This is a genomic window from Sphingomonas sp., assembly GCF_036388435.1.
In the GTDB taxonomy this organism is placed as follows: Bacteria; Pseudomonadota; Alphaproteobacteria; order Sphingomonadales; family Sphingomonadaceae; genus Sphingomonas.
Genome location: NZ_DASVRV010000046.1, coordinates 225,270 through 331,417, shown reverse-complemented (window position 1 = coordinate 331,417; position 106,148 = coordinate 225,270). Strand labels below are relative to the sequence as shown.

118 protein-coding genes, 3 tRNA genes and 1 pseudogene (1 of these 122 only partly in view) are annotated in these 106,148 nt (G+C 68.2%); 77 read left to right on the top strand and 45 right to left on the bottom strand.

Going from position 1 to position 106,148, the window contains the following annotated elements:
• The 3 genes from VF592_RS11480 to rpoB form a co-directional block, all read right to left on the bottom strand.
• On the bottom strand, positions 1–261 hold a 261-nt coding region (locus VF592_RS11480; RefSeq protein WP_414714209.1), incomplete at its 3' end, for a hypothetical protein.
• 33 nt (positions 262–294) lie between these two features.
• On the bottom strand, positions 295–453 hold the full coding sequence (locus VF592_RS11475) for a hypothetical protein (RefSeq protein ID WP_331005750.1): 159 nt from the start codon (positions 451–453) through the stop codon (positions 295–297).
• Positions 454–459: 6 nt separating this feature from the next.
• Positions 460–4,653 (bottom strand): DNA-directed RNA polymerase subunit beta, encoded by a 4,194-nt coding sequence (gene rpoB / locus VF592_RS11470; protein WP_331005749.1) that lies wholly within the window; start codon positions 4,651–4,653, stop codon positions 460–462.
• Positions 4,654–5,382: 729 nt separating this feature from the next.
• Between rpoB and VF592_RS11465 the strand changes: the two genes are divergently transcribed.
• Complete coding sequence (locus VF592_RS11465) at positions 5,383–6,078, top strand: hypothetical protein (RefSeq protein ID WP_331005748.1); 696 nt, start codon at positions 5,383–5,385, stop codon at positions 6,076–6,078.
• Between the two features lie 259 nt (positions 6,079–6,337).
• Here the strand turns inward: VF592_RS11465 and rplL are convergent, their stop codons facing one another.
• Positions 6,338–6,715 carry a 50S ribosomal protein L7/L12 gene (rplL, locus tag VF592_RS11460; protein ID WP_331005747.1) on the bottom strand — a complete coding sequence of 126 codons (378 nt, stop codon included), beginning with the start codon at positions 6,713–6,715 and terminating at the stop codon, positions 6,338–6,340.
• A gap of 52 nt (positions 6,716–6,767) precedes the next feature.
• Positions 6,768–7,301, bottom strand: coding sequence for a 50S ribosomal protein L10 (rplJ, locus tag VF592_RS11455; RefSeq protein WP_331005746.1), 534 nt, complete (start codon positions 7,299–7,301; stop codon positions 6,768–6,770).
• Positions 7,302–7,726: 425 nt separating this feature from the next.
• On the opposite strand from rplJ, the gene VF592_RS11450 reads away from it, so the two are divergent.
• The 3 genes from VF592_RS11450 to VF592_RS11440 are packed head-to-tail and all read left to right on the top strand — an operon-like array spanning position 7,727 to position 12,101.
• A complete protein-coding gene (locus VF592_RS11450) occupies positions 7,727–10,219 on the top strand; it encodes a PhoX family protein (RefSeq protein WP_331005745.1) in 2,493 nt (830 codons plus the stop codon).
• A gap of 55 nt (positions 10,220–10,274) precedes the next feature.
• Complete coding sequence (locus VF592_RS11445; protein ID WP_331005744.1) at positions 10,275–11,126, top strand: MBL fold metallo-hydrolase; 852 nt, start codon at positions 10,275–10,277, stop codon at positions 11,124–11,126.
• 30 nt (positions 11,127–11,156) lie between these two features.
• Positions 11,157–12,101 carry a rhodanese-related sulfurtransferase gene (locus VF592_RS11440; RefSeq protein ID WP_331005743.1) on the top strand — a complete coding sequence of 315 codons (945 nt, stop codon included), beginning with the start codon at positions 11,157–11,159 and terminating at the stop codon, positions 12,099–12,101.
• A gap of 84 nt (positions 12,102–12,185) precedes the next feature.
• Here the strand turns inward: VF592_RS11440 and rplA are convergent, their stop codons facing one another.
• Both rplA and rplK read right to left on the bottom strand, forming a co-directional pair.
• On the bottom strand, positions 12,186–12,878 hold the full coding sequence (rplA, locus tag VF592_RS11435) for a 50S ribosomal protein L1 (protein WP_331005742.1): 693 nt from the start codon (positions 12,876–12,878) through the stop codon (positions 12,186–12,188).
• A gap of 4 nt (positions 12,879–12,882) precedes the next feature.
• Complete coding sequence (rplK, locus tag VF592_RS11430) at positions 12,883–13,314, bottom strand: 50S ribosomal protein L11 (RefSeq protein WP_331005741.1); 432 nt, start codon at positions 13,312–13,314, stop codon at positions 12,883–12,885.
• A 145-nt stretch (positions 13,315–13,459) separates the two neighbouring features.
• Between rplK and VF592_RS11425 the strand changes: the two genes are divergently transcribed.
• Positions 13,460–14,467 carry a hypothetical protein gene (locus VF592_RS11425; RefSeq protein ID WP_331005740.1) on the top strand — a complete coding sequence of 336 codons (1,008 nt, stop codon included), beginning with the start codon at positions 13,460–13,462 and terminating at the stop codon, positions 14,465–14,467.
• A gap of 87 nt (positions 14,468–14,554) precedes the next feature.
• Here the strand turns inward: VF592_RS11425 and VF592_RS11420 are convergent, their stop codons facing one another.
• From VF592_RS11420 to VF592_RS11395, 6 genes are all read right to left on the bottom strand, one after another.
• Entirely contained in the window at positions 14,555–16,447 is a 1,893-nt protein-coding gene (locus VF592_RS11420; RefSeq protein WP_331005739.1) for a DNA methyltransferase, read from the bottom strand.
• Complete coding sequence (locus VF592_RS11415; protein WP_331005738.1) at positions 16,441–17,820, bottom strand: hypothetical protein; 1,380 nt, start codon at positions 17,818–17,820, stop codon at positions 16,441–16,443. The genes VF592_RS11420 and VF592_RS11415 overlap by 7 nt, the downstream gene beginning before the upstream one ends.
• 274 nt (positions 17,821–18,094) lie before the next feature.
• Positions 18,095–18,631 (bottom strand): transcription termination/antitermination protein NusG, encoded by a 537-nt coding sequence (nusG, locus tag VF592_RS11410; RefSeq protein ID WP_331005737.1) that lies wholly within the window; start codon positions 18,629–18,631, stop codon positions 18,095–18,097.
• 23 nt (positions 18,632–18,654) lie between these two features.
• Positions 18,655–18,852, bottom strand: coding sequence for a preprotein translocase subunit SecE (secE, locus tag VF592_RS11405; protein WP_331005736.1), 198 nt, complete (start codon positions 18,850–18,852; stop codon positions 18,655–18,657).
• Positions 18,853–18,992: 140 nt separating this feature from the next.
• Entirely contained in the window at positions 18,993–19,157 is a 165-nt protein-coding gene (locus VF592_RS11400) for a hypothetical protein (protein WP_331005735.1), read from the bottom strand.
• A gap of 12 nt (positions 19,158–19,169) precedes the next feature.
• Positions 19,170–19,246, bottom strand: a tRNA-Trp gene (locus VF592_RS11395).
• A 273-nt stretch (positions 19,247–19,519) separates the two neighbouring features.
• On the opposite strand from VF592_RS11395, the gene rpsL reads away from it, so the two are divergent.
• The 33 genes and pseudogenes from rpsL to VF592_RS11230 all read left to right on the top strand — a co-directional run.
• On the top strand, positions 19,520–19,891 hold the full coding sequence (gene rpsL / locus VF592_RS11390) for a 30S ribosomal protein S12 (protein ID WP_331005734.1): 372 nt from the start codon (positions 19,520–19,522) through the stop codon (positions 19,889–19,891).
• Between the two features lie 51 nt (positions 19,892–19,942).
• Positions 19,943–20,413 (top strand): 30S ribosomal protein S7, encoded by a 471-nt coding sequence (gene rpsG, locus VF592_RS11385; RefSeq protein ID WP_331005733.1) that lies wholly within the window; start codon positions 19,943–19,945, stop codon positions 20,411–20,413.
• A 70-nt stretch (positions 20,414–20,483) separates the two neighbouring features.
• Positions 20,484–22,580: an elongation factor G gene (gene fusA / locus VF592_RS11380; RefSeq protein WP_331005732.1), complete on the top strand. Its 2,097-nt coding sequence runs from the start codon at positions 20,484–20,486 to the stop codon at positions 22,578–22,580.
• 104 nt (positions 22,581–22,684) lie between these two features.
• Entirely contained in the window at positions 22,685–23,875 is a 1,191-nt protein-coding gene (tuf, locus tag VF592_RS11375; protein ID WP_331005731.1) for an elongation factor Tu, read from the top strand.
• Between the two features lie 194 nt (positions 23,876–24,069).
• A complete protein-coding gene (gene rpsJ, locus VF592_RS11370) occupies positions 24,070–24,378 on the top strand; it encodes a 30S ribosomal protein S10 (RefSeq protein WP_033921125.1) in 309 nt (102 codons plus the stop codon).
• 233 nt (positions 24,379–24,611) lie between these two features.
• Positions 24,612–25,424: a 50S ribosomal protein L3 gene (gene rplC / locus VF592_RS11365; protein WP_331005730.1), complete on the top strand. Its 813-nt coding sequence runs from the start codon at positions 24,612–24,614 to the stop codon at positions 25,422–25,424.
• Positions 25,425–25,426: 2 nt separating this feature from the next.
• Entirely contained in the window at positions 25,427–26,053 is a 627-nt protein-coding gene (gene rplD, locus VF592_RS11360; RefSeq protein WP_331005729.1) for a 50S ribosomal protein L4, read from the top strand.
• Positions 26,046–26,360, top strand: coding sequence for a 50S ribosomal protein L23 (locus VF592_RS11355; RefSeq protein WP_331005728.1), 315 nt, complete (start codon positions 26,046–26,048; stop codon positions 26,358–26,360). Before rplD ends, VF592_RS11355 begins: the two co-directional genes overlap by 8 nt.
• Positions 26,361–26,364: 4 nt before the next feature.
• Positions 26,365–27,201, top strand: a complete 837-nt coding sequence (rplB, locus tag VF592_RS11350; protein WP_331005727.1) for a 50S ribosomal protein L2 — start codon at positions 26,365–26,367, stop codon at positions 27,199–27,201.
• A gap of 3 nt (positions 27,202–27,204) precedes the next feature.
• Positions 27,205–27,480 (top strand): 30S ribosomal protein S19, encoded by a 276-nt coding sequence (gene rpsS, locus VF592_RS11345; RefSeq protein WP_331005726.1) that lies wholly within the window; start codon positions 27,205–27,207, stop codon positions 27,478–27,480.
• Positions 27,480–27,857: a 50S ribosomal protein L22 gene (gene rplV / locus VF592_RS11340; protein ID WP_331005725.1), complete on the top strand. Its 378-nt coding sequence runs from the start codon at positions 27,480–27,482 to the stop codon at positions 27,855–27,857. The genes rpsS and rplV overlap by 1 nt, the downstream gene beginning before the upstream one ends.
• A complete protein-coding gene (rpsC, locus tag VF592_RS11335; protein WP_331005724.1) occupies positions 27,857–28,564 on the top strand; it encodes a 30S ribosomal protein S3 in 708 nt (235 codons plus the stop codon). The genes rplV and rpsC overlap by 1 nt, the downstream gene beginning before the upstream one ends.
• 13 nt (positions 28,565–28,577) lie before the next feature.
• A complete protein-coding gene (rplP, locus tag VF592_RS11330; protein WP_331005723.1) occupies positions 28,578–29,012 on the top strand; it encodes a 50S ribosomal protein L16 in 435 nt (144 codons plus the stop codon).
• Between the two features lies 1 nt (position 29,013).
• Positions 29,014–29,217, top strand: coding sequence for a 50S ribosomal protein L29 (rpmC, locus tag VF592_RS11325; RefSeq protein ID WP_331005722.1), 204 nt, complete (start codon positions 29,014–29,016; stop codon positions 29,215–29,217).
• A gap of 10 nt (positions 29,218–29,227) precedes the next feature.
• The gene (rpsQ, locus tag VF592_RS11320; protein WP_331005721.1) at positions 29,228–29,500 is read left to right on the top strand and encodes a 30S ribosomal protein S17; all 273 of its coding nucleotides are present in this window, start codon (positions 29,228–29,230) and stop codon (positions 29,498–29,500) included.
• Positions 29,501–29,565: 65 nt separating this feature from the next.
• Positions 29,566–29,934 (top strand): 50S ribosomal protein L14, encoded by a 369-nt coding sequence (rplN, locus tag VF592_RS11315; RefSeq protein WP_174291909.1) that lies wholly within the window; start codon positions 29,566–29,568, stop codon positions 29,932–29,934.
• Positions 29,934–30,251 carry a 50S ribosomal protein L24 gene (gene rplX, locus VF592_RS11310; RefSeq protein ID WP_331005720.1) on the top strand — a complete coding sequence of 106 codons (318 nt, stop codon included), beginning with the start codon at positions 29,934–29,936 and terminating at the stop codon, positions 30,249–30,251. Before rplN ends, rplX begins: the two co-directional genes overlap by 1 nt.
• A gap of 28 nt (positions 30,252–30,279) precedes the next feature.
• A complete protein-coding gene (gene rplE / locus VF592_RS11305) occupies positions 30,280–30,840 on the top strand; it encodes a 50S ribosomal protein L5 (RefSeq protein WP_331005766.1) in 561 nt (186 codons plus the stop codon).
• Between the two features lie 60 nt (positions 30,841–30,900).
• On the top strand, positions 30,901–31,206 hold the full coding sequence (gene rpsN, locus VF592_RS11300; protein WP_331005719.1) for a 30S ribosomal protein S14: 306 nt from the start codon (positions 30,901–30,903) through the stop codon (positions 31,204–31,206).
• A 10-nt stretch (positions 31,207–31,216) separates the two neighbouring features.
• Positions 31,217–31,612, top strand: a complete 396-nt coding sequence (gene rpsH / locus VF592_RS11295; protein WP_331005718.1) for a 30S ribosomal protein S8 — start codon at positions 31,217–31,219, stop codon at positions 31,610–31,612.
• Positions 31,612–32,145, top strand: coding sequence for a 50S ribosomal protein L6 (gene rplF, locus VF592_RS11290; RefSeq protein WP_331005717.1), 534 nt, complete (start codon positions 31,612–31,614; stop codon positions 32,143–32,145). The genes rpsH and rplF overlap by 1 nt, the downstream gene beginning before the upstream one ends.
• Positions 32,145–32,501 (top strand): 50S ribosomal protein L18, encoded by a 357-nt coding sequence (gene rplR, locus VF592_RS11285; RefSeq protein WP_331005716.1) that lies wholly within the window; start codon positions 32,145–32,147, stop codon positions 32,499–32,501. The genes rplF and rplR overlap by 1 nt, the downstream gene beginning before the upstream one ends.
• Before the next feature lie 2 nt (positions 32,502–32,503).
• The gene (rpsE, locus tag VF592_RS11280) at positions 32,504–33,304 is read left to right on the top strand and encodes a 30S ribosomal protein S5 (RefSeq protein WP_331005765.1); all 801 of its coding nucleotides are present in this window, start codon (positions 32,504–32,506) and stop codon (positions 33,302–33,304) included.
• Positions 33,305–33,309: 5 nt separating this feature from the next.
• Positions 33,310–33,489, top strand: coding sequence for a 50S ribosomal protein L30 (gene rpmD / locus VF592_RS11275; protein ID WP_331005715.1), 180 nt, complete (start codon positions 33,310–33,312; stop codon positions 33,487–33,489).
• Between the two features lie 49 nt (positions 33,490–33,538).
• A complete protein-coding gene (gene rplO / locus VF592_RS11270) occupies positions 33,539–34,072 on the top strand; it encodes a 50S ribosomal protein L15 (RefSeq protein ID WP_331005714.1) in 534 nt (177 codons plus the stop codon).
• A gap of 131 nt (positions 34,073–34,203) precedes the next feature.
• The gene (secY, locus tag VF592_RS11265) at positions 34,204–35,568 is read left to right on the top strand and encodes a preprotein translocase subunit SecY (protein ID WP_331005713.1); all 1,365 of its coding nucleotides are present in this window, start codon (positions 34,204–34,206) and stop codon (positions 35,566–35,568) included.
• A gap of 44 nt (positions 35,569–35,612) precedes the next feature.
• Positions 35,613–36,260, top strand: a complete 648-nt coding sequence (locus VF592_RS11260; RefSeq protein WP_331005712.1) for an adenylate kinase — start codon at positions 35,613–35,615, stop codon at positions 36,258–36,260.
• A 211-nt stretch (positions 36,261–36,471) separates the two neighbouring features.
• Positions 36,472–36,840 (top strand): 30S ribosomal protein S13, encoded by a 369-nt coding sequence (gene rpsM / locus VF592_RS11255; protein ID WP_331005711.1) that lies wholly within the window; start codon positions 36,472–36,474, stop codon positions 36,838–36,840.
• A gap of 56 nt (positions 36,841–36,896) precedes the next feature.
• Complete coding sequence (gene rpsK, locus VF592_RS11250; protein WP_228947318.1) at positions 36,897–37,286, top strand: 30S ribosomal protein S11; 390 nt, start codon at positions 36,897–36,899, stop codon at positions 37,284–37,286.
• A gap of 91 nt (positions 37,287–37,377) precedes the next feature.
• Positions 37,378–38,448, top strand: a complete 1,071-nt coding sequence (locus tag VF592_RS11245; protein ID WP_331005710.1) for a DNA-directed RNA polymerase subunit alpha — start codon at positions 37,378–37,380, stop codon at positions 38,446–38,448.
• Between the two features lie 608 nt (positions 38,449–39,056).
• Entirely contained in the window at positions 39,057–39,767 is a 711-nt protein-coding gene (locus VF592_RS11240; RefSeq protein WP_331005709.1) for a class I SAM-dependent methyltransferase, read from the top strand.
• A 2-nt stretch (positions 39,768–39,769) separates the two neighbouring features.
• Positions 39,770–40,867: a glycosyltransferase family 2 protein gene (locus tag VF592_RS11235; protein ID WP_331005708.1), complete on the top strand. Its 1,098-nt coding sequence runs from the start codon at positions 39,770–39,772 to the stop codon at positions 40,865–40,867.
• Positions 40,867–41,100: pseudogene (locus VF592_RS11230) on the top strand (DNA-directed RNA polymerase subunit alpha); the annotation flags it as partial. The gene VF592_RS11235 and the pseudogene VF592_RS11230, both read left to right, overlap by 1 nt.
• A gap of 59 nt (positions 41,101–41,159) precedes the next feature.
• Here the strand turns inward: VF592_RS11230 and VF592_RS11225 are convergent.
• The gene (locus VF592_RS11225) at positions 41,160–42,230 is read right to left on the bottom strand and encodes a catalase family protein (RefSeq protein WP_331005707.1); all 1,071 of its coding nucleotides are present in this window, start codon (positions 42,228–42,230) and stop codon (positions 41,160–41,162) included.
• Positions 42,231–42,436: 206 nt separating this feature from the next.
• On the opposite strand from VF592_RS11225, the gene VF592_RS11220 reads away from it, so the two are divergent.
• The 3 genes from VF592_RS11220 to VF592_RS11210 all read left to right on the top strand — a co-directional run bounded on the left by VF592_RS11220 (position 42,437) and on the right by VF592_RS11210 (position 47,912).
• Positions 42,437–43,882 carry a M48 family metalloprotease gene (locus tag VF592_RS11220; protein ID WP_331005706.1) on the top strand — a complete coding sequence of 482 codons (1,446 nt, stop codon included), beginning with the start codon at positions 42,437–42,439 and terminating at the stop codon, positions 43,880–43,882.
• Between the two features lie 108 nt (positions 43,883–43,990).
• Positions 43,991–45,508 carry an ATPase domain-containing protein gene (locus tag VF592_RS11215; RefSeq protein ID WP_331005705.1) on the top strand — a complete coding sequence of 506 codons (1,518 nt, stop codon included), beginning with the start codon at positions 43,991–43,993 and terminating at the stop codon, positions 45,506–45,508.
• Positions 45,501–47,912: a PAS domain S-box protein gene (locus VF592_RS11210; RefSeq protein ID WP_331005704.1), complete on the top strand. Its 2,412-nt coding sequence runs from the start codon at positions 45,501–45,503 to the stop codon at positions 47,910–47,912. Before VF592_RS11215 ends, VF592_RS11210 begins: the two co-directional genes overlap by 8 nt.
• 10 nt (positions 47,913–47,922) lie before the next feature.
• On the opposite strand, the gene VF592_RS11205 is transcribed toward VF592_RS11210, so the two are convergent.
• Positions 47,923–47,999: transfer RNA gene (locus VF592_RS11205), tRNA-Arg, on the bottom strand.
• A gap of 63 nt (positions 48,000–48,062) precedes the next feature.
• On the opposite strand from VF592_RS11205, the gene VF592_RS11200 reads away from it, so the two are divergent.
• Positions 48,063–48,803 carry a queuosine precursor transporter gene (locus VF592_RS11200; protein WP_331005703.1) on the top strand — a complete coding sequence of 247 codons (741 nt, stop codon included), beginning with the start codon at positions 48,063–48,065 and terminating at the stop codon, positions 48,801–48,803.
• On the opposite strand, the gene purQ is transcribed toward VF592_RS11200, so the two are convergent.
• The 5 genes from purQ to VF592_RS11175 form a co-directional block, all read right to left on the bottom strand.
• The gene (gene purQ, locus VF592_RS11195) at positions 48,800–49,465 is read right to left on the bottom strand and encodes a phosphoribosylformylglycinamidine synthase subunit PurQ (protein WP_331005702.1); all 666 of its coding nucleotides are present in this window, start codon (positions 49,463–49,465) and stop codon (positions 48,800–48,802) included. The genes VF592_RS11200 and purQ overlap by 4 nt on opposite strands.
• A complete protein-coding gene (gene purS / locus VF592_RS11190; RefSeq protein WP_331005701.1) occupies positions 49,462–49,692 on the bottom strand; it encodes a phosphoribosylformylglycinamidine synthase subunit PurS in 231 nt (76 codons plus the stop codon). The genes purQ and purS overlap by 4 nt, the downstream gene beginning before the upstream one ends.
• Before the next feature lie 30 nt (positions 49,693–49,722).
• On the bottom strand, positions 49,723–50,502 hold the full coding sequence (gene purC / locus VF592_RS11185) for a phosphoribosylaminoimidazolesuccinocarboxamide synthase (RefSeq protein ID WP_331005700.1): 780 nt from the start codon (positions 50,500–50,502) through the stop codon (positions 49,723–49,725).
• Between the two features lie 108 nt (positions 50,503–50,610).
• A complete protein-coding gene (kynU, locus tag VF592_RS11180; protein ID WP_331005699.1) occupies positions 50,611–51,825 on the bottom strand; it encodes a kynureninase in 1,215 nt (404 codons plus the stop codon).
• Positions 51,822–52,715 (bottom strand): alpha/beta hydrolase, encoded by an 894-nt coding sequence (locus VF592_RS11175; protein WP_331005698.1) that lies wholly within the window; start codon positions 52,713–52,715, stop codon positions 51,822–51,824. Before VF592_RS11175 ends, kynU begins: the two co-directional genes overlap by 4 nt.
• Before the next feature lie 95 nt (positions 52,716–52,810).
• Here VF592_RS11175 and parC point away from each other — a divergent pair, with 95 nt between their 5' ends.
• Both parC and VF592_RS11165 read left to right on the top strand, forming a co-directional pair.
• The gene (parC, locus tag VF592_RS11170; RefSeq protein WP_331005697.1) at positions 52,811–55,075 is read left to right on the top strand and encodes a DNA topoisomerase IV subunit A; all 2,265 of its coding nucleotides are present in this window, start codon (positions 52,811–52,813) and stop codon (positions 55,073–55,075) included.
• Between the two features lie 91 nt (positions 55,076–55,166).
• The gene (locus tag VF592_RS11165; RefSeq protein WP_331005696.1) at positions 55,167–56,843 is read left to right on the top strand and encodes a bifunctional diguanylate cyclase/phosphodiesterase; all 1,677 of its coding nucleotides are present in this window, start codon (positions 55,167–55,169) and stop codon (positions 56,841–56,843) included.
• Here the strand turns inward: VF592_RS11165 and VF592_RS11160 are convergent.
• Genes VF592_RS11160 through VF592_RS11145 form a run of 4 tightly spaced genes read right to left on the bottom strand, consistent with a single transcriptional unit; the run spans position 56,783 to position 59,682 of the window.
• Positions 56,783–57,979 carry a CCA tRNA nucleotidyltransferase gene (locus tag VF592_RS11160; protein WP_331005695.1) on the bottom strand — a complete coding sequence of 399 codons (1,197 nt, stop codon included), beginning with the start codon at positions 57,977–57,979 and terminating at the stop codon, positions 56,783–56,785. The genes VF592_RS11165 and VF592_RS11160 overlap by 61 nt on opposite strands.
• Positions 57,970–58,566 carry a CoA pyrophosphatase gene (locus tag VF592_RS11155; protein WP_331005694.1) on the bottom strand — a complete coding sequence of 199 codons (597 nt, stop codon included), beginning with the start codon at positions 58,564–58,566 and terminating at the stop codon, positions 57,970–57,972. Before VF592_RS11155 ends, VF592_RS11160 begins: the two co-directional genes overlap by 10 nt.
• Positions 58,563–59,135, bottom strand: coding sequence for a DUF1285 domain-containing protein (locus tag VF592_RS11150; RefSeq protein ID WP_414714207.1), 573 nt, complete (start codon positions 59,133–59,135; stop codon positions 58,563–58,565). The genes VF592_RS11155 and VF592_RS11150 overlap by 4 nt, the downstream gene beginning before the upstream one ends.
• Positions 59,136–59,145: 10 nt before the next feature.
• Positions 59,146–59,682 (bottom strand): N-acetyltransferase, encoded by a 537-nt coding sequence (locus tag VF592_RS11145; RefSeq protein WP_331005693.1) that lies wholly within the window; start codon positions 59,680–59,682, stop codon positions 59,146–59,148.
• Between the two features lie 97 nt (positions 59,683–59,779).
• Here VF592_RS11145 and VF592_RS11140 point away from each other — a divergent pair, with 97 nt between their 5' ends.
• Together VF592_RS11140 and VF592_RS11135 are read left to right on the top strand one after the other, a co-directional pair.
• Positions 59,780–60,163, top strand: a complete 384-nt coding sequence (locus VF592_RS11140) for a dihydroneopterin aldolase (RefSeq protein ID WP_331005692.1) — start codon at positions 59,780–59,782, stop codon at positions 60,161–60,163.
• Positions 60,160–60,501, top strand: coding sequence for a Rossmann fold domain-containing protein (locus VF592_RS11135; RefSeq protein ID WP_331005691.1), 342 nt, complete (start codon positions 60,160–60,162; stop codon positions 60,499–60,501). Before VF592_RS11140 ends, VF592_RS11135 begins: the two co-directional genes overlap by 4 nt.
• Here the strand turns inward: VF592_RS11135 and VF592_RS11130 are convergent.
• Positions 60,435–61,313 carry a hypothetical protein gene (locus VF592_RS11130; protein ID WP_331005690.1) on the bottom strand — a complete coding sequence of 293 codons (879 nt, stop codon included), beginning with the start codon at positions 61,311–61,313 and terminating at the stop codon, positions 60,435–60,437. The genes VF592_RS11135 and VF592_RS11130 overlap by 67 nt on opposite strands.
• A gap of 214 nt (positions 61,314–61,527) precedes the next feature.
• Here VF592_RS11130 and VF592_RS11125 point away from each other — a divergent pair, with 214 nt between their 5' ends.
• The 6 genes from VF592_RS11125 to VF592_RS11100 all read left to right on the top strand — a co-directional run bounded on the left by VF592_RS11125 (position 61,528) and on the right by VF592_RS11100 (position 65,202).
• Entirely contained in the window at positions 61,528–62,208 is a 681-nt protein-coding gene (locus tag VF592_RS11125) for a TonB family protein (RefSeq protein WP_331005689.1), read from the top strand.
• Between the two features lie 55 nt (positions 62,209–62,263).
• Positions 62,264–63,085, top strand: coding sequence for a MotA/TolQ/ExbB proton channel family protein (locus VF592_RS11120; RefSeq protein WP_331005688.1), 822 nt, complete (start codon positions 62,264–62,266; stop codon positions 63,083–63,085).
• 93 nt (positions 63,086–63,178) lie between these two features.
• Positions 63,179–63,664 carry a biopolymer transporter ExbD gene (locus VF592_RS11115; protein WP_331005687.1) on the top strand — a complete coding sequence of 162 codons (486 nt, stop codon included), beginning with the start codon at positions 63,179–63,181 and terminating at the stop codon, positions 63,662–63,664.
• 39 nt (positions 63,665–63,703) lie between these two features.
• A complete protein-coding gene (locus VF592_RS11110) occupies positions 63,704–64,123 on the top strand; it encodes a biopolymer transporter ExbD (RefSeq protein WP_331005686.1) in 420 nt (139 codons plus the stop codon).
• A 39-nt stretch (positions 64,124–64,162) separates the two neighbouring features.
• Entirely contained in the window at positions 64,163–64,591 is a 429-nt protein-coding gene (locus VF592_RS11105; protein WP_331005685.1) for a biopolymer transporter ExbD, read from the top strand.
• A gap of 245 nt (positions 64,592–64,836) precedes the next feature.
• The gene (locus VF592_RS11100; RefSeq protein WP_331005684.1) at positions 64,837–65,202 is read left to right on the top strand and encodes a tetratricopeptide repeat protein; all 366 of its coding nucleotides are present in this window, start codon (positions 64,837–64,839) and stop codon (positions 65,200–65,202) included.
• Positions 65,203–65,454: 252 nt separating this feature from the next.
• Here the strand turns inward: VF592_RS11100 and dcd are convergent, their stop codons facing one another.
• The gene (gene dcd, locus VF592_RS11095) at positions 65,455–66,009 is read right to left on the bottom strand and encodes a dCTP deaminase (protein WP_331005683.1); all 555 of its coding nucleotides are present in this window, start codon (positions 66,007–66,009) and stop codon (positions 65,455–65,457) included.
• Here dcd and VF592_RS11090 point away from each other — a divergent pair.
• Both VF592_RS11090 and VF592_RS11085 read left to right on the top strand, forming a co-directional pair.
• Positions 66,008–66,661 carry an MOSC domain-containing protein gene (locus tag VF592_RS11090; RefSeq protein ID WP_331005682.1) on the top strand — a complete coding sequence of 218 codons (654 nt, stop codon included), beginning with the start codon at positions 66,008–66,010 and terminating at the stop codon, positions 66,659–66,661. The two genes, dcd and VF592_RS11090, sit on opposite strands and share 2 nt — an antisense overlap.
• A 13-nt stretch (positions 66,662–66,674) precedes the next feature.
• Positions 66,675–66,941, top strand: a complete 267-nt coding sequence (locus tag VF592_RS11085; protein WP_331005681.1) for a hypothetical protein — start codon at positions 66,675–66,677, stop codon at positions 66,939–66,941.
• 15 nt (positions 66,942–66,956) lie between these two features.
• On the opposite strand, the gene VF592_RS11080 is transcribed toward VF592_RS11085, so the two are convergent.
• Complete coding sequence (locus VF592_RS11080) at positions 66,957–67,409, bottom strand: cytidine deaminase (protein WP_331005680.1); 453 nt, start codon at positions 67,407–67,409, stop codon at positions 66,957–66,959.
• A 2-nt stretch (positions 67,410–67,411) separates the two neighbouring features.
• Positions 67,412–67,894, bottom strand: a complete 483-nt coding sequence (locus VF592_RS11075) for a UPF0262 family protein (protein WP_331005679.1) — start codon at positions 67,892–67,894, stop codon at positions 67,412–67,414.
• 91 nt (positions 67,895–67,985) lie between these two features.
• On the opposite strand from VF592_RS11075, the gene VF592_RS11070 reads away from it, so the two are divergent.
• A complete protein-coding gene (locus tag VF592_RS11070) occupies positions 67,986–69,479 on the top strand; it encodes a replicative DNA helicase (RefSeq protein WP_331005678.1) in 1,494 nt (497 codons plus the stop codon).
• Between the two features lie 88 nt (positions 69,480–69,567).
• Here VF592_RS11070 and VF592_RS11065 read toward each other — a convergent pair whose 3' ends face one another.
• Positions 69,568–70,104 (bottom strand): hypothetical protein, encoded by a 537-nt coding sequence (locus tag VF592_RS11065; protein ID WP_331005677.1) that lies wholly within the window; start codon positions 70,102–70,104, stop codon positions 69,568–69,570.
• A 178-nt stretch (positions 70,105–70,282) separates the two neighbouring features.
• Between VF592_RS11065 and VF592_RS11060 the strand changes: the two genes are divergently transcribed.
• The gene (locus VF592_RS11060) at positions 70,283–72,373 is read left to right on the top strand and encodes a DUF3857 domain-containing transglutaminase family protein (RefSeq protein WP_331005676.1); all 2,091 of its coding nucleotides are present in this window, start codon (positions 70,283–70,285) and stop codon (positions 72,371–72,373) included.
• Here the strand turns inward: VF592_RS11060 and VF592_RS11055 are convergent.
• The 6 genes from VF592_RS11055 to VF592_RS11030 all read right to left on the bottom strand — a co-directional run bounded on the left by VF592_RS11055 (position 72,370) and on the right by VF592_RS11030 (position 77,307).
• Positions 72,370–73,128: a phosphoadenylyl-sulfate reductase gene (locus tag VF592_RS11055; RefSeq protein ID WP_331005675.1), complete on the bottom strand. Its 759-nt coding sequence runs from the start codon at positions 73,126–73,128 to the stop codon at positions 72,370–72,372. The genes VF592_RS11060 and VF592_RS11055 overlap by 4 nt on opposite strands.
• Complete coding sequence (locus VF592_RS11050; RefSeq protein ID WP_331005674.1) at positions 73,121–73,579, bottom strand: DUF934 domain-containing protein; 459 nt, start codon at positions 73,577–73,579, stop codon at positions 73,121–73,123. Before VF592_RS11050 ends, VF592_RS11055 begins: the two co-directional genes overlap by 8 nt.
• Positions 73,572–75,203 carry a nitrite/sulfite reductase gene (locus VF592_RS11045; RefSeq protein ID WP_331005673.1) on the bottom strand — a complete coding sequence of 544 codons (1,632 nt, stop codon included), beginning with the start codon at positions 75,201–75,203 and terminating at the stop codon, positions 73,572–73,574. Before VF592_RS11045 ends, VF592_RS11050 begins: the two co-directional genes overlap by 8 nt.
• 3 nt (positions 75,204–75,206) lie before the next feature.
• Complete coding sequence (locus VF592_RS11040) at positions 75,207–75,503, bottom strand: DUF2849 domain-containing protein (protein ID WP_331005672.1); 297 nt, start codon at positions 75,501–75,503, stop codon at positions 75,207–75,209.
• Positions 75,500–76,288, bottom strand: coding sequence for a uroporphyrinogen-III C-methyltransferase (gene cobA, locus VF592_RS11035; RefSeq protein WP_331005671.1), 789 nt, complete (start codon positions 76,286–76,288; stop codon positions 75,500–75,502). Before cobA ends, VF592_RS11040 begins: the two co-directional genes overlap by 4 nt.
• Before the next feature lie 74 nt (positions 76,289–76,362).
• Positions 76,363–77,307, bottom strand: a complete 945-nt coding sequence (locus VF592_RS11030) for a DUF808 domain-containing protein (protein WP_331005670.1) — start codon at positions 77,305–77,307, stop codon at positions 76,363–76,365.
• Between the two features lie 90 nt (positions 77,308–77,397).
• Here VF592_RS11030 and VF592_RS11025 point away from each other — a divergent pair, with 90 nt between their 5' ends.
• Complete coding sequence (locus VF592_RS11025) at positions 77,398–79,233, top strand: DUF885 domain-containing protein (RefSeq protein WP_331005669.1); 1,836 nt, start codon at positions 77,398–77,400, stop codon at positions 79,231–79,233.
• Between the two features lie 205 nt (positions 79,234–79,438).
• Here the strand turns inward: VF592_RS11025 and astD are convergent, their stop codons facing one another.
• Both astD and VF592_RS11015 read right to left on the bottom strand, forming a co-directional pair.
• On the bottom strand, positions 79,439–80,851 hold the full coding sequence (astD, locus tag VF592_RS11020) for a succinylglutamate-semialdehyde dehydrogenase (protein WP_331005668.1): 1,413 nt from the start codon (positions 80,849–80,851) through the stop codon (positions 79,439–79,441).
• 35 nt (positions 80,852–80,886) lie between these two features.
• Positions 80,887–82,248: a protein adenylyltransferase SelO family protein gene (locus VF592_RS11015; RefSeq protein WP_331005667.1), complete on the bottom strand. Its 1,362-nt coding sequence runs from the start codon at positions 82,246–82,248 to the stop codon at positions 80,887–80,889.
• Positions 82,249–82,285: 37 nt separating this feature from the next.
• On the opposite strand from VF592_RS11015, the gene VF592_RS11010 reads away from it, so the two are divergent.
• Genes VF592_RS11010 through VF592_RS10995 form a run of 4 tightly spaced genes read left to right on the top strand, consistent with a single transcriptional unit; the run spans position 82,286 to position 85,244 of the window.
• Positions 82,286–83,161, top strand: a complete 876-nt coding sequence (locus VF592_RS11010) for an alpha/beta hydrolase (RefSeq protein ID WP_331005666.1) — start codon at positions 82,286–82,288, stop codon at positions 83,159–83,161.
• Positions 83,162–83,197: 36 nt separating this feature from the next.
• Positions 83,198–83,950: an SDR family oxidoreductase gene (locus VF592_RS11005; RefSeq protein WP_331005665.1), complete on the top strand. Its 753-nt coding sequence runs from the start codon at positions 83,198–83,200 to the stop codon at positions 83,948–83,950.
• A complete protein-coding gene (locus tag VF592_RS11000) occupies positions 83,947–85,062 on the top strand; it encodes a glycosidase (protein WP_331005664.1) in 1,116 nt (371 codons plus the stop codon). The genes VF592_RS11005 and VF592_RS11000 overlap by 4 nt, the downstream gene beginning before the upstream one ends.
• Positions 85,059–85,244: a helix-hairpin-helix domain-containing protein gene (locus VF592_RS10995; protein WP_331005663.1), complete on the top strand. Its 186-nt coding sequence runs from the start codon at positions 85,059–85,061 to the stop codon at positions 85,242–85,244. Before VF592_RS11000 ends, VF592_RS10995 begins: the two co-directional genes overlap by 4 nt.
• Here the strand turns inward: VF592_RS10995 and VF592_RS10990 are convergent.
• A complete protein-coding gene (locus VF592_RS10990; RefSeq protein ID WP_331005662.1) occupies positions 85,241–85,861 on the bottom strand; it encodes a class I SAM-dependent methyltransferase in 621 nt (206 codons plus the stop codon). The two genes, VF592_RS10995 and VF592_RS10990, sit on opposite strands and share 4 nt — an antisense overlap.
• 120 nt (positions 85,862–85,981) lie before the next feature.
• Between VF592_RS10990 and VF592_RS10985 the strand changes: the two genes are divergently transcribed.
• On the top strand, positions 85,982–86,185 hold the full coding sequence (locus VF592_RS10985) for a hypothetical protein (RefSeq protein ID WP_331005661.1): 204 nt from the start codon (positions 85,982–85,984) through the stop codon (positions 86,183–86,185).
• Positions 86,186–86,341: 156 nt separating this feature from the next.
• Here the strand turns inward: VF592_RS10985 and rpsI are convergent, their stop codons facing one another.
• The 3 genes from rpsI to VF592_RS10970 form a co-directional block, all read right to left on the bottom strand.
• Positions 86,342–86,890, bottom strand: coding sequence for a 30S ribosomal protein S9 (gene rpsI, locus VF592_RS10980; protein WP_331005660.1), 549 nt, complete (start codon positions 86,888–86,890; stop codon positions 86,342–86,344).
• Positions 86,890–87,369 (bottom strand): 50S ribosomal protein L13, encoded by a 480-nt coding sequence (rplM, locus tag VF592_RS10975; protein ID WP_331005659.1) that lies wholly within the window; start codon positions 87,367–87,369, stop codon positions 86,890–86,892. The genes rpsI and rplM overlap by 1 nt, the downstream gene beginning before the upstream one ends.
• Positions 87,370–87,507: 138 nt before the next feature.
• Positions 87,508–88,566 carry a COX15/CtaA family protein gene (locus VF592_RS10970; protein ID WP_331005658.1) on the bottom strand — a complete coding sequence of 353 codons (1,059 nt, stop codon included), beginning with the start codon at positions 88,564–88,566 and terminating at the stop codon, positions 87,508–87,510.
• A 116-nt stretch (positions 88,567–88,682) separates the two neighbouring features.
• Here VF592_RS10970 and VF592_RS10965 point away from each other — a divergent pair, with 116 nt between their 5' ends.
• From VF592_RS10965 to proC, 10 genes are all read left to right on the top strand, one after another.
• Entirely contained in the window at positions 88,683–89,075 is a 393-nt protein-coding gene (locus tag VF592_RS10965; protein WP_331005657.1) for a MerC domain-containing protein, read from the top strand.
• Positions 89,076–89,140: 65 nt separating this feature from the next.
• Entirely contained in the window at positions 89,141–89,599 is a 459-nt protein-coding gene (locus tag VF592_RS10960; RefSeq protein WP_331005656.1) for a Fur family transcriptional regulator, read from the top strand.
• 74 nt (positions 89,600–89,673) lie between these two features.
• Entirely contained in the window at positions 89,674–91,596 is a 1,923-nt protein-coding gene (gene dxs, locus VF592_RS10955) for a 1-deoxy-D-xylulose-5-phosphate synthase (protein WP_331005655.1), read from the top strand.
• A 53-nt stretch (positions 91,597–91,649) separates the two neighbouring features.
• Complete coding sequence (locus VF592_RS10950) at positions 91,650–92,018, top strand: plasmid mobilization protein (protein ID WP_331005654.1); 369 nt, start codon at positions 91,650–91,652, stop codon at positions 92,016–92,018.
• Positions 92,015–92,209, top strand: coding sequence for a hypothetical protein (locus VF592_RS10945; protein WP_331005653.1), 195 nt, complete (start codon positions 92,015–92,017; stop codon positions 92,207–92,209). The genes VF592_RS10950 and VF592_RS10945 overlap by 4 nt, the downstream gene beginning before the upstream one ends.
• The gene (locus VF592_RS10940) at positions 92,206–92,937 is read left to right on the top strand and encodes a TlyA family RNA methyltransferase (protein WP_331005652.1); all 732 of its coding nucleotides are present in this window, start codon (positions 92,206–92,208) and stop codon (positions 92,935–92,937) included. Before VF592_RS10945 ends, VF592_RS10940 begins: the two co-directional genes overlap by 4 nt.
• 120 nt (positions 92,938–93,057) lie before the next feature.
• Positions 93,058–93,579 (top strand): TspO/MBR family protein, encoded by a 522-nt coding sequence (locus VF592_RS10935; RefSeq protein ID WP_331005763.1) that lies wholly within the window; start codon positions 93,058–93,060, stop codon positions 93,577–93,579.
• A gap of 18 nt (positions 93,580–93,597) precedes the next feature.
• A complete protein-coding gene (locus tag VF592_RS10930; protein WP_331005651.1) occupies positions 93,598–93,891 on the top strand; it encodes an accessory factor UbiK family protein in 294 nt (97 codons plus the stop codon).
• 69 nt (positions 93,892–93,960) lie between these two features.
• Positions 93,961–94,464 carry a YbjN domain-containing protein gene (locus VF592_RS10925; RefSeq protein ID WP_331005650.1) on the top strand — a complete coding sequence of 168 codons (504 nt, stop codon included), beginning with the start codon at positions 93,961–93,963 and terminating at the stop codon, positions 94,462–94,464.
• A gap of 44 nt (positions 94,465–94,508) precedes the next feature.
• Complete coding sequence (gene proC, locus VF592_RS10920) at positions 94,509–95,279, top strand: pyrroline-5-carboxylate reductase (RefSeq protein WP_331005762.1); 771 nt, start codon at positions 94,509–94,511, stop codon at positions 95,277–95,279.
• On the opposite strand, the gene VF592_RS10915 is transcribed toward proC, so the two are convergent.
• Positions 95,276–95,776, bottom strand: coding sequence for a helix-turn-helix domain-containing protein (locus VF592_RS10915; protein ID WP_331005649.1), 501 nt, complete (start codon positions 95,774–95,776; stop codon positions 95,276–95,278). The two genes, proC and VF592_RS10915, sit on opposite strands and share 4 nt — an antisense overlap.
• Positions 95,777–95,837: 61 nt before the next feature.
• Here VF592_RS10915 and VF592_RS10910 point away from each other — a divergent pair, with 61 nt between their 5' ends.
• The 5 genes from VF592_RS10910 (at position 95,838) to VF592_RS10890 (ending at position 100,255) form a co-directional block, all read left to right on the top strand.
• Positions 95,838–96,926, top strand: coding sequence for a branched-chain amino acid aminotransferase (locus VF592_RS10910; protein ID WP_331005648.1), 1,089 nt, complete (start codon positions 95,838–95,840; stop codon positions 96,924–96,926).
• 47 nt (positions 96,927–96,973) lie between these two features.
• Positions 96,974–97,048, top strand: a tRNA-Gln gene (locus VF592_RS10905).
• Positions 97,049–97,158: 110 nt separating this feature from the next.
• Positions 97,159–98,916 (top strand): integrase, encoded by a 1,758-nt coding sequence (locus VF592_RS10900; protein WP_331005647.1) that lies wholly within the window; start codon positions 97,159–97,161, stop codon positions 98,914–98,916.
• An 87-nt stretch (positions 98,917–99,003) separates the two neighbouring features.
• Positions 99,004–99,177 (top strand): hypothetical protein, encoded by a 174-nt coding sequence (locus VF592_RS10895; protein ID WP_331005646.1) that lies wholly within the window; start codon positions 99,004–99,006, stop codon positions 99,175–99,177.
• Between the two features lie 385 nt (positions 99,178–99,562).
• Positions 99,563–100,255 (top strand): helix-turn-helix transcriptional regulator, encoded by a 693-nt coding sequence (locus tag VF592_RS10890; RefSeq protein WP_331005645.1) that lies wholly within the window; start codon positions 99,563–99,565, stop codon positions 100,253–100,255.
• Positions 100,256–100,655: 400 nt separating this feature from the next.
• Here the strand turns inward: VF592_RS10890 and VF592_RS10885 are convergent, their stop codons facing one another.
• The 3 genes from VF592_RS10885 to VF592_RS10875 all read right to left on the bottom strand — a co-directional run.
• The gene (locus tag VF592_RS10885) at positions 100,656–100,928 is read right to left on the bottom strand and encodes a hypothetical protein (RefSeq protein WP_331005644.1); all 273 of its coding nucleotides are present in this window, start codon (positions 100,926–100,928) and stop codon (positions 100,656–100,658) included.
• 476 nt (positions 100,929–101,404) lie between these two features.
• Entirely contained in the window at positions 101,405–105,079 is a 3,675-nt protein-coding gene (locus VF592_RS10880) for a PAS domain S-box protein (RefSeq protein ID WP_331005643.1), read from the bottom strand.
• Positions 105,080–105,190: 111 nt separating this feature from the next.
• Positions 105,191–106,148: the 3' portion of an AarF/ABC1/UbiB kinase family protein gene (locus VF592_RS10875; RefSeq protein ID WP_331005642.1), read on the bottom strand. Its footprint extends 362 nt past the window's final position; 958 of the gene's 1,320 nt are visible here — the last part of the coding sequence; its start codon lies off the right edge, out of view; the stop codon is at positions 105,191–105,193.

Genomic DNA, 106,148 nt, shown 5'->3' with positions numbered 1-106,148 from the left:
GACGCCGCACTTCTCGCAGACGATGCCCTTGTACTTCATGCGCTTGTACTTGCCGCACAGGCACTCGTAATCCTTGATCGGACCGAAGATGCGCGCGCAGAACAGGCCGTCACGCTCGGGCTTGAACGTGCGGTAGTTGATCGTCTCGGGCTTCTTGATCTCGCCGAAGCTCCACGAGCGGATCTTGTCCGGGCTCGCGATGCCGATCTGGATCTGGTCGAACGTCTCCGGCTTGACGACGGGGTTCGCGAAGGGGGTCATCTCGTTCATAATTTCGTCCCTACTCGGGTGATCTTAGCTGCTCAGCCGTGACGGATGAGCAAAGGTCCAAGCGGCAGCAAAGAGAAACGCGACGCCTAATGCGATGCCCGGCCATCCCGAAATCGGAAAGCCGAACAACAAACTGATGCCCAGAATGATTTCTGGGATGATCATCAGAAGGCGTCGCGCCATTCTCTTTTACTCCGCCGCGATCTGCACGCCGTCGCTGTCGAAGCCTTCTTCCATCGTCTTCAGGTCGACGTTGAGGCCCAGCGAGCGCATCTCCTTGACGAGCACGTTGAAGCTTTCGGGGATGCCGGCCTCGAACGTGTCGTCGCCCTTGACGATCGCCTCGTACACTTTGGTGCGGCCGACCACGTCGTCGGACTTCACCGTCAACATCTCCTGGAGCGTGTAGGCCGCGCCGTAGGCCTGGAGCGCCCAGACCTCCATCTCGCCGAAACGCTGCCCGCCGAACTGCGCCTTGCCGCCCAGCGGCTGCTGGGTGACGAGCGAATAGGGGCCAATCGACCGGGCGTGGATCTTGTCGTCCACGAGATGGTGGAGTTTCAGCATATAGATGATGCCCACCGTCACCTTGCGGTCGAACATCTCCCCCGTGCGCCCGTCGAACAGGTCGGACTGACCCGAGGCGTCGAGCCCGGCCAGCGCCAGCATGTCGGTCACGTCGCTTTCGCGCGCGCCGTCGAACACCGGGGTGCCCATCGGGATGCCCGTGCGCAGATTCTCCGCCAGCTCGACGATCTCCTGGCCGCTGCGGGCCTGGATATCGTCGGCATAATGCTCGCCGTAAATGGTGAGCAGCCGCTCCTTGACCGCGTCGGGCATCGCGCCCGGCTTGGCTTGCGGATTGGCTTCGCGCCACTCGTCGAGCGCGTTCGCCACCTGATGACCCAGGCCGCGCGCGGCCCAGCCCAGATGCGTCTCGAAGATCTGCCCGACATTCATTCGGCTCGGCACGCCCAGCGGATTGAGCACGAGATCGACTGGGGTCCCGTCCGCCAGGAAAGGCATGTCCTCGGCGGGGAGGATGCGGCTGATGACGCCCTTGTTGCCATGACGGCCGGCCATCTTGTCGCCGGGCTGCAGCTTGCGCTTCACCGCGACGAAGACCTTGACCATCTTGAGCACGCCGGGCGGCAGCTCGTCGCCCCGCTCCAGCTTCTCGCGACGGTCGTGGAACTTGTCGGTGATGATCTTGGCCGCGTCGTCATATTGCTGCTTCACGGCTTCCAGGTTCGCCTGGACGGCGTCGTCCGCGACCGCGAACTTCCACCATTCGTGACGATCCACCCCGTCGAGCAGCTCCTGGTCGATCGTCGCGCCCTTCTTCAGGCCCTTGGGCACCGCCGTGGCGACCTGACCGAGCAGCATCTCGCGCAGCCGCGACCAGGTCGCGCGGTTGAGGATGGTGCGCTCGTCGTCCGAGTCCTTCTTCAGCCGCTCGATCTCCTCGCGCTCGATCGCCATCGCGCGCTCGTCCTTGTCGATACCATGACGGTTGAAGACGCGCACGTCGACGATCGTCCCCGACACGCCCGGCGGCAGGCGCAGCGACGTGTCGCGCACGTCGGACGCCTTTTCGCCGAAAATGGCGCGGAGCAGCTTCTCCTCCGGCGTCATCGGGCTCTCGCCCTTAGGCGTGATCTTGCCGACCAGGATGTCGCCCGGCTCGACCTCGGCGCCGACATAGACGATGCCAGCCTCGTCGAGATTGCGCAGCGCCTCCTCGCCGACATTGGGGATGTCGCGGGTGATGTCCTCCGGCCCCAGCTTGGTGTCGCGGGCCATCACCTCGAACTCGTCGATATGGATCGACGTGAACACGTCGTCCTTCACGATCCGCTCCGAGATGAGGATCGAGTCCTCATAATTGTAGCCGTTCCAGGGCATGAACGCGACGAGCGCGTTGCGGCCAAGCGCCAGCTCGCCGAACTCGGTCGACGGACCGTCCGCCAGCACGTCGCCGGCCTGGATCACGTCGCCCACCTTCACCAGCGGGCGCTGGTTGATGCAGGTCGACTGGTTGGAACGCTGGAACTTCATCAGCGTGTAGATGTCGACGCCCGACTTGCCGGCATCGACCTCACCGGTCGCGCGGATGACGATGCGCGCCGCGTCGACCTGGTCGACGATGCCCGCCCGACGGGCCGAGATAGCCGCGCCCGAGTCGCGCGCGACCGTCTCTTCCATGCCGGTGCCTACGAACGGCGCCTCGGCGCGGACCAGCGGCACCGCCTGGCGCTGCATGTTCGATCCCATCAGCGCGCGGTTGGCGTCGTCGTTCTCCAGGAACGGAATGAGCGACGCCGCGACCGACACGAGCTGCTTGGGGCTGACGTCCATCAGCGTCACCGTGTCGGGCAGCGCGTTCAGGAACTCGCCCGCCTGGCGCGAGGACACCAATTCCTCGGTGAACGAGCCCGCCGCGTCGAGCTCGGCCGAGGCCTGCGCGATCGTGTGCTTGGCCTCTTCCATCGCCGACAGATAGACGACGTCGTTGGTGACCTTGTGGTCGACGATCTTGCGATACGGCGTCTCGATGAAGCCGTATTTGTTGACGCGGCTGAACGACGCGAGCGAGTTGATCAGGCCGATATTCGGGCCCTCGGGCGTCTCGATCGGGCAGATGCGGCCATAATGGGTCGGGTGGACATCGCGGACCTCGAAACCCGCGCGCTCACGCGTCAGACCGCCCGGCCCGAGCGCCGACACGCGACGCTTGTGGGTCACTTCCGACAGCGGGTTGGTCTGATCCATGAACTGCGACAGCTGCGAAGAACCGAAGAATTCGCGCACCGCGGCGACCGCCGGCTTGGCGTTGATCAGGTCGTTGGGCATCACGGTCGACACGTCGACCGAGCTCATCCGCTCCTTGACCGCGCGCTCCATGCGCAGCAGCCCGACGCGGTACTGGTTCTCCAGCAGCTCGCCAACCGACCGCACGCGGCGATTGCCCAGATTGTCGATATCGTCAATCTCGCCCTTGCCGTCCTTGAGGGCGACCAAAGTCTTGACGACGGCCAGGATGTCCTCGGTGCGCAGCGTCGTAACCGTGTCCTCGGCGTCGAGGTCGAGGCGCATGTTGAGCTTGACGCGGCCCACCGCCGACAGGTCGTAGCGGTCGGGATCGAAGAACAGCCCGGCGAACAGCGCCTCGGCGGTCTCCAGCGTCGGCGGCTCGCCGGGGCGCATCACGCGGTAGATGTCGCTCAGCGACTGCTCGCGCTCCTCGGCCTTGTCGGCTTTCAGCGTGTTGCGGATCCACGGGCCCGTCGACACATGGTCGATGTCGAGCAGCTCGATCCGCTCGATGCCGGCGCGGTCGAGCTTCTCGAGGTTCTCGGGAGAAATCTCGTCGCCCGCCTCGACATAAATCTCGCCCGTGCTCTCGTTGATGAGGTCATAAGCGGAATAGCGGCCGAAGATCTCCTCGGTCGGGATCAAGAGGTCGGTCAGCCCGTCCTTGGCGGCCTTGTTGGCGGCGCGTGGGGAAATCTTCTGGCCGGCCGCGAACACGACCTCGCCTGAATTACCGTCGACGATGTCATAAGCGGGCTTCACGCCGCGCCAATTCTCGGCCGCGAACGGGATCTTCCACCCGCCGGTGCCCCGCACATAGGTGACGCGGTTATAGAATTCGTTGAGGATTTCCTCCGAATTCATGCCGAGCGCGTAGAACAATGCGGTGACGGGCAGCTTGCGCTTGCGGTCGATGCGGACATTGACGATGTCCTTGGCGTCGAACTCGAAATCGAGCCACGAGCCACGATAGGGGATGACGCGCGCGGCGAACAGATACTTGCCCGAGGCATGGGTCTTGCCGCGATCGTGGTCGAACAGCACGCCGGGCGAGCGGTGCATCTGCGACACGATCACGCGCTCGGTGCCGTTGATGAAGAAGGTGCCGTTCTCGGTCATGAGCGGCATGTCGCCCATGTACACGTCCTGCTCCTTGATATCGATGACCGACTTGGCCTCGGTATCGGGATCGACCTCGAACGCGGTCAGGCGCAAGGTGACGCGCATCGGCGCGGCATAGGTGATGCCCCGCTGGCGGCATTCCTCCACGTCGAACTTGGGGTCCTCGAGGACATAATCGTCGAAGTCGAGATAAGCGGTGCCGGCGAAATCCTGGATCGGGAACACCGACCGCAGCGTCTTCTCCAGGCCCGAGACATGGCCGATCGACTTGTCGGAGCGCAGGAACTGCTCATAGCTCTCGCGCTGGACCTCGATCAGGTTCGGCATCTGCACCACTTCGTGGATGTTGCCGAACACCTTGCGGATGCGGCGCTTGGCCGTGCCGCTGCCCTGGTCGCGTCGCGCCCCAGCGTTGATGGGGCCGCCGTCGATCGCCTTGGTCGCCATGGTTTTTCTTGCCTCGTACAGCCGTAATTTTTTAAACCGGGAGTCCCCGGATCGGACGCAGCACGACACGCCGAACGGCCGATCGCACGGGGTGCGTCGGCTTCGGGCGTCGGGAAACCGGCGATCCCCATCCGTTGTGACACGCTGCGCGACGGCGCGTCATTTCCCGGAGATCGTGGCGAGGGCTTCAGATAGGGTCGCGCACGCCCACCGTCAACCGTGTCGACGCTCGTCAGAGAGGGGCAGGGCGGTCGAGCATCGACTTGGAGCCAAGCGCCGCTATAGGTGCCGCCGATCCCGCCCCGCGCACCGCCATCGGCGCCAGCCAGGCCCCTCAGCCACGGAGCTTTCCCCATGCCACCGATCCGGCGGCACGTTCTCCTCGCCTCTCTCCTGTCCGCCGTCGTGGTCGGACCCGCGCCGGCTCTCGCACAGACGAATACCCAGACCCCGCCGACCTCGATCCCCGGGCTCGAACGGTTCAGCCTGCCGGGGAGCCCGACGCCCGCGCCGACGCCGTTACCTACCCTCGTGCCGCCACCGGTCGCGACCCCGACACCCGCGGCACCGGTCCGGCCCGCGCCCGCCGCGACGCCGGCCCCGCGCGCTACTCCAAGTGCGACGCCGACCCCCGCCGCGACCGCGGCGCCGACCGCCAGCCCGACTCCGGCACCGACAACCGCACCCGCCCCGGTCGCCTCGACCACTACCACCCCGATGCCCGAGCCGATGCCGAGCCCCGCCCCGCCCCCGCAGGCGCAGGCGGCCCCCGAGATCGACCCGCGCTGGTGGCTCGTCGGCGGGGCGCTCGCGCTGCTCGGCGGCTGGCTCGCACTGCGCCGCCGAACGACCTCCGAGCCGGCGGTGGAGGCGTTCGCCCCGGCCGAGATCGTCCCGCCGCCCCCACCATCCCGGGCCCGGCTCGCGATCGAGCTCAGGCCCAGCCGCGCCGGGCTCAACCTGCTGAGCGCCACCGTCGATTGCGAGGTGCGCGTCACCAATATCGGCGACCTCCCCGCCGAACGGGTCCGCGTCGCCGTGCGCCTGTTCAGCGCCCATGCCGGCCAGGATGCCGAGCTCGCCGCCTTTCACGCCCAGCCGGCGGTCCGCCCCGTCGCGCCGCCCTTCGCGCTGGCGCCCGGCGAGTCCCGCGCCGTCCGCGCGGTCGCCGCGCTCCCCCATGCCGATATCCGCCCGCTCGACGCCGCCGGCCGGCCGATGTTCGTGCCCGTGCTCGCGGTCAACGCGCTCTACGATGCGGGGCAGGGGGTGGAGGGCCGGACCGCCCAGGCCTTTGTCGTCGGTATCGAGCGCGTCGACAGCCCCAAGCTCGCGCCCTTCTGGCTCGACCAGCCGCCGCGTACCGTGACGGAGGTGGCGGCCAGGGCGCACGGCGCGGCGATCGAGACGGATCAGCCCCGCTGATCCGCACGACCGCCAGCCCGGCCGGCGGAGCGAAGCGCTCGTTCGACGAGGCGGTTTCGCCGCGGCAGGGGCGGGTGGGTAAATATGGCAGCTGTAGAATAATCGGCGACGAAAAAAGGCGACCCCGTCGCCGGGGCCGCCCTTTTTCGAACCGGGTCGGTCACGGGCAAAGCCCGTAACGTCGAACGGCATGAATGCCGTCGGCCGGCCTTGCGGGAGTGCGGACCAGCTTGCGCTGGCCCGTCTCTCCCGCTGCGGCTTACTTGATCTCGACGGTCGCGCCGGCGGCCTCGAGCTGCGCCTTGAGCTTGGCGGCCTCGTCCTTCGACACGCCTTCCTTGACGGCCTTGGGCGCACCCTCGACCAGCGCCTTGGCTTCGGTCAGCCCGAGCGCGGTGATCGTGCGGACTTCCTTGATGACGTTGATCTTCTTGCCACCGTCGCCGGTCAGGATGACGTCGAATTCGGTCTGCTCCTCGGCGGCGGGGGCGGCGGCGCCACCACCGGCTGCCGGTGCGGCCGCGACGGCGGCGGCGGCGGAGACGCCCCACTTCTCTTCAAGCATCTTCGACAGCTCGGCGGCTTCGAGAACGGTGAGCTCGGAAAGCTGGTCAACCAGCGTGTTCAGGTCTGCCATGTGTAGTTCCTCGGTTTCAGATCGGTTGGTTCAACAAAAGGGAAAGCACGCCTCAGGCGGCTTCCTCCACCTTTTCGGCGTCCTTCTCGGCATAGGCCGACAGCACGCGGGCGAGCTGGGCGGCGGGCGCCTGGGTGATGGTCGCCAGCTTGGTCGCGGGCGCCACGATAAGCCCCACGATCTTGGCGCGCAGCTCGTCCAGCGACGGAAGCGTCGCCAGTGCCTGCACGCCCGCCAGGTCGAGCGCCGTCGAGCCCATGGCCCCGCCGACGATCTCGAACTTGTCGTTGCCCTTGGCGAATTCGACCACGACCTTGGCGGCCGCGACCGGATCCACCGAGCTGGCGAGACCGACCGGCCCGGTCAGCATGTCGCCGAGCGAGAGATAGTCGGTGCCGTCCAGCGCGATACGCGCCAGCTTGTTCTTGGAGACCTTGTAGGTCGCCCCGGCCTCCCGCATCCGGGTGCGCAAAGTCGTCGACTGCGCCACCGTCATGCCGAGATTGCGGGTGACGACCACCACGCCCACCTCGGCGAATGTGCGATTGAGCTCGGCGACGGCCGCGGCCTTTTCAGCACGATCCATGCCATTCTCCTCATATCCGCCGGGGCCGAGCCTCGACGGGGTTGCGAACCGGGCAGGCGACGATCGTCCGCCCGGCATGTCCAGCGATGGGGAGAGGGTGCGTGCCGGGCACGCGCGCCGGGACGGTATGAACCGTCGCGGTGAAACCATTCCCCGTCTCGGCGGGAGATTAAGCCGGGAGAATTCCCGGCACCCACTGTCTCGGACGGAACCCGGTCGACTTGCGGTCGGCCGGGCAAGGTTCGCGCCATTAGCGGGTCGTCGCGGTGCCGTCAACGCGCCGTCGTCGCCAGGCGCCTTGTCCCCGAACCGTCATGCCGTTGTCGCCGTCCCGTCCCCGAACCGCAACGCCCCCGTCGCTTTCGGGCGCCAATAGCCGGAGCGAGGGCGTGGCCGGGTGGTCGCGAGCAATAGGGGATCAGCACATGGCTTTCGGGATCGGCTCCGCTTGGGGATATGACGATGGCGACATCGAGACCAACCGCAGCCAGGGGCCGCATCTGAACGACCTCGTCGCCCAGCGTTATTCGCGGCGCCAGGCCTTGTTCGGCGGCATATCCGCGATCACGGCGGCCACGCTGTTGTCGGGCTGTGGTGGCGAGGACGACGAGCCGGCGCTCAGCGTGACCGCGGGCCAGTCGGTCACCATTTCGGGCGGGCGCATCGTCACGCTGACGGGCGGTGTGTCGGGCGGCACCGCCACGTCGAGCACCTGGACGCAGGTCAGCGGTCCGACCGTCGCGATCGTGCCGGGCGCCACCGCCGATACCGTCACCTTCGCCGCGCCCAACGTCGCGTCCGCGACGCCGCTCGTCTTCCGCTTTTCCGCGATCAACGGGTCGGGTCCCGCCAATGCCGACACGACCGTCACCGTCACCCCGGCGGAACTGGGCTTCACCGCCGTCGCGAAAAGCCGGGCCGACACGGTGACGGTGCCCGCGGGCTACACCGTCACCGTGCTGTACCGCCTGGGCGATCCCATCAACGCGGCGACCGGCGCCTATGCCAATAACGGCACCGATACCGGCTTCTCGGCGCGCGCGGGCGACCATCATGACGGGATGAGCTTCTTCGGGCTTTCCGCGAGCGCCAACGCCCCCGATCCGTCCAACAGCGCGCGGGGGCTGCTGGTCCTCAATCACGAGAACATTACCCAGACCTTCCTCCACCCGGGCGGCGCCACCACCGTCAACGGCTCGCGTCCCGAGGCGGAGGCGCTCAAGGAGATCGAGGCGCATGGCGTGTCGGTGATCGAGGTCAGCCGCGCGGGCACCGCCGCCTGGGCCTATGCGCAGACTTCCGCGCTCAACCGGCGCATCACCCCCAACACCCCGATGGACATCTCCGGCCCCGCGCGCGGCACCGCGTCGATGCGGACCGCCTTCTCGCCGACCGGGACCAGCGGGCGCGGCACGATCAACAACTGCGCCAACGGCTATACGCCCTGGAACAGCTATCTGACCGCCGAGGAGAATTGGGTCGGCTATTTCCGTCGGAACACGGGCGACGCGGCCGTGCGTGCCGCGACCTCGGCGAAGGCGAACACCTCGCTGACCCGCTACGGCGCCCCCGAGGGCAGGACCGGCAATTACGGCTGGACGACCGTTCAGCCCGCCGACGCCGCTAACACGCTGTTCCGTCGCTGGAACATCACGGCGACGGCCGCCGCCGCCGCGGACGGCACCACCGATTTCCGCAACGAGATATTCCAGTTCGGCTGGATCGTGGAGATCGATCCCTTCAACCCCGCCTCGACCCCGCGCAAGCGTACCGCGCTGGGCCGCATGAACCATGAGGGCGCCTGGCCCGGCCGTTTCATCGCGGGCACGCGCCCCGCCTGGTATATGGGCGATGACGCGCAGAACGAATATATTTACAAATTCGTGTCCTCCACGCCCTGGAGCGCGGCGGATGCCAACGCGACCGACCGGCTGGCGATCGGCGACAAATATATCGACGCAGGCACGCTCTACGTCGCGCGCTTCGACGCGGACGGAACGGGAGCCTGGCTCCCGCTCGTCTTCGGACAAGGGCCGCTCACCGCCGCCAACCCCGCCTATTCCTTCAGCGATCAGGCCGATGTGCTGATCAACGCGCGGCTCGCCGGCGATGCGCTGGGCGCGACGCGGATGGACCGGCCAGAATGGACCGCGGTCAATCCCGCCAACGGCGAGATGTATTGCACGCTGACCAACAACGCGTCGCGGACCGTCGCGGGCGGGGCCAACCCGACCAACGCCGCCAATCCTCGCGCCTATGTCGATCCCAAGGTCGACGGCGGGACCGCGGGCGTGGGCAACCCCAACGGCCATGTCGTCCGCCTCCGCGAAACGGGCGACACCACCGAGGCGACCGGGTTCACCTGGGACGTCTATGCTTACGGATCGGGTGCCGATCTCGACCGGAACAACATCAACCTGTCGGCGCTCGACGACACCAACGACTTCTCCTCGCCCGACGGCCTGTGGTTCTCGCGCGCGACCAATGCCGGGGGCACGATCAACCCGCTCGTCTGGCTGCAGACCGACGACGGCGCCTATACGGACGTGACCAACTGCATGATGCTGGTCGGCCAGCCCGGCCGCGTGGGCGACGGCACCACGCGCCAGATCACCAACATGATCGGGACCACGACCGGCACCGCCACCGCGCGGATCGGCGCTACGCCCGGCACGAAACTCCGTCGCTTTCTGGTCGGGCCCGTCCAGTGCGAGATCACCGGTATCGACTCGACGCCCGACGGCCGCTCGGTCTTCGTCAACATCCAGCATCCGGGTGAGAACGGCTCGATCGAGCGCGTCACCAGCAACTGGCCCGCCAACCAGGGCGGCAGCGGCACCGCCTCCAGCACCGGCCCGCGCCCACGATCGGCGACGATCGTCATCACCCGTACCGACGGCGCGGTGGTCGGGGTCTAGGTCGGACCCGCATTACCCTCCGGGCGTTTCCCGTCGGAACGACCCGGAGGTCCCCATGCGTATCCACCATCTCAACTGCGCTACCGACTGCCCGCTCGGCGGCGCGATCTTCGACGGCAAGAGCCTGGGCCCGCTCGGCGAGATCGTCGGCCATTGCCTGTTGATCGAGACCGACGCGCACGGGTTGGTGCTCGTCGACACGGGGTATGGGTTGAAGGACGTTCATCACCCGCACAGCCCGCCCGAGCGCATTCCCAAATTCTTTCGCGGCCTGCTCAACATCCGGCTGCGCGAGGAGGAGACCGCCGCCCGCCAGATCGAGGCGCTGGGCTTTCGGCGCGAGGATGTCCGCCACATCGTCCTCACCCATCTCGACTTCGATCATGCCGGGGGGATCGAGGATTTCCCGGCCGCGCGCGTTCATGTCCTCAAGGCTGAATACGATCAGGCGACCGGGCCGTGGGAGGGCTTTGTCCAGTCGCGCCGCTACCGCCCCGCCCAATGGGATGCGGTCGCCGACTGGCGCACCTACCGCGCGGGCGGGGAAGGGTGGTTCGGCTTCGACGCGGTGCGCGATCTGGACGGGCTGCCTCCCGAGATCCTCATGGTCCCGCTACCGGGCCATACTTGGGGCCATGCCGGCGTCGCGATCCGCCGCCCTGACGGCCGCTGGCTGCTCCAGGCGGGCGACGCTTATTTCTACCGGGGTGAGATGCGGAGCGCACGGCGCCGCTGCACGCCCGGCCTGCGCGCCTATCAGACGCTGATGGAGACCCACCGCGTCCACCGCCTGCGCAATCAGGAACGCGTCCGCCGCCTGTCGGTCGATCACCGCGCCGAGGTGCAGGTGATCTGTTCGCACGACCCCGTCGAGTTCCACCGCTGCCGCGCGGGGAAGGGGCTGTAGCGAGCGCCGATGACGGGCTAGACGCGCGCCATGGACCATCCCGCCGCCCCGATCCGTGTCTCCGCGCTCTACCGGTTCAGCCGCTTTCCCGATCCCGACGCGTTGCGCGACCCGCTGCTTCGCGTCTGCCGGACGAACGGGGTGCGTGGCACGCTCTTGCTGGCGCCGGAAGGCGTCAACGGCACCATCGCCGGCGGCCCCGAGGCGATCGACCGCGTCCTCGCGCATCTCCGGTCGCTACCGGGCTGTGCCGATATGCAGGTCAAGGATGCGACCTGCGCCGCCATGCCGTTTCATCGTCTCAAGGTACGGGTGAAGCGGGAGATCGTGTCGATGGGCGAGCCCGGCATCGACGCGGCTATGGGAGCGGGCATCCATGTCGCCCCTGCCGATTGGAACAACCTGATCGCGCGGCCCGGCACGGTTCTGATCGACACCCGCAACGATTACGAGGTCGCGCTCGGCAGCTTTCCCGGCGCCATCGACCCCGGCACCCGTCATTTCCGCGACTTCCCGGCCTGGTTCCGCGCCCATCGCGACGCGCTGATCGGCGACGGCGCCGCGCCCAGGGTCGCGATGTTCTGCACCGGAGGTATACGGTGTGAAAAAGCCACCGCCCTCCTAAAAGCCGAGGGGGTGAACGAGGTCTATCACCTCGATGGCGGCATCCTGAACTATCTCGAGACGGTGCCCGCCCGCGAGAGCGCCTGGCGGGGCGAATGCTTCGTCTTTGACGAGCGCGTCACCGTCACCCACGGCGTCAGCCCCGGTACGCACGAGCTATGCCGCGCATGCCGGATGCCGGTCGGCGCCCAGGATCGGGCGTCACCGCTCTACGTGCCGGGGGTGAGTTGCCCCGGTTGCCATGGTCGTCGCGACGAGCGGCAACGTACCGGCTATGCGGAACGTCACCGCCAGGTCACGCTCGCGCAAGCACGGGGCGTGCGCCATATCGGCGCGGCCGAGGGCGACTGAACGAGAAAAAGGCCGGGATCGCTCCCGGCCCTTTCTTTCACACGCCGCCGGACATGGCCTCGCGGCCATGCCGGCCGGTTTCGATCATGACCCGGCGACCTCCGCGACGTCGACCCGGATCCCCGGGCCCATGCTCGACGACACCGCGATCTTGCGGACGTACTTGCCCTTGGCGCCCGACGGCTTGGCGCGTACGACCGCATCGACCAGCGCGTCGAAATTGGCGCGCAGGTCTTCCGCCGGGAAGCTCGCCTTGCCGATGCCCGAATGGATGATCCCGGCCTTTTCGACGCGATATTCGACCTGGCCGCCCTTGGCCTCCTTGACCGCTTGGGCGACGTTCATCGTCACGGTGCCCAGCTTGGGATTCGGCATCAACCCCTTGGGGCCCAGCACCTTGCCCAGCCGGCCGACCACGCCCATCATGTCGGGCGTCGCGATGCAGCGGTCGAAATCGATCGTGCCGCCCTGGATGATCTCCATCAGATCTTCCGCGCCCACCACGTCGGCGCCGGCTTCGCGGGCCTCGTCGGCCTTGGGGCCGCGGGCGAAGACGCCCACGCGGACGGTTTTGCCGGTGCCTTTGGGGAGCGTCACGACGCCGCGGACCATCTGGTCGGCGTGGCGAGGGTCGACGCCGAGGTTGAGCGCGACCTCGATCGTCTCGTCGAACTTGGCGGTGGCGTTGGCGCGGGCGAGGGCGATCGCCTCGTCGACGCCGTGGAGTTGCTCCGGATTGATCTGGAGCGCCTTCTGCTTCTTGCTCTGCTTGGCCATGTTCTTAACCCTCCACGACCTGAAGACCCATCGCGCGCGCGGAGCCTTCGATGATCCGAACCGCCGAATCCATGTCGTTGGCGTTGAGGTCCTTCATCTTGGCCTCCGCCACGCCCTGGAGCTGCGCGCGCGTGATCGTCCCCGCCGAGGTCTTGCCCGGCTCCTTGGAGCCCGACTTCAGCCCCAGCGCCTTCTTGATGAGGAAGGTCGCGGGCGGCGTCTTGGTCTCGAACGAGAAGGAACGGTCGGCATAGACGGTGATGCGCGTGGGCAGCGGCGTGCCCTTTTCCATGTCGGTCGTCTGGGCGTTGAACGCCTTGCAGAACTCCATGATGTTGACGCCGCGCTGCCCCAGCGCCGGCCCGATCGGCGGCGCGGGCTTCGCGTCGCCGGCGGGCACCTGCAGGTTGATGTAACCGGTGATCTTTTTCGCCATTGCTCACTCTTTTCCAAGTTTAGCGGTTCAAGCGGACGCGAACGTCCTCCCGCGGCATTTCCACAGCTGTCTGGGAAGCGCGCGCCATTACCCCAGCGCGCCCAAGCTTGCAATGTTGGAAAAGTGCAGGAACATGGCAGGAACGATGGCCAGACCGCTCACCCGCGCCCAGCAGCTCCAGAATGCCGCCTTCCTGAAACTGCTGCGCCGCGACGGCAATGCCCGCGCGGCGGCGCGCGCCGTCGGGGTGAGCCATGGCACGATCCAGCACCGCCGGGCCGCGCATCCGGCCTTCGCGGCGCGCTGGGACGCGGCGGTGGTGTCGGCCCATGCGCGGCTGCATGACAAGGGCGGGCGCAAGGGTCCCGAAGCGCGCGGCCCGACGCCGGACGCGGCGGCGGAGGGGAGCGCCGACGGCGCAACCGCGGCCGCGCACCGGACCGCGGGCGGCGAGCCGGTGGTGGTCCGGCGGCGCGACGGCAAGCTCCAGCTACGCGCCGCCCAGCCCGGCAAGCTGACGGTCCAGTGCGAGCAGGCGTTCCTGGCCGCGCTGTCGGCGACCGCCAATGTGCGGATGTCCGCGGCGGCGGCGGGCGCGTCGGTCGCGGCCTTTTACCGGCGGCGGCGGCGCAACCCGGCCTTTGCGCGCGAGATGCGGATGGCGCTGGAACAAGGTTATGAACGGCTGGAAATGGCGCTGCTGGAGAGCCGCGAGCCCGCGTCGCACGCCGACGATGCGTGGCGCCACAACGACCCGCCCGCCATCCCGCCGATGACCGCCAACCAGGCGCTGCAACTGATGTACCTCCACCAGAAGGAGGCGCGGTTATGGGCCGAGCCCCCGCATATGCGGCGCCGCCCCGGCGAGTCGCGCGCGGCCTGTTCGGAGCGGCTGACGTTGATGGGCGAGGCGCGGCTGGAGCGCGACCGCGAGAGGTACCGCGTGGCCGAGGCGGCGCGCGCGGCGCGCGGCGGACGCTGCGCGCACGAACCGCCCGCCCCGGCGCTGCCCGACCTGGCGCAGGTGACGGGATGGTCCAAGGCGGACCCGGCGAAGGTGGCGCACGACCCGAACACCGCGTTGTTCGGGGGGTGGCGGTTGGGGGATCTGGAGAAGCGGGGGCGGAAGCCGCGCGGGCCGTCACGGGAATAAATCCCGTGACGTCGAACGGGGCCGGCGAGCCGCCCCCGTCGGCCGGCCGCCTGGCCGCACGCGACCGACCGTGCCGGCCGCGTGCGGCTAGGCGGCTAGCAACGGATCCCGATCGGCGTCGTTTTCGGCGGGATGGGGGATGGGCGACCCCGGATCCGCGGATCGCGCCACCTGTCCGGGCTCGAACATCAGAACGGTCTCGTGATAATCGTCCTTGGCACGCGGCTTGGCGCGCGACGCCGCCGATTTGAGCAGTTGCAACTCCATCTCGTCGCGCAATTCGAAGCGCGCGCCCTTCAGCACCTCGTCATAGAGCGTGGCGCAATCGACGACGTGCTCCACCACGCCGCGACGATGCGAATAGAAGACGTGCTGGTCGGCCACGACCAGCACGAGACGCGCGGAGCGGCAGGCATCGGCGAGACTGGAGCCGAACCGGCCTATGTCGCGCAGATAGTGCGCGGTCGGGACGGCCTTGCGGTGGAAGCGCATGGCGTCGCGTTGCGGATCGGCCGCGTCGTCCCGGTCGGAAAGCAGATAGGTCATCAACCGTTCGACCTCGCCGTCCCTGTCGAACTCGGGGTCGAACTCGGGGTCGAACTCGGAGGTGTCCCCGCCATCCGGCCGCCCGTCGAAATAGCCATCCTGGCCCGCGTCATAGCCCAGAATGGCGAAGGCCAGCGCACGCGACGCCGCATAATGCTCGCGTCCCGACGATGCGGGCAGATAGGGCGGGCTGGTCACCACGAAGCCGCGCGCCGGCAGAGACGGCCAGGTGGTGCCGTCGCGCGCGTCGGCGTGCGCGACGGTCACGCGCCCCAGCCTAATCCTCAACTCGCTTTCCAGCTCCGCGAACACCCCCAGCAGCTGGTGCGTTCGATCGATCTTCTCGCGCAACCGCGACAGGAGCGGCTGCTTCAATATCTCGATCGTGTAGCGCCCGTTTCCGACACCGACGAAACGGTAACGGACCTTCTTGGTCGCGGCGTCGCTGGCGAGCACGCGAAGGAGATCGCCGGCGACACCTTCGGTCGCTACCGCGCTCAGGGAGCGCGCCAGCGCGGCGGCGTCGCATTTGATCTCCGACAGATAGGCGGTCGCGTCGATCCGGTCGCGGCGGATGATCTTGCGTTCCAGTTCGTCGGGAAATACGAATCGGTCGGCCGATTCCGACGCGGACAGGGCGATGCGAAGCCGATCAAGCGCGGTTTCGACCTCTGCGCGATGCCCGACGAAGGGCGCGACCTTGGCGCGGGAGATCAGCGCGCAGATCGGGTCGATGTCGATCCCGATCGCGTCCTGTCCCAAGAGCGCCGCTTCCAGCAACGCGGTGCCGCTACCGCAATAGGGATCGATGACGGTCGCGTCGCGCCCATGGATGTTGATCAGCGCGCGGACCATGCGCGGAAAGAACTTCGCCTTGAAGATATGGAGGTCGTGAGACAGCGACAGGCTGGTCTTCTTGGCGCCGCGCAGCTTGCGCGCCAGTGGAGAGTCGCGGCCGGTTCGATAGGGATCGAGAAGCGCGCGGACGACGAGTCCCACGCGGCCGGTCGCGACCTCGGGCGCCAGAACCGCCTCGGTCTCGATCACATAGTTATGGGCGAGCGCGACGAGGACCGGCCGGGAATAGCCCAAGGCCATGGTCGCGGCCGTGCCGACGCGCCCGGTCAGCGCGGCCATCATCCCGGGCTGCGACGCCCCCTCGATGAACACCTCCTGGGCGAAGCCGCTGCGCCGGATCAGCTCGGCCGCGTCGTCCAGCGGCAAGTCGGTCCAGGACATCGCCACCCAGTCGAACGTGGTCGCCAGACGCGGAGACGCGGCTCCGGCGGAAGCATGGCGTTCGGCGAAAGCGAGGGCCGACAGCTTCTCGCCCGGCCGGCCGAGGATCGCCGCCCATTCGCGAAGCGCCAGATCGGCATCGCCCGGCATCGTGACATTGTGCCGCAGGACGACCGTGGTGCGGGCGGTCAGCACCTCGCGCCCCAGCTCCGCAGCAGGGGGTCGAGCGCGCCGCTCAGCAACGCGGCCTCCGTATCCTGGAAATTGAACAGGGCCCCGGAAAGCGGGTCGTTGTAGATCGGGCGATTGAAGGCGATGACCATGTCATAAAGGTGATACAGGGCGTCGTCGTCGATTTCCGTGACGCCCGGCTTGGCGGACGGCCGGAAATGGGCACCCGGCGCCCAGCGCGCGTCGGCGAGCTTCGCCATATAGGCGTCGAACAGGAACACCGGATCGAGATTGGCGACGAGGGCTCCGCGGATCGGCAGCTTGGGCGAGCCGTCCCGGTAATAGGCGCCGAATTTCAGCAGCTGGTAGGTGCCCTTCTTGATGTCGTCCGTCCGACCGAGCCCGGCCTTGGTCTTGTTGGAGTCGATCTCGTCCCCCCAGCCATTCGCCAGATAGCCGAGCGCGATATCGCGCCCGGCGCGCGCGGTCTTCGGAATCGAATAAGCCCGGAAGATATCCGCCCACGCCTCGACATAAGTGAGCAGCGCGTCCGGGTCGGCGATATATTCGGTGAGCGGCGGATAGGGCCAGTCCGCGGTCACCGGCGAACCAAGCGGAACGTCGACTCCGACGTTGGCGAGGAACAGGCTCAACTCGCGCCGCTGGAAGTCGACATCGATCGGCCTGTGCTGGGCAAGCTCCGCCGGGCCGTCCTGGCCGTCCTCGAGAAAGGGATGATCGAGCGCCGTGCGGAGCGGATAGGTGACGAGCGGCGACGCCTTGATCTCGAACAAGACCAGTACGTCGTCACGCCAAGCCATGGCGTCTACGTCATGACTTTGCTTGGAAATGGTCCCGACCGTCAGCGGCCGCCGATTGGCGGCGCCCATCAGCGCCAGGAAATAGGCGGCGGCGGTCGTGGTGATCTCGCCGATATGGTGGCTCGACGGCTTGTGCTGCGCGTCGGCCAGCCGCTTCTCGATCCCACGATCCTGGCAGCAGATCGGGCATTGCTTGAGAAAGGAATAATAGGCGTAGGGCGCACCGGGCAGGTCGTCGGCCGGGCGATGACGGTTGCAGTAGATCCATCTTTTGTTGATCACCCGCCCGTGGATATACTCCGCGTTGCACACCAGATCGAACAACGCCGCGAAGACCAGGTTCATCCGCGCGCTCGGCTTGGCCGCCATCCCGGCGAGAATGGCGCTGCTCGCCCAGCGGGGCGATGCGAGCGAGGCGGCGAAACTTTTCAGCCCCGTCGCGACCAGCCTGCCGCCTGCCCGAGCATTCATATAGTCGGTATGGAAGATGTCCGGGTTGAGCAGGCGTTTGAGTTCATCGATGCGCCGCTCGGCGGGGCAGGGCCGGTAATCGGGAAAGGGATGTCGGGGCGGCATCGGTCATTCGTTTCCCAGGCGGGGTGCGCGACCTAGTTGCGGCCATCCCGTCGCACTGTCCAGCCGGCGAAACTTCTTGGATGCGGGAAGCCGATCGGGCGAATGACCGGTCATGCAGCGATGAGCGGGAGTGCCGCCCACCGGGCCGGCGGACGCGGGAGTTAATCCCGCGTCTTCGTCGGTCCGGTCCGGCTGCGCCGACCCGCCGGCCGGTCTCCGCCGTCTCGCTTCCAGCTTCGCTGGGCGCGTGCGGGCAGCAAATAAGCCTCGAGGCCTACTTGCTTCGTTCGACTTGCTCGAAGTCCAGCTCGACCGGCGTCGCCCGCCCGAAGATCGACACCGACACCTTGACCTTGGACTTGTCGAAATCGAGTTCCTCGACGGTGCCGTTGAAGCTCGCGAAGGGGCCGTCGAGCACCTTGACCGCGTCGCCGATCTCGTAGTCGACCTTGACCTTCTGCTTCGGCGCGGCGGCGGCTTCCTCCTTGGAGTTGAGCATCCGCGTGGCCTCGGCCTCGCTGATCGCCTGGGGCTTGCCCATCGCGCCCAGAAAGCCCGTGACCTTGGGGGTGTTCTTGACGAGGTGGTAGACCTGGTCGTTCATGTCGAGCTTGGCCAGCACGTAGCCGGGCATGAACTTGCGCTCGACGGCGATCTTCTTGCCGCGCCTGGCCTCCGTCACGGTCTCGGTCGGGACCTCGATCTGCTCGACCAGCCGATCGAGCCCGAGCCGGGTCGCCTCGGCCATGATCGCGTCGCGGACCTTGCCCTCGAACCCGGAATAGGCGTGGATGATGTACCAGCGCGACATGTCTGTGATCTTTCCTTCGGGACCTAGCGGGCGAGCTTGAGCAGCGCCTGGACGACCGCGTTGAAGAACGAATCGACCCCCAGGAAGAACAGGGCGAGGATCGTCGTCATGATGACCACCATGATGCCGGTCATCACCGTCTCGCGCCGGGTGGGCCAGACGACCTTGGCGGTCTCGGCGCGGACCTGCGCTATGAACTGGGCGGGGGTGGTCTTCGCCACGGCTGCTCGCTTCTCGGCTAGATGGGGTCGACCGCGTTCATGGCCCCGCCGCCGCTTTCCCGGTGGAAAGCGGCGAGGGGGGATCACGTCGCTGTCGGCAGGGGTCGCTATCTAGCCGCGCGGGTCCGCCCGCGCAAGCGTCAGCGATCGTAGCGCTTGATCCCGCGGCGGCGCAGCTTCCGCAGCCGGTGCCGCCGCGCCCGGATCAGGAGGGCGGGCACCCCGATCGCGGCCACGGCGCCCATGATGCCATAGGCCAGCGCCTCGCGGCCGATTTCCAGAAGCACGATGGCGGGGCTCGTCATGTTGGGTGAAAATGGCAGGGGCACTCGGACTCGAACCGAGGGCCTTCGGTTTTGGAGACCGACGCTCTAACCAGCTGAGCTATGCCCCTATGCCTCGCCATCTATCCGCGCGGGGGCGGGTCGGCAAGACGGTATCGCATGCCGTGCCCGTTGACCCGCTAGACCGTCCGGCGTATAGGCGCGGCCGTCCGGCAGGGGTTCGCCCTTGCCCGGTCGATTGAACATTGCTGGATGCATTCCAGGACCTGAGGGGCGGCCATGGCCGGCTCCCATGGTCCTTTTTGTATTCGCGGGGTCCCCGAGGCTCCGCAGGGGCGCGACAAGGCTCCAGCAAAGTAACCAACTGAAAGGTGAAGGCTTCAATGCCGACGATCAACCAGCTGGTTCGCCACGGGCGCGAACCGCAAAAGGCCAAGTCCAAGGTTCCCGCGATGGAGCAGAACCCGCAAAAGCGCGGCGTCTGCACCCGCGTCTACACGACCACCCCGAAGAAGCCGAACTCGGCGCTGCGCAAGGTCGCCAAGGTGCGCCTCACCAACCAGCGCGAGGTCATCAGCTATATTCCGGGCGAGGGTCACAACCTCCAGGAGCATTCGGTGGTGCTGATCCGCGGCGGGCGCGTGCGCGACCTGCCCGGCGTGCGCTATCATGTCTTGCGCGGCGTGCTCGACACGCAGGGCGTCAAGGATCGCCGCCAGTCCCGCTCCAAATACGGCGCCAAGCGTCCGAAGTAAGCCGGTCGGTCCGTCCGACCCCCAGGCTGAAGTCACAGAAGGAAATATCAGATGGCTCGTCGTCGTCGTCCCGAAAAGCGGGAAATCCTGCCCGACCCCGTCTATGGTGACGTGGTCCTGTCGAAGTTCATGAATTCGGTCATGCTGGACGGCAAGAAGTCCGTGGCCGAGCTGATCGTGTACAGCGCGATGGAGACGGTCGAGAGCCGCGCCAAGCGCGAGCCGATCGGCGTGTTCCACGACGCGCTCAACAACATCAAGCCGGGCATCGAGGTCCGCAGCCGCCGCGTCGGCGGCGCCACCTACCAGGTGCCCGTCGAGGTGCGTCCCGAGCGCGCCCAGGCGCTGGCGATCCGCTGGCTGATCGGCGCGGCGCGCAGCCGTAGCGAGAACACCATGTCGGCGCGGCTGTCGGGCGAGCTGATGGACGCCGCCAACAACCGCGGCAACGCGGTGAAGAAGCGCGAGGACACGCACCGCATGGCGGAAGCGAACCGCGCCTTCAGCCACTACCGCTGGTAACCATCCTCCCTATCTAGATGGGGAACGGGCCCCGGCGCCCGTTCCCCATATCCTCAAGGAAGCAACGATCATGGCCCGCAGCCATCCGCTCGAGCGTTATCGCAATATCGGCATCATGGCGCATATCGACGCCGGCAAGACGACGACGACCGAGCGCATCCTCTATTACACCGGCAAGTCCTACAAGATCGGCGAAGTGCATGAAGGCACGGCGACGATGGACTGGATGGAGCAGGAGCAGGAGCGCGGGATCACGATCACGTCGGCCGCCACGACGTGCTTCTGGAAGGCCGCGGAGGGCCAGGGCCCCGAGCACCGGATCAACATCATCGACACGCCCGGTCACGTCGATTTCACCATCGAGGTGGAGCGCTCGCTTCGCGTGCTCGACGGCGCGGTCGCGTGCTTCGACGGCGTGGCGGGCGTGGAGCCGCAGTCGGAGACGGTGTGGCGCCAGGCGGAGAAATATCATGTCCCGCGCATGTGCTTCGTCAACAAGCTCGACCGCACCGGCGCGAATTTCGAGCGTTGCGTCGACATGATCAAGGACCGGCTGGGCGCGCGCCCGGCGGTGCTGTACCTGCCGATCGGCATCGAGGGCGGGTTCAAGGGCCTGGTCGACCTGGTCGAGAACCGCGCCATCGTGTGGCTGGAGGAGTCGCTGGGCGCCAAGTTCGAATATCAGGCGATCCCGGCCGAGCTGGCCGACGCCGCCGCGACCGCGCGCTCCGAGCTGATCGAGATGGCCGTCGAGCAGGACGACGATGTGATGGAAGCGTATCTGGAGGGCACCGAGCCCGACAGCGCGACCCTGAAGGCGCTGATCCGCAAGGGCACGCTCAACTTCTCGTTCGTGCCGGTGCTGTGCGGCTCCGCGTTCAAGAACAAGGGCGTCCAGCCCCTGCTCGACGCGGTGGTGGACTATCTGCCGAGCCCGCTCGACATCCCGCCCGTCGAGGGGCTGAAGCTGGACGGCGTGTCGCCCGAGGCGCGTCCGCCCGAGGACAGCGCGCCCATGTCGGCGCTGGCCTTCAAGATCATGAACGATCCGTTCGTCGGCACGCTGACCTTCGCCCGCATCTATTCGGGCAAGATGGACACCGCGTCGGTCGTCATGAATTCGGTCAAGGACAAGAAGGAAAAGGTCGGGCGCATGCTGCTGATGCATGCGAACAGCCGCGAGGATATCCAGGAAGCGTTCGCGGGCGACATCGTCGCGCTGGCGGGGCTGAAGGACACGACCACGGGCGAGACGCTGTGCGCGCTCAACGCCCCGATCATCCTGGAGCGGATGATCTTCCCCGATCCCGTCATCGAGCTGTCGGTGGAGCCCAAGACCAAGGCCGACCAGGAGAAGATGGGCGTCGCGCTCAATCGCCTGGCGCGCGAAGACCCGTCCTTCCGCGTGTCGTCGGACGCCGAGAGCGGCCAGACCATCATCAAGGGCATGGGCGAGCTTCACCTGGAAATCCTGGTCGACCGCATGAAGCGCGAGTTCAAGGTCGAGGCCAATGTCGGCGCCCCGCAGGTCGCGTACCGCGAATATCTGGGCAAGAAGGTCGACATCGATTACACCCACAAGAAGCAGTCGGGCGGCTCCGGCCAGTTCGGCCGCGTCAAGGTGACGGTGGTGCCGGGCGAGCGCGGCACGGGCTTCCAGTTCTTCGACGAGACCAAGGGCGGCAATATTCCCAAGGAATATATCCCCTCGGTCGAGAAGGGGATGCGCGAGACCGCCGAGACGGGATCGCTGATCGGCTTTCCGATCATCGATTTCGAGGTCCACCTGACCGACGGCGCCTATCATGACGTCGACTCGTCGGCGCTGGCGTTCGAGATCTGCGCGCGCGGCGCGATGCGCGAAGCGGCCCAAAAGGCCGGCATCAAGCTGCTCGAACCGATCATGAAGGTCGAGGTCGTGACGCCCGAGGATTATCTGGGCGACGTGATCGGCGACATGAACAGCCGTCGCGGGCAGATCCAGGGCACCGACAGCCGCGGCAACGCGCAGACGGTCGAGGCGATGGTGCCGCTGGCGAACATGTTCGGGTACGTGAACCAGCTGCGTTCGTTCACCCAGGGCCGCGCGCAATATTCCATGCAGTTCTCGCATTACGACGAAGTGCCCGCGAACGTGGCGGACGAGGTCAAGGCGAAATTGGCCTGACCCGCGGCGCGGGCTGGGCTGGCGTAATCCGAAATCAGCCGCTATTGGGCCGCGTTCGCGTGGCCTGGCGGCACCGACACTGAAATCCGTAAAGGTAGGAAACCATGGCGAAGCAGAAGTTCGAGCGGAACAAGCCGCATCTCAACATCGGAACCATCGGTCACGTCGACCATGGCAAGACCTCGCTGACCGCGGCGATCACCAAGGTGCTGGCCGAGACCGGCGGCGCCACGTACACGAGCTACGACAATATCGACAAGGCGCCGGAAGAGCGCGAGCGCGGCATCACCATCTCGACCGCGCATGTGGAATATGAGACGTCGGCGCGTCACTATGCGCATGTCGATTGCCCGGGCCATGCCGATTATGTGAAGAACATGATCACCGGCGCCGCGCAGATGGACGGCGCGATCCTGGTCGTGTCCGCCACCGACGGCCCGATGCCGCAGACCCGCGAGCACATCCTGCTCGCGCGCCAGGTCGGCGTGCCGGCGATGGTCGTGTTCATGAACAAGGTTGACCTGGTCGACGACGCCGAGATCCTCGAACTCGTCGAGCTGGAAATCCGCGAGCTGCTCAGCTCCTACGAGTTCCCCGGCGACGATATTCCGATCATCCAGGGCTCGGCGGTCGCCGCGCTCCAGGACAAGACCCCCGAGATCGGCCATGACGCCGTGCTCAAGCTGATGGCGGCGGTCGACGAATATATCCCGCAGCCCGAGCGTCCGCTCGACAAGCCGTTCATGATGCCGATCGAGGACGTGTTCTCGATCTCGGGTCGCGGCACCGTGGTCACCGGCCGCGTCGAGACCGGCATCATCAAGGTGGGCGAGGAAGTCGAGATCGTCGGCATCAACGATACCCGCAAGACCGTCGTCACCGGCGTCGAGATGTTCCGCAAGCTGCTCGACCAGGGCCAGGCGGGCGACAATGTCGGCGCGCTGATCCGCGGCGTGGGTCGTGAAGAGGTCGAGCGCGGCCAGGTGCTGTGCAAGCCCGGCTCGATCAAGCCGCACACCGACTTCTCGTCGGAAGTGTACGTGCTGTCGAAGGAAGAGGGTGGCCGTCACACGCCGTTCTTCGCCAACTACCGCCCGCAATTCTACTTCCGCACGACCGACGTGACCGGCACCGTCGAGTTGCCCGAGGGCACCGAGATGGTCATGCCCGGCGACAATGTCGCGCTCGGCATCAAGCTGATCGCGCCGATCGCCATGGACGTGGGCCAGCGCTTCACGATCCGCGAAGGCGGTCGGACCGTCGGCGCAGGGGTTGTCAGCGGCATCACCAAGTAATATAGGCCCCGCTCCGCGAGGAGCCGGCGCGGTCGATCCGCGCCGAAAGCCTGTAGCGGCCGGCCCTGGGCGACCAGGGTCGGCCGTTCGCTTTTAGTGGGAGCATCCGGGTTTTCGATCCCGTGCTCCCCAGTGTTTTCGTTCAATCAGATAGAGCCGCTGAGCGGCCCGCTCTTTCGCATCGGTAGGGTTCAATGGACAACAACATCCGCATTCGTCTGAAGGCGTTCGATCACCGCGTGCTCGACCAGGCCGCCGGCGACATCGCCGACACCGCGCGCCGCACCGGCGCGCTGATCCGTGGTCCGATCCCGCTTCCGACGCACATCGACAAGTTCACCGTCAATCGCGGCCCGCACATCGACAAGAAGTCGCGTGAGCAGTTCGAGACGCGCACCTACAAGCGCCTGCTCGACATCGTCCAGCCGACGCCCCAGACCGTCGACGCGCTGATGAAGCTCGACCTGGCCGCAGGCGTTGACGTGGAGATCAAGCTGGCCTAAAGGCCGCGCTCCCGCGGTCGACCTTAGGACCCCGCGGGCTACGACATCGAGATACCGCCGGTGGCTTGCCGCCGGGTCAGCGTCTCCCGTCATGTCTCCTCGGGGACGACCAGCCCGGGACGGGGCCGCTTCGCTATAGACCGGGCTACAGGGTCCCGTCGGAGTTTCGCTTCGACGGACGCCCGTCATGCACCCAGGAATGGTCCTGCGTGCCTCTGCAAGGAGCACAGATCATGCGCACCGGCGTGATCGCGAAGAAGTTGGGGATGACCCGCCTGTTCCAGGACGACGGCCGCCACGTGCCCGTCACCGTCCTGCAACTCGATGGCGTACAGGTCGTCTCCGTCCGCGAACAAACTCGCGACGGCTACACCGCCGTCCAGCTTGGCGCCGGGAGCGCCAAGGCCAAGAACCTGTCCAAGCCGCAGCGCGGCCATTTCGGCAAGGCCGAGGTGGAGCCCAAGGCGATTCTCGCCGAGTTCCGCGTCGACGGCGATGCGCTGCTCGACGTGGGCGCCGAGCTGTCGGCCGATCATTACGTCGCCGGGCAGTATGTCGACATCCAGGGCCGCACCCAGGGCAAGGGTTTCGCCGGCGGCATGAAGCGCTGGAACTTCGGCGGTCTGCGCGCGACCCACGGCGTCTCGGTCTCGCACCGTTCGCTCGGTTCGACCGGTCAGCGCCAGGATCCGGGCAAGGTCTTCAAGAACAAGAAGATGGCCGGGCATATGGGCGACAAGTATCGCACCCAGCAGAATCTCGAGATCGTCGGCACCGACGCGGCGCGTGGTCTGATCTTCGTGAAAGGCTCCGTGCCCGGATCGAAGGGCGGCTGGCTGTTCGTCAAGGATGCGGTCAAGGAAGCCCGTCATGCCGATGCGCCTTACCCCGCGGGGCTGCGCAGCCCGGCACATGACGAGGAGTCCGTCGTCGCTTCGGTGCAGGAGGGCGCTGTCCACGACATGACGCCGCTGCCGAGCGCCGAAGAGGTCAAGGCCGGCGTCGACGCCTCGGACGCCGCGTCCACCACCGGCCAGGAGGGCTGATCATGCAAATCAAGGTACAGTCCTTCGCCGGCGGCGAGAACACGCCGATCGAGCTGAACGACGAGGTGTTCGGCGTCGATCCGCGGCCCGACATCCTTCACCGGGTCGTCACCTGGCAGCTGGAGAAGCGTCGCGCGACCGCGCGCGGCACCCGCGAGCGCGCCGACGTGGCGCGCACGGGCAAGAAGCTGGGTCGCCAGAAGGGCGGCGGCACGGCGCGTCACGGCGATCGGCGCGCGCCGATCTTCGTCGGCGGCGGCAAGGCGCACGGCGCCCGCGTCCGCGACTTCAACCCGAGCCTGAACAAGAAGGTCCGGGCGCTCGGGCTGAAGATGGCGCTGTCGACCCATGCGCAGAACGGCTCGCTGGTCGTGATGGACAGCCTGGCGGTCGAGGGCGGCAAGACCAAGACGCTGAAAGGCGATCTGGCCAAGCTGGGCTTCGGCAAGCGCGCGCTGGTGATCGACGGCGACACCGTGGACACGAGCTTCGCCTTCGCGGCGGGCAACCTCCATGAGGTCGACGTCCTCCCCGCGGTCGGCGCGAACGTGTACGACATCATCAAGGCGGACACGCTGGTGCTGACGCGCGCCGCGGTCGAGAAGCTGGAGGCGCGCTTCAATGGCTAAGCAGCAGCAGGCGGGGATCGACCCGCGCCATTACGACGTGATCGTGGCGCCCCACATCACCGAAAAGGCGACGCTCCTGTCCGAGCACAATGCGGTGGTGTTCCGCGTCGCGTCGGAGGCGACCAAGCCGCAGATCAAGGCGGCGGTCGAGGCGCTGTTCGGCGTGACGGTGACCGGCGTCAACACGATCGTGCAAAAGGGCAAGACCAAGAAGTGGAAGGGCGCTCCGTACCAGCGCTCCGACATGAAGAAGGCGATCGTGACGCTGGGCCAGGGCCAGTCGATCGACGTCACTACGGGGATCTGAGGCGATGGCGCTCAAGCAATATAATCCGACCACGCCTTCGCAGCGTGGCCTCGTCCTGATCGACCGCTCGACGCTCTGGAAGGGTTCGCCCGTCAAGGCGCTGACCGAAGGCAAGCGCAAGTCGGGCGGCCGCAACAACAAGGGCCATGTGACCAGCCGCGGCATCGCGGGCGGCCACAAGCAGCGCTACCGCTATGTCGACTTCGTCCGGCGCAAGTGGGACATGGAGGGCACGGTCGAGCGGATCGAGTACGACCCCAACCGTACCGCCTTCATCGCCCTGGTCCGCTACACCGACGACGAGGTCGCCTATATCCTGGCGCCGCAGCGGCTGGGCGTCGGCGACAAGGTGATCGCGGGCAAGAAGACCGACGTGAAGCCGGGCAACGCGATGGAGCTGGGCCAGATGCCCGTGGGCACCATCGTCCACAATGTCGAGATGAAGCCCGCCAAGGGCGGTCAGATCGCGCGCTCGGCGGGCACCTATGTCCAGGTCGTCGGTCGCGACCGCGGCATGGTGATCGTCAGGCTCACCTCGGGCGAGCAGCGTTATATCCGCGGCGAGTGCATGGCGACGGTGGGCGCGGTGTCGAACCCCGACAACCAGAACCAGAATTTCGGCAAGGCCGGACGCAGCCGCTGGATGGGCAAGCGCCCGCTGACCCGCGGCGTCGCGAAGAACCCGGTCGACCATCCGCATGGCGGCGGCGAAGGCCGCACCTCGGGCGGTCGTCACCCGGTCACCCCCTGGGGCAAGCCGACCAAGGGTGCCCGCACCCGTCACAACAAGTCGACCGACAAGTTCATCATCCGGTCGCGTCACGCGAAGAAGAAGGGCTGATAGATGCCTCGCTCCGTATGGAAGGGTCCCTTCGTGGACCTGCATCTCCTCAAAAAGGCCGAAACCGCCCAGGACGCCAATGCGCGCGCGCCGATCAAGACCTGGTCGCGCCGTTCGACGATCCTGCCGCAGTTCGTGGGCCTGACATTCTCCGTCTATAACGGCCGCAAGTTCGTGCCCGTCTCGGTCAACGAGGACATGGTCGGCATGAAGCTGGGCGAGTTCGCGCCGACGCGCTACTTCCCGGGCCACGCCGCCGACAAGAAGGGCAAGCGCTGATGTCCAAGCCGAAATCCCCCCGCAAGGTCGGCGACAAGGAAGCCCTGTCGGTCGGCACGCAGATCCGCGGTTCGGCGCAGAAGCTGGGCCTGGTCGCGGCGCTGATCCGCAACAAGAAGGTCGGCGACGCGATGAACATCCTCGCCTTCTCGACCAAGGGCATGGCCGTCGACGCGCGCAAGGTGCTGGCGTCCGCCATCGCCAATGCGGAGAACAACCACAATCTCGACGTCGACGCGCTGGTCGTGTCGGAGGCGAGCGTGGGCAAGTCGATCACCATGAAGCGGTTCGCCACGCGCGGTCGCGGCAAGTCGACCCGCATCCTCAAGCCGTTCAGCCGTCTGCGCATCGTCGTGCGCGAGCAGGAAGAAGCATAATGGGTCAGAAGAGCAACCCGATCGGCCTGCGTCTGCAGATCAACCGCACCTGGGACAGCCGCTGGTTCGCCGAGGGTGCGGATTATGGCCGGCTGCTTCAGGAGGACCTGAAGATCCGTTCGTACATCATGAAGTCGCTGCCCCAGGCCGCGATCTCCAAGGTGGTGATCGAGCGTCCCGCCAAATTGTGCCGCATCTCCATTTTCGCCGCACGCCCCGGCGTGATCATCGGCAAGAAGGGCTCGGACATCGAGAAGCTGCGCAAGACGATCGGCGCGATGACCGCGTCGGACGTGTCGCTGAACATCGTCGAGATCCGCAAGCCCGAGGTCGATGCGCGGCTCGTCGCGCAGGGTATCGCCGACCAGCTGGAGCGCCGCATCGCGTTCCGCCGGGCGATGAAGCGCGCCGTCCAGTCGGCGCTGCGCCTGGGTGCCGAGGGCATTCGCGTCGCGTGCGGCGGTCGTCTCGGCGGCGCCGAGATCGCGCGGTCCGAATCCTATCGCGAGGGCCGGGTGCCGTTGCACACGTTGCGCGCGAACATCGATTATGCCGAGGCCGAGGCCCACACGTCGTACGGCGTGTGCGGCGTCAAGGTCTGGGTGTTCAAGGGCGAGATCCTGGGTCACGACCCGATGTCGACCGACCGGCTGATGATGGAGGCTCAGACCTCCGGTGTGCGCCCCGCGCGCGATGACCGTCGCTGAGGATTAACACACCATGTTGCAACCAAAGCGCACCAAGTTCCGCAAGGCGTTCAAGGGCCGCATCCACGGCGACGCCAAGGGTGGCACCGCGCTCAATTTCGGTTCCTACGGGCTGAAGGCGATGGAGCCGGAGCGGATCACCGCGCGCCAGATCGAGGCCGCACGCCGGGCGATCACGCGTCACATCAAGCGCCAGGGGCGTTTGTGGATCCGCATCTTCCCGGACGTGCCGGTGTCGTCCAAGCCCGCCGAGGTCCGCATGGGATCGGGCAAGGGTTCGCCCGAATTCTGGGCGGCGCGCGTCAAGCCCGGCCGTATCCTGTTCGAGCTGGACGGGGTCGAGGGCAAGATCGCCGCGGAAGCGTTCGAGCGGGCGGCGATGAAGCTGCCGATCAAAGTCAAGGTCGTGGCCCGCCTGGGCGACACCAGCCACCTTGGAGGCGAGTAAGATGGCGCAGAAGGATTTCGTCGGCAAGTCCGACGATCAGCTGACCGAGAATCTGGGCAATCTGAAGCGCGAGCAGTTCAACCTGCGCTTTCAGGCTGCGACCAACCAGCTCGAAAAGCCCAGCCGCGTGCGCGAGGTCCGTCGCGACATCGCCCGCATCAAGACCATGCAGGCGCAGCGCTCCGGCGCCGCGACCGCCAAGTAAGGAACGAACCATGCCGAAGCGCGTGCTGACCGGGCTGATCGTGTCCGACAAGGGCGAGAAGACGGTGGTCGTGAACGTCGAGCGCAAGGTCAAGCACCCGCTCTACGGCAAGATCATCCGTCGGTCGAAGAAGTACCATGCTCATGACGAGCGGAACGAGTTCAAGCAGGGCGAGACGGTGCGGATCGAAGAGACCGCGCCGATCAGCAAGCTGAAGACCTGGAAGGTCGTCGATCGGGTGAACACCCATGCGACGCCCGAGCGGGTCGACGTGGACGCCTGATCGGCGTCAAACCAAGGCGGGGCTGGGTCGGTATCCACCCCAAGTGAAGAGAAGGAAGCGGATCAATGATCCAGATGCAGTCCAATCTCGACGTCGCGGACAATAGCGGCGCGAAGCGCGTCCAGTGCATCAAGGTGCTGGGCGGCTCCAAGCGTCGCGTCGCGGGCGTCGGCGACATCATCGTTGTGTCCATCAAGGAAGCGCAGCCCCGTGGGCGCGTGAAGAAGGGCGACGTTCACCGCGCGGTGATCGTGCGCACCGCCAAGGACATCCACCGCGCCGACGGGTCGACCATCCGGTTCGATTCGAACGCGGCGGTACTGGTCAACAAGAACGAGGAGCCGATCGGCACCCGTATCTTCGGCCCGGTGGTGCGCGAGCTGCGCGGCAAGAAGCACATGAAGATCATCTCGCTCGCGCCGGAGGTGCTGTGATGGCCGCCGCGCGCATCAAGAAGGGCGATCAGGTCATCGTCCTGTCGGGCAAGGACAAGGGGCGCACCGGCACGGTGACCGCGTCCATGCCCAAGCTGGACAAGGTGATCGTCGGCGGCGTCAACGTCGCCACCAAGCACCGCAAGGCCAGCCAGGCCAATCCGCAGGGCGGTCTGGAGCGCGTCGAGGCGCCGCTCCACGTGTCGAAGGTCGCGCATGTGACCGCCGACGGCAAGCCGACCCGCGTCCGCTTCGAGGAGCGCGACGGCAAGAAGGTCCGCGTGGCCGTGAAGACGGGGGACGTGATCAATGGTTGAGCAGACCAAGGGCGGTTACGTGCCGCGCATGAAGGCCATCTACGACGAGCGTATCGTCGCGGCGATGACGGGGAAGTTCGGATACAAGAACCGGATGGAGATCCCGCGCCTCGACAAGATCGTGCTCAACATGGGCGTGGGCGAGGCGACGCAGGACAAGAAGCGCGTCGATCAGGCCGCGTCCGAGATGGAGCTGATCGCCGGCCAGAAGCCGGTGATCACCAAGGCCAAGAAGTCGATCGCGCAGTTCAAGCTGCGCGAGGGCATGCCGATCGGCGTCAAGGTGACGCTGCGTCGCGAGCGCATGTACGAGTTCCTGGACCGGTTCATCACCATCGCATTGCCCCGCGTCCGCGATTTCCGCGGGCTCAACCCCAAGAGCTTCGACGGTCGCGGCAATTACGCCTGCGGCCTGAAGGAGCAGCTGGTGTTTCCCGAGATCAACTATGACCGCATCGACAAGGTGCGCGGCCTGGACGTGATCGTGACCACCACGGCGAAGACCGACGACGAGGCGCGCGAGCTGCTGCGTCTGTTCGGCTTTCCGTTCCCCCGCGACGAAGCCGACGAGCAGAAGCAAGCGGCCTGATCATGATGTTCCCTCTCCCCGAACGGGGGAGAGCCAGAGGAAAGAAGAGAGCTTAAGTCCATGGCGAAACTGAGTTCGATCAACAAGAACAACCGCCGCCGCGCGCTGGTGAAGCAATATGCGCCGAAATACGCGGCGCTCAAGGCGACCGCCAACGACGAGTCGCTGGACGAGGCGGAGCGTTGGGAGGCACGGCTGAAGATGGCCGAGCTGCCGCGCAACGCGAACCCGACGCGCATCCGCAACCGCTGCGAGATCAGCGGCCGGCCCCGCGCCTATTACCGCAAGTTCCGTCTCGCCCGCGTCATGCTGCGCGATCTCGCCAATAAGGGCATGATCCCCGGCGTCACCAAGTCGAGCTGGTAAGGATACACTCATGGCAGTGACCGATCCCCTGGGTGACCTGCTCACCCGCATCCGCAACGGGCAGCGCGCGAAGAAGGACTCCGTCCTGACGCCCGCCAGCAAGCTGCGCGTCCGCGTGCTCGACGTGCTCCAGCGCGAGGGCTATATCCGCGGCTATAGCGAAGAGCAGATGGGCCCCGCCGCGGGCCTGCGCGTGGAGCTGAAATATTTCGAGGGCCAGCCCGCCATCAAGCATGTCGCGCGCGTGTCCAAGCCCGGCCGCCGCGTCTATTCGGGGAGCCAGGCGCTGCCCCGTGTGATGAACGGCCTGGGCATCACCATCGTATCGACGCCGCGCGGCGTTCTGTCCGACGCCGAGGCGCGCGAGCAGAATGTCGGTGGCGAAGTGCTGGCGGAGGTATTCTGATGAGCCGCATCGGTAAAAAGGCGGTCCCGGTCCCGGCCGGCGTGACCGCGAACATCGCCGACGGGCAGCTGAGCGTAAAGGGCCCCAAGGGCACCCTGAACCTCGTGCTGCGCGACGAGATCAGCTACACGCTGGAGGATGACGGCATCACGGTGAAGCCGGCCAACGACACCAAGCAGGCGCGCGCCTTTTGGGGCATGCAGCGGACCATGGTGCAGAACCTGGTGACCGGCGTCAGCGAGGGTTTCACCAAGAAGCTGCTGATCACCGGCGTCGGTTACCGTGCCGCCGCCCAGGGCCGCAACCTGAAGCTGCAGCTCGGCTATAGCCACGACGTCAATATCGACGTGCCGACCGACCTGGAGGTCAAGACGCCCGACAATACGACGATCGAGATCAGCGGTGCCGACAAGCAGCGCGTCGGCCAGCTGGCAGCCGAAATCCGTCGCTGGCGCAAGCCCGAGCCGTACAAGGGCAAGGGCATCAAATATGATGGCGAGTTCATCTTCCGCAAGGAAGGGAAGAAGAAGTGATGACCAAGGGACTTTCCCTCTTCGAAAAGCGGCGTCGCCGCAACCGGACCTCGCTTCGCGCGCGCGCCGGAACCCGGCCGCGCCTGTCGGTGCATCGCTCGGGCAAGCACATCTATGCGCAGGTGATCGACGATGCCGAGGGGCGCACGGTCGCCGCGGCGTCGACGCTGACCGCCGATGCCAGGTCGGTGTCGGGCGCGAACATTGAGGCGGCGGCGGGTGTCGGTCGTCGGGTGGCCGAGGCGGCCAAGGCAGCGGGCGTGACGCGGGTCGTGTTCGATCGTGGCGGTTTCCTGTTTCACGGACGCGTCAAGGCGCTGGCGGAAGCCGCGCGTGAAGCCGGTTTGGAGTTCTGATGATGGCTGACGACAACAACCAGCCGGGCACGGGCGCGGAGAGCGCGCCGCAGGACGCGACCGGCGGTGCGGCCGGCGCCACGGGTGGCGGCTATCAGGGCGGCGGCGGTGGCGGTTACCAGGGCGGCGGCGGTGGTCGCGGTCGTGGTGGTCCCGGCGGCGGCGCAGGCGGTGCGCGTGGGCGCGGTGGCCCGGGCGGCAATCGCGGCGGGCGCGACGGCAATCGCGGTCGCGACAATCGCGGTCGTGGCGGCCCCGGCAGCGACGATGGCGGCGAAGAGCTGATCGAGAAGCTGGTGCATATCAACCGCGTGTCCAAGACGGTGAAGGGCGGCAAGCGCTTCGGCTTCGCGGCGCTGGTCGTGGTGGGCGACGGCAAGGGCCGGGTCGGTTTCGGTCACGGCAAGGCGCGCGAGGTGCCCGAGGCGATCTCCAAGGCGACCGCGGCGGCCAAGAAGGCGATGGTGCGCGTGCCGCTGCGCGAGGGCCGGACGCTGCACCATGACGGCAACGGTCATTTCGGCGCGGGCCGGGTGACGGTCCGCTCGGCGCCGCAGGGCACGGGCATCATCGCCGGCGGGCCGATGCGCGCCATCTTCGAGTCGCTGGGCGTCGCCGACGTGGTGACCAAGTCGATCGGCACGTCCAACCCATACAACATGATCCGCGCGACCTTCGAGGCGCTGGGCGACCAGACCTCGCCCAAGGCGGTGGCGCAGCGGCGCGGCAAGAAGATCGCCGACCTGCTGGGCCGGGGCGGATCGCAGACCGCTGAGGCCGATGCCGCGGCGGTGGTGGAGTAACCGAGATGGCGACCATCAAGATCAAGCAGACGGGTTCGCCCATCCGCCGTACGTCCGATCAGCGCGCGACGCTGATCGGCCTGCGGCTCAACAAGATGCACCGGGTCAGCGAGCTCGAGGACAGCCCCGAGGTTCGTGGCATGATCCGCAAGGTGCAGCATATGGTCGAGGTGGTGGAGGGCTGAGCCTTCCACCCACCCACCGGCGCGACAAAAGCGAAAGCGAGTGCACGATATGAAACTGAACGACCTGCGCGACAATGAGGGCGCGCGTAAGAGCAAGATGCGCGTCGGACGCGGTATCGGCTCGGGCAAGGGCAAGACCGGCGGGCGCGGTCAGAAGGGCCAGAAGAGCCGCGAGGGCGTGTCCATCGCCGGTTTCGAGGGCGGGCAGATGCCGCTCCACATGCGGCTGCCCAAGCGCGGCTTCAACAACATCTTCGCGACCGATTACGCCGAGGTGAACCTGGGCGCGATCCAGAAGGCGCTCGACGCCGGCAAGCTCGACGCGGACGCGACGATCGATCATGCGGCGCTCAAGGCGGCGGGCCTGGCGCGCGGCGGCAAGGACGGCGTCCGTCTCCTGGCCAAGGGCGCGATCACGGCCAAGCTGGCTTTCCTGGTCCAGGGCGTGTCGGCCGGCGCGCGCGCGGCCGTCGAGGCGGCCGGCGGCTCGGTCGAGGTGCCCGAATTGATCCCGGCGGCGGAAAAAGCGGCGGCCAAGAAGGGCAAGGTCCGCGCGGCGCGGATCGCGGCGCGCACGGCCTGAGCTTGCCGGCCGTCCGCGTTCGCGCGGGTTGGCCGTTGGTGGATTAGACAAGCGCGTCGGTGCGCTTATATGAGCGGCGGGGCGGGTCACGACCTATCCCGCCGTTTCCGTTTCCAGGATATCTTCGACCCATGGCGACCTCAGCCGACCGGATGGCGCAAGGCCTGAACCTTTCCAAGTTCGCCAAGGCGACCGACCTGAAGAAGCGGTTGTGGTTCACGATCGGCGCGCTGATCGTGTTCCGGCTGCTCAGCTATGTGCCGCTGCCGGGGATCGACCCGACCGCGCTGGGGCTGCTCAACCAGCAGACCCAGGGCGGGGTGCTCGACTTCTTCAACACCTTCTCGGGCGGCGCGCTGAGCCGCATGTCGCTGATCGCGCTGGGGATCATGCCCTATATCACCGCGTCGATCGTGGTGCAGCTGGCGACCAGCCTGTCGCCGACGCTGGGGGCGATCAAAAAGGAAGGCGAAAGCGGGCGCAAGCGGCTGAATCAATATACGCGCTACGGCACGGTCGGGCTGACCGCGATCCAGGGCTATTTCATCGCGGTCGGGCTGGAGGCGCTGGGCGCGACCCAGGGCGTGCAGGCGGTGATCGAGCCGGGCATGACGTTCCGCGTCGCCGCCGTCATCTCGCTGGTCGGGGGTACGATGTTCCTGATGTGGCTGGGCGAGCAGATCACCAGCCGGGGCATCGGCAACGGCGTGTCGCTGATCATCATGGCGGGCATCGTCGCCAGCCTGCCGACCACGCTCGTACAGCTGCTCGAGGGCGGTCGGTCGGGCTCGCTGGACCCGATCCGGATCGTCCTGATCATCCTGCTGGTCGTCGCCTTGGTGCTGTTCATCTGCTTCATGGAACGGGCGCAGCGGCGCATCCTGATCCAATACCCCAAACGCCAGACGCAGCGCGGGATGCAGGCGGATCGCAGCCACCTGCCGCTCAAGATCAACACCGCGGGCGTGATCCCGCCGATCTTCGCCTCGTCGCTGCTGCTGATGCCGTTGACCGTCAGCCAGTTCGCAGGCCAGCGCGTGGCGGGCGAGAGCGCCTGGGGCGATTTCATCATCAGCCTGAACCAGTATCTCCAGCATGGCAGCCCCGTGTACATGCTGCTTTACGGCGCGGGGATCATCTTCTTCTCGTTCTTCTACACCGCGGTGGTGTTCAACCCGGAGGAGACGGCGGAGAATCTGAAGCGCTATGGCGGCTTCGTGCCGGGCATCCGGCCGGGCAAGAACACCGAGACCTATTTCGATTACGTGCTGACGCGCATCACCGTGATCGGTGCGGCCTATCTGACGGTGATCTGCCTGCTGCCCGAATATCTGGTGTCGGCCATGTCCATCCCCTTTTATCTGGGGGGGACCAGCCTGTTGATCGTCGTCAACGTGACGATGGACACGGTGACGCAGATCCAGTCGCATCTGCTGGCGCATCAATATGGCGATCTCATCAAGAAGGCGAAGCTCAAGGGCGGCCGTCTGCGCTGAGCCGTCCGAGGACGTCGATCTAACGAACTGGGGGAACCGTTCGCGTGAACATCATCCTGTTGGGACCGCCGGGCGCGGGCAAGGGCACCCAGGCCGCGCGGCTGGTCGCCGAACGCGGCATGGCGCAATTGTCGACCGGCGACATGCTGCGCGCCGCCGTCAAGGCGGGGACGCCCGTCGGGCTCCAGGCCAAGGCGGTGATGGAGGCGGGCGAGCTGGTGTCCGACGCGATCGTCTCCGCGCTGATCGGCGAACGACTCGACGAGTCCGATACGGCGGGCGGCGTGATCTTCGACGGCTATCCGCGCACGGCGGCGCAGGCCGAGGCGCTCGACGGGCTGTTGGCGGCGCGCGGGCGGACGCTCGACTGGGTGATCGAGCTGGAGGTGGACGAGGCGGCGCTGACCGAGCGCGTGGTCGGCCGCTATACCTGCGCGAGCTGCGGCGCGGGCTATCACGACCGGTTCAAGCATCCGGCGGTCGCCGAAACCTGCGATGTGTGCGGCGCCCATGCCTTCAAGCGCCGGCCCGACGACAATGCGGAAACGGTGAGCACGCGCATGGCCGAATACCGTGCCAAGACGGCGCCGATCCTGCCGATCTACGAGGCGAGGGGGCTGGTGCGACGCGTCGACGGCATGGCGGACATGGACGAGGTCGGCGGCGCGATCGGGGCGATCCTCGACGCCTGATCGGGATCGGGCGGACACGTCCGAAACGCGATTCGGTTCCGGCGCGCTGTTGACACGGCCCGTTGCGGAACCTAGATGCGGCTTACTCCGATCAGGCTGGGCAACGGCGGCGCTTCCTCGCGCTCGCCGCGATCATGCGTTCGGAGGCACCCGCGATGAGATGGGATCTGTGCTGCCATGCCGGTCCCGTGGAGCTAGGAGTATATATCACATGGCACGTATCGCAGGGGTTAACATCCCGACCAACAAGCGCGTGGTCATCGCGCTCACCTATATCCACGGCATCGGCCCGGCCAAGGCCGAGCAGATCACGGGCAAGCTGGGCATCGCCGCCGAGCGCCGCGTGCAGGACCTGACCGACCAGGAAGTGCTGCAGATCCGCGAAGCGATCGACGCCGACCACCAGGTCGAAGGCGATCTGCGCCGCACCGTCGCCATGAACATCAAGCGCCTGATGGACCTGGCCTGCTATCGCGGCCTGCGCCACCGCCGGGGTCTTCCCGTCCGCGGTCAGCGCACGCACACCAACGCCCGTACCCGCAAGGGCAAGGCCAAGCCGATTGCCGGCAAGAAGAAGTAAGCTCGAGCCGCGTCCCGCGCGGCTCGCTTGCGATATTCCAGGTACAGGATAGAGAAATGGCACAGGCCCCCCAGCGCATTCGCCGTCGCGAGCGCAAGAACATCACCGCCGGCGTCGCGCATGTGAACGCCAGCTTCAACAACACCATGATCACCATCACCGACGCCCAGGGCAACGCGATCTCCTGGTCGAGCGCGGGCACCATGGGGTTCAAGGGCAGCCGCAAGTCCACCCCCTATGCGGCGCAGGTCGCGGCCGAGGACGCGGGCAAGAAGGCCGCCGAGCACGGCGTCCGCACGCTCGAAGTCGAGGTCAAGGGTCCCGGTTCGGGCCGCGAGTCGGCGCTGCGCGCGCTGCAGGCGGTCGGCTTCCAGATCACCTCGATCCGCGACGTGACCTCGATCCCGCATAACGGTGTGCGCCCGTCCAAGCGGCGCCGCGTCTGACCTTTTCGAGCCCGCAGCGACGTTTCACGCCGCGGGCCGTTCTTCATGGCCGGCGGCGTCCGTTCGTCGGCTCCCAACCTAGGGGAAGCAAGTGGCTGTCAACGCAAAGAACTGGCAGGAGCTCAAGAAGCCCAGCGGGCTCGAGAAGCGCGGGGGCGACGGCAAGCGCAAAGCCACTTTCGTGGCCGAGCCGCTGGAGCGTGGCTTCGGACTGACGCTAGGCAACGCGCTGCGGCGCGTGCTGCTGTCTAGCCTGCAGGGCGCGGCGGTGACGTCGATCAAGATCGAGAACGTGCTCCACGAATTCTCGTCGCTGGCGGGGGTCCGCGAGGACGTGACCGACATCGTCCTGAACGTGAAGCAGCTCGCCATCCGCATGCAGGGCGAGGGCCCCAAGCGGCTCCAGCTCGCCGCGACGGGTCCGGCCGAGGTCAAGGCCGGCGACATCGCGGTGTCGGGGGACATCGAGATCATGAACAAGGATCTGGTGCTCTGCCATCTGGACGAGGGCGCGACGCTCAACATGGAGCTGACCGCCGACACGGGTAAGGGCTATGTTCCCGCCGTGGCGAACCGTCCGGCCGACGCGCCGATCGGCCTGATCCCGGTGGACGCGCTCTATTCGCCCGTGCGCCAGGTAAGCTACAAGGTCGATCCGACCCGCGTCGGCCAGGACCTGGACTACGACAAACTGACGCTGACGGTCGAGACCGACGGCACGGTGACCCCCGAGGACGCGGTCAGCTATGCCGGGCGCATCCTGCAGGACCAGCTGGCGCTGTTCGTGCAGTTCGAGGAGGGCCAGGTGGTCCGCTCGTCCGCGCCGATCGGCCATGCCGTTCCGTCGGCGGGCGGTTCGTCCGAGCCGGTGGGCGATACCCAGCAGATCAACCGCTACCTGCTCAAGAAGGTCGACGAGCTGGAGCTGTCGGTGCGGTCGGCCAATTGCCTGAAGAACGACAACATCATCTATATCGGCGACCTGGTCGGCAAGACGGAGGCCGAGATGCTGCGGACGCCCAATTTCGGTCGCAAGTCCTTGAACGAGATCAAGGAGGTGCTGTCGTCTATGGGGCTGCGGCTGGGGATGGAAATTCCGGGCTGGCCGCCGGAGAACATCGAAGAGATGGCGAAGAAGCTGGAACAGGAAATCATGGGCTGAGCTTGTCGCCCTAGGTCAAGCGAAGCTTGGCCGAGGACCAGCGACAAGCCCGGCCGGCGGGCGGGATGTGGCGAAGCCGCCGTCCCGGCCCGTCCGACGAAGGCCTCGGCGAAAGCCGGGGCCTTTCCCGTTTTCTGCCCTTCTTCGTTCGGGCGCCGCCTCCGCGCACGAACGGCTGCGCGACGCGGTTTCACCGCGTCGGATGTTCGGATCGGTTCAAAAGCACCCACTGGCATATGAAACGAGCCGATGGCCTAAGGGTCGATTTGACAGACCAGCAACAACGTGGCCACCTTGGGTATGTCATAGCCTGGCTCATAGGAGCGCATCATCCCGGAGTATTTCACGCCGCGCGGCACGATCCGCGCCGTTCAGGACAAGTTTTCCGATCAGCCACTCAACATCTTAGCCTATTATAGGACGTGCGGCTGTCTGTCCTTCGCCTGGTCGAGGCTTCGAGCTTGTCTCGGCCTGATCATGCGGCGGGATGGAGAGCGAGCGCGTTGGCATCCGTACGTGAGCATGCGTAGCGAGGGAGCGAGTGCATCGACGGACTCGGGCTCATGACGCGATCCTACCCCGCGGACGTGCATCGTGCGCATAGCGACATGACGGATCAGTCTGCGCGCCTGGTGATGGCGCATCTCATGCCGATTTTCGAGGTCGGCAGCATCGTCGAGATCGGGTGCGGCAACGCCCATTGGACGCGGGCGGGGCTGGAGCTGGGAGCGTCGGACCATCTGGTGGCCGATGGCCCGTGGACTGACCTGTCCGACCTGCTGGTGTCCGCAGATCGGTTCGTGGCGGTCGATCTGACTCGGCCGCTGGCGCTGGGCCGCCGCTTCGACCTGGCGATTTGCCTGGAAGTGGCGGAGCACGTCCCGAGCGACCATGCCGAGAGCCTCATCGACGGGCTGGCGGGCGCGGCCGACGTCGTGCTGTTCGGCGCCGCCATCCCGTATCAAGGCGGCTACGGCCACATCAATGAGCAGCGGCCGTCATGGTGGCGCGACAAGTTCGTCCGGCGCGGCTTCGCGCCCTATGATCTGGTACGGCCCAAGTTCTGGGAGAACGCGTCAGTCCATTACTGGTATCGGCAGAATGCCTTTGTGTACGTGTCGACCAGCAACGGGCGGGCGACCGAGCGTGCGGCGGCCGCGGAGCGCGAGCTCCGCGCGTCTCCGGCGCTGTTCGACGCCGTGCTTCCGGAGCGGTTCGAGGAGGTCGCGTCGTACCGGTCGCTTTCGCTGAAGCGGTTCGCGCGCCGCCTGCCGTCCGCGTTCGCCCTGCGGCTGAAGCAGAGAATCGGGCTCGGCTGAGTATGGGATCGCGCGTCACCACCACTGATCCCGACCAACGGCGTCGCTCCGACCTGCAGGCGAGACGAGGATCGGCGACTAGCGGCTTCCTGCTGGGTCGGAACGCGCTGGCCGACGGCGCTGATGTGCTTTCCGACGAGATGATCGCGATCGACGGCAACGGCGTGCCGACGCTCTCAATCGTGATCCCGACCTTTCAACGGCCCGCGTTCCTGGCGGAGGCCGTCAAGAGCGCGATGGCGCAGGATCACGGCGGGTTGTTCGAGGTGGTCGTGATCGACGACGATCCTCTGTCGGACGGCCACGAACGGCTCCGTGCGGCGATGCCCGACGTCGGAGCGGCGGGCTTCCGCTACCTGCGCAACCGCCGCAACTTGGGAATGTACCCCAACATCAACCGCTGCGTATCGGCCGCGCGCGGGTCGTGGCTCACCATCCTGCACGACGACGACCTTCTTGATCCGGATTTCGCGCGCCGGATGTTCCGCCAACTGGCCGCCCGGCCCGATCTAGACGGGCTGGTCTGCCGCAAGCGGCTGCGCGACCACCGGGCGGTGCCGTTCACCGAGCGCGGGGCCAAGAGGGCGGCCCGGCGGCTGCTGGATCTGTGTCGCTTCCGTGGCCGGGCGGTGCGGCGCATTACGGCGCGCAAGTTGTTCTGGGGCTGCATCGTCGGCAACACGGTGGGCTTCCTGTGCCGGACGGCCGACGTGCGGAGCCTGGGCGGCTTCCTTCCCGAAGAGCATCCCTCGTCCGACTATTTCTTCTACGCGAGGTTCGCCGAGCGCTTCGCGTTGGCCGAAACCCGCAACGTGCTCGCCACAATACGAATCGCGGACAACTCGCTGATGCGCCCCGAGACACAGCTGGCCTGCCTCCGGCGCGGCTACGAGCTCCAGCAGGCCTATGTGGGTACGGTTGCTCCCCGGTGGTGGAGGCGGGTGTCACCGCTACTCATGGCCTGGCAGATCGCGAACACGTCGAGGGTCTGGCGTTCGGACCTCACCCGAGCCGAGACAATCGCCGCGATCGGCATCGAGACGCCGCGCAACCGGCCGCTGCTCCTGCTTATCGCCCGGGCGATGATGCGGGGACTTTAGCCACCGGCCCCGGCGAGGTTCGCGCGGGCGCCATCGCGATCATGAACAAGGGCCTGGTGCTCTATCATCTGGACGAGGGCGCGACGCTCAACATGGAGCTGACCGCCGACACGGGTAGGGGCTATGTTCCCGCCGTGGCGAACCGCCCGGCCGACGCGCCGATCGGCCTGATCCCGGTGGACGCGCTCTATTCGCCCGTGCGCCAGGTCAGCTACAACGTCGATCCGACCCGGTCGACGAAGGCGGCGGCTTCGCTGCCCCCCTCCCCGAATGAGTTCGGGGAGGGCTCCCCTCAATCCGCGATCGCCCCCAGCCCCGTCGGCTCGACCACCGATACTCCGGCGGCCCGCCGTCGCTCGCGCCCCAGGGCGGTATACAGGGCCAGCCGCGCGCGCATGATCCCGCCGAGCGGCCGATGCGTCTCGATCGCATGGGCCGGGGAGAAGGACAGCGCGTCCACGTCGCGGATGCGCGCGGGCGCGGCGGCGTGCTGGGAGGGGAAGCGCAGCGTCGCGACCGGGCGATAGGGGCTCAGCGCCTCGGGCCAGGGGACGCGCGCATTCTCGATCGGCATCGCGTCGGCGTCGGTCCATAGCTGGGCGGCCAGGGTGAAGCCGGCGCCGTGTTCCGCGATCCACGCCGCCGTAGCGTCGCGCAGCGCGCCCGGCGTGTCGGCGTCGAAAGGCAGGTCGGTCTGCGGGGCGGCGGGGAAGGCGGCGAGCTTGGCGACATGATCGCCCCAGCGCATCGGCGCCTGGCTGTAGAACGCCTCCGACAGGGGATGGCGGCGGGGGTGGCCGAGGATGTCGAGATTGGCCGAGGCCAGCCCGACCGCGCCGAGCGCGCGGTTGACGCCGCGCGCCGCTGCCGAGACGCCCGCCTTGATCGTCTGAGGCAAGGGGCCCGCCGCCTCGACCGACGAGATGGCGGCGAGGAAGTGGGTGGGGGTCGCCACGTTGAAGGCGGCGACGTTCTCCAGCACGAAATCCTGCGTGCCGCCCTCGTGCCGCGCGAGCGGCGTGCCGTCCACACCGAAGAGCTTGAGCGACAGCCCGCGGTGCGAGGACACGCCGCGATCGTCCAGGTCCTCGCCGGGCAGATGCGACAGGCGGGCGACGACCGGGTAGCGCCGGCCGGGGACGAAGGCGCCTTGGGCGAGTTCGGGCGGAAGATCGGCGGCGACCGTCAGCTCGCCCTTCAGCGCGGCGATCGTCACGACATGGCTCAATCGTCCGCCCGGACCCGTACCGTCGCGGGCGAGCTTGCCGCCGGCGCGCATCACGGTGGCCATACGGTCGAACAGAGCGGGCTCGTTCGGGTCGATCGTCTCGATATCGGGGGAATAGGGAAGGGGTGGGGACATCGGGAGAAGATAGAACCGGCGCGACGCTTGTGAAGGTCCGGCGGTCGGGCCGGACCCGGTGGCGGGTTCGACCGTTCGGCCCGTTCATCCCTGTCGAGGTCCCTGCATGTTCCTGTTCTTCTCCCGACGCCTGGGCTGCGCGGGTTCGGTGATGCTGTCGCTGGCGTTGAGCCTGCTGGTCCTGTTTCTGCTCGGCTGGATCTGAGGTGGCGCGGTTCGGCATGGCGGCGCTGCTCGCGCTGTTGCTGGCGGGGTGCGGCGGGGCGCCGGCGGAGGGGCCGGTGCAGGTGTCCGAGGCGGACCGGGCGTTCGGCGCGGAGCAGCATCCGCGCCTGCTCGCCGAATTCGGCGGCGCCTATGACGCGCCCGAGGCCGCCTATGTGGCGGGGGTGGGCGAGCGGATCGCGGCGGCGGCGGGGCTGGGCGGGCAATGCGTGTTCACCCTGGTCAACAGCGATGTCGTCAACGCCTTCGCGGTGCCGGGCTGCTACCTTTACGTCACGCGCGGGATGCTCGCGATCGTGGGAAGCGAGGCGGAGCTGGCCTCGGTGCTGGGGCATGAGGTGGGGCATATCGTCGCGGCGCATTCGCGGCGGCAGGAGCGGCGATCGCTGTTCCGGCGGCTGGGGGTGATCGCGGTCAGCCTGACCGGATCGGAGCGGCTGACGCGGCTGGCGGGGCAGGCGGCGCAATATCTCACGCTGCGCTACTCGCGGAACCAGGAATATGAGTCGGACGATCTGGGGCTGCGCTATTTGCAGGCGGCGGGGTACGACCCCCATGCCGAGGGCGAGATGCTGGCGGCGCTGGCGAACAACGAACGCTTCACCGCGGTGACGGCGGGGCGCGACGAGGCGCGGTCGATCCCCGAATGGGCGCGCAGCCATCCCCTCACGCAGAACCGCATCGACCGCGCGCGCGAGGCGGCACGCGCGACCGGGCTGGCGGACGATCAATTGCCCGAGAACGCGCCGGCCTATCTGCGCGAGGTGGACGGACTGTTGTTCGGGGACGATCCCGAGCAGGGTTTCGTGCTGGGGCGCCGCTTCGCGCATCCGGTGATGGGGATCAGCTTCGAGGCGCCGCCGGGGTTCACGCTGACCAACAGCCCGCGCGCGGTGCTGCTGAGCGGGCCGGGCGGGGTGCGCGGCGAGTTCGGGGGCGGGCCGATGCCGGCGGGCGGGGTCGCGGCCTATGCGCAAGCGTTGGCGACCGCGCTGGTCGGCCAGGCGGCGGGTGATGTCGCCGGGGTCGAGCAGGGGCTGGTGGGCGGCCTGCCGTCGGTCGTGGTGCGGATGCGGATCCAGGCGGAGGGCGGGGTCGTGCCGCTGACGATCGCCGCCTATGACAGCGGCGGCGGGCAGGCGCACCACTTCGTGCTGCTGTCGCCACCCGGCCAGGCGGCGTCCGCCGCGAGCGGTGCGCTGATCGGCTCCTTCCGGCTGCTTCTGCCCGAAGAGGCCGCGCGACTGCGGCCCCGCGTGATCCGCACGGTCGAGGTACGGCCGGGCGACACGGTGGCGAGCCTGTCGAGCCTGATGGCGGATGCGCATCCGCAGGCGTTGTTCCTGATGCTCAACGGGCGCGCGGCGGACCGGGCGCTGCGGCCGGGAGAGCGGGTGAAGATCGTGACCTTCGCCCCAGAACGCTGACGCGGCGGAACCGACGGCCTTCACCTATGTTGATGTTTTCAACGGGGAACCACATCAGGAAATGCGGAGCCGAGGGCCGATCCGGCGCCTGGCACGGAGAATGAGCGCGTGAACGACGGTCAACCAAATGGGGCGGGCCCGTCCGCCTGTACCGGGATCGCCGGGCTCGACGACATATTGGGCGGCGGGCTGACGCCCAATCGTCTCTACCTGGTCGAGGGGACGCCCGGCACGGGCAAGACGACCTTGTCGCTCGGCTTCCTGCTGGAGGGTGTGCGGCTGGGGCAGAAGGTCCTCTACGTCACCCTGTCCGAGACCGAGCATGAGCTGCGCGCGGTGGCGGCGACGCATGGCTGGTCGCTCGACGGGCTGGAGCTGGTCGAGCTGGTGGCCGAGGCGGGGCTCGATCCCGATCTGGAGCAGACGCTGCTCCACCCCAGCGATGTCGAGCTGGGCGAGACGGTGCGCGGCGTCATGGACCGGGTCGAGACGTTGAAACCCGAGCGCGTGGTGCTCGACAGCCTGTCCGAGCTGCGGCTGCTGGCGCAGAATCCGCTGCGCTATCGGCGGCAGATCCTGGCGCTCAAGCATTTCTTCTCCAAGCTCAACTGCACGGTGCTGGTGCTCGACGACCGCACCTCGGAGCCGGGCGACCTCCAGCTTCATTCGATCGCGCATGGCGTCATCACGCTGGAGCAGGCGGCGATCGACTTCGGGGCGGAGCGGCGGCGGGTGCGGATCATGAAGTTCCGCGGGCGCAAGTTCCGCGGCGGCTATCACGATTATACGATCGAGACCGGGGGGTTGTGCGTCTATCCGCGGCTGGTCGCGTCGGAGCATCACCGCGAGTTCGCGCCCGATCCCGTGTCGACCGGCGCGGCCGGGCTCGACCGGCTGCTGGGCGGCGGGCTGGTGCCCGGCACCAACACGCTGCTGGTCGGCCCCGCCGGCGTCGGCAAGACGACCACGGCGGTCCAGTGCATGGTCGCGGCGCTCGATCGCGGCCAGCACGCCGCCTATTTCCTGTTCGACGAGCGGCTGCCGACGCTGCTCGCGCGGTCGGCAGCGCTGGGCATGGATCTGGTCCCGCATATCGAGGCCGGGCGGCTGACGGTGCGCCAGATCGATCCCGCCGAGCTGTCGCCGGGCGAGTTCGCGGGTGCGGTGCGCAAGGCGGTCGAGGAGGACGGGGCCAGCGTCATCCTGATCGACAGCCTGAACGCGTATATGCAGGCCATGCCCAACGACAAGTTCCTGATCCTGCAGATGCACGAGCTCCTCAGCTATCTGAGCCGACACGGCGTGGTCGCGCTGATGATCCTGGGCCAGCACGGCGTGATGGGCGACCTGCGCGCCGACGTCGACCTGAGCTACCTGGCCGATTCGGTGATGCTGCTGCGCTTTTTCGAGGCGGAGGGGGAGGTCCGCAAGGCCATCTCCGTGGTGAAGACGCGCACCACCGACCATGAACGCACGATCCGCGAGTTCCGGGTCGGCGCCGGCGGGGTCGTCGTGGGCGAACCGCTCAGCGGGTTTCGCGGCGTGCTGACCGGGTTGCCCGAATACCGCAACGAAAGCGGGCCGGTGATGGGCGGCACGGACCGGGAACGTCAGTTAGTTGGATGACGGCGTCCTGATCCTCGCCCCGCGCGGGCGGGACGCGGCGGTGGCGGCCGACCTGTTGCGGCGGCACGACATACGCTGCGCGACCTGCGACGACCTGCCCGCCTTCGCACGCTCGCTCGCCTCGGGCGCGGGGGCGGCGCTGGTCGCGGAGGAGGCGCTGGTGGGCGAGGGGCTGGACGCGGTCACGGCCTGGCTGGCGGATCAGCCCGCCTGGTCCGATTTCCCCTTCGTGGTGCTCGCCAACGGGCAGACGCGGATGCGCTCGGCCCGCGCCAACGCCACGCTCGACGCCCTGCGCAACGCGGTGCTGCTGGAGCGGCCGCTCCATGCAGAGGCGATGCTGCGCGCGGTACGCTCGGCGCTGGGCGCGCGGGGGCGGCAATATGAGGCACGCACGCGGATCGACGCGCTCCGCGCGAGCGAAGCCGGTTTTCGCGCGAGCGAAGCCAGATTCCACGCGATCACCGATTCGGTCGACCAGATGATCTGGTCGACCCGCCCCGACGGCCATCACGACTTCTTCAACCGGCGCTGGTACGAGTTCACCGGCACCCCGCCCGGATCGACCGATGGCCAGGAGTGGAACGGCGTCTTCCATCCCGACGATCAGGACCGCTCCCGGGGCCGGTGGCGGCGATGTCTGGAAACGGGCGAGCCGTACGAGATCGAATATCGGCTGCGTCACCACAGCGGTGCCTATCGCTGGGTGCTCGGCCGCGCGCAGCCGGTGCGCGACGAGGGCGGGCGGATCACGCGCTGGTACGGGACCTGCACCGACATCGACGACCAGGTGCGCGCGCGCGAGACGCTGGCCCGGTCGCGCGAGGGGTTGGAGGCGGCGGTGGCCGAGCGTACCGCCGAGCTGGCCGATCTCTACGCCAAGACCCCGGTGGCGCTTCATTCCGTCGGCCCGGACAAAAGGCTGCTGAGCGTGTCCGACCGCTGGCTGGCATTCATGGGTTATGGCGATCGCCGCGACGTGATCGGCCGCGAGATCATGGCGTTCATGACTCCCGAGTCCGCGCGCATCCATGTCGAGCGCGACTGGCCCGACCTGCTTCGCACCGGGTCGTTCGACGACCGCCCCTATCGTTTCGTGAAACGGTCGGGCGAGGAGGCGGACGTGCTGCTGTCGGTGCGGCTGGCGCGCGACGCGGCGGGCGGCGTGGTGCGCACCATGGCCTCGGTCGTCGACATAACCGATCGCCTGCGCGCCGAGGCCGCGCGCGACGAGGCGGAGGAGGCCTTGCGCCAGAGCCAGAAGCTGGAGACCATAGGTCAGCTGACCGGGGGGGTATCGCACGACTTCAACAATCTGCTCACCCCGATCGTCGGGTCGCTCGATCTGCTCCGGCGCCGGCATGGCGACGACGAGAAGTCGCAGCGGCTGATCGGCGGCGCGTTGCAGGCGGCGGAGCGCGCGGCGACGCTGACCCAGCGGCTCCTGTCCTTTTCCAGGCGCCAGACGCTGCAGCCGCGCGCGGTCGATGTCGGCGCGCTGATGGAGGGCATATTCGAGCTGGTGATCCGATCGCTGGGCCCGACGATCCGCGTCGCGGTCGCGGTGGAGGGCGATCCGCCGCCGGCATTGGTCGACCCCAACCAGCTCGAACTCGCGATCCTCAACCTGGCGGTCAACGCCCGCGACGCCATGCCCGATGGCGGGGTGCTCGCGATCGAGGTCGCCCCCGTGCTGGTGGCGGGCGGGCGCGGCGATCTCGCCGACGGTTCCTATGTGCGCGTAGCCGTGGTCGACACCGGGGTGGGCATGGACCCGGTGACGCTCAAGCGCTGCGTGGAGCCCTTCTACTCGACCAAGGGGGTGGGCAAGGGAACCGGGCTGGGGCTGTCCATGGCGCACGGTCTGGCCGCGCAGTCGGGCGGCGCGCTGGCGCTCAGCAGCAAGCCGGGGGTCGGCACCCGCGCCGAGCTGTTCCTGCCGGCGGCGAGCGGCGAGGCGGAGGCCCCCCACACCCATGCCGCGATCGTCCCCGCGGTCCGGCGCGCGTCGGTGCTGCTCGTCGACGACGAGGAACTGGTCAGGAGCGGCACCGCCGACATGCTGAGCGACCTGGGGCACAATGTCGTCGAGTCGGCATCGGGCGCCCAGGCGCTGGCGATGCTGCGCGGCGGCATCGAGGTGGACCTGGTCGTCACCGACTATCTGATGCCGGGCATGACGGGCGCCGCCCTGATTCGCGAGCTGCGCGAATTGTGGCCGCGCCTGCCCGTGCTGTTGATCACGGGTTTCGCCAACACCGCCGCGGACGTGCCGGGCGACGTCCCCAAGCTGGCCAAGCCGTTTCGGCAGGCCGACCTGTCGGCACGGATCAACGACCTGCTCGCCGGCCCCTCCGAGGCCCCGATCGAGCGCGCCCCACCCCGACTGCGCGCGGTGGAGTAGAGAGGCGGGCTGGCGCGCCCGGCTGGATTCGAACCAGCGACCACAAGCTTAGAAGGCTCGTGCTCTATCCATCTGAGCTACGGGCGCGCGCCGGCGGGCGGGATAGCGTGGATTGCCTGGGCGCGAAACCGCGATCATGATGCCGCCCGCATGACCGATATCCCCGAGCGGCCCGCGCTGGCCCGCGAGCTTCCTCCCGGCGGCTTTCGCCATTTCGATCTGGTGATGGCCGCCTTCGTCGCGGTGTGGCTGTTGTCCAATGTGCTGGGCGCGGGGAAGGTGGCGCAGGTCGATCTGCCGCTGATCGGTCCCTGGCCGTTCGGGGCGGGAATCCTGTTCTTTCCGCTCAGCTACGTGATCGGCGACGTGCTGACCGAGGTCTATGGCTATGCGCGGGCGCGGCGGGTCATCTGGGTGGGGACGGCGTGCGCCCTGTTCCTGGCCTTCATGTCCTGGGTGGTGGTCGCGCTGCCGCCCGCGCCGAGCTGGACCAACCAGCCCGCCTATGAGGCGGTGTTCGGGCAGGTGCCGCGCATCGTGTTCGCGAGCATCGTCGCCTTTTGGGCGGGCGAGTTCGTCAACGCCTATGTGCTCGCGCGGATGAAGCTGTGGACGGCGGGACGGCATCTGTGGACGCGCACGATCGGGTCGACGGTGGTGGGGCAGGGGATCGACAGCCTCCTCTTCTACCCGCTCGCCTTCTGGGGCGCGGCGGGGTGGACGACCGAGCTGGTCGTGACCGTGCTGTTCACGCAATGGGCGCTGAAGGTCGGGTGGGAGGTGCTGCTGACCCCCGCCACCTATCTGATCGTGGGCGGGCTGAAGCGCGCGGAAGGGGTGGACGTGTTCGACGAGGGGACGGACTTCACGCCGTTCCGGGTGCGGGCCTAGGCGACCGCCTCCAGCAGCCCTTCGAACAGGCGGCGGCCGTCGGTGTTGCCGTGCGCGGGCTCCACGCAGCGCTCGGGGTGGGGCATGAGGCCCAGCACATTGCCCGCTTGGTTGACGATGCCCGCGATATGGCGCGCGGAGCCGTTGACGGGGGCGGCATAGCGGAAGGCGACGCGGCCCTCGCCCTCGAGCCGGTCGAGCGTGTCGGCGTCGGCGAAATAGCCGCCGTCATGATGCGCGACGGGAAAGGTGACGCGCTGGCCGGGGGCATAGCCGCGCGTGAAGGGCGAGCGCGCTTCGCCCACGTCGAGCGCCACGTCGCGGCAGACGAAGTTCAGCTCCGCGTTGCGCATCAGCGCACCGGGCAGCAGCCCCGCCTCCGTCAGCACCTGAAAGCCGTTGCACACGCCGAGCACGGGCATCCCGTCCGCCGCCGCGTCGGCGACCGCGCGCATCACGGGCGAGCGCGCGGCGACCGCGCCCGAGCGGAGGTAATCGCCATAGGAGAAGCCGCCGGGCACCGCGACCATGGCGATGCCGTCGGGGAGGGTCGCCTCGGTATGCCAGACCATTACGGGCCTGGTGCCGGTCACCTGCTCCAGCGCGACGGCGAGGTCGCGGTCGCAATTGGAGCCGGGGAAGACGATCACGGCGCCCTTCATGCGCGCTCGATCCGGTAATCCTCGATCACGGTGTTCGCCAGGAGCTGGCGGCACATGCGGTCGATCGTCGCGTCGTCGGTACCGTCGGCGACCGCCATCTCGATCAGCTTGCCCGCGCGAACCTCGCCCACGCCCTCGAAGCCGAGCGACCCCAGCGCGTGGCCGATCGCGCGGCCTTGCGGGTCGAGCACGCCGGCTTTCAGCGTCACGAAAATGCGGATGTTCATCGGCAAGGGTCCTTCAGGGCCGAGCGGAAGCTATTTGCCCCGGCGTTTCCGGTGGCTGTCCAGGTCGAGCACGGGATTGTCGACGCCCTCGGGCAGCAGCCCCAGCCGGCGCGCGACCTCCTGATAGGCCTCGACCTCGCCGCCCATATCCTGGCGGAAGCGGTCCTTGTCGAGCTTCTCGTTCGTCTCGGTATCCCAGAGGCGGCAACCGTCGGGACTGATCTCGTCGGCCAGGATGATCTTGCCGTAGTCATTGTCCCAGATGCGGCCGAATTCGAGCTTGAAGTCGACCAGCTTGATCCCGACCCCGGCGAACAGCCCCGACATGAAGTCGTTCACGCGGATGGCGAGATCGGCGATGTCGTGCATCTCCTCCTGGCTGGCCCAGCCGAAGGCGGCGATATGCTCGTCGGTGATCATGGGATCGCCGAGCGCGTCGTCCTTGAGGTAATATTCGATGATCGTGCGGGGGAGCTTGGTCCCCTCCTCGATCCCCAGCCGCTTGGAGATGGAGCCCGCGGCGATGTTGCGGACGACCACCTCGATCGGCACGATCTCGACTTGGCGGATGAGTTGCTCGCGCATGTTGAGACGGCGGATGAAATGGGTGGGCACCCCGATCCCGTCGAGCAGGGTGAACACATGCTCGGAGATGCGGTTGTTGAGGACGCCCTTGCCGTTGATCGTGCCCTTCTTCTGCGCGTTGAAGGCGGTGGCGTCGTCCTTGAAATATTGGATCAGCGTACCGGGCTCGGGGCCTTCGTAGAGGATCTTGGCCTTGCCCTCGTAGATCTGGCGGCGACGGGGCATGGTGGGTGGGTTCCTCCGGACAGGGCGCGGCGCCGGGCCGCTACGCGAGCGCGGGCCTATAGGGCAGGGGGGCGGGGGGTGCAATCAGGAGGGGCGGGGCCGTGGCGATCAGGTGACCGCCAGCCGGGTCGCGAACCGTTCCTCGCGCCAGGGTTCGGCCGCCATCACCTCGCGCAGGCGTTCGCCCGCGCGCCAGACGTCCTCGTGGCTCAGATAGAGCGGGGTCAGCCCGAGGCGGAGGATGTCGGGATCGCGGAAATCGCCGATCACGCCCCGTTCGATCAGCGCCTGGGCGAGGGCGTAGGCGTGGGGGTGGCGGAAGCTGATATGGCTGCCGCGCCCGGCCGGGTCCAGAGGCGTGACGCAGGGGAGGCCGGCGGCTTCGCCGGCCCTGGCGAGGATGTCGAAGAGCGCGGCGCTCTTGGCCGTCAGCGCGGGCCAGTCGATATCGGCCCAGAGGTCGAGCGCACCCTCGAGCGAGGCCATGGCGAGCATGGGCGGGGTGCCGACGAGCCAGCGCTTCATGCCCGGCGCCGGCTGGTAGCGATCGGCAAAGGCGAAGGGTTCGGCATGGCCCATCCAGCCGGAGAGGGGCGATTCCAGATGCTCGTGCCAGCGTTCGGCGACGTGGAGGAAGGCGGGGGCGCCGGGGCCGCCGTTCAGATATTTGTAGGTGCAGCCGACCGCGAGATCGGCGCCCGCCGCGTTCAGCGCGACGGGGACGGCGCCGGCGCTGTGGCTCAGGTCCCAGAGCATGAGCGCCCCCGCTTGGTGGGCGCGGGCGGTCCAGGCGGCCATGTCGAAGCGCTCGGCCGTCTTGTAATGGACATGGGTGAGCATCAGCACGGCGGTGTCGTGGCCGAGCGCGGCCTCCAGATCGGCGCGGGGCACGGCGCGCAGCGTCGCGCCGGGAACACAGGCCACCGCGCCCTCGGCGATATGGAGGTCGGTGGGGAAGTTGCCGAGCTCGCTGACGACGACGCGGCGTTCGGGATCGATGCGAAGTGCCGCCACCAGGGCCTTGAAGAGATTGGCGCTGGTCGTGTCGCCGACGATCACTTCGTGCGGGGCGGCGCCGATGAGCGGGGCGACCTTCATAGCCAGGCGCACCGGCGCGTCGATCCAGCCCTCGTTCCAGCTACGGATCAGCCGGTCGCCCCATTGGCGGTCGACGCAATCGGCGACCGCCGCGCGGCCGGCATGGGTGAGGGGGCCGAGCGAATTGCCGTCGAGATAGATGACGCCCCCGGGCAGCGCGAACCGGTCGCGAAGGTGCGCGAGCGGATCCGCCGCGTCGAGCGCGCGGGCCTGTTCCAGCGTCATGGTCGCAGTTCCTTCAGGATCAGGCGCTTGGCCTGCGCCCAGGCCGCGGTTTCGGGAGCGATGAGTTCGACATGGCCGGTGCGCGGCGGGACGTGGAGCGTGACCCGGTCGCCGGCCGCGCGGGCGCGGGCGCGGTAATCGGTCGCCATGCGGAAGGGGATGATCCGATCCTCGCGTCCGTTCACCAGATGCTGGGGCACGCCGAGCGGGAGCAGGCGGGGGACGGAGGTGTCGGCATAGGGGTCCGCGCGCCCGCTGCCGACGAGCCTGGCGACGACATCGGTCCCGCAGCCATTGTCGGGACTGGTCGCGGTCGCCTCCAGGTCGGGGAGGCCCCCGAGGCTGACGACCTGGGCGATCGGGAGCGGGTCGGAGCCGTGGAGCGGACTGGTCGCCGGGAGCTTGCGGCGCCCGGCCAGCCAGAGGGCGAGGTGGCCGCCCGCCGAGTGGCCGACCGCCACGACGCGGCGCATGTCGAGCCGGTGGGCAGCGGCATGGGTTCGGAGTGCGTCGGCGGCCTTGGCGACATCGGAAAAGGTGCCGGGATAGCCGCCGCCCGCACGGTCGACGCCGCGATAATCGATGTTCCACACCGCGACCCCGTCGCTTCGAAGATCGGCCGCGATCCAGTCCATCAGCCGGCGGTCGGCGATCTTCGTCTGCCAGCATCCGCCATGGACCATCAGCACCACGGGATGCGGGCCGGGGCCGACGGGGAGCCAGAGATCGGCCTGCTGCAGCTGGTCCGGGCCATAGGCGATCGTCGCATCGGGGTCGGGGCGGCGGCGTTTCGTCAGGTCGGGCCAGGTGAGCAGGGGCCGGTCGATGGCGGTCAGGACCATGGGCGCGGGCGTTCCGAGCAGGAGAGCGGCGAGGAGAGCGGACGGCATCGGCGCGGCTTACCCCAGCTCGATCCGCGATCCCAGCGCCGGCGATCCGAAACATTTGTGGAACATGCCCCATCTGCGCTATCCGATGCGCGACCATGGCCATCGACACGACCGATCCGCTCGACACGCCGCCCATCGGCATCCTCGACGCGCCCTTCGACAGCGCGCTGTCGGAGCGGTATCTGGTCTACGCGCTGTCGACGATCACCGCGCGGTCGCTGCCCGACGTGCGCGACGGGCTGAAGCCCGTGCACCGGCGGCTGCTCTGGGCGATGCGGCTGCTCCGGCTCGATCCGACCCAAGGGTACAAGAAATGCGCGCGCGTCGTCGGCGACGTGATCGGCAAATATCATCCGCATGGCGACCAGTCGGTGTACGACGCGATGGTCCGGCTCGCCCAGACCTTTTCGCTGCGTTATCCGCTGGTCGACGGGCAGGGCAATTTCGGCAATATCGACGGCGATAACGCCGCCGCCTATCGCTATACCGAAGCCCGGCTGACCCCCGTCGCGATCGACCTGATGGACGGGCTGGACGAGGACGCGGTCGCGTACCGGCCCACCTATAACGGCGAGGAGCAGGAGCCCGAGCTGTTCCCGGGCATGTTCCCCAACCTGCTCGCCAACGGCGCGGCGGGGATCGCGGTGGGGATGGCGACGAGCATCCCGCCGCACAACGCCGCCGAACTGCTCGACGCCGCCATCCTGCTGGTCGACGATCCCGACGCCGACGACCGGGCGATCCTGGGTCATGTCACCGGCCCCGATTTCCCGACGGGCGGGCTGGTCGTGGACCCGGCGGCGGCGATCGCCGAGGCCTATGCGACCGGGCGCGGGTCGTTCCGGGTGCGTGCGCGCTGGTCGATCGAGCGGGAAAAGGGTGGGGGCTGGACCGCGATCGTCTCCGAAATCCCCTACGGCGTCCAGAAGGGCAAGCTGATCGAGCAGATCGCCGCGTTGATCAACGACAAAAAGCTGCCGATCCTGGCCGATGTGCGCGACGAATCGGACGCCGAGATCCGCGTGGTCATCGAGCCGCGTAGCCGCACCGTCGACGCGGGGGTGCTGATGGACGGGCTGTTCCGGCTGACCGACCTGGAAATCCGCGTGCCGCTGAACCTGAACGTGCTCGACAAGGACCGCACGCCGCGCGTCATGTCGCTGCGCGCGGCGCTCGCCGCCTGGGTGGAGCATCAGTTCGTGGTGCTCCGGCGGCGGAGCGAGCATCGCCTGGCCAGGATCGCCGACCGGGTCGAGCTGCTCGACGGCTATCTGGTCGCCTATCTGAACCTCGACCGGGTGATCGAGATCATCCGCACCGAGGACGAGCCCAAGGCGGTGATGATCGCCGAATTCGCGCTCAACGACCGCCAGGCGGAGGCGATCCTCAACATGCGGCTGCGCAGCTTGCGGCGGCTGGAGGAGTTCGAGATCCGGCGCGAGCGCGACAAGCTTGACAAGGAACAGGCCGGGCTGGCGGCGCTGCTCGCCGACCCGAAGAAGCAGCGCAGCCGGTTGAAGCGCGACTTGGGCAAGATACGCGACCGTTATGGCCCGGAGACGGTGCTCGGGCGGCGGCGCACGACGATCGAGGAAGCCGCGCCGACGCGCGACATCCCGCTGGAGGCGATGATTGAGCGCGAGCCGATCACCGTGATCCTGTCGCAGCGCGGCTGGGTGCGAGCGATGCGCGGGCATGGCGACCTGTCGAGCCCGGAGACGCTGAAATTCAAGGAAGGCGACGGTCCCGCCTTCGCCTTCCACGCGCAGACGACCGACAAGCTGTTGCTGGCGGCGGAGAATGGGCGGTTCTTCACGCTGGCGGCGGACAGGCTGCCCGGCGGGCGCGGCTTCGGCGAGCCGGTGCGCGCGGGGATCGACCTGGACGGGAGCGTCGGCGTGGTCGCCTTTCTGCCCGCGAGTCGGCAGGACAAGCTGCTCCTCGCGGCGAGCGACGGGCGCGGGTTCGTCGTGCCGGTGGCGGAAACGGTGGCCGAGACGCGCAAGGGCAAGGCGGTGCTGACCCCGCGCGCCGGAGCCAGGCTGAAGATCGTGCGGCCGGTGTCGCCGCGCGCGGATTATGTGGCGGCGATCGGCGAGAATCGACGGATGCTGGTGTTTCCGCTGTCGGAGCTGCCCGAGCTGGCGCGCGGCACGGGCGCGCAGCTCCAGCGCTACCGCGACGGCGGGCTGTCCGACGCGATCGCCTTCACCTTCGCCGAAGGGCTGTCCTGGCCGATGGGCGGCGCGGGGGGCCGGACGCGCACCGAGGCGGACCTGACGGGCTGGCGCACCGCGCGCGGCGCGGCGGGGCGGATGCCGCCCAACGGCTTTCCCCGCGACAACCGGTTCACGCCCTGATCCACCAACAGGTCTTGTCGGTCCGGCATGAAGGAGCTGGGAGAAGTGGGGGTTTAGATGGCCTTAACCCACGTCACCCTAGACCGGTCCCATGCCGGCCCAGCTTCTCAATCCCCTCGCGGTGGCACCCCCCGCTCTGATCGAGCGGGCGATGGAGCTGATCTCGATCCCGGCCGCGCATGTGGTGCGCGAGGGCGACCGATCCTCGATCCTGGCGAGCAATCGCGCCTTTCGCCTGGCCCGGCTGGCCTGCCCCTATGACGACAAGCTGCTGTCGCCGACGCTGGACGCGCATGTGGCGCTGTTTCTCGAAACGAGCGACCTGCGCGCCGAGTTCGAATGGGCGATCGGCGATTCGATCAACGCGCGCTTCTTTCGGGTCACCGCCGCGCGGATGACGGCGGTCGTCGGCGACCGCTGCACGCTGAGCTTCGTCGACCATACGGGGCAGGAACGCAGCGAGCGCAACCTGCGCCGCGAGATGACCACCGACAGCCTGACGGGGTTGCCCAATCGCGAAGGCTATGGCGACCTGGTCGACGCGGTCGAGCAGCGCCGCGACCGCCATGCGGTGCTGGTGATCAACCTCCAGCGGTTCGGGCGCGTCAATGCCTGCCTGGGCGGCCTGGCGGGCGACGAGCTGCTGATAAGCGTCGCGCGGCGGATCAAGGGCGCGCTGCGCGCCCGCGACGGGCTGGCGCGGATCGGCGGGGACGAGTTCGCCGTGTTGCTGGAGATCGACGAGGAGCGCATCGAGGCCGAGCATGTCGCCCGGCGGATCGAACGCGCGCTCGTCGCGCCGTTCCGGCTGTCGGACTACCAGATCCGCGTGGACGTGGCGGTCGGGATCGCATTCGGCGCCGATCGCACCGATGGCGACGAGGATTGGGGCGACGAGCTGGTCCGCCACGCCCAGTTCGCGGCCAAGCGCGCCAAGATGAGCGGGCGCGTCGAAATCTATCAGGTCCAGGCCTTCACCGCGGCGCGGCGCCAGTTCGCGATGGAGACCCAACTGCGCCGGGCGGTCGAGCAGCGCACGCTTCGCCACGAATATCAGCCGATCTGCGACCTGGCGACGGGACGCGTAGTCGCCTTCGAGGCGCTGGCGCGCTGGACGGACGAGGAAGGCCGCGAGGTGTCGCCGGCGGACTTCATCCCCGTCGCGGAGGAATCGGGACTGATCGTCCCGCTCGGCCGCTGGGCGATCGAGGAGGCGACCCGGGCGCTGGCCGAATGGGACCGGCGGGCGGGCGGCGATTGCGGCGTTCAGGTCGCGGTCAATCTGTCGTCGATCCAGCTGCAGCGCGACCGGATCGTCACGCTGGTCGACCGGGCGCTGTCCGAAGCGGGGCTGTCGGGACAGCGGCTGAAGCTGGAGCTGACCGAATCGGCGCTGGTCGCCGATCCCGACCGGACTGCACGCCTGATGCGGGCGCTGAAGGAACTGGGCACGACGATCGCGATGGACGATTTCGGAACGGGTTATTCGAACCTGGCGCTGCTCCAGAAACTGCCCATCGACATCCTCAAGATCGACCGGAGCTTCATCACCGACATGCTCGCCGACCGGGACAAGGTGGCGCTGGTCCGCGCGATCCTGAGCCTCGCCCAGGCACTGGGGATGCGGACGGTCGCGGAGGGGGTCGAGGCCGGCGAGCTGGCGCAGACCCTGTCGGCGCTGGGCTGTCAGATGGGGCAGGGCTTTTTCTACGCCCGCCCGCTTTCCCCCGACGCGGCGTTCGCGATGATCGCGTCCTCCACCAGCTGATCGGGAAGTGCGGCGGGGAAGCCTTGGGCGATCCAGGCGGTCTCCAGCGCCCGGAGCGTCCGCGCGACATCCGGACCCTTGGCGAGACCGCGCGCGACGAGCGTGCCGCCGGTGACCGGCAGGCGCGGCGGCGTCCAGTTTCGCAGGTCGTCGATCGGCTGGTCCGCCAGCAGCAGGCGGTCGACCGCGCTCTCGATCCCCGCGCGCCAGGCGAGCCCGCGCGGACCCTCGTCGCCGATGCCGGTTCGCGCCGCGACGAGGCGCTTGCGGTCGGCGTTCGACAGTTTCAGCCGGGCGCCGACGCCATCGGCCGCCTCGGCGGGCAGTAGCGCGGCGAGCCTGCGGATCGCGTCGGGCGCGATGCGCGCGCGCGTTTCGGCCGCTTCGAGCCGGGCGAGCCGGTCGACCCCGTCCGGCGCGATCTCCGGCAGCACGGCGCGCAGGATCGCGTGATCGACCATCAGCCGGATCACCGCCACCGCGTCGCGCGCGACCAGGAGCTTGAGGAGTTCGGCCGCGATCCGCTCGCGCGACAAGGCCATCAGGTCGTTGGCGCGCGCGGCGCAGGCGGCGAGGCCGTCGCCGTCGACGGTGGTCCCGAAGCGCGCCTGGAAGCGGAAAAAGCGCAGGATGCGCAGATGATCCTCGGCGATGCGCCGATGCGGGTCGCCGATGAAGCGTACGCGACCGGCCGCGATATCGGTGCGGCCCCCATGATAGTCGAACACCTCGCCCGACAGCGGATCGGCATAAAGCGCGTTCATGGTGAAATCGCGCCGGGCCGCGTCCTCCCGCCAGTCGTCGCTGAACGCCACCACCGCGTGCCGCCCGTCGGTGGCGACGTCGCGGCGCAGCGTGGTGACCTCGACCGGGCCGGACGGCAGCACCGCCGTCACCGTACCGTGCGCGAGACCGGTGGGCACGGCGCGGATGCCGGCGGCGCGCAGCCGCTCGACGACCCGGTCGGGGGTGAGCCGGGTCGCGATGTCGACGTCGGAGACCTCCAGCCCCAGCAGCGTGTCGCGCACGGCCCCGCCGACGAAGCGCGCATCGCCCGCCGCCGCGCCGAGCACGGTCGTCAGCGCCGCCAGTCCCGCGCGCGCGCGCCAGGGGGCGGGCGGCAGGATCAGGTCCATCGCAGCCGCCGCGCGAGGTTGACGATCATCGCCGCGGTCGCGCCCCAGATGCGGCGTTCCCCCCAGGCGATCTCCCAATAATCGCGCCGCCGCCCGCGCCAGTCCATGTGCGCGCGGACATGATTGGCATGGTCGAGCAGGAAGCCGAGCGGGACCTCGAACACGCTCGCCACCTCCGCCTCGGCCGGGCGGAGCGCGAGATCCGGGGGGACGACGCCGATCACGGGCGTCACGTCGAAGCCCGTGACCGTCCGGTAGCGGTCGGCGGTGCCCGCCACCTGGACGCGCTCGCGGGGCAGGCCGATCTCCTCCTCCGCCTCGCGCAGGGCCGCCGCCACTGCGTCGCGGTCGCCGGGGTCGATGCGCCCGCCGGGAAAGGCGATCTGGCCCGCATGGGTGCGCAGGGACGCGGTGCGCTGGGTCAGGATCACGCCCGGCTCGGTCCGATCGGTCACGGGGACGAGCACGGCGGCGGGGATCGGCGTGTCGGGCGCCTGGCCGTCGAGGTCGCCACCATCCCCGGCCATGAGGTCGAGCCCGCCCGCATCGCGCGTGAGCGCGGCGCGCAGCCGATCGGCCAGCGTCATCCCTGCGCGGGCAGGGGAAAGAACGCGCCGTCGCTCCACACGCCCGGCACGTCGTCGTCGCCCGCGATCGCGCGGTCGGCGAGGTCGTAATAGACCGGGCGCGCGACCAGCGCCTCCAGGCCGGCGCGGACGGTGAGATAGGGGCGCAGGCCATCGCCCATGTCGTCGACGGCGAAGCGCAGGGGGTGGTCGGGGCCGGCGGTCACAAGATCGCCCGTGTTGAGCCGGAAGGCGAGCCGTGCCTCGGCTCCGTCGCCCTCCGCCTTCATCTCGACGGCGGTGAAGGGCGCGTCCTCGACGTCGATGTCGAGCTTTTCCACCGGCGTGACGAGCACGAAGCCGCCGTCCGGCTCGCGGCGGAGGATGGAGGAGAAGAGCCGCACCATCGTCTCGCGGCCGATCGGGGAGCCGTCGTGGAACCAGGTGCCGTCGCGTGCGATCCGCATCCCCGAATGACCGCAATGGGCGGGGTTCCACTTGTCGACCGGGGGCAGCTTGGCATCGGCGGCGAGCTGCGCGATCTGGCTGAGCGACAGTGAATGGAGGTCGGGCTGGTCGGGCATCGGCATGGACGGGGAGTTAGGCCGCGGCGGTGCGCGCGTCCAGAGCGGCGGCGTGCCCGCGGGGCCCGAGCCGCCCGGCGACGTCGGGGACCCCGTCGCCGCGCGCGAGCAGCCGCCGGGGCTCGACGGGGCCGGGCAGGCGCCAGCGCGCGGTACGATCGGCGGTGAAGCCGAAGAAGCGGCCATAATATTCCGGATCGCCGATCAGCATCATGGCCCGGTCGGCCCCTTGCCCCTCGGCCGCGGCGAGCGCCCGCGTCATCAGCGCGCGGCCGATACCCCCCTGTTGATGCGCCGGATCGACCGCGACGGGGCCGACCATGACGAGCGGACGGACCAGGCCGTCATCCCCCGCCAGCGCGATCGGCCAGCATTGCACCGTGCCGACCAGCACGCCCCGATCCACCGCGGCGACGCTGAGTTCCGGGATCGCCGCTGCCGCGCCGCGCACCTTATAGGCGGTGCGCGTGTGGCGATCGGGGCCGAATGCCCGGTCGAGAAGGTCTTCGACCGCGACCGGATCGACCTGGGCGAGGGGAAGGTGGTTCAACAAACGGGGTCCGATCGGTGAAAAGGGGCGCGGCCTAGCGGAGCGCGGGGGATCGGGGAAGGGGATCGCGCGACCCGCTGCGTCTGCTAAGGACGCCGGCATGAACGCCCCCCCGAACGACACATTGGAACTAGAGGTCCATGACATGGAGGTGCCGGTGCTGACCGGCATCTATTCGGAGGAGACGCATCTTCCCCAGCCGCTCCGCATCTCCGTGTCGGTCGCGCTCGACGCGCCGGGGCGGTTCGAGCCGGATACGCCCCTGTCGGCGTCGAAGAATTACCTGGACCTCAAACATGCCGCGACCGGCGCGTTGCCGCCCGGCGTCCATTTCACGCTGATCGAGGGGGTCGCCGACCATATCGCCGAAACGCTGTTCCTGCAGGACCGGCGCGTGCGGCGGGTGACGGTCAAGATCGTCAAGCTGGCGATCAGCGAGAATGGCGAGGCGATCGGCATCACCCTGGTGCGACACCGGCCGTGATCGATCGGCCGGCGAGCCTGAGGGTGGCGATCGGGCCGGGTGGCGACCTGGTCGCGCCGGTGCGATCGGCGGACGCGGAATCGGTGCTGGTGCTGATCGACCCGGCGCTCGACCCGCTGACGATGGCGCAGGCGCGAGCGGCCATCGGCCCCTTCGCGATCGAGCGCGCGCCGGGGACGCGGGTGAACGCGCTGCTCGCGGCGCCGGACGCCGACCCCGCCGATGTCGCGGCGGCCGCGCGCTTCCTGGAGGGCGCGCGGTCGACCACGGGTCAGCTGCTGGAGGTCACCGCGCGCGACCGGCCGCACGCGCCCAACCGGTCGAGCACGAACCGGTAATCCGCGCGCGCGCGGGCGGCGTCGGCCTCGGCCAGCTGCGCGGTCGCCGCCTCGGGCAGCGCGGACGGCAGGCCGCAGGCGAGCCGATACCAGAGGAGCGTGTCGCGCGCGGGCGGTTCGGCGGCTTCGTCGACGATCTCCGACAGCGCGACCGACCAGCGAACGGCCTCGCCCGGGCGGCGGAGAACGGAAAGCGAAACGGGCTTGGCATCGGCGGTGCGCAGGAAGATCTGCGTCTCGCCCTCCCCCGGCAGCGCGCCGGGGACGTGAAAGGCGCCGCCCACCCCGGCGATCGCGGGCGGGGCGTCGCCCGCGACCAGCTCGCGCGCGATCCGGCGAACGCGGGCGTCGGTCGCCGGGGTCCAGGCGATCTGCGCATCGGGGGCGGCGAGCTGGAGCTGGGTCGGGCTGCCCGGCACGGGGCGCGCGAAGACGAGCACACGCTGCTTCCTGAGCTTGGGCACGCGCCCGCGCGCGTCGAGCGGCAGGTCGAGCAGATAGCCGATCCGCGGCGGCAGCCCGCCCGGCCCACGGATCAACGCCGCCGCGTCGACCTCGACATAAAGCCGCGCCGCGCCGGGCGCCAGGCCGGGCGCCTCCGCCGGCTTGATCCGCGCGGTGGAGCGGATCGTGGCGTCAATGATCACCGGACTGGCGAGCACGAGATCGGCGAGATCGGCATAGGGCAGGGCGCCCTGCTCGCCGGCGGCGACGGTCGCGGGAACGGGCTGTTGCGCCGTCGCGGGACAGGCCAGCGCCAGCAGCAACGCGATCGGGAGCGGGCGGCGAAGAACAGGCGGAGCGATCTGCATCCGCGCGCCGCTACGCCATTCGTTCTGAATGTTACAGAAACAAAAGCGGATTCCGCGGATTGGTGCTTTGTTGCGCCCGACAAAGCATTTGCACGGTCGTTAGCCTCCCGTTAGGACATGGGGCGACCGTGCAGGGATTTTGGCCCGTTGCAGCGGTAACCGGCGCGACGCTACGGCAGCGTGAACCGGAATTATAAAGGAGTGACGTTGCCGAATGGCCTATGCCGACCAAAAAGCGTCATCGGGCAAGATCATCGCGATGATTATCGTCGCGGTCATCCACGCGGCCCTTGGCTACGCTCTCGTCACCGGCCTCGCGTACAAGTACGTCAAGGCGGCGACCGAGAAGCTGAACACGTTCGACGTGGAAGAGCCGCCACCCCCGCCGCCGCCCGAGGAGCCCCCGCCCCCGCCGCCGGAGCAGCCCGACCTGCAGCCGCCCCCCGTGGTGTCGCCGCCGCCGATCGTGCGCAATCCGAACCCGCCGCCCGTGGTGATATCCTCGGTGCCGACCCCGCCGCCGGTCTATATCCCGACGCCGATCGCCGCACCGCCCGCCCCGCCGGCTCCCGCACCCGCCCCGCCGGCTCCGCCGCGCGTGTCGCAGCGCGCTTCCGCAAAGGGCGATCCGAATCGGTATTTCAGCTCGGACAATTATCCACCGGCGGCATTGAGGGCCGAGGCCGAGGGCCGTGTCGCCGCGCGGATCACGATCGGGCCGAACGGACGTGTGACCGATTGCGTGGTGACGTCGTCGAGCGGTAATGCCGATCTGGACAGGGCCACGTGCTCCGGCGCGAGACGCGTTCAGTACAGCGCCGCCCGCGATGACAGCGGTAACCCGATAAGCTCCACCAGTTCGGTGGCAGTTCGTTGGACGATGCCCAGAGACTGACGTCCCGTTCCGATTTCACCCCGATAAAACCTGATCCAAGAAGGATAGATAAACGATGCTGACCACCATCCTCGCCGCCGGCGGCGCCGCCGCCACCGGCGAATCCCCCTACGGCCTGTCGGCCGCGCTGCGCGAAGGCGGCCTGATCTCCCAGTCCGTGTTCGCCATCCTGGTGATCATGTCCGTGGTCTCGTTCTACATTCTCTTCTCCAAGCTGTTCGAGCAGCAGAAGATCATGAACCAGGCCAAGCGCGTGCGTCAGGCCTTCTGGCAGTCCAACTCGCTCCGCGAGGGTTCGGCCAAGCTCGAGAAGAACTCCGCCTACAAGCAGCTCGTCGACGACGGCCTGATGGCGCAGGAGCAGCATACCCGCCTGACCGATCCGGTCGAGGCGCATGACTGGCTCCACGGCTCACTTGCGCGGTCGGAAGCGTCGATCAACTCCAAGCTCGGCTCGGGCCTGGCGTTCCTCGCGACGGTGGGCGCGACGGCCCCCTTCATCGGGCTGTTCGGCACCGTCATCGGCATCTACCGCGCGCTGATCAAGATCGGCTCGTCTGGCCAGGCGTCGATCGACGCGGTCGCCGGTCCGGTCGGCGAGGCGCTGATCATGACCGCGCTCGGCCTGGTCGTCGCGGTGCCCGCGGTGCTCGCCTATAACTGGCTCCAGCGCCGCAACAAGGCGATCGCGGAGGAGCTGTCGTCCTTCTCGAACGACGTGCTCGGCTTCCTGGCGTCGAACGGCGCGGTGCGTCCGACGACCGTCAAGGCGGCCACCGCCGCGGCCGGCTCCACGGCACGTCCCGCGACCGGCGCGGCCGGCACGCCGGGCACGACGACCGCGGGCCAGACCGGCGGCGTCCAGCATCGCTCGTAAGTTCGAATCGGGCGGGGCCGTCGCGGTGACGGCCCCGTCAACCTGGCCGGCGGATCAGGACGCCGCGCCGAATATCGTTAGGATGACACGCCCATGTCGATGAGCGTTGGTGGCGACTCCACCGAAGACAAACCACTGTCGGACATCAACACCACGCCGCTGGTCGACGTGATGCTGGTTCTCCTGATCATCTTCCTGATCGCGATCCCGGTCGTGCTGCAGACGGTGCCGTTGAAGCTGCCGGCGGTGCGCTTCGACCCGACCCAGACCAAGCCGGAGAACGTGTCGCTGTCGATCTCGACCGCGCCCGACGGGACCTGCGCCGTCTATTGGAACACCAGCCGGGTCGGCCACCAGGAGCTGGAGGACCGCGCGGTCGCCAAGCTCAAGGCGGAGATCGCGCGGCAGGGCGGCGTCGGCAACCCCGCGCTCGAGCTGCCCGAGGCGCATATCCGCGGCGACGTGAACGTGCCGTGGCAGTGCGTGGGCGGCGCGATCTACACCATGCAGCGCGCCGGTTTCGCCAAGGTCGGCTTCATCTCCGAACCGCCTCCCGGCGGCGCGGTGGTGCGTACCTAAGATCGTTATACCCAAGTCCGTGAGTCAGGAGTATCTGAAATGTCGATGAGCGGTGGCACCGAGGACGGTGAACCCATGATGGAGATGAACACGACGCCGTTGATCGACGTCATGCTCGTGCTGCTGATCATGTTCATCATCACGATTCCGATCCAGACCCATGCCGTGAAGGTCGACCTGCCGCAGGGCGGTGAGCCGAACATAGTCGATACGCAGAAGAACAAGATTACGATAAATCCCGCTGGCTTGGTCGCTTGGAATAACGTCCCTGTTAATGACGTGACGTTGCGTCAGTTTCTCGATCAGTCGGCAGCAGTAACCCCCGAGCCGGAGTTGCAATTTCAACCTGATCCGAAGGCGCGGTACGACGTGGTCGATCAGACGCTGGCGGTCATTAAGCGTTCGAACATCACTAAGCTCGGGTTTGTCGGCAACGAGCAGTATTACCGTGACTTCTGATCTGCATAGGGTCGAGGCTAGTATTCAGGAGCATATGCAATGTCGATGAGCGGTGGCACCGAGGACGGTGAACCCATGATGGAAATGAACACGACGCCGTTGATCGACGTCATGCTCGTGCTCCTCATCATGTTCATCATCACCATCCCGATCCAGACCCATGCGGTGAAGGTCGACCTGCCGGTCAACGATCCGAACCAGCAGCAACCGCCGGTCGATCCGCAGAAGAACAAGATCACGATCGATCCGGCCGGGCTGATCGCCTGGAACAACGTGCCCGTTAACGAGGTCACGCTGCGCCAGTATCTCGACCAGTCGGCGACGATCGTGCCCGAGCCGGAGTTGCAGTTCCAGCCCGACCCCAAGGCGCGCTACGAGGTCGTCGACCAGACGCTGGCGGTGATCAAGCGGTCGAACATCAGCAAGCTCGGCTTTGTCGGCAACGAGCAATATTACCGCGATTTCTGATCCGATCGGGATCGGGCGACGGGCATGGGGCGGTCCTTCGGGGCCGCCCTTTTTCGTGTCCGCGCGACCCGATCCGGTCGGGATTTCACGCGTTTCGAACCGGGAGAGTCCGACAGCATGGCACAGCCCCGGCCAGGGTCGAGGCTCATCGTCCACCGCGCCGATTCGGTATGCCGATCCCGCTTGCACCGTTGTCACCTTCGCGTCATACAGATGTCATAACTCTGTAATGAAAGGACAGGCAAATGCGTGGACACTTTGTTTTGGCGGCGATGGCGATGGCGATGGCGACGACGACCATGGCCGCGCCGCTCCATGCCAAGGATCGCACGGGCTATCGCGCGATCGCCGCCGGCGACTTCGCCGCTGCGGAACGGACGCTGGTCGCCGAACGACGTATCTTCCCGAACCGGCCCGAGCTGATGCTCAACCTCGCCGCCGTCTATAGCCGCACCGGCCGTGTCGCCGAAGCGAGCGCGCTCTATGCGCAGGTGCTCGCGCGCCCCGCGACGATGCTGGATCTGCCATCGGGCCACGAGGTGTCCTCGCACAGCCTGGCGACGACGGCGCTGGCATCGCTCCCGAGCAACGTGGCGATCGCGTCGCGCTGAACCCCGGTCCCGGTCGCCTCGGTCCAGGCCGGGAATCCCGGCCTGCCGGGCGCTTTCTAGACTGGATCGACATCCGTTCGAGCTACAAGGCGGTCATGATCGTCGATCGGATGTTCACGCGAAGGCGCGAAGGAAGTCGGTTCGCGCGGAGGACGCGGAGATTTCCCGTCCGGCGTATGCGGCCGCCCGGACTCCTTCTTCGCGCCTTCGCGTGAACCTCGCCAAGACGCCACGCCGAATGTCGACCTCGCCCTAGAGGCGCGGCGGGGTGACGCCGGTCTGGCGCATATATTTGCCGGCGCGGTCGGCATAGCTGACCTCGCAGGGCTCGTTCCCGGCCAGGAACAGGAACTGGCACGCGCCCTCATTGGCGTAGATGCGGGCGGGCAGCGGCGTGGTGTTCGAGAATTCCAGCGTCACATGCCCCTCCCAACCGGGTTCGAGCGGGGTGACGTTGACGATGATCCCGCACCGGGCATAGGTCGACTTGCCCAGGCAGATGACGAGCACGTCGCGGGGTATGCGGAAATATTCCACCGTCCGCGCGAGCGCGAAGCTGTTGGGCGGGATGACGCAGATATCGGTCTTGCGGTCGACGAAGCTGTTCGCGGCGAAGTCCTTGGGATCGACCACCGCCGAGTCGACATTGGTGAAGATCTTGAACTCGTCGGCGACCCGCGCGTCATAGCCGTAGGAACTAAGGCCATAGCTGATGCACCCGTCGCGCCGCTGACTCTCGACAAAGGGTTCGATCATGCGGTGCGCGAGCGCCTGCTCGCGGATCCAGCGATCGGATTGGACGGACATGGTGACGCTCCCCTCGCTGCCGTCTTCGCCCGAACGCTTCGGGGCGGCAAGGGGCATTGACGGCGGCGCGGCCGGGGCGGACGATCAGCTCTTTGGGACGGGAGAGCCGATGCGCGCCGAGGTCCATGCCGTATCGCGATCCGGCGTCCATGAGTTCTCGAAGCGGCCGGCGGCGGCCATCACGCTGCTCGCCGGCCTGGGGGCCGAGGGCGACGCGCATCTGGGTGTGACGGTCCGGCACCGGTCGCGTGTCAGGGCCGATCCGACCCAGCCGAACCTGCGCCAGGTCCATCTGATCCACGCCGAACTGTTCGACGAACTCGCGGCCAAGGGCTTCGCGATCACGCCCGGCGAGCTGGGCGAGAATGTCACCACGCGCGGGGTGGACCTGCTGGGGCTGCCGCGCGGAACGCGGCTTCGGCTGGGCGCGGCGGCGGTGGTGGAGGTGACCGGGCTCCGCAATCCCTGCGCGCAGATCGAGCGGCATCGCCCGGGGCTGCTCGCCGCGGTGCTCGACCGGACGCCCGAAGGCGCGCTGGTCCGCAAGGCCGGGGTGATGGCGATCGTGATCGCAGGCGGCGCGGTGCGCTCGGGCGACGGAATCGGAGTCGACCTGCCGCCGCCACCCCATGAGCCATTGGTGCCGGTGTGATCCCGATCGCGGCGTGCGCGTCGTGATCCCGTCGAGGCGTGCGGCGGTCCAGATCGCTTACGTGCTCCGGCGCCGGTCATTGCGGCTGCTCCGCTGGTCCAGTCGCGGGGTCAAGGTGGCGGCGTTCGACCGGGCGGGCGCGTCGCTGCTGGTCCGCAACGGCTATGGGCGGAGCGATCACTGGGTCCTGCCCGGTGGCGGGGTCGGGCGGCGCGAGACGCCGGAGGTGCGGCGGATCGCGGAGCTGTGCGGCGAGCGCGCCCTTGACGGGGAATGGTGACCGGCTTGCCGGGGGTCAGAGCCCCAGATCGGCGGGGCCGAAGCTGTGGGGGAGCAGCGCGGACAGGCGGTGCGCCTCGATCCGGTCGCCGGTGATGCCGCCGCACCACACGTCCAGATCGCGCCCGCCCAGCTGCGCGGCTTCGTTCAGCACCTGGCGGCAGCGACCGCAGGGGCGGACGGGGTCGGTGCCCTGCGCCGCGCTCCCTGCGTCCATCATGCCGCCCACCACGCCGATCGCGACGATGTCGGCGAGGCGGCCGGCCGCGCTGGCGGTGGCGATCGCGACGGTCTCCGCGCAGAGCGACAGACCGTAGCTGGCGTTTTCGACATTGGCGCCCATGACGATCGTCCCGTCGGTCAACAACGCCGCCGCGCCGACGGCGAAGCGCGAATAGGGGGCGTGCGCGTGGCGAGCGGCCTGACGGGCCGCGGCGATGAGACGGTCGCGGGTCTCTGGGTCGGTCATGGTCATCCCCGGATGTGGAGCACGCAGATAAGCGTGAAGAGGCGGCGCGCGGTGTCGAAGTCGACCTCGATCTTGCCAGCCAGCCGCTCGCGGAGCAGCTCGGCCGCCTCGTTGTGGAGCGCGCGCCTGGCCATGTCGACCGTCTCGATCTGTTGCGGGGTCGAGGCGCGGATCGCCTGGTAATAGCTGTCGCAGATCGCGAAATAGTCGCGGATCGGGCGGCGGAAGCGGCCTAGCGCGAGCACGAGGGTCTCGAGCAGCGTGTCGTCCTCGCGCTTGATGTGGAGCGCGAGCCGGCCTTCCTCCACCGACAGCGCGATGCGGTAAGGGCCGGCATAGCCGTCGGGATAGGCGCGCGCGGGGGCGAAGTGATTGCCCTCGATCAGGTCGAAGATCGCGATGCGGCGTTCCTGCTCGACATCGGCCGACCGCCACAGGATCGTGCGCTCGTCGAGCGACACGTCGATGATGCGCGGATCGGCCATGTTGTCGCCTTAAGGGCACGGCGCGAGGTTATCCACGCTTTCCAGGCAGTGCAGCTTGAGTGACGCGGCGGGGTCGGCCAGACGGGCGGGCATGGCAACGCTCGTATTCCCGACTCCGACCCCCGCCCCCGAACCCCAGCAGCTGCCCCGCAACGTCGAGGCGGAGGCGGCGATGCTGGGCGCGATGATGATCGACAACCGGCTGGCCGACGACCTTATTGACCGGCTGGAGCCCGCGCATTTTTTCGAGCCGCTCCATGGTCGCATTTTCGCCGCGATCAAGACGCTGCGCGCGAACGACATGCTGGCGACGCCGGTGACGCTCAGGCCCATGTTCGACGCAGACGAGGGGATGAAGGAGCTGGGCGGCCCCGCCTATCTGGCGAGCCTGACCGGATCGGGCGCGGGGCTGATCGGCGCGCGGCAGTTCGCGACGCAGATCTACGATCTGGCGATGCTGCGCGCGCTGGTGACGGTGGGCCGCACCCTCGTCGACCGGGCGATGGACACGTCGGAAGAGGTCAATCCGCGCGGGCAGATCGAGCTGGCGGAAGAGGAACTGTTCAAGGTCGCGGCCGATGGCGGCGCCGAGAACGCGGTCAAGTCCTTTGCCCAGGCGACGACGATGGCGGTCAAGATGGCCGAGCGCGCGCTCAATTCGGGCGGCAACCTGTCGGGCGTGACGACGGGGCTCGATTCGATCAACGCCAAGATCGGCGGGATGCATCATTCCGACCTGATGATCCTGGCCGGGCGTCCGGGCATGGGCAAGACGGCGCTGGCGACCAACATCGCCTTCAACGCGGCCCGGCGCTGGATGCAGGACATGCGCGACGGCATCGCGCCCGCCGACTCGGTCGGCGCCAAGGTCGCCTTCTTCTCGCTGGAGATGAGCGCGGACCAGCTGGCGACGCGCATCCTGGCCGAACAGTCGAAGATCAGCTCCGAATCCTTGCGCATGGGCAAGATCTCCAAGGCGGAGTTCGGGCAGCTGGCGGCCGCGGCGGCGGAGCTGGAGAATCTGCCGCTCTACATCGACGATACGGGCGGCCTGTCGATCGGGGCGCTGCACACGCGCGTCCGGCGGCTCCAGCGGCGGCACAATAACGAGATCGGGCTGGTCGTCGTCGATTATCTCCAGCTGCTGACGGGCGGCGGCAAGGGGTCGGCGGAGAACCGGGTGCAGGAGATTTCGGAGATCAGCCGCGGCCTGAAGACCCTGGCCAAGGACCTGAACGTACCGGTGCTGGCGCTGTCGCAGCTCAGCCGCGCGGTCGAGCAGCGCGAGGACAAGCGGCCCCAGCTGTCCGACCTGCGCGAATCGGGGTCGATCGAGCAGGACGCGGACATGGTGTGGTTCGTCTACCGCGAGGATTATTATGTCGCCGCCAAGGAACCCAAGCGGCCGAGCGAGGGCGATGACGGGCGGACCTTCGACGACCATGCGAAATGGGCGGCGGACATGGAGCGGGTCTATGGCCTCGCCGAGCTGATCGTCGCCAAGCAGCGCCACGGCGCGACGGGCAAGGTGACGCTGAAGTTCGACCCGATGTTCACGCGCTTCTCGGACTATGCGGGATATTGAAGCCGGATAGGCTCTCGGCCGCTATCACTCACCCGAGCGGGCGAGCGCTTTCCTCCCCGAGCCCGGCTCGGGGAGGATCGCGAAGGGCTCAGTAGGCGGCCGTCGTCGTGCCCGTGCGGGCGTTGGACGAGTTGTGGCCGCCATTGTCCCGCAGGATACGCTCGACCATCGAGGCGTCGGCCGTGCCGCCATGCGTGTCGATCGACACGAAGGTGCCGCCGCGGCCGATATGGTCGGAATAATAGGCCGTATCTTCCTTGGAAACGCCATGCTTGTTGAGCATCTCGTTCAGCCCGCCCGCGGCCGCGCCGAGCGCGCCGCCGATGATCGCCGCTTCGGGAGCGGCCGAGGCGGCGATGGCGCCGAGCGCCGCGAGCGGGCCGACGCCGGGAATGGCGAGCGCGGCGACGCCGAGCCCCGCGCCGAGCGCGCCGCCGCCAAGCAGGCCGCGGATGATGCTGCCATGGGCGTGGTGCGTTTCGCCGGTGCCGCTGGTCTCGGTGGTCTTGCCGTCATGCTTGACGATGATCGACAGCGCGCGGTCGGGAATGCCCGAGGCGCGCAGATCGGCCAACGCGCGGTCGGCTTCGGCTTCGGTGTCGAAGACGGCGGAAACATGGGTCATAATCGGCTCTCCATTGCGGCCCGGATCGTCGGGTCTGGCGGGAGAACGGCGGGGGCGGAGCAGTGTTCCCGCTCGTCCGAACAGGACGATCGGCGTCTCGTCGGTACGGACAGGGGCTTTCAAGACGGCATTGCCACGCCCGCGTCCCGCGCTATCATCCGGGAAAAAGGGGTCGGCGATGCGGGGATGGTTGCTTGCGGCAGGATGGGCAGCCGCGTCGTCGACGGCGGCCGTCGCAGCGGAGCCGTCATCGCGCGGGATCGTCTACGCCCCGGCGCCGGGCTGGGTCGTCGCCGCACCCGTGCCGACGACCAGTGCGACGCCGCCGGGGATGCCGCTGCGGGTGATCTATGCCGATACACAGGTGCGGCTGGGCGCGGATGCGGACGAAACCCATACCGCCTACCGCGTGAAGCTGCTCGCGCCGGAAGCATTGCCGCTGGGCAATGTCACCTTGGAATGGAGTCCCGCCACCGACCGCGTAACGGTTCACGCGCTCAGGATCCTGCGCGAGGGACAGGTGATCGACGTGCTCGCCGGGCAGAAGTTCGACGTGATCCAACGCGAGAACAATCTCGAACGCTCGATGCTCGACGGAGCGCTGACCGCGACGTTGCAGGCGCCGGGGCTCAGAGTCGGGGATGAGCTGGAATTCGCGGTGACGGTTCGGAGGCGCGATGCCAATCTGGGCGGACTGTCGCAAGGCTTCACTCAGCTTCCGCCGAGCGGTGTGCTGGGGTCGTATCGGCTACGGTTCCTGTCGCCCAAGGACCGGGGCGTCCGGTGGCGGGCGACGGCGGACCTCGTCGCGCCTAGCGTCGCGGTTCGCGGTACGGAGGAGGAGCGTGTCTATGAACTGAGGGACCCGCAATCGGTCATCCCGGCCGAGGGAGCCCCCGCGCGCTTCGCGCTGCACCGGACGTTGCAATATTCCACGATGGCCGATTGGGCGGCGGTGTCCCGCCAGCTCTGGCCGATGTTCGACGCGGCCTCGAGGCTGAAGGCCGGGTCGCCGCTCCATGCGGAGATCGATCGGATCGCCAGGGCATCGACCGAGCCGACCGCGCGGGTCGAGGCGGCGCTGCGGCTGGTGCAGGAGCAGATACGCTATGTCTATGTCGGGCTGGACGGCGCCAATTACCGTCCGGCCAGCGCCGACGACAGTTGGACGCGACGGTTCGGCGATTGCAAGGCCAAAACGGTGCTGCTGGTCGCGGTGCTTCGCGGGCTGGGGATTCCGGCCGAGGCAGTGCTGGTCAATTCGGCCGGTGGCGATGGTCTCGACCAGCGTCTGGCGATGCCGGGCGTGTTCGATCATGTCGTCGTCCGGGCCACGGTGGACGGCCGGTCATATTGGCTTGACGGGACCCGGCTCGGCGATCGTCGGCTGGCGACCTTGCCGGCGCCCGGGTTTCGTTGGGGACTGCCGCTACGCGCCGCCGCCGCCGAGCTGGAAGCGGTCGAACCGGTCGCCCCGACCGTGCCGCTGGCGGTCATGGAGCTGGAGGTCGACGCGAGCGCGGGATATGCCGTGCCCGCCAAGGTCGCGGTCCGCCATATCATACGGGGCGATGAGGCGCAGGCCATCCGCGCCCGGCTCGTCAGCCTGACGGCGGCCGATGCCGATCGCGCCCAAAGAGCCTATTGGCGCGAGCAGGAGAATTGGGTCGAGCCGAGCCGGACGACGTGGCGCTATGACGAAGATGGCGGCGTCGTGGTGCTGAGCCTGAGCGGCGAAGGCAAGCCGAGCTGGGAGGGCGACGACAAGGAGGGCCGATCGCTCGACATCCTCGGGGCGGGGTTCACGCCCCCGGCTCCGCTCAAGCGACCCAAGGAGCAGGATCAGACGATCCCCTGGGCGACCGACTTTCCGCGCTTCCGCTGCTGGGCGACCACGATCAGGCTTCCGGCGAACGGCCCGAAGCGGCGTTGGAGCGTCGCGGCCAAGCCGGTCGACCGGCAGCTGGGCGGAGTGGATTATTGGCGGCAGGCATGGCTCGACGGCAATGTGGTGCGGACGGTCATGAGCCGCCGCACGTACCGGCCCGAGATCAGCGCCATCGAAGCAGGCCAGTTGAACGAGGCCTTGGCCGGGTTCGACAACAACATATCGCGCGTGTTCGAAGTCGCGGCCGGCGACGACGTGACCAAGCCGACAGCGGCGGCGGCGTTCCTCGCCAGGCCGATTGACTGGAGCAGTTCCGAGGCGCCATGCCTCGCGCCGGAGCGTCGCCGCACCGGATCCCACACCGTAAGGGCGGGAAGCTAGAAGATCGGGTCTTCGCCCGGCGTGTTGGCGACGTGGATGCCGCATTCGACCTTGTCCCAGCCCCGCCAACGGCCGGCGCGGGGGTCCTCGCCGGGCTGGACCTTCGAGGTGCAGGGTGCGCAGCCGATGGACGGATAGCCTTGGGCCTCCAGCGGATGGCGGGGGAGCTCGGCGTCGGCGAAATAGGCGTCGAGATCGGCCTTGGACCAGCTCGCCAGCGGGTTGATCTTGAGGCGGCCGGCCTCCGCCTCGAAGCGGGGAAGGGCACGGCGGGTGCCGGACTGGAAACCCTTGCGACCGCTGATCCAGGCGCCGAACGGCGCAAGCGCACGGCCGAGCGGTTCGACCTTGCGGACCTCGCAGCAGCCGTCCGGATCGTAGGACCAGCGCAGGCCCGTCGCGTCCTTTGCCGCCAGCAGGCGCGGATCGGGGCGGTAGACGCGCAGGTCGGTGAGGCCCAGCCGCTCGGACAGCGCGTCGCGGTAAGCCAGCGTCTCGCCGAAGATCTTCTGGGTGTTGGTGAAGATGACGGGCGTGTCGCGGTCGACCGCCGCGATCATGTGGAGCAGCACCGCCGACTCCGCGCCGAAGGAGGACACGGCGGCGATCCGACCCTTGAGCTCGCCCGTCAGCAGGTCGGCGAGCATGGCGGGGGCGGGGACGCCCGCGAAGCGTTCCTCGAACAGGGCCGCGTCGTCAGGGGTATAGACGCGGCCGGTGTCGATCCAGTCGAGCGCGCGCGCGGCACTAGCCATGACGCGATCTCCAGACCGGGACGGCCGCGTCGGCGGCGGGCTGATAATGGTGATCGTAGCGCGCCAGCGCACGCGTCAGGGCGGCGGCGTCGAGCTCCGCTTCGGGCGCGAAGCTGTCAAAGCCGCAGCGGCGCATGAAGGGAAGCTGGTCGACGAGCACGTCGCCCGCCGCGCGGAGCTCGCCCCGGTAGCCGCCCTCGCGCAGGATGCGCGCGGCGGAATAGCCGCGACCGTCGCGAAAGCTGGGGAAGCTTACCTCAACGAGCGCGAGCTGCTCCAGGAACGGCAGCAGCGCGCGCGCATCGTCGCCCGCCTCCAGCCGGACGGCGGTGGCGTTGGTCTGGCCGGCGACGAAGGAGTCGAGCGTGACGGCGGGCTCGTCATGCGGTTCGTCGTCGCGGAAGCGGAGCAGGGGCTCGCCGCCGATATCCGTCTGTTCGGCGTCATCCATAGATGGCCTCCTTGAACGGCTCCATGCCGAGGCGGCGATAGGTGTCGAGGAAGCGCTCACCTTCCGTGCGGACGGCGAGATATTTGTCGGTGACGCGCTCGACCGCATCGACGACGCCGTCCTCCGAGAAGCCCGGACCGGTGATCTTGGCGAGCGAGACGTCCTCTGCGCCCGACCCGCCGAGCGAGAGCTGGTAGTTTTCGGTGCCTTTCTTGTCGACGCCAAGGATGCCGATATGGCCGGCATGGTGATGGCCGCAGGCGTTGATGCAGCCGCTGATCTTGAGCTTCAACTCGCCCAGGTCGCGCTGGCGTTCGGGGCTGGTGAAACGGGCTTGGATCTTCTGCGCGACGGGGATGGAGCGGGCATTGGCAAGGCTGCAATAATCCAGGCCGGGGCAGGCGATGATATCGGTGATGAGGTCGAGATTGGGCTCAGCCAGCCCCGCCGCCGACAATCGCCGCCAAACCGCGTGGAGATCGGCCTGGCGGACATGGGGCAGGACGATGTTCTGCGCATGGGTGACGCGAAGCTCGTCATGGCTGTAGCGCTCGGCGAGGTCGGCCATGAGGTCGATCTGCTCCGCCGTCGCGTCGCCGGGGATGCCGCCCACGGGTTTCAGGCTGATGTTGACGATCGCATGGCCGCGCCGCTTGTGCTCGCGGACATTCTGGTCGAGCCAGACGGCGAAATCGGGATCGGACCGGTCGACCCCCTGGGGCGCGTCCGCCGCGTAGGGCGGGGCTAAGAACATGGCGGTGATGCGGTCGAACTCGGCCTGGGGAGGGTCGATGCCGAGCGCCTTGACCGCGACGAACTCCTCCTCGACCTGGGCGCGGTACGCGTCGGCGCCGATCTCGTGGACGAGGATCTTGATCCGCGCCTTGTAGATGTTGTCGCGGCGGCCGTAGCGATTATAGACGCGCAGGCACGCTTCGAGATAGCTGAGCAGGTCGTCGGCACCGACGAAGTCGCGGATCTCGGGGGCGATCATCGGGGTACGGCCCATGCCGCCGCCGACGAAGACGCGGCCGCCGAGCCGGCCGTCGCGCTCGACCAGCTGGATGCCGATATCGTGGAGGCGCATCGCCGCGCGGTCCTCGTCGGCGCCGATCACCGCGATCTTGAACTTGCGCGGCAGGTAGCTGAATTCGGGGTGAAAGGTCGACCATTGGCGCAGCAGCTCGGCCCAGGGACGCGGGTCGGCGACCTCGTCGGCGGCGGCGCCGGCGTACTGGTCGGCGGAGATGTTGCGGATGCAATTGCCGCTCGTCTGGATCGCGTGCATCTCCACGGTCGCGAGATCGGCGAGGATGTCGGGGGCGTCGGCCAGCTTGATCCAGTTATACTGGATGTTCTGGCGGGTAGTGAAATGGCCGTAGCCGCGGTCGTATTTGCGCGCGATATGCGCGAGCATTCGCATCTGACGGCTGTCAAGCGTACCATAGGGGATCGCGACACGCAGCATATAGGCGTGGAGCTGGAGATAGAGGCCGTTCATCAGCCGCAGCGGCTTGAACTGGTCCTCGGTGATCTGCCCGGCCAGTCGGCGCTGCACCTGGTTGCGGAACTCGTCCACGCGGGCATCGACGATCGACTGGTCGTATTGGTCGTATTTGTACATGGTTCAGATCACCCAGGAGCCGGCGGTCGGGTCGGCGGGTTTCAGCGTCAGGTCGGGGCGGACGGTGGGGCCGAGCGCGCGGATGCGGTCCTTGATGTGCGCAGGGCGCGGGCCGTCGGCGGTGAGCGTCGCGTCGATCACATAGGGACCGTTGACGCGCCGGGCGCCTTCCTCGGTGCTCGCGATCGCCTCGCCGCCCGCACCCACGTCGCAGGCCTCCTCGACATGGCGCGACCAGGTCTGGCCGGTCCACCAGATCACGTCGCCGGTGGGCAGGTCGTTGCCGGTCAGGAGCTTCATGCCACGCCTTCCGCGATGCGCGCCCAGCGCGCGAGCTTGTCCTGGGCGTCGGACAGGGTGACGACCTCGCCCACGACGATGATCGCCGGGCTCCGAACCGACTCGCGCGCGACCATCGGGCCGAGATCGGCGAGCAGGGTCTGGAGCGCGCGGCTGCCGTCGAGCGTGCCGCGTTCGAGCACCGCGACGGGCATGTCGGGGGCGACACCGTCGGCGATCAGCTTGTCGGCGATGTCGGCGGCGGTCGCGACGCCCATATAGATGACGAGGGTGCGGCCCTGGCCCGCCAGCCCCGACCAGTCCTGGTCGGCCAGCCCCTTGCACTGGCCGGCGACGAAGCTGACCGCCGAACTATGGTCGCGGTGGGTCAGCGGCAGCATCGCCTCCGCCGCGCAGCCGAGCGCGGCCGAGACGCCTGGGATGACCTCGACCGGCAGGCCGGCGGCGCGGACCGCCTCGACCTCCTCGCCGCCGCGCCCGAAGATGAAGGGATCGCCGCCCTTCAGCCGCACCACGATCGCGCCCGTGCGGACATGGGCGACGATCAGCGCGTTGATCGCGTCCTGCGGCAGGGTGTGCCGCGCGCGCCGCTTCGCCACCGAGATGCGCTGCGCTTCGGGTGGCGCGAGGTCGAGGACGCGGGGATCGATCAGTCCGTCATGGACCACCACGTCGGCGCGGGCCAGCGCCTCCACCGCGCGGACGGTGAGCAGGCCGGGGTCGCCCGGACCGGCACCCACCAGGATCACGCGCCCACGCGCGTCGGGATCGAGAAGCGTCGCCATGGCTGGGCAGATGGGCGGTGCGGGCTTGTGCGGCAATGCAGCGATGCTTTGCGCGGGGCTAGATCAGGTTTCGCCTAGTGCTTGGCGTCGTGCTTATTGGGACGGACAAAGTGGATCGCCCCGGCGATGATCGCGCCGACGATCAGGCCCAATATCCCGTCCGCCAACGTCTTGACGAACCAGCCGAAAAAGCCGCCGGCAAACGGCGCGGCGTTCCGAACCGTCTCCGCCCAGCCGTCGATGACGTGTTCGGGTCCCGCGAAGCCCAGGCCGGCCAGGCCGTGAACGAGGATCTGGCCGCCGACCCAGATCATCGCGGCGGTGCCCACCACCGACAACAGGCTCATCATCTTGGGCACCCCCAGCACCAGTCCGCGCCCAAAGGCGCGCACCGCGCCGGGACCGCGCGTCGACAGATGAAGCCCGATATCGTCCGCCTTCACGATCAGGCCGACCAGGCCGTAGACGCCGGCGGTGATGCCGATCGCCACAACGGTGAGCACGATCGCCTGGGTCAGGATGGGCGAGGTGGCGACATCGGCGAGCGCGATCGCCATGATCTCGGCGGACAGAATGAAGTCGGTACGGATCGCGCCGGCGACCTTGGTGTTCTCCAGCTCGGTCGAGTCGAGCGCGAGGTCCTCCGTCACGTCGTGATGCCCCCCGCCGAATGCTTCGAGCACCTTTTCCGCGCCCTCGAAGCACAGGAAGGCGCCGCCGAGCATCAGCAGCGGCGTGACGGCCCAGGGAGCGAAGGCGCTGAGCAGCAGCGCCGCCGGGAGCAGGATCAGCAGCTTGTTGCGGAGCGAGCCCTTGGCGATCCGCCAGATGATCGGCAGCTCGCGCTTGGGGCTGAGCCCGACCACGTAGCGCGGGGTGACGGCGGTGTCGTCGACGACCACGCCGATCGCCTTGCTGCCCGCCTTGCCGGCGGCCGCGCCGATATCGTCGAGCGAGGCGGCGGCGAGCTTGGTGAGCCCGGCGATATCGTCGAGCAGCGCGACCAGTCCGGAGGGCATGAGCGTCCTTATCGATAATTGCCAGACGGGCCTAGCCGGGGGGTGGGCCGGGCTCAAGGGCGGGACTTATGCGCGGCGCGAACGCGTCCTATGGACGGGCATCGTCCATGTCATTCGAGGTGCCTTCCTTTGCGCTACACCGTCGTCGCCCTGCTCCTCGCCGCCGCCCTTCCCGCGTTGTCGGCGGCCCAGACCGCGCCCGTCGTCCAGGCGACGGACGAGGGGGCGAAGCTCAAGCGGTTGTTCGCCGAAAGCGACGAAGCGACCTTGCGGCGCAACCCGCTCCAGGCCGTGCTGCGCGGTGACCTGCGCTATGCCGACCGGCTGGGCGATTACCTGACCGATGCGCACGCGCTGGCCGAGCAGCGCGCGGTCGCGCGCAACCTTCGGGGGTTGCGCGCGATCGACCGGGCCAAGCTGTCGGCGGTCGACCGGATCGCGTTCGACGTGTTCCGCACCGACAACGAGATCGAACTGCGCGGCTATTCCGCTGCCGTGCGGCGGATCACCGACGCGTTGCCGGTCAATCATTTCAGCGGGTTCCAGACCTTCTATCCCGAAGTCGCGTCGGGGGAGGGCGGAGCGCCGTTCAAGACGGTGCTGGATTACGAGAACAACCTGAAGCGCAACGGTGAATACGCGCTGGTCCTCGACCGGATGATCGCGCGGGCGCGGGCCGGAGCCGCGCGGGGGATCACCCCGCCCAAATTGGTCGTGCGCAACGTCATCGGGCAGATCGACAATCTGCTGGCGGGCGGGGTGGAGGAGTCGCTCTTCTACGCGCCGGTGAAGAAGTTTCCCGACGCGCTGCCGGCGGCGGACCGCGCGCGGTTGACGGCCGCCTATGCGGCGCAGGTGTCGACCGTGCTCAACCCGGCGCATCGGCGGCTGCGGGCGTTCCTGGCGGGCGAATATCTGGCGCGGGCGCGCGACACGGTCGGGCTGGCGGCGGTGCCCGGCGGCGCGGCGCTGTATGAGTATCTGATCGAGAGCAACACGACGCTGCCGCTGAAAGCGGAGGCGGTGCATCGGCTGGGGCTGTCGGAGGTGGCACGCATCCTGGGCGAGATGGAGACGCAGAAGGGAAAGGTCGGGTTCCGGGGGACGCTCGCCGAGTTCTTCCGCCATCTGCGCACCGATCCGCGTTTTCAGCCCAAGACGGCGGACGAGCTACGGCTCGCCTATGAGGCGGCGGGCAGGCGGGTGGATGCGCGGGTGCGCGAGCAGTTCGCGCTGATCCCCAAGACCGCGCTGGAGATCAGGCCGGTGCCGGCGTTCCGCGAGAAGACCGCGGCGGCTGGGTCGTACGACCGGGGCACGCCCGACGGCGCCCGGCCGGGCGTGTTCTTCTACAACAGCTACGACCTGCCCAACCGCTATCTGTGGGGCGTGGAGACCTTGTACCTGCACGAGGCGGTGCCGGGGCATCATTTCCAGGTCAGCCTGGCGCAGGAGAACGAGGCGCTGCCGGCGTTCATGCGGTTCGGCGGCAATACCGCGTTCGTCGAGGGCTGGGCGCTCTACGCCGAGACCCTGTACCCGGAGCTGGGCGTCGAGACCGATCCCTATCAGCGCATGGGCGGGCTGAACGACGAGATGCTGCGCGCGATGCGGCTGGTGGTCGATACGGGCCTCCACGCTAAGGGCTGGAGCCGCGAGCGGTCGATCAAGTATATGCTCGACAACTCGCCCATGCCCGAGAGCGACGCGGTGGCGGAGGTGGAGCGCTATATCGCGATCCCCGGCCAGGCGCTGGCCTACAAGATCGGCCAGCTCACCATCCTGCGCCTGAAGGCCAAGGCGAAGGCGGCGATGGGCGCGCGCTTCGACGCGCGGGCCTTTCATGCGCAGGTGCTCGACACGGGGGCGCTGCCGATGCCGGTGCTGGAGGCGAAGATGGATTCGTGGATCGCGGGGCGGCGATGAGCCTGTTCACGCGAAGGCGCCGAGACGCGAAGAGGTAGAGTGGGTTCACGCGGAGGCGCGGAGACGCGGAGGGGGCTTGCTTGACGCGACCGCCCTTCTTGCCGCGCCGGCGGCAATAACGGTGCGACGGGCTGACGCTGTTTGCCGCTGGCGCGGCGGGGGCGAGGAGATAAGACGGGATCTTCTCCGCGCCTTCGCGTGATTCTCAGGCGTCCCTGAGGCCGATGCCGATATTGGCGCGGGCGGACTCGGCCTCGTTGCTGACCACGGGATAGGCGCAGTAATCGGCGGCGTAATAGGCGCTGGGGCGGTGGTTGCCCGACCAGCCCACGCCGCCGAACGGCGCCCCCGACGAGGCGCCGTTGGTGGGGCGGTTCCAGTTGACGATGCCCGCGCGCGCATTGGCCCAGAAGCGGTCGTAGAGCTTGGGCGTCTGGCAGATGAGCGAGGCGGACAGGCCGTAGCGCGTGTTGTTCGCTTCCGCGATCGCCGCGTCGAAATCATCGGCACGGATGACCTGGAGGACGGGGCCGAACAGTTCGGTATCGGGGCGGTCGCGCACCGCGGTGACGTCGATCAGTCCTGGAAGCAGGAAGGGACGCCCCTCGACCGGACGCTCCAAGTGTCGGATGGCGCGGCCGCCGCGCAGGAGCAGGCCCAGAAACGCCTCGCTGAGCTGGTCGGCGGCTTCCGTATCGATGACGGGACCCATGAACGGCTGGGGATCGGCATGAGGTTCGCCGACGATCAGACGCCCGACGAGCTTGTTCAGCAGCTCGATCAGCGGATCGTACAGACGATCCTCGACGATCAGGCGGCGCGCGGCGGTGCAGCGCTGGCCCGCGCTGGTGAAGGCGGACTGGACCACCAGCGTCGCGGCGGTGTGGAGGTCGGGGGTGTCCCAGACGATGATGGGATTGTTGCCCCCCATCTCCAGCGCCAGGATTTTTTCGGGATGATCGGCGAAGGCGCGGTTGAGCGCGAGACCGGTGCGCGCCGAGCCCGTGAAGAGCAGCCCGTCGATGTCGGGGTGGCTCGACAGCGCGCGCCCTTCGGCCGGGCCGCCGGTCAGCAGCCGGACGCATTCGGCCGGGATGCCCGCCGCGTGAAAGCAGTCGACCAGATAGGCGCCGACCGCCGGCGTCTTTTCCGACGGCTTGAACACCACCGCATTGCCCGCGAGCAGCGCGGGCACGATATGGCCGTTGGGAAGGTGCGCGGGGAAATTATAGGGGCCCAGCACCGCGAGCACGCCGTGCGGCTTGTGGCGAAGCGCCATGCGGCTGCCCATCGGCGAGTCGAGGCGGCGCTGGGCGGTACGTTCGCCGTAAGCCGCGATCGATATATCGACCTTGGCGACGACGCTGTCGACCTCGGTCCGGGCTTCCCAGAGCGGCTTGCCCGTCTCGCGCGCGATCAGGTCGGCAAAGGGCTCGTGGCGCGCGCGCACGATATTGGCGAAGCGCCGCAGCGCCTCGGCGCGCACCGTGAAGGGCCGCGCCGCCCAGGTCGCCCAGCCCGAGCGCGCCGCCGCGACCTCCGCGTCCACATCGCCGACATCGCCCGTCCACAGATGCGCGCCGGTCGCGGGTTCGTGGGAGTGAAGCTCGCTGGACATTCAGCTGCTTTGGTTGGCGGGGATCACGAATGAGGTCAAGCGAGCGCTTCGCCGAGCGCGCGTGCCTCCGCCACCTTGGCATGAAGGCGGGACCAGTCATCGGCTTGCGCGATCGGGGCCCAGATCGCCTCGACCTCGTCGATGAGCATCCCGCACGGCTCGCCCTGCCAATAGGCGCCGCGTTCCTTGCGCGGCGCATGGGCGGCGGCGAGGGCGCGGAACTCGGCCCAGGGCTCGCCATAATCGTCGGGCAGCCGCTGCGCGAAGGCGTCGTGGAAGAGGCGGTGGAGCTCGACCTCGGTCGCGCGCAGCGCGCGTTCCAGCGACTGGACCAGCGCGCGGTCGGCCTCCGCCCCGCGCGAGGTCAGGCCCAGGCGCCAGAGCATCGCGTGCGCGATCCGTTCCTGGAAGCGCCGGCCGAACGTCTCCAGCATCGCCACGAGCGGGTCGCCGTCGGCGACGAGGCGGAGCGAGGCGGCGAGCTGCATCGCGTCCCAGTAGATCGCCTCAGGCTGGCGGCCGAACGCATAAAGCCCGGCATGGTCGAAATAGGCGGCGGTGAAGGTCACGTCCCAGCTCGGCGCGAACCGCCATGGTCCGTAATCGAAGCTCTCGCCGGTGACGTTGATGTTATCCGAGTTGAGCACGCCGTGGACGAACCCGGCCGCCATGTAGGACGCGGCCAGTCGCGCGGTGCGGTCGAGCACGAGGTCGAGCAGGCGCAGCCCGGGCTCCTCGCCGGGCTCCTCGCCGTAGAGTTCGCGCAGGACGTAATCCACGAGGCGGCGCATGTTCGCCTCGTCTCGGTGATAGGCGAGCCGCTGGAAGGTGCCGATGCGGACATGGCCGTGGCTGAGCCGCACCATCACCGCGCCGCGCGTCGGCGAGGGCTCGTCGCCGCGCTCCAGCGCCTCGCCGGTTTCGATCAGCGACAGGGTGCGCGAGGTGGGGACGCCCAACGCTTCGAGCATCTCGGTCGCGAGGATCTCGCGCACGCCGCCCTTGAGCGTCAGCCGGCCGTCGCCGAAGCGGCTCCAGGGCGTCTGGCCCGAGCCCTTGGTGCCCAGGTCCATCAGGCGCCCGCGCGCATCGCGCATCTGCGCGAAGGTGAAACCGCGCCCATCGCCGATATCGGGGTTGTAGGAGCGGAACTGATGGCCGTGATAGCGGAGCGCGAGGGGCTGCGGCAACGTGCCCGGCAGCGGATCGAACCGGCCGAGATGGCGTATCCACTCGGCGTCGCTCAGCGCGTCGAGGCCGATCTCGGCGGCGGCGCGGTCATTGCGGTAGCGCAGGATCGTTTCGGGAAAATCCGCGGCGGCGACCGGGTCCCAGAAATCGGAGCCGAGATCGAGGAGGGGCGCGGCGGGGCGATATGCTTGCGGGTCGACGGGCATCCGTCGATATGGGGAAGCTGGGCGGGAAGGTGCAAGCATGGCCGGGTATGAGAAGCGCTATTGGTGGTCGCATGACGGATTGCGGCTGCATTACCGCGACTATCCGGGCGGCGACGCGGGCAAGCCGCCGATCCTGTGCCTGCCCGGCCTGACCCGCAATGCGCGCGACTTCGCCGAGCTGGCCGAACGGCTGTCGCCCGAATGGCGCGTGCTGACGCTCGATTTCCGGGGGCGGGGCGAGAGCGCCTATGCCAAGGACCCGATGAGCTACGCGCCGCTCACCTATGTGCAGGATGTCGACGCGCTGCTCGGCGATCAGGGGATCGGGCGGTTCGTGGCGATCGGCACCTCGCTGGGCGGGATCGTGACGATGCTGCTGGCGGGCACGGAGCGCGGACGGCTGGCCGGCGCGCTGCTCAACGATGTCGGGCCCGACATCGACCCGCGCGGGCTGCAGCGCATCCGCGGCTATGTCGGGCGGGCGTCGAGCTGGCCGACCTGGATGCACGCGGCGCGCGGGCTGGCCGAGGCGAACGGCGCCATCTATCCCGATTGGCGGATCGAGGACTGGCTGGCCATGGCCAAGCGCGTCCACCGGCTGAACAGCGCGGGGCGGATCGTGCTCGATTACGACCTGCGCATCGCCGAGCCGTTCCGCGTGCCGGGCAACGAGGCGGGACCCGATATGTGGCGTGCGCTCGAGGCGCTGGGCGAGGTGCCGACCCTGGTGGTGCGCGGCGAGCGGTCGGACGTGCTGGCGGCGGCGACCGCCGAGCGCATGACGGCGACGCTGCGCCGCGCCGAGCTGGTCACCGTGGCGGGGGTCGGGCACACGCCGATGCTGGTCGAGCCCGAACTGGATGCGCCGATCGCGCGCTGGCTAGAGCGGGTGCTGGAACCCGCATCCGCCTGACGCGTCGTCCGGCCGAACCGATCAGAAGGATCCTGCATGACCGACGCCCGCGACGCGCATACCGAAGTGACCAGCCTGAAGGGACGCCGCGCGATCGTCAGCGGGGGGACGACGGGGATCGGTCGCGCCATCGCGGTGCTGCTGGCGTCGGAGGGCGCGCACGTGTTCATATGCGGGCGCAATCCCGATCATCTCGCCGACGCGCTGGCGCGCATCCGCGAGGTGGGCGAGGGCGACGGGATCGCGGTCGACCTGGCCGAACCGGACGCCGTGGCGCGCTTCTTCGACGCGGGGGTGGCGGCGATGGGCGGCGTCGACATCGCCGTCATCAACGCCGCGATCGGCGCCGGCGGGCTGACCGACATGAGCGCGGACGAACTGCGTTACGCCATCGCGGTGAACTTCACCGGCTATCTGATGAGCGCCCATGCGGCGGTCGAGCGGATGACGACCGGCGACATCGTCTTCACGGGATCGGTCAGCGCGCATATCCTGGGACCGAGCTCGACCGTCTATGCCGGCATCAAGGCGGGCGTGGCCGGGTTCGCCGAGGCGCTGCGCAAGGAACTGGGTCCCAGGGACATCCGCGTCGGGCTGATCGAGCCGGGACTGACCGGCGCCGACATGACCACGACCGGCATCGACCGCGACGAGGAGCTGGCGAAGATCGTCGACCACAAGATGCTGCGCGCCGAGGACATCGCGGCGGGGGTGCATTTCATGCTCACCCAGTCTCGGCGCGCGGTGGTGCAGCAGCTGACGATCGTGCCGCGGGCGGGCGACGAATGACTCACGCGCTCGACGCGCTCGTCTTCGGACCGGGAGATGTCGACCTGTCGCGCTCGCCGCTGGCGGGGAAGATCGACGGCGAAACCTATGTGCTGGGCGCGTTCAATCCGGGGATGACGCGGCTCGCCGACGGCAATCTGCTGCTGATGGTGCGGGTGGCGGAGGCGCTTCGCGATCCGCGCCGCGACGGGCATGTCCATGCGGTGCGTTGGGACGAGGGCGGCTATGCGCTCGACCCCTGGCCGCTATCGGCGGTCGACACCGCCGATCCGCGCAAGTTCCTGGTCGCGGGAAGCGGGTGGCGGGTGATGGCGCTGACGTCGCTCTCCTGGCTGCTGCCGGTCGAACTGGACCCGGAGGGGCGGCGGGTCGAGGCGGTGCATTACGACCGCGCGATCGCGCCGACGCGGAGCTATCAATGCTACGGCGTCGAGGATGCGCGGATCAGCCGGGTCGGCGGGCGTTACCTGATGACGACCTGTTCGGTCAGCCCCGAGCGTCATTGCACGACGCTGTACACGAGCGACGACGCGCTCGACTGGACGCTGGACGGCATCGTCCTCGACCACCAGAACAAGGACATGCTGGTGTTCGAGGGGCTGATCGGCGGCGAATATTGGGCGCAGACACGGCCGCTGGGCGACCTGTATTTCGCTTATCCGCCCGGATCGGAATGGCGTAGCGGCCCGTCGATCAACCTGGCGCGCTCGCCCGACGGGCGCCACTGGCGACCGCACGACCGGCCGGGCATCCGCCCGCACGCCGCGACCGATGCGACCGCACGCATGGGCGGCGGGGCGCCGCCCATCCTGACCGATGCGGGCTGGCTGACGCTGTGGCACGGGGTCGAGCCGTCGGGGATCGTGGGCAAGTACCGCACCTATTGGTCGATCCTCGACCGCGACGATCCGTCGGTGACGCTGCGGACCGAACACAAGCCGCTGCTGGAGGCGAACCCGGCGCTGACCGAGCCGCTCGCGGACCGGATGTATGTCGAGGACGTGGTGTTCACGACGGGCATCGCCGATGCCGGCGACCACTATGTGGTGGCGAGTGGGGAGGCGGACCTGGCCTGCCGCATCACCCATATCCCCAAGGAAGCGTTCGCGTGATCGATCTGAATACTGCCAGCGCGAAGGAGCTCGACGCGGTGCCGGGGCTGGAGGGGCATGGCTATGAGATCGTGCGCTACCGCGAGGAGCGCGGGCGCTTCACCGCGCTGCGCCAGCTCGACGAAGTGCCCGGACTGACCGGTAAGGGCGACGCCGCGCACGCGCATCTGTTGATCGGCTAGGCGCGGCCGATCACCGCCACCAGCGGGTCGCTCGTCCGCCCGTCGGCGAGCATGAGCGCCTCGACATCGGCAAACCCCGCGCGGTCGAGGTAGAGCCGGACCAGCCGCGCATGGCCGGCGGTGTCGAGAGAGCGCCAGATCGCGACCGCCTTGGTCGGAAAGCAGCGGTTCGAGAAGCTGACGATCAGCGGCGAGCCGGGCCGCAGCGCGCGCCGGACCTCCGCCAGGACGGCCACCGGTTGCTGGAGATATTGGACGCCGACGCAGCAAAGCGCGGCGTCGAGACTGTCCGTCGCAAGCGGCAGGACGGGGTGGGCGTTCAGGTCCTGGACGAACCAGCGGTCGAGGCGCGGATTGGCGGCGAGTTCGGCGGCGTTCATGCCGTGACCGATCACCTCCTCGAATTCGACGTCGTCCGGCAGGTGGCTGACCCAGCTCGACATCAGGTCGAGCACCGCGCCGCCCGGAGACAGCAGCCGGCGATAGCAGTCGGTCAGCGCGGCGACCGCGCCCTCGTCGATATGAGTGACGAGGCGGGGCGGGGCGTAAAAGGCGAGATCGTCGCCCCCATCCTGCTTGGCGAAGGCGGTGGCGGGCAGTTCGGGAAGCGTTGTCATGGGCGCGATCTGGGGTCGGTCAATGCGTCGCGCCACGTTTCCATGGCACCGATCGCGCGGTCGCTCGTTCCGCATCCCACGCCCGCTTCGACGCGCGCTGTCATTCACGGAGTAGAGCTTATGACCACCACGACCACCGCCGATCAGACCGGCACCACCGGCCAGACCGGGACCACGAACAATGCCAAGTTCGCCGGCGCCAAGGATCAGTTCACCCAGGCCACCGACAAGGCGCGCGCCTTCGCCAAGGCGCGGCCCGGCGCGACGGCGGCGCTGGCCGGCGTCGTCGGTCTCGCGCTGCTCAACACGCTGCGCGGCCGTTAAGCGGCGGACGTGAAAAAGGGGCGGTCCGCGATCGGCGGGCCGCCCCTTTCCATATTCCGGTATGAACGCCACGCCGTCAGACGTGGACGGCTTCGCCGCCTTCGCTGCCCGCCATGGCGACTCTTCGGATTGCTTGCGCAATCCGAAGACGCCCGCTTAACGCTTCGAGAACTGGAAGCTGCGACGCGCCTTGGCACGGCCATACTTCTTGCGCTCGACGATGCGGCTGTCGCGGGTCAGGAAGCCCGCCGCCTTGACGGGCGCGCGCAGCACCGGCTCGTAGCGGGTCAGGGCCTGGCTGATGCCGTGCTTGACCGCACCGGCCTGGCCCGACAATCCGCCACCCTTGACGGTGCAGATAACGTCATAGGCACCGTCGCGCTCGGCGACGCCGAAGGGCTGGTTAATGACGAGGCGCAGCGACGGGCGGGCGAAATACACCTGCTGGTCGCGACCGTTGATCGTGATCTTGCCCGAGCCGGGCTTGATCCAGACACGGGCGACCGCATCCTTGCGGCGGCCGGTGGCATAGGCACGGCCCAGCGCGTCGATCTCCTGCTCGCGGAGCGGCATGGTCGACACGGGGGGCTGCTCGACACCGTCGTTCGGGGTCGCGGCGTTCGCGTCGGAGTCGATGGGACGGCCGCCGACGGGCGCCTGGGTCAGGCTGGCGAGGTCGGAAAGCGACTGGCGGTTGTCGGACATCAATTGCCCACCTTGTTCTTGCGGCTCATGCCGGCGATGTCGAGGATCTCGGGGTTCTGGGCGACGTGCGGATGCTCCGTGCCGTTGAAGATGCGCAGGTTGCGCATCTGCTGGCGGCCGAGCGGCCCGCGCGGGATCATGCGCTCCACGGCCTTTTCCAGGACACGCTCGGGAAAGCGGCCCTCGAGCACCTTGGCGGCGGTGACGCCCTTGATGCCGCCGGCATAGCCGGTGTGCCGGTAATATATCTTCTTCTCGGCCTTGTTGGACGTGAAGCGGATCTTGTCGGCATTGATGACGACGACATTGTCGCCGCAATCGACATGGGGGGTGAAGCTCGTCTTGTGCTTGCCGCGCAGGACGTTGGCGATGACCACCGCGGCGCGGCCGACGACGAGATTCTCGGCGTCGACGATGTGCCACTTCTTTTCCACCTCGTGCGGCTTGGCCGACTTGGTGGTCTTCATGAGCGCCTTCATGGGGCTTGGACCTTATATCTGCAGAACAAACGAACGCCGCCCTTTCGAGGCGGCGCGTCGGGAGCGTCAGTGACGCAAGCGGCCGAAAAGGTCAAGTATCGCGGGGCTTTGCTGACGGGTACTGATATACCCGAACAATCAGCGCGCGGGCTCGAGCACCGCGCCGCGCTGGCCGACGACATGTGCGGCCCAGACCGTGGCGATCAGGAGCAGCGCCGCATTGGCCTGGTGTGCGACCGCGACGGGGATCGCGACGCCGGTCATCAGCGTCGCGACGCCCAGCGAAATCTGCAGCCCCACAAGGAGGATCACGGCCATCCCGGCGCGCGGGGAACCGGCCCGCACGGCGCGCGCGGCGAGCCAGACGAGCCCGGCGGCCGTGACGAAAGCGAGCCAGCGATGGACGAACTGGACGACGATCGGGTTGTCGACCGCATTCTGCAGCGCGGTCGGGAGCATCGGCGTGCCCCGCGGAAACCAGTCGTCGCCCATCAGCGGCCAGCTCGAAAAGGCATAACCCGCGTTCAGCCCGGCGGTGAACGCGCCGTAGAGAAGCTGGAGATAGAGCCCGACCAGCGCGACGACCGCCACGAAGCCCAGCCGCGCGGGCGGCGCGAGCGGATTGCGGTGGAGCGCGCGCAGATCGAGCGCGGTCCAGACCAGCCCGGCCAGGATGGTGAGCGCGGTGAGCAGATGGACCGCGAGGCGCACATGGCTGACATCGGTGCGGTCCGACAGCCCCGACGCCACCATCCACCAGCCGATCGCGCCCTGGACGGCACCGAGCGCCAGCAGCGCGGTCAGCCGCCAACCATAGCCGCGCGGAATCCAGCGCCGCGCCGCGAAATACAGGAGCGGCAGCGCGAAGGCCAAGCCGATCATGCGGCCGAACAGCCGGTGGGCATATTCCCAGAAGAAGATCGCCTTGAATCCGGCCAGCGTCATGCCCGCGTTGATCTGGGTATATTCGGGGATGCGCTTATAGGCGTCGAACTCGGCCTGCCACTCCGCGGCGTTCAGGGGCGGAAGGGTGCCGCTGATCGGTTTCCACGCGGTGATCGACAGTCCCGATTCGGTCAGCCGCGTGATCCCGCCGACGATCACCATCAGCACGATCATTCCCGCCACCGCGAAAAGCCAGCGCGACACCGTCCGGGGCCGGGCATGGGTCATGAACGCGGCGCTGGGCTTGAGCATGGAATCGCAGGTAGGAACTCCATGGCCGGGCGCCAAGCGATTGGGTGCGCCGGAGTTGGACATGTTGTTCGGCCGCCGGTGAATGAGATATTGTAACCTTCGGCCGGACGAGCTAGATGATGTTCATGGTTGCGGCCCTTTCTCGACCCTCATGGCTTGGCGAACTCGATCGACTGGCGATCGGCGTGTCGGGATTGTGCCTCGTCCATTGCCTGGCGACGTCGGTGCTGGTCGCGCTCGCCTCGACGGTCGGCGGCATGTTCCTTCATCCGCTGTTTCACGAGGTCGGGCTGGTCGTCGCGATCGCGTTCGGCGCGCTGGCGCTGGGGCGCGGCGCCTGGGATCACGGCATGATGATGCCCCCCGCCATGGGCGCGCTGGGGCTGGGCGTCATGGCGGGCGCGATGACGCTGGGGCATGGGCCCAATCACGACGAAGCGCTGTGGACGATCATCGGCGTCGCGCTGCTGGCGTTCGGGCATCGGTTGAACCGTCAGGCGTTCGACTGACCGCCCTCTTCCCCCGACCGGCGGGGCTGCTTGCCCCGGCGTGCGGGGCGCCTTACCTTTCGCCCATGGCCGCCCATCACCACCATGAGTCGAACGGCGCCGACCTGACCCGGGCGGCGCAGTCGGCGCTGGAGGGAGCGGGGGAGCAGTGGACGGCGATGCGCGCGAGCGTGTTCGACGCGCTCGCCGGGTTCACCAAGCCCGCCTCCGCCTATGACATCGCCGAGGCGGTCTCGATCGCGCAGGGGCGGCGGGTCGCGGCGAACAGCGTCTACCGCATCCTCGACCTGTTCGTCGGCGCCAATGTCGCGATGCGCGTCGAGAGCGCCAACGCCTATCTGGCCAACAGCCACCCGGGCTGTCTGCACGACTGCATATTCCTGGTCTGCGACGCGTGCGGGCAGACGACGCATATCGACGACGACAAGCTGACCCGCGCGATCCGCGGCGCGGCGTCGGATACCGGCTTCTCGCCGGTGCGCCCGGTGATCGAGGTGCGCGGCAAGTGCGCGGCCTGCCCCTGACGACCCTTCCCTAGAGGACATGTCACCGATCGGTCGCAATCGACACCATCGTCACGACCGGTTAAGCGTCGGCCATGGCCGATATTCCCGCAACGCCGCTGCTCGACACCGTATCCACGCCCGCCGATTTGCGGCGGTTGCATCCCGACCAGCTTCGCCAGCTCGCCGACGAGCTGCGCCAGGAGGTGATCTCGGCGGTGGGGACGACGGGCGGGCATCTCGGCTCGGGGCTGGGCGTGGTCGAGCTGACGACCGCGATCCACTATGTCTTCGACACGCCCGACGACCGGCTGATCTGGGACGTCGGCCACCAATGCTATCCGCACAAGATCCTGACGGGGCGCCGCGACCGCATCCGCACCTTGCGCCAGGGCGGCGGGCTGTCGGGCTTCACCAAGCGGTCCGAGTCGGAATATGATCCGTTCGGCGCGGCGCACAGCTCGACCTCGATCTCGGCGGCGCTCGGCTTCGCGATCGCCAACAAGCTGGCGGGCCGGCCGGGCAAGGGCATCGCGGTGATCGGCGACGGCGCCATGTCGGCGGGCATGGCCTATGAGGCGATGAACAACGCCGGGGCCGCCGGCAACCGGCTGGTCGTCATCCTCAACGACAACGACATGTCGATCGCGCCGCCGGTCGGCGGGCTGTCGGCCTATCTGTCGCGCATCGTGTCGAGCCGCGAGTTCCTGGGCCTGCGCGAGCTCCTGAAGAAGTTCGCCCGCAAACTGCCCCGGCCGATCCACGAGGCGGCGCGCAAGACCGACGAGTTCGCGCGCGGGATGACGATGGGCGGAACGCTGTTCGAGGAATTGGGCTTTTATTATGTCGGGCCGATCGACGGGCATAATCTCGATCACCTCATCCCCGTGCTGGAGAATGTGCGCGACGCCGAGGAGGGGCCGATCCTCGTCCATGTCGTGACCAAGAAGGGCAAGGGCTATGCCCCGGCCGAGGCGTCGGCGGACAAATATCATGGTGTCCAGAAGTTCGACGTGATCACCGGCGCCCAGTCCAAGGCGCCGCCGGGGCCGCCCCAATATCAGAACGTCTTCGGCGAGGCGCTGACCCGCGAGGCGGCGACCGACGACCGCATCTGCGCGATCACCGCGGCGATGCCGTCGGGCACCGGGCTCGACAAGTTCGCCGCCGCGCATCCCGACCGCTTCTTCGATGTCGGCATCGCCGAGCAGCACGGGGTGACCTTCGCGGCCGGGCTGGCGGCGCAGGGGATGCGGCCGTTCTGCGCGATCTATTCGACCTTTCTCCAGCGCGCCTATGACCAGGTCGTCCATGACGTGGCGATCCAGAACCTGCCCGTGCGCTTCGCGATCGACCGCGCGGGGCTGGTCGGCGCGGACGGGGCGACCCATGCCGGGTCGTTCGACGTGACCTATCTGGCGACGCTGCCCAATTTCGTCGTCATGGCGGCGGCGGACGAGGCCGAGCTGGTCCACATGGTCCATACCTGCGTGCTCCACGATTCGGGGCCCATCGCGGTCCGCTATCCGCGCGGCAATGGCGTCGGCGTGGCGCTTCCGGCCGTGCCGGAGCGACTGGAGATCGGGCGCGGGCGCATGGTGCGCGACGGCAAGACGGTGGCGATCCTGTCGCTGGGCACGCGCCTCGCAGAGGCGCTGCGCGCGGCGGAGATATTGGAAGCCAAGGGCCTGTCGACGAGCGTTGCCGACCTGCGCTTCGCCAAGCCGCTCGACGAGGCACTGATCCGCCGCCTGCTGACCAATCACGAGGTCGCGGTGACGATCGAGGAGGGATCGATCGGCGGCCTCGGCGCGCACGTCCTGACGCTGGCGAGCGACGAGGGGCTGATCGACGGCGGCCTCCGCCTGCGCACGCTGCGCCTGCCGGACATGTTCCAGGATCAGGACAAGCCCGAGACGCAGTACGCGGATGCCGGGCTCGACGCCGAGGCGATCGTCGAGACGGTATTGAAGGCGCTCCGGCATAACTCGAGCGGGGTCGCCGAGGCGCGGGCTTGATACCATTCATGTGCATGTTATGTGTGTAGCATTAACATGACGCGGAGATGGCGATGGCTACGCAGTTGGGTTCCGCCCGGACGGAGCGGGTCGTCTTTCTGGTATCCGCCTCCGAAAAGCGGCGTATCGCTGATAACGCCCGCCTCGCCGAGATGAGCGTCAGCGACTTCATCCGAACGGCCGCCGAACTTTACACCGAGCCGACCGAATCGGAACGGGCCCTGATGTCCGATCTGCTTCGTACCCTGGAGGAGGCGAACGGGCGTACGGATGCCGCGCTTGCCCGCTTGCACGCCGTCGAGGAGCGGGCGTCCGCGTTCGATGAAGCAGCCTATCGTGCGAAGGTCCGAGCCGAACTGGATGCGCGGGACGATATCGACTGGGATGCCACCGCGGATGCGCTTGGCCTGTCCCGCGCATGAGCATGTGGACCGATGCCTTGCGCGCCGTTCAGCAGGCGGCGTTGCTCCAATACAAGGTAGACCAGGCGCTGACGGTCGCCGAGGAGGCCAGGCGGCACTCGATCGACACGCGCGAGCGGGTGATCAAGATCGAAGCGTTTCTCGACAATGTGGTCAGGCGGCCGGTGGTGAAGCGCCTTCCCGAGGAATGAAGCAGCGCATCGATCAGTTGCTCGTCGACCGCGGGCTCGTGGAGAGCCGGACGCGGGCGCAGGCGCTGATCATGGCGGGGCTGGTGTTCGCCGGGGACCGCAAGGTCGACAAGCCGGGCCAGGCCGTTGCCGACGATGCGGCGCTGAGCGTCAAGGGACGCGACCACCCCTATGTCTCGCGCGGCGGGATCAAGCTGGCGCATGGGCTCGACCATTTCGGCTGGAACGTCGCGGGCGCGGTGGCGATCGACGTGGGATCGTCGACGGGCGGGTTCACCGACGTGCTGCTCCAGCGCGGGGCCGCGCGCGTCTATGCGGTCGACAGCGGCACCAACCAGCTCGCCTGGAGTCTTAGGCAGGACCCGCGCGTGATCGTCCACGAACAGACCAGCGCGCGGGTGCTGACGACCGCGCATGTTCCCGAGCCGGTCGACCTGATCGTGTGCGACGCGAGCTTCATCGGGCTGGCCAAGGTGCTCGACGTGCCGCTCGGTTTCGCTGGGCCGGGGGCGCGGCTGATGGCGCTGGTCAAGCCGCAATTCGAGGCGGGACGGGGCGAAGTGGGCAAGGGCGGGGTCGTGCGCGACCCCGCCGTCCACGCCCGTGTCTGCGCCGAGGTCGCGAAATGGGTGGCGGGGCAGGGCTGGACGGTGGCGGGCGTCGTCGAAAGCCCGATCACCGGGCCCGAGGGCAATGTCGAATTCCTGCTCGCCGCCGTCCGGAATTGAACCACAAGCGCCGGCGGCGCCCGCGCCCGCTATGGACGCGGCGGCGGCGGCCCGGCACAGGGCACCGGACTAACGGGAGTGAAGGATTTGGGCGGTATCGCTTCCAAGGGCCAGTTGCGCATGTCCTTTCTGCGCTGGGCGGTCGTGACCGTGCCGCTGGTCATCCTGCTCGGCTTCGCGTCCGGGTCGGCCGTGCCCGTCGGCTCGGAGAATGGCTGGTACGCCGCGCTCGCCAAGCCCGCCGCGACGCCGCCCGACTGGCTGTTCCCGGTCGCCTGGACCACGCTTTATGCGCTGATGGGGCTGGCGCTGGCGATGATCCTGCATGCGCGCGGCGCGCGTGGGCGGGGTATGGCGATCGCCCTGTTCGCGCTCGCGCTCGTGCTGAACCTGATCTGGACGCCGCTCTTCTTCGGGGCGCACCGGGTGACATTGGCCTGGATGCTGATCGTGGCGATGCTGCTGTCCGGCATCGCCGCGACCGTCGCCTTCGGGCGCATTCGTACCGCCGCGGCCTGGGCGCTGGTGCCCTATCTGGTGTGGATCGCCTATGCGGGGGTGCTGACCTGGCGGATCGACCAGCTCAACCCGGGGGCGGAGGAGCTTGCGCCGGGCGGGCGCACGACCCAGATCATCGGTTGAATTGTTCGAGGAATGGGAATGCAGTCCGAAAACCGGATGTTCGACGATCTGATGAAGGTGGTGAGCGGCGCCGCGGGGACGCTGGCGGGTGTCGGCCGGGAGGCGGAGGCGACCGCCCGGTCGCGCGCGCGCGAGTGGATCGGGGGGCTCGACTTCGTCTCGCGCGACGAGTTCGAGGCGGTCAAGGCGATGGCGGCGGCGGCGCGCGACGAGGCCGATGCGCTTCGTGCGCGGATCGACGCGATCGAGGCGGCGTCGCGCTCGGGCTTATCCACAACTTCGCCGCTCGGGGTGGACGACACGCTTGCATAAGGCGCCACCGCTCGGCACCCTCCCGCGGATGATCGTAGCGCGCATGACCTTCGGCCCGGAAAAGCGTTGATGCTCGAACAGGCCGATTTCGAGGTGGAGGATTCCGCCCCCATCGACATGCTCGAAAGCTATTACGCCGCGCATGGCTGGAGCCACCAGCGCCATGACGACGAGATCGTCGTGACCGTGAAGGGCAGCTGGACCGAGTACGAGCTGCGCGCGCTGTGGCGCGACGACGACCAGGTGCTCCAGTTCCTGGCCTTTCCCGACATCAAGGTCAGCGACGACCGCCGCGCCGCGATCTACGAGACGATCGGGCTGGTCAACGAACAGCTGTGGATCGGCCATTTCGAGCTCTGGTCGTCCTCGGGCGTGCTGCTGTTCCGCCACGCGGCGATGGTCGACGGCGAGGAGGAGGGGACGATGTCGCTCGCCGCCGCCGAACTGCTGGTCGAGAGCGCGATCGACGAGTGCGAGCGCTTCTATCCGGTGTTCCAGTTCGTGCTGTGGGGCGGCAAGAGTCCCAAGGAGGCACTGGCGGCTTCGCTGATCGACACGCAAGGCGAGGCGTGACCGCGGCGCTCGCGGGCGGACTTTCCGGCGCCGGCCGGCTGCTCATGATCGGCTGCGGCAATATGGGCGGGGCGATGCTCGGGCGGTGGCTCGACGCGGGGCTCGATCCCGCGCGGGTCGTCGTGGTGTCTCCGAGCGGGCGGGCGATACCGGGCGGCGTCACGGTCGTGACCGCGATCCCGGAAGAGCGGTTCGACACGATCGTCCTCGCGCTCAAGCCGCAGAAGCTGGGCGAGCTGGCGGCGACCCTCCTCCGGGCTCACGCGCCCCGGCTGCTCCTGTCGATCCTGGCGGGGGTCGAGGAGGCGACGATCGCCGCGACCTGCCGAGCTCATGCCGTGGTGCGCGCGATGCCCAATCTGCCGGTCGCGATCGGCAGGGGCGTGACGGGACTGTTCAGCTCGACCGCCGACGCCGCCGTCCGGCAGGTCGCGGAGGCGCTGTGCGCGCCGCTGGGCCATCATGAATGGATCGCGGAGGAGCGGCTGTTCGACGCGGTGACCGCGCTCAGCGGGTCGGGACCGGCCTTTCTGTTCCGCTTCGTCGATGCCTTGGCGCGCGCGGGCGCGGCGCTGGGACTGCCCGAGGACCAGGCGCGACGCCTGGCGCTGGCGACCGTGGAGGGATCGGCGGCGATGGCCGGCACGGCGGACGCGCCGCCCGCGCTGCTGGCCGATCGCGTGGCCAGCCCCGGCGGGTCGACGCGCGAGGGGTTGAACGTCCTCGACGAGGACCACGCGCTGGTGCGGTTGCTGACCGCGACGCTCGCCGCGTCGGAGCGGCGCAATCGCGAGCTGGCGGCGGCGGCGCGCTAGTCGCGCTCGCGCAGCGCGTCGAGGCGGTCGCGCTCGGCCTCGGGGATCAGCCCTTCCAGCACCGCCCAGAACCCACCGACCGCATGTTGCCCGGCGCGCGCATAGGCGGCCGACAGCTTCTCGCGCAACGCGTCGAACAGCTCGGTCTCGAGCGCCAGCCCTTGTGCGCTCAAGCGCAGCAGCCTTTGGCGACGGTCGCGTTCGCCCGGACGCGTCTCGACCAGCCCGCGTTCGGCCAGTTCGCCCAGCACGCGGCCCAGCGACTGTTTGGTGATGGCGAGCAGCGCCAGCAGCTCGCTGACGGTCATGTCGGGCTTGCGCGCGATGAAATACAGCGCGCGGTGGTGCGCGCGGCCCAGCCCCTGCGCCGCGAGCCCCCGGTCGATCGCGCGGGTGATGTGGCTGTTGCCGAAATACAGGAGCTCCAGCCCGCGCCGGAGCTCGGGTTCGCGCAGGAACAGGGGGGAAGCGGAGCTTGTGGACTGGGCGGACGCCATGTTGACCCGCTTAGACGCGCACCTTACGCCGCGGCAACCCTCCCGTTGAGCGAGTAGAAACTTGGCGCTTCCGTTCCGCATCGAGCCGCACGACCAGCCGATCCCCGCCGCCGAGCGTGCCGTGCGGATGGCCGATCCCGGATTCGGGCGCGTGTTCACCGACCATATGGCGGTGATCCGCTGGTCGGAAGCCGAGGGCTGGCACGACGCCCATATCGCCGCGCGCGCGCCGCTGGTCATGGACCCCGCCTCGTCGGTACTCCATTACGCACAGGAAATCTTCGAAGGGCTGAAGGCTTATCGGCTGGCCGACGGGAGCACCGCCCTGTTCCGGCCCGAGGCCAATGCCCGGCGGTTCCGCGACTCCGCGCGGCGGCTGGCGATGCCCGAGCTGCCCGAGGCGCTGTTCGTCGAGGCGATCGAGCGGCTGGTCGAGGCGGACCGCGACTGGGTGCCGGCGCCGGGCGTGGACGGATCGCTTTATCTGCGCCCCTTCCAGATCGCGAGCGAGGTGTTCCTAGGGGTGAAGCCCTCGACCGAATATCTGTTCATGGTCATCGCCTCCACGGTCGGCGCCTATTGGAAGGGCGGCGTGCGCGCGATCTCGACCTGGGTCAGCCCCGATCACACCCGCGCCGCCCCCGGCGGCACGGGCGCGGCCAAGTGCGGCGGCAATTATGCCGCCAGCCTGCTCGCGCAAAAGGAAGCGATCGCGCAGGGGTGCGATCAGGTCGTGTTCCTCGACGCGGTCGAGCGCCGCTGGGTCGAGGAACTGGGGGGGATGAACATCTTCTTCGTGTTCGACGACGGATCGATCGCGACGCCGCCGCTGACGGGGACGATCCTGCCCGGCATCACCCGCGACTCGCTCCTGACCATCGCGCGCGACCGGGGGATGACGGTGCGCGAGGAACGCTACGCCGTCGACGCGTGGCGGGCCGACGCCGCGAGCGGCCGCCTGGTCGAGGCGTTCGCCTGCGGCACGGCGGCGGTGGTGACCGCCATCGGCCAGGTCGTCGACGCGGCCGGCCGTTTCACGATCGGCGACGGCCAGGCCGGCCCGGTGACGACCGCGCTCGGCGACGCGCTGGTCGCGATCCAGCGCGGGGCGGCGAACGATCCGCACCGCTGGCTCCACCGCCTCGCCTGAAGGGCTTCCCAGCGCGCGCCGGACGGCTATAAGCCCGGCCCGGCCGATGGGGCGTCGCCAAGTGGTAAGGCACCGGTTTTTGGTACCGGCATTCGCAGGTTCGAATCCTGCCGCCCCAGCCAATTCATGATTTCGCTGCCCAAGTCGGTGAGAAACCTAGGGTTCTCAGCAGCGAGGGCTGGGGTTGCCGCCCACTGGCGTCACTTGACGCCAGTGTGTGGAGCCAGTGCCGATGCCCTCGATCGACAACGTGTCTCGCCGAGGCGCCGTCTATTGGTGGCGCCGGCGAGTGCGCTTCGCCGTCATTAACCTCGATCCTATAACGGTCGTTACTACGGTCAGCCTTCACACGAAGGATCAAGCGGTCGCCCGTAGGCGCGGCGCTGCCATGACCGGCCGAAGCGAGGTTGTGCGGATGAGCCTGTATGAAAAGATTGAGCGCGAGGGTCTGACGGCAGACCAGGCGACCGCCCTCTTTCAGGCGGAGATGATCCGGTATCGCAATATGCTGGCTCATCAACTCAGCATGCTGCACGCTGACGGCGAGGGTAATGTGCAGGGGCGTTTCGCCCAGATGCTCGCCATCTATGCCGCATTGAACGGTGATTTCGCGACGAATGGTTTCGCCGACTATATGGGGATCGATTACGTCGGCGGATTCGACCAGCGGTTCGCCGCGCTTGATGACGAATCTCGCAGCAATCTGAGCGCCATCCTCGGTCGTGCTGGGGACTTGCCCGGAAACCTTCTTGCCGAAGCGACGGCATTGCTCGGCCATGTCGGCATATCCGCGTCCGATGATCGCGCCCAATATGCGCGCCGCTTGATGTGCGAGGCGAGGGCGCTTGCGGCGGCGACCTACAACGATCCCGTTGTTCGCGACACCGCAGGCGCTCTGGCGCTACTGAACGCGTTGGCGACAAACGTCGTGCCCGGAGGAACCGGGTCGGCCCGCTTCCCGGAGCCGACAAGTCCTGCGCCCCAGGCAATTCCTTCCCCTCTGGCGACGACACTGACGCCCGAACAGGCCCGGCACGCGGTGATGACGCCCGTCGATGCGGTGGAGGAATATATTCGCATCAAGCCAAAGGCTCGCGGGAAGGTCGATCCCCAATCCGTGAGTTCCGCGTCCGCACAGCCTAAACGGAAATCCAGTGCAAAGGTCTGGGGCGACAGCCAACGTCGACAGTTTCGTGCCGCCGCGTTTCTCTTCGGAAAGTCCAACGATGGCAAGGCACTCGCCGCAACTACGCAAGACGATCTGAACGACCTATACGATCGCCTGAACCGCCTGCCGTCCTCGCACCACAAGTCCCCGCGACACGAGCCGATGTCGTTAGAAGAAATCTGTGTCGAAGCAGCCGAGCGCGTGTCGGCGAGCGACGGCGCCGATATCCCCATCGGCCTCGATGTGGGAACGATCAACCGGCACTTCGCGAACCTGAAGCGCCTCTGCACCTGGCTAGCAGGCAAAACCCCGATGGGTCCTCTCGACTTCTCGGACTTCATCCTCGAAGAGGACGATAGGAATGATCGCGACGAGCGTGACCCCTATACGATCGAGCAGGGGATGGAGCTGTTCCGTTTGCCCGTCTGGACCGGAGCTCCTACCCTTGAAGACCGACTGACACCCAAATTGGGGGACAACGTCTGGCACGATGCGGCTTATTGGGTGATGCCGATCGTCTGGTATTCGGGGATGCGCCGCGAGGAAGCGTGCAAGCTCCTGATCGATGATATCGGCGAGGAAGATGGCGTGCCATTCTTCAACATCCGAAAGACGCACGCTGGAACCGTGAAGACCGCGACAAGCGTGCGGAAGGTTCCGATAAACAGCGGACTTCGTCGCCTCGGTTTCCTGGCATTCGTGGAGGCGATGAGAGCCGCGGGAGAAACCTATCTATTTCCTGAAATACTTCCCGGAAGGGGAGGCAGAACACTCGGCGACGTGTTCTTCAAGAATATCTGGCTAAACAAAAACCGCATCTGACCTTAGTAAGGCCAGGTCAAGCGGTTCACAGTGGTCGCCACATGGTGAGCACCGAATTGAAGATGCTGCAGACCTTCGAGGAATTTCGTGCGGATCTGCTTCGAGGATCGGATACTTCGTCGCGTGATCGAAATGCGGGCAGGTCGTGGCTACATCGCCGCGTTGGAGACTCACCGGAACCGCAAGTTTTCCGCGCAGTTCGCCAAAGCGGCAAATGACGCGACGACATTGGCGCCGTGGCTGGACCAGGAGGCAGCCTGATACCCCTGTGACCTCAAAGTGAGACGAGCGTCGCGAATGTGGCGACGCTTGTCTCACTTATGTATCCGAGGGTCGCCGCGATCTGGAGACGGATCGCTACCACACGCGTAAAGACCATTGTCTGTCGAGTGCGCCGCCGCTAACTGAGGCCAGTGGGTGACGCCACGAAAAATCGACGCCAGAAAAGTCGGCGTGAAATCAATATGCTGTCTGAGCGCGAAATCCCCTAGCTGGGGTTCCTGCCGCCCCAGCCAGTCTACTTTCCTGACCCGTCCTAACCAGTGAAGCACGGGGACGACGGATGGCCGGAATAGGCGGTTTCTAAGGTTATCGAGTCAGCTATCAACAGGTTGTTGATTATTCATCACCCGTTGGAGAACATCCCGTGTCGGACGTCGAAGCCTCGAACAACCTGACCGCAGCGTTCGCTGAACGATTCCGCCATGCGTGCGACCAGAACCCGCACTGCCCGGCGATGGGCAAGACGGCGGGCGGCGGACGGCTGCCGTGGCTGGAGGAAGAGTATAAGCGCCGGTTCGGAGAAGTCCCATCGCGCCAGTCGTTCCACAAATGGTTGACTGGCGCCTCCCGTCCGACGCTCGACAAGGCGGAGAAGCTGGCCGAGATGCTCGGCGTCGATCCAGCTTGGCTGTGGATGGGCCATGATGCCGCCTTAGACGCCCGTGCCAAGCGCGCCCGGAACGCCTTGGCGGACGGCAGCGTCAACGTGGTCGCGGGGCTGATCCAGATGGATGGCGGTATGCCCGCGTTCCCCGAGGAGGGCGACAAGAAGGCGCAGCGCGGTCACGTCGATATCTATGCGGTTATCAAGGGCGCGCACTACGCGCTTCACGTCGCCGCCGGCCAGCCGGTCGAGGGTGGCGTGAAGTTCGCGGTGCCGACGCGCTGCGACGCGACGGTGCTCGGGCTCATTCGGGACGGGTTTGCGTTCCGCGTGGTCGAGGTGACCGTCGAAGTTCTGGAAGCCGGGCAGCGCCGTGGCGGGTCGATCGAGGTGGTGTTGACCGAGGAGCAGGTCGCGGCGGCGGCCGTGGCGGATTTTACTGGGAGGCTGTGATGGCCGAACGTGCGCCTTTTCGTGGCCAGGAAGCCTTCCCCCGCTTACCGGACGACACTGCCCTTATCTGGTGGACGTGTCAGCAGGACTGCGACTTAATCCGTGCGATGTTCCTTAGCGCGTCTGCAAATTGGTCTGAGGACGAAGGTTTGCCGACTTGGCCTGCCTATCTCGCAGACAGGTACGTAGGTCGTTATGGGCGAAACGGTCGCGGACGACTGTGGGGCGACGATGATTTCGCCGAAGTGTCGCCTTAGCCGGATACAGCACTTTCGCGGATGCTATCTGAACGATACGCTGGTGTCGTAATCGGTGCGCGCGAGTTATTTCACGTCATTGACCTGCCAGGCCTAGTGACTGATCTAAATCTTGAGTGGGTTGGCATGCGATGATTGAGGCGCTACGGACGCCGCGACCTGCCAGCCCGGATCTGGATCACCTGTAAGCGGACGTTGTTTCGGGTGACGGAGTCCGCGACCCGAAGCGTGTCATTCTTCTTTGCGTCCGGCAGTTTCTGAAACCAATCGGATTTCAGCGTCTCATCCAGCGGTACGCATGCGGTGATCACCGCCTCGGCCACGTCGGATGCGCTGTCGCCAGACCGTTCCAGCGCAACGGTCTGGGTGGAGAGGCAGTCGGTATATGCCGATAGCATGAGCGCTAAGATGATCATTTGGCCATCTTACCTTCCTAACCCGTCCTGACCAGTCCCAACGGTTTGTTGGTAGATACGTTGGTAGGCTGGACGGCAGGCATCAAAAATATACACTGACAACAATGGTTTAAGCCAATCAATCGAATCCTGCCGCCCCAGCCAGTCGCGGCCGGATCAGGCCCACAGGCGGTAGCCGAGGCCCGGTTCTTCGACGATCAGCGCGGGCGTCGTCGGGTCGGCTTCCGGCGCAGGTTGCGGACCACCAGGGGCCGATGTTCGGCCGGGCGGTCGTGCGAGGGAGGCCAGACCGCCGCCGGTATGCGATCAAGCGTGACCACCCGGCCCGGTGCCCGGCTCGAGCGCGGCGGCCTTTTTCTCCACCGCCTCGCGCGCGGACACGATGGCCACCGTCGATCCCCGCTCGAGCGCGCCGATCAGATCCAGCCCGTCGCGGTCGGGCAGCCCGAACCATCGTCGCGCACGGCGCCGGTGTCTCAGGCCATGGTTGCGCGCCGCGCGAGGCTCGCCAGCCGTTCCGCCAGTTCGGCGTTCCGGAACGGCTTGGTAAGTCGCGGCAGGTCGGGGGCGATGCCGTCGACCTCCGCATAGCCCGACACGATCAGAATGGGCAGGTCGGGGTCGAGCGCGCGCGCCGCCCGGGCGAGCTCGGCGCCGCTCATCCCCGGCATCAGGTGATCGGTGACGAGCAGGTCGGTCGCGATCCCCTGGCGGAGCAGCGCGAGCGCCTCTTCCGCCGACCCCGCCTCGACCACGTCATACCCCAGGTCGGTCAGCATGTCGGCGGTGCTCATCCGCACCAGTTCCTCGTCGTCGACCAACAGCGCCCGGCCCCGCGCCTTGACGGTCGGCGTCAGCGAGGGCGCGTCTGCCTCGCCGGCCAGCGAACCCGCGCTGACCGGCAGCCAGAGCGCGACGGTCGTGCCGTGACCGGGCCGGCTTTCCAGGTCGAGCCCCCCGCCGAGCTGTGCGGCCAGGCCATGGACCATCGACAGCCCCAGCCCGGTGCCCTTGCCGATGCCCTTGGTCGAGAAGAAGGGCTCGATCGCGCGTCGCACCGTCTCCGCGTCCATGCCCATCCCGGTGTCGCTCACCGAAAGGCGGACATAAGGACCCGGCTTCAGCGTCGCGTCGCCGCCGGCGGGCACGGTCGCGGGGGCGGCCGCGATCGTCAGCGTGCCCCCATCGGGCATCGCGTCGCGCGCGTTCACCGCCAGGTTGAGCAGCGCCATTTCGAGCTGGTTGGCGTCGGCCCGCGCCGGCGGCAGGCCCTCCGCCAATTCGACCCGGATATCGATCTTGGGCCCGATCGTGCTTCCGACCAGCCCCGCCATTCCGGCGACGAGCTGGGGCAGGTCCACCGCGCTCGCCTGGAGCGGCTGGCGCCGCGCAAAGGCGAGCAGGCGCTGGACGAGCGTCTTGGCGCGTTCGGCCGACTGGAGCGCGCCGTCGATCAGCCGCCGTTCGCGCTCGTTGCCGAGCCCCCGCCGGATGAGCATGTCGAGCGAGCCGACGATCGGCGTGAGCAGGTTGTTGAAGTCGTGCGCGACCCCGCCCGTGAGCTGGCCCATCGCCTCCATCTTCTGGCTCTGACGAAGTGCCTCCTGCGCCTGTTCGAGTTCGAGCGCCGCTTCCTTTTCGGCGGTGACGTCGCGCCCGACCGCGTAGAAGACGTCGTCCTCGGGAACGAGCGCCCAGGAGATCCAGCGCCATGACCCGTCGGCATGGCGCAACCGGTCCTCGAACCGGTTCACGCTTTCGCCGCGCAGCAGCCGATCCATGACGGCGCGGACCGCCGCGTGATCGTCCGGATGGACCTGCTCGCCGAAGGGCATGGCGAGCAGCGTCGCCGCGTCCAGCCCGAGCGTCGTCTCCCAAGCGGGATTGATGGCCTTGAGATAGCCGTCGAAGCCCATGATCGCGAACAGGTCGCGGCTCATCTCCCAGACGCGGTTGCGCTCGGCGGTCTGTTCCACGACGCGCTGGACCAGTGCTTCCTCGACCCCCTTGCGCTCGTCAATGTCGATGACCGACCCGACATAGCCCAGATAGTCGCCCGCCTCGTTGAACCGCGCGGCGGCGGCGTCGATCGCCCAGCGATACACGCCGTCCGCACGGCGCACGCGAAAATCGACCTGATAATCGCGCTGTTCGGCGTTCGCGGTCAGAAAAGCGGTCTCCGCCAGGGGGCGGTCGTCGGGATGGACCGCGTCGAGCCAGCCCAGCCCCTCGCCCTCGCCCACGGCCTGGCCGGTGAACTCGTACCAGCGCGCGTTCAGATAGGTGCAGAAACCATCGGGGTTGGTGACCCACATCATCACCGGCGCGCGGTCGGCCATGGAGCGGAACCGCGACTCGCTTTCGCCGAGCGCGGCTTCGGCGGCGCGGCGGTCGCTGATATCCTGGATCAGCGCGTAATAGCCCTCCACCTCGCCGCCGAGGGCGATACGGGGAAGATAATCGATGTGCACATGGCGTTCACCGCCATCCTTGTACGGCACCAGCTGTTCGGACGAGACGCGCTCACCCGCCAGGGTGCGGTGGATCTGCATCTTCAGATCCTCATAGGCCGCATCGCCGATCACGTCGCGGACATGGCGACCATATAGCTCATCCCTGCGGTGGCCGAACCATTCCTCATAGGCCTTGTTGTTGAACCGGTAGCGCTCGTCGCGGTCGACATAGGAGATGAGCACCGGGAGCGCGTCGGTCAGCATGTTGAGCTCGTGCTCGCGCTTGGCGAGTTCCGCCACCGCGCGCGCGCGTTCGAGCACATCCCAGGTGCGGCTCGCGACCGCTTCCGCCAGCTCGATCTCCGCGGCGGTCCAGTCGTGCGGTTCGCGGCTGTGGACGTTCAGATTGGCCACGAACCGGCCGTCCTTGACCAGCGGGACGCTGACCAGCGCGCCCACGCCGATCGCGTCGAGCATGGCGCCGCTGCTCAAAGTGGCCGGATGGACCCGCACGTCCGGCACGACGAGCGTGACCCCCGCCCGGAGCGCGGCCACCAGTTCCGCCCCGAAATCGGCCAGCGCCAGCCGGTCCGGCAGGTGGGCGACCGCGCCGTCGGTCCAGTCGCCCTCGGTGACCGCCACCCCCTGCGCCTCGTCGATATCGGCATAGACGACGCGCATCGCCCCCAGTCGTTCGCCCAGCGCGCGCGTGGTGGCGGCGACGATCTCGCGCGGGTCGCTCATCGGGCGCAGCGTGTCGCCCAGCGCGACCAGGAACGTCTCGCGCGCGCCCGTCTCCCGCAGCACATGATCGGCGCGGACCCGCTCGGTGACGTCATGACCTTCGCAGAAGATGCCGACGACCGTGCCCGCCTCGTCGACGATCGGTTCGTAGATGAAGTCGAGAAAGCGTTCTTCCTCCAGACCGTCCGGTCGCGTCCGGAAACGGACGGGGGCGCCGTGCGCGACATGGCGCTCGCCGGTCGCGTAGACGCGGTCGAGAAGGGCTTCGAACTCCTGGTCGACCAGGTCCGGGAACGTCTGGCGCATCGTCCTGCCGACCGCGCCGCGCTCGCCGAACAGCCTGACATGCGCGTCGTTGACGAAGTCGAAGACGTGGTCGGGACCCCGCAACGTACAGATGAAGCCGGGCGCCTGGGCGAACATGCGCCGCTGCCGCTCGGTCTCGTCGGCGCGCTGACGCTCGGCGAGCACCTGGTCCGTCGTCTCGGTGCAGGCGCAGAACATACCTGCCACCCGGCCGCTCTCGTCCCGGATCGGCGAATAGGAGAAGGTATACCAGCTATCCTCGGCATAGCCGTTGCGGTGCATGACGAACCGCAGATTCTCGTGATACACCGCTTCGCCGGCCAGCGCCCTGGCGACCAACGGCTCGACATCGGTCCAGATGTCCGACCAGAGCTGCGCGAACGGGCGGCCCAGCGCGCCCGCGCGCTTGCCGCCCAGGATCGGCGCATAGCCGTCGTTGAACAGGAAACCGAGCTCCTCGCCCCAGGCGAGGAACATCGGAAAGCGCGAATTGAGCATCAGCCCGACGACCGTGCGCAGCGACTGCGGCCAGTCGGCGGGCGGTCCCAACGGCGAGGTCGACCAGTCGTACGACCGCATCAGCGCCCCCGTCTCGCCGCCGCCGGTCAGAAAGGATAGGGCGTCGTCACGATCCTTGACCTCGATCAATCCCACTCCCTCCACTCTTGCCGGCCCGGCCGTCGTCCGAAGCGGGCCGTGGCTCCTTAATCGAAGCGAAAGCATACGTCATCGGGCAAGATCGCCCGGGCCGGGACGCGGTCAGAGATGGCGCTCCAGCATCGCGCGTACCGGCACCCGCGCCTCGAGCCGGCTGGCGAGGAGAAACATGCCCGCCGCCTTGCGCTGCAGGAACAACGTGTCGATCGGCGGCAACCCGTACAGCTTGCGCTCGGCCGCCAGCGCCACGCCGTGATCGCGCAGCGCCAGGCTGAGCGCCTTGTCGCCGAAGTCGAACACCGCGTCGCGGCGCAGCGCGGCGGCGACCAGATCGACCATGTCCAGCACCGCTTCCCGATAGGCGGCCGGGGCCACGGGGTCGAACAGGCGCGCGCCGATCAGCGCCGCCCGCCTGTCGTCGCGATCCCCGGCCAGCACCGCGCGCGCCACCGCCCGGTGGGCCGCCACGATGTCCGCGTCGATCGCGCGGGTCGCGCCGAAGTCGAGCAGCGCGATGCGGCGGGTCGCGAAGCAATAGCGGAAATTCGCGAAGTTCGGGTCGGTCTGGATCAGCCCCCATTCGAACAACTCGCGCAGCGTCAGGTCGACCAGCGCGGTCACGGCGCGGTCGCGTTCGGCCTGGGATGCCGCCGACAGCGCCTCGATCGGGGAACCTTCGACGAACGACATGGCGAGGATCGCGGGGGTGGTCAGGTCGCGCTGGACGGCCGGCACGACAAAGGCGGGCGCGTCGGCCAGCAGCGCCGCGAAGCGGGCCAGATGATCGGCCTCCAGCAGGTAGTCCGCCTCGTCGCGAAGCTGGCGCTTGGCCTCGGCGAGGAGCGGCGCGACATCGAGCGTGTCGGGGATCACGCGCGACAGGCGCAGCAGCGCCGCCAGATTGTCGATGTCGCCGTCGATGCTGTCGCGGATGCCGGGATATTGCACCTTGATCGCGAGATCGCGTCCGTCGCGGGCGCGGGCGCGGTGGACCTGGCCGATCGACGCGGCGGCGATCGGCCGGTCGGACCAGGCGTCGAACCGCCCGCGCCAGTCACGG

Coding starts and splice junctions, on each gene's coding strand:
- VF592_RS11475 (WP_331005750.1), bottom strand. CDS start 453: ATGGCGCGACGCCTTCTGATGATCATCCCAGAAATCATTCTGGGCATC.
- rpoB (WP_331005749.1), bottom strand. CDS start 4,653: ATGGCGACCAAGGCGATCGACGGCGGCCCCATCAACGCTGGGGCGCGA.
- VF592_RS11465 (WP_331005748.1), top strand. CDS start 5,383: ATGCCGAGCCCCGCCCCGCCCCCGCAGGCGCAGGCGGCCCCCGAGATC.
- rplL (WP_331005747.1), bottom strand. CDS start 6,715: ATGGCAGACCTGAACACGCTGGTTGACCAGCTTTCCGAGCTCACCGTT.
- rplJ (WP_331005746.1), bottom strand. CDS start 7,301: ATGGATCGTGCTGAAAAGGCCGCGGCCGTCGCCGAGCTCAATCGCACA.
- VF592_RS11450 (WP_331005745.1), top strand. CDS start 7,727: ATGGCTTTCGGGATCGGCTCCGCTTGGGGATATGACGATGGCGACATC.
- VF592_RS11445 (WP_331005744.1), top strand. CDS start 10,275: ATGCGTATCCACCATCTCAACTGCGCTACCGACTGCCCGCTCGGCGGC.
- VF592_RS11440 (WP_331005743.1), top strand. CDS start 11,157: ATGGACCATCCCGCCGCCCCGATCCGTGTCTCCGCGCTCTACCGGTTC.
- rplA (WP_331005742.1), bottom strand. CDS start 12,878: ATGGCCAAGCAGAGCAAGAAGCAGAAGGCGCTCCAGATCAATCCGGAG.
- rplK (WP_331005741.1), bottom strand. CDS start 13,314: ATGGCGAAAAAGATCACCGGTTACATCAACCTGCAGGTGCCCGCCGGC.
- VF592_RS11425 (WP_331005740.1), top strand. CDS start 13,460: ATGGCCAGACCGCTCACCCGCGCCCAGCAGCTCCAGAATGCCGCCTTC.
- VF592_RS11415 (WP_331005738.1), bottom strand. CDS start 17,820: ATGCCGCCCCGACATCCCTTTCCCGATTACCGGCCCTGCCCCGCCGAG.
- nusG (WP_331005737.1), bottom strand. CDS start 18,631: ATGTCGCGCTGGTACATCATCCACGCCTATTCCGGGTTCGAGGGCAAG.
- VF592_RS11400 (WP_331005735.1), bottom strand. CDS start 19,157: ATGACGAGCCCCGCCATCGTGCTTCTGGAAATCGGCCGCGAGGCGCTG.
- rpsL (WP_331005734.1), top strand. CDS start 19,520: ATGCCGACGATCAACCAGCTGGTTCGCCACGGGCGCGAACCGCAAAAG.
- rpsG (WP_331005733.1), top strand. CDS start 19,943: ATGGCTCGTCGTCGTCGTCCCGAAAAGCGGGAAATCCTGCCCGACCCC.
- fusA (WP_331005732.1), top strand. CDS start 20,484: ATGGCCCGCAGCCATCCGCTCGAGCGTTATCGCAATATCGGCATCATG.
- tuf (WP_331005731.1), top strand. CDS start 22,685: ATGGCGAAGCAGAAGTTCGAGCGGAACAAGCCGCATCTCAACATCGGA.
- rpsJ (WP_033921125.1), top strand. CDS start 24,070: ATGGACAACAACATCCGCATTCGTCTGAAGGCGTTCGATCACCGCGTG.
- rplC (WP_331005730.1), top strand. CDS start 24,612: ATGCGCACCGGCGTGATCGCGAAGAAGTTGGGGATGACCCGCCTGTTC.
- rplD (WP_331005729.1), top strand. CDS start 25,427: ATGCAAATCAAGGTACAGTCCTTCGCCGGCGGCGAGAACACGCCGATC.
- VF592_RS11355 (WP_331005728.1), top strand. CDS start 26,046: ATGGCTAAGCAGCAGCAGGCGGGGATCGACCCGCGCCATTACGACGTG.
- rplB (WP_331005727.1), top strand. CDS start 26,365: ATGGCGCTCAAGCAATATAATCCGACCACGCCTTCGCAGCGTGGCCTC.
- rpsS (WP_331005726.1), top strand. CDS start 27,205: ATGCCTCGCTCCGTATGGAAGGGTCCCTTCGTGGACCTGCATCTCCTC.
- rplV (WP_331005725.1), top strand. CDS start 27,480: ATGTCCAAGCCGAAATCCCCCCGCAAGGTCGGCGACAAGGAAGCCCTG.
- rpsC (WP_331005724.1), top strand. CDS start 27,857: ATGGGTCAGAAGAGCAACCCGATCGGCCTGCGTCTGCAGATCAACCGC.
- rplP (WP_331005723.1), top strand. CDS start 28,578: ATGTTGCAACCAAAGCGCACCAAGTTCCGCAAGGCGTTCAAGGGCCGC.
- rpmC (WP_331005722.1), top strand. CDS start 29,014: ATGGCGCAGAAGGATTTCGTCGGCAAGTCCGACGATCAGCTGACCGAG.
- rpsQ (WP_331005721.1), top strand. CDS start 29,228: ATGCCGAAGCGCGTGCTGACCGGGCTGATCGTGTCCGACAAGGGCGAG.
- rplN (WP_174291909.1), top strand. CDS start 29,566: ATGATCCAGATGCAGTCCAATCTCGACGTCGCGGACAATAGCGGCGCG.
- rplX (WP_331005720.1), top strand. CDS start 29,934: ATGGCCGCCGCGCGCATCAAGAAGGGCGATCAGGTCATCGTCCTGTCG.
- rplE (WP_331005766.1), top strand. CDS start 30,280: ATGAAGGCCATCTACGACGAGCGTATCGTCGCGGCGATGACGGGGAAG.
- rpsN (WP_331005719.1), top strand. CDS start 30,901: ATGGCGAAACTGAGTTCGATCAACAAGAACAACCGCCGCCGCGCGCTG.
- rpsH (WP_331005718.1), top strand. CDS start 31,217: ATGGCAGTGACCGATCCCCTGGGTGACCTGCTCACCCGCATCCGCAAC.
- rplF (WP_331005717.1), top strand. CDS start 31,612: ATGAGCCGCATCGGTAAAAAGGCGGTCCCGGTCCCGGCCGGCGTGACC.
- rplR (WP_331005716.1), top strand. CDS start 32,145: ATGACCAAGGGACTTTCCCTCTTCGAAAAGCGGCGTCGCCGCAACCGG.
- rpsE (WP_331005765.1), top strand. CDS start 32,504: ATGGCTGACGACAACAACCAGCCGGGCACGGGCGCGGAGAGCGCGCCG.
- rpmD (WP_331005715.1), top strand. CDS start 33,310: ATGGCGACCATCAAGATCAAGCAGACGGGTTCGCCCATCCGCCGTACG.
- rplO (WP_331005714.1), top strand. CDS start 33,539: ATGAAACTGAACGACCTGCGCGACAATGAGGGCGCGCGTAAGAGCAAG.
- secY (WP_331005713.1), top strand. CDS start 34,204: ATGGCGACCTCAGCCGACCGGATGGCGCAAGGCCTGAACCTTTCCAAG.
- rpsM (WP_331005711.1), top strand. CDS start 36,472: ATGGCACGTATCGCAGGGGTTAACATCCCGACCAACAAGCGCGTGGTC.
- rpsK (WP_228947318.1), top strand. CDS start 36,897: ATGGCACAGGCCCCCCAGCGCATTCGCCGTCGCGAGCGCAAGAACATC.
- VF592_RS11240 (WP_331005709.1), top strand. CDS start 39,057: ATGACGGATCAGTCTGCGCGCCTGGTGATGGCGCATCTCATGCCGATT.
- VF592_RS11235 (WP_331005708.1), top strand. CDS start 39,770: ATGGGATCGCGCGTCACCACCACTGATCCCGACCAACGGCGTCGCTCC.
- VF592_RS11225 (WP_331005707.1), bottom strand. CDS start 42,230: ATGTCCCCACCCCTTCCCTATTCCCCCGATATCGAGACGATCGACCCG.
- VF592_RS11200 (WP_331005703.1), top strand. CDS start 48,063: ATGACCGATATCCCCGAGCGGCCCGCGCTGGCCCGCGAGCTTCCTCCC.
- purQ (WP_331005702.1), bottom strand. CDS start 49,465: ATGAAGGGCGCCGTGATCGTCTTCCCCGGCTCCAATTGCGACCGCGAC.
- purS (WP_331005701.1), bottom strand. CDS start 49,692: ATGAACATCCGCATTTTCGTGACGCTGAAAGCCGGCGTGCTCGACCCG.
- purC (WP_331005700.1), bottom strand. CDS start 50,502: ATGCCCCGTCGCCGCCAGATCTACGAGGGCAAGGCCAAGATCCTCTAC.
- kynU (WP_331005699.1), bottom strand. CDS start 51,825: ATGACGCTGGAACAGGCCCGCGCGCTCGACGCGGCGGATCCGCTCGCG.
- VF592_RS11175 (WP_331005698.1), bottom strand. CDS start 52,715: ATGCCGTCCGCTCTCCTCGCCGCTCTCCTGCTCGGAACGCCCGCGCCC.
- parC (WP_331005697.1), top strand. CDS start 52,811: ATGGCCATCGACACGACCGATCCGCTCGACACGCCGCCCATCGGCATC.
- VF592_RS11165 (WP_331005696.1), top strand. CDS start 55,167: ATGCCGGCCCAGCTTCTCAATCCCCTCGCGGTGGCACCCCCCGCTCTG.
- VF592_RS11160 (WP_331005695.1), bottom strand. CDS start 57,979: ATGGACCTGATCCTGCCGCCCGCCCCCTGGCGCGCGCGCGCGGGACTG.
- VF592_RS11155 (WP_331005694.1), bottom strand. CDS start 58,566: ATGACGCTGGCCGATCGGCTGCGCGCCGCGCTCACGCGCGATGCGGGC.
- VF592_RS11150 (WP_414714207.1), bottom strand. CDS start 59,135: ATGCCGATGCCCGACCAGCCCGACCTCCATTCACTGTCGCTCAGCCAG.
- VF592_RS11140 (WP_331005692.1), top strand. CDS start 59,780: ATGAACGCCCCCCCGAACGACACATTGGAACTAGAGGTCCATGACATG.
- VF592_RS11130 (WP_331005690.1), bottom strand. CDS start 61,313: ATGCAGATCGCTCCGCCTGTTCTTCGCCGCCCGCTCCCGATCGCGTTG.
- VF592_RS11125 (WP_331005689.1), top strand. CDS start 61,528: ATGGCCTATGCCGACCAAAAAGCGTCATCGGGCAAGATCATCGCGATG.
- VF592_RS11120 (WP_331005688.1), top strand. CDS start 62,264: ATGCTGACCACCATCCTCGCCGCCGGCGGCGCCGCCGCCACCGGCGAA.
- VF592_RS11115 (WP_331005687.1), top strand. CDS start 63,179: ATGTCGATGAGCGTTGGTGGCGACTCCACCGAAGACAAACCACTGTCG.
- VF592_RS11110 (WP_331005686.1), top strand. CDS start 63,704: ATGTCGATGAGCGGTGGCACCGAGGACGGTGAACCCATGATGGAGATG.
- VF592_RS11105 (WP_331005685.1), top strand. CDS start 64,163: ATGTCGATGAGCGGTGGCACCGAGGACGGTGAACCCATGATGGAAATG.
- VF592_RS11100 (WP_331005684.1), top strand. CDS start 64,837: ATGCGTGGACACTTTGTTTTGGCGGCGATGGCGATGGCGATGGCGACG.
- VF592_RS11090 (WP_331005682.1), top strand. CDS start 66,008: ATGGTGACGCTCCCCTCGCTGCCGTCTTCGCCCGAACGCTTCGGGGCG.
- dcd (WP_331005683.1), bottom strand. CDS start 66,009: ATGTCCGTCCAATCCGATCGCTGGATCCGCGAGCAGGCGCTCGCGCAC.
- VF592_RS11080 (WP_331005680.1), bottom strand. CDS start 67,409: ATGACCGACCCAGAGACCCGCGACCGTCTCATCGCCGCGGCCCGTCAG.
- VF592_RS11075 (WP_331005679.1), bottom strand. CDS start 67,894: ATGGCCGATCCGCGCATCATCGACGTGTCGCTCGACGAGCGCACGATC.
- VF592_RS11070 (WP_331005678.1), top strand. CDS start 67,986: ATGGCAACGCTCGTATTCCCGACTCCGACCCCCGCCCCCGAACCCCAG.
- VF592_RS11065 (WP_331005677.1), bottom strand. CDS start 70,104: ATGACCCATGTTTCCGCCGTCTTCGACACCGAAGCCGAAGCCGACCGC.
- VF592_RS11060 (WP_331005676.1), top strand. CDS start 70,283: ATGCGGGGATGGTTGCTTGCGGCAGGATGGGCAGCCGCGTCGTCGACG.
- VF592_RS11055 (WP_331005675.1), bottom strand. CDS start 73,128: ATGGCTAGTGCCGCGCGCGCGCTCGACTGGATCGACACCGGCCGCGTC.
- VF592_RS11050 (WP_331005674.1), bottom strand. CDS start 73,579: ATGGATGACGCCGAACAGACGGATATCGGCGGCGAGCCCCTGCTCCGC.
- VF592_RS11045 (WP_331005673.1), bottom strand. CDS start 75,203: ATGTACAAATACGACCAATACGACCAGTCGATCGTCGATGCCCGCGTG.
- VF592_RS11040 (WP_331005672.1), bottom strand. CDS start 75,503: ATGAAGCTCCTGACCGGCAACGACCTGCCCACCGGCGACGTGATCTGG.
- cobA (WP_331005671.1), bottom strand. CDS start 76,288: ATGGCGACGCTTCTCGATCCCGACGCGCGTGGGCGCGTGATCCTGGTG.
- VF592_RS11030 (WP_331005670.1), bottom strand. CDS start 77,307: ATGCCCTCCGGACTGGTCGCGCTGCTCGACGATATCGCCGGGCTCACC.
- VF592_RS11025 (WP_331005669.1), top strand. CDS start 77,398: ATGGACGGGCATCGTCCATGTCATTCGAGGTGCCTTCCTTTGCGCTAC.
- astD (WP_331005668.1), bottom strand. CDS start 80,851: ATGTCCAGCGAGCTTCACTCCCACGAACCCGCGACCGGCGCGCATCTG.
- VF592_RS11015 (WP_331005667.1), bottom strand. CDS start 82,248: ATGCCCGTCGACCCGCAAGCATATCGCCCCGCCGCGCCCCTCCTCGAT.
- VF592_RS11010 (WP_331005666.1), top strand. CDS start 82,286: ATGGCCGGGTATGAGAAGCGCTATTGGTGGTCGCATGACGGATTGCGG.
- VF592_RS11005 (WP_331005665.1), top strand. CDS start 83,198: ATGACCGACGCCCGCGACGCGCATACCGAAGTGACCAGCCTGAAGGGA.
- VF592_RS11000 (WP_331005664.1), top strand. CDS start 83,947: ATGACTCACGCGCTCGACGCGCTCGTCTTCGGACCGGGAGATGTCGAC.
- VF592_RS10990 (WP_331005662.1), bottom strand. CDS start 85,861: ATGACAACGCTTCCCGAACTGCCCGCCACCGCCTTCGCCAAGCAGGAT.
- VF592_RS10985 (WP_331005661.1), top strand. CDS start 85,982: ATGACCACCACGACCACCGCCGATCAGACCGGCACCACCGGCCAGACC.
- rpsI (WP_331005660.1), bottom strand. CDS start 86,890: ATGTCCGACAACCGCCAGTCGCTTTCCGACCTCGCCAGCCTGACCCAG.
- rplM (WP_331005659.1), bottom strand. CDS start 87,369: ATGAAGGCGCTCATGAAGACCACCAAGTCGGCCAAGCCGCACGAGGTG.
- VF592_RS10970 (WP_331005658.1), bottom strand. CDS start 88,566: ATGCTCAAGCCCAGCGCCGCGTTCATGACCCATGCCCGGCCCCGGACG.
- VF592_RS10965 (WP_331005657.1), top strand. CDS start 88,683: ATGATGTTCATGGTTGCGGCCCTTTCTCGACCCTCATGGCTTGGCGAA.
- VF592_RS10960 (WP_331005656.1), top strand. CDS start 89,141: ATGGCCGCCCATCACCACCATGAGTCGAACGGCGCCGACCTGACCCGG.
- dxs (WP_331005655.1), top strand. CDS start 89,674: ATGGCCGATATTCCCGCAACGCCGCTGCTCGACACCGTATCCACGCCC.
- VF592_RS10950 (WP_331005654.1), top strand. CDS start 91,650: ATGGCTACGCAGTTGGGTTCCGCCCGGACGGAGCGGGTCGTCTTTCTG.
- VF592_RS10945 (WP_331005653.1), top strand. CDS start 92,015: ATGAGCATGTGGACCGATGCCTTGCGCGCCGTTCAGCAGGCGGCGTTG.
- VF592_RS10940 (WP_331005652.1), top strand. CDS start 92,206: ATGAAGCAGCGCATCGATCAGTTGCTCGTCGACCGCGGGCTCGTGGAG.
- VF592_RS10935 (WP_331005763.1), top strand. CDS start 93,058: ATGTCCTTTCTGCGCTGGGCGGTCGTGACCGTGCCGCTGGTCATCCTG.
- VF592_RS10930 (WP_331005651.1), top strand. CDS start 93,598: ATGCAGTCCGAAAACCGGATGTTCGACGATCTGATGAAGGTGGTGAGC.
- VF592_RS10925 (WP_331005650.1), top strand. CDS start 93,961: ATGCTCGAACAGGCCGATTTCGAGGTGGAGGATTCCGCCCCCATCGAC.
- proC (WP_331005762.1), top strand. CDS start 94,509: ATGATCGGCTGCGGCAATATGGGCGGGGCGATGCTCGGGCGGTGGCTC.
- VF592_RS10915 (WP_331005649.1), bottom strand. CDS start 95,776: ATGGCGTCCGCCCAGTCCACAAGCTCCGCTTCCCCCCTGTTCCTGCGC.
- VF592_RS10900 (WP_331005647.1), top strand. CDS start 97,159: ATGCCCTCGATCGACAACGTGTCTCGCCGAGGCGCCGTCTATTGGTGG.
- VF592_RS10885 (WP_331005644.1), bottom strand. CDS start 100,928: ATGATCATCTTAGCGCTCATGCTATCGGCATATACCGACTGCCTCTCC.